The sequence below is a fragment of the Flavobacterium sp. FlaQc-28 genome, from assembly GCF_044007415.1.
Lineage (GTDB): Bacteria > Bacteroidota > Bacteroidia > Flavobacteriales > Flavobacteriaceae > Flavobacterium.
This window is the reverse complement of the sequence record NZ_JBIPCM010000007.1, coordinates 115343-230685: the sequence shown is the minus strand read 5'-3', so window position 1 is coordinate 230685 and position 115343 is coordinate 115343. Positions and strand designations below refer to the sequence as shown.

The following is a 115343-nucleotide window of genomic DNA, read 5'->3' as shown; positions in this document are numbered from 1 at the left end:
CCTTTAAGATATTATACTGTGATCTAATACATGTACATAACCTATGAATGAAAAGGAACAAGAATTACAGGGACTAAGTATCGAAGAGGTAGTTGATTTTAGAGCAAAATTTGGAATCAATAAGTATAATTATAAAATAGAGAACAGGTTTTTAGCTTTCCTAAAAAGCATTTTTGCAGAACCAATGATTCTTTTATTACTCGTTGCCTCAGGAATTTATTTTATCAATAGTCAATATAGCGACGCAGTATTTCTTACCGTTTCAATTTTACTAATTGCAGCCATATCACTTTATCAGGAAAAAAGAAGCCAAAATGCTTTGGCAAAATTACAGGAATTTACAGAACCTTTGTGCAAAGTTATTCGTGAGGGTAAACAGCAAAATATTAAAACACAAGATATTGTCGTTAGTGATTTGGTAATTGTGGAAGAAGGAGGATTGGTTCCTGCTGATGGAATCATCATGAGTTCAAATGATTTTTCAGTAAACGAATCAATACTCACCGGTGAATCAATGAGTGTTTTTAAAGATAAAGATAAAGAAGATCACAAAGTTTTTTCGGGAACTACAGTTGTCAGCGGATTGGCCATAATTAAAGTAACAGAAATAGGAAATGAAACAAGGCTGGGTAAAATAGGAAGCAGCCTGGAAGCTATTGCCGAAGAAAAGACGCCATTAGAACTTCAGATTGGGAATTTTATAAAAAAGATGGTTTTTGTTGGAGTTCTGATTTTTATTCTGGTCTGGGCTATCAATTATGTCAGATTGGGTAATGTTTTGGGAAGTCTTTTGGTAGCGCTCACCTTAGCAATGAGTATATTACCAGAGGAGATTCCGGTTGCTTTTACAACATTTATGGCATTGGGAGCGCGCAGGTTAATGAAAATGGGCATCGTAGTCAAACAAATGAAAACAGTTGAAACACTAGGCAGCGCCACCATTATTTGTACAGACAAAACGGGAACCATAACTCAGAATAAAATGGAATTAGCGAGTCTTTACTTGCCCTCTGGATTAGACGCAGAAGTTAATACTTTTGGAGAATCAAAAGAAACTGAGGATCTTATAATGACAGCTATGTGGGCAAGTGAACCCATACCTTTTGATCCGATGGAAATAGCACTTCATAATACTTATAAAAAGTTTACAGCTAAAGATTTGACTGCCAACTTTAAAATGATTCATGAATATCCGTTATCAGGTAGGCCGCCCATGATGACTCATATTTTTGAAGATGATGGAGGAAATCGAATTATTGCTGCAAAAGGAGCACCTGAAGCAATTTTTGAAGTTTGCCATCTTACAAACGAAACCAGAGAAATTGTCCTATTGGCTATGGATAAACTAACCGGAAAAGGATACAGGGTTCTTGGAGTTGCTCAAGGCTCTTTGGAAGGAAATAATTATCCTGAAAAACAGCAGGAAATTCCATTTATATTTAAAGGCTTAGTTGCTTTTTATGATCCGCCTAAGGATAATATTTCAGAGGTATTACAGTCTTTTTATAAAGCCGGAATTGGGGTGAAGATTATTACAGGAGATAATGCCCGTACAACAAACGCAATTGCTCAGCAGATCGGTTTTAAGGGATTTGATAAAGCCATTACAGGCGATGAGCTAATGAAGTTGAGTGATTCGGAATTACAAACTAGAGTAATGGATATCAATTTGTTTAGTCGAATGTTTCCCGAAGCCAAACTAAGAATTGTCAACGCTCTCAAAGCAAATGGACAAATTGTAGCCATGACCGGTGACGGCGTAAATGACGGACCTTCACTTAAAGCAGCCCACATCGGTATTGCCATGGGGAAAAAAGGGACAGCTATAGCAAAAGATGCTGCCTCCCTTATTCTGGTAGAAGATGATCTTTCTAAAATGGTAGATGCCGTAGCAATGGGAAGGAGAATTTACACGAATCTAAAAAAGGCAATTCAGTACATTATATCAATACATATACCCATAATTCTGATCGTTTTTATTCCACTTGCTTTAGGATGGATTTATCCGAATATATTCAGTCCACTACATGTAATTCTGCTCGAACTTATTATGGGACCAACCTGTTCGATACTCTATGAGAATGAACCTACTGAAGCCGATACCATGCAAAGAGGACCAAGAGCATTGATATCTACTTTTTTTAAAACAAAAGAATTGATAACGAGTATTTTGCAGGGAGTTGTTATTAGTATTGGAGTATTAAGTATATATCAATGGTCAGTTTACAATCAATGGAATGAAGACACTACACGAAGCATGGTTTTTTTGATTTTGATTACGGCTAATGTTCTACTCACACTGGTAAACCGATCTTTTTATTATTCATTATGGGTAACAGTTCACTATAAAAATTTTATGGTTTCGCTTTTAATAGGCATTACGGTGCTTTTGGTTATACTATTATTTGCAGTACCTTTTTTACGTTCTTTATTTAATTTTGAAATGCCTACAGTTTTTCAGCTTATTGTATGTGTATTGGCAGGATCAGTATCCGTATTATGGTTTGAGGTTCCAAAATATTTTAGAAGGAAATGAAAAATCTTCTAGATTTCTATTTCGGTTCCTATGATCGGAACACTACACTTAAAACCATATCTATCCTGAATTTTAATTCGAAGTTCATCTGCCGGAAGATTTTCTCCATGTACTAAATAAATGCATTTGGGAACATTTTTAAGAGATGAAAGCCAGTTTACAAGATCTTCCTGATCTCCGTGAGCAGAGAGTCCTTCAATCTGAACTATTTTAGCTTCTACGTTGTAGTAGTTTCCGTATATTTTAATTTCATCGGCACCTTCAAGAAGTCTTCTTCCACGAGTGCCCTCTGCCTGATAGCCTACCATTACAACAGTAGTTTTCTCCAGGTCTATATAATGCTCGAAATAGGATAATACTCGACCTCCTGTGGCCATTCCGCTAGCAGCAATGATTACCTTGGGCTGAGGATCTTCAATGATTCGCATAGTCTGTTCGTATTCAGAAACTATTTTAAACATTTTGCACATTTCATGACAGTCATTAGCAGAGAGTTTGTGCCATTGCATATTCTGTAAAAAAATATCCAGGACACTGGCGCCCATCGGAGTATCGAGAATGTAGGGAACATCTGGAATTCTGCCTTCAATTTTAAGTTGCCATATTAAGTACATTATAGATTGTGCTCTTTCTACAGCAAATCCTGGAATAATAACAGTTCCTTTTTGTTCTATAGTGGTATTGATATAGTTTTCAAGCTCTTTTTTTGCATCCAGATCCGGATGAATACGGTTACCATAAGTACTTTCTAAAAAAAGATAATCACCTAGTATGGGTTTTGTTGGCGGAAACATCAAGACATCATCATCACGTCCTATGTCACCTGAAAAAACCAAAGTTTTGCCTTCAAGTATTAGTGTAATAGTGCAGGCACCAATAATATGTCCTGCACCAGTATAAGTAGCAGTAATATCAGAAGAAATGTCTGTTGAAGTATCTGGTTGTAAGATTTTAAAATAGGGAAGAACAGCTTCAGCTTGCTCTAAAGTATAGAGTGGTTCTGCCTTTTCATGTTTAGAATAATGTTCTTTGTTGGCTTTGTTGGCTTCTTCTTCCTGAATTTTAGCGCTGTCTAAAAGAACAAGTTTGGCCACATCTCTAGTAGGAGAGGTGCAATATATTTTACCTGTGAATCCCTGTGCAACCAATCTTGGAAGCCATCCGCAATGATCCAGGTGACCGTGTGTTAGTAGCACATAATCTATTGTTGAGGGCAAAACTGGCAAAGGCTCCCAGTTAAGTTGTCTGAGCGCCTTAAGCCCTTGAAAAAACCCACAATCAATCAATATTCTTATACCATTACTTTCTATGAGTGTCTTTGAGCCTGTTACGGTTCCGGCGCCTCCAATAAATTTTATTTTCATCTTAAATAAGTTTACAAATTTGTGAAGCTTCTTTTAATACATTTCTGATCCGGTTTTCACTAATTCCTATTTTATGAAGACTTTTCGAATCATTAATAAGATCTTTTACAAGTATTTGATCGAGAATAAGCAATTTTTCTTTTTCGACCATTGACAGCGTTGTGAGACATGTAATCGGGTAAAGTCCTCCTTTATCTATTTTATTTTTAATGCTGTTATTTTTAGGATAATCCCAGCTTAAAAGAGTTATTCCACTGCAAATGGCAAAAGTTTCAGCATCTTTAGTAAATCGGTTGTTTGTTACTATTATACAGGAATCTATGTTTTCGCTTCCGCTAAAAATAGTATGCTGTTTAGCTTTGAGATCATTAAATCGGGACAGAATATACATTGGTACTTTTACATCTGAAGCTCCTTCTCTGCTGCTATGAAATTTACATTCAACCATCGACAGCTTGTTTTCTTTTTTCAGTGCCACATCTACTTCATGCGATACACATTTTCCCTGCAGGGTTAGATTTGTTCTTGTTTTGTAACCTTCGGCGGCATAAAGTCTGGATATAAATTTTTCAAAGAAAAAACCTGCCGGACCAAGCATTTGCAATGCGTAGCGCAGGTTATATCGCGCGGCATGTCCGTTTGACGCTTTTTTTAAGATCGCAAATGCCAGTTTATATATTTGCTTGGTAGTTATGCCTTCATACATTTGATTTTGTATCTGTACAAGGCATTCTCTTATAAGATCAGCATCAGCTCCAGATTTTTGAAGAGAAAGTTTTAATTTTTCGATGTCGAACGGGACAACATGACCTGAGTGTTTAATTACTTTCATTATTCAACTTTTTTTACTAAAGTTTTAGACTAGTTCGAAAAAACAGATCAGATAGATTTTGTTTTATGAAATAGTGCAACCAAAATTACAGTAGATTATGTTGCGGACAGATGATGAAAATCATTTGCGAATATGATCTTCATCATAAATTGATTTTTTAGTTTTTTATCCTGCTTAGTTTATCTAAATTAAGGATATGTATAGTACTTGAGGTTTTTTCTATTAATCCTTCTTCCTTAAAATCGCTTAAAGTACGGCTGACAGTTTCAGGTGATGTTCCAGAAAAAGCGGCCAGATCATCTCTGGAGAATTTAATACTATTGCCATCAGAGCTGTGCTCCTTTGCTAGGTGTACAATACCTTGGGCAATTCTTTTGCGTACTGACATATAAGCAATCTGCAGCAGTCGTTCTTCTTTTTCTCGCATATCATTGGCGAGAATTTTGATGAATTTAGCACCAACATCAGGATACAGAAAAAGAAGTTTATCAAGCTGTTCTGTTGGCAAAAAGCTTAAAACTGTTTCTTCCAGTGCAATAGTGGTATCGTTATAAGTATCATTTGAAAACAGTATACTGATATCCAGATAATCATTTTCTTTATAAACGCCAGTAATAAGTTCACGTCCTTCCTGAGTAAGTTTTACCGTCTTAACTTTTCCGCTTATGATATAATAGATTCCTAGTACATGATCGCCTTCGTAATGAATATATTGATTTTTTTTATAATGTCGGGTGCTGCGATCAAGCATGATTTCTTTTAGTTTTACGAGTCCGTCTTCTTTAGAAATAACTGCGTTGAGGTTTTCGGCACTCTGTCCATAAAAAAGTTGTTGCAGTTCTTTTTTCTTCAATCTGGCTTCTATTGCCTTAAGGAGCTCAATATCATCAAATGGCTTGGTAAGATAATCATCAACTCCCAGCTCCATTCCTTTACGAATATCGGCTCTTTCCGCTTTGGCAGTCAAAAATATAATAGGTGTTGCTTGTGTTTCAGGATGTTTATGAAGAATATGTAAAACGCCATATCCATCAAGTTCAGGCATCATAATATCACATAGTATTAGATCAGGCAATATTTTAAGTGCTGTTTCCACTCCTGTTTTTCCATTAGCTGCTGCAAAAACCTCATAACCGGAGAGTTCAAGTATTTCAACAACATTTTCTCTGATATTGTCATTATCTTCAATGATAAGTATTTTAGTCATAACGTGGCAATTCAATAGTAAATAAGGTTCCTTTATCAATGGCGCTTTTAAATGAAATGGTTCCATTCATTAGTGATACATAGCGTGAAACAATATGAAGTCCCAGACCCGTCCCTGGAATATTTCCTGTATTATGCGCTCTAAAGAAAGCTTCAAACAAATGTTTATGATCTTCCTCAGGAATGCCAATGCCATTATCTTTAACATTGATGGTTATCATAGTATCCGTGATTGAAGTCGATAGTTCGATTTCGGTTTCCTCTCCTGAATATTTTATAGCATTGGATACAAGATTGATGATGCAATTTTTGAGTAAGTTTTTGTCCAGCTTTACCAAAATAATTTCAGTATTGGGTATGCTAATTATCTTTTGTCTCTTTTTTGTAAGGAGCTTCAATTCTCCTATAATTTCTTTGATAAAATCCTGTAGATTAAAAGTTGATATTTCGAGAGTAATTTTATTCGATTCTGCTTTTTCAAGAAGTAAAAAATCATTCAAAATTGTAGTCAGGTTTACAATGGCGCTTTTGATCTTCCGTATATGGGTTTCAATTTTTGGATTATCTATATTTTCTACATAACGCTGCAGTAGGGCAGTGGAAAGCTGAATGGTGCTTAAAGGTGTTCTAAATTCATGGGAGGCCATCGATAAGAGGCGGCTTTTAATTTTATTAAGTTCTTTCTCTTTTTCGAGGGTGTTGCTCACCTCTTCTTGTGTGGCGGTTAAGGCTTCAATAGTTTCGTTTAACGTCTGCGTACGGTCTTTTACTAGTTCTTCTAAATGCTGAGTGTATTGCATTAAACGGTTTTCCGCTTCTTTTTGGTGGCTCATATCATGAATGAAACCTGCAAAAATTCTTTCTCCCTCAAATTTAACTTCACTTACTCCAAGCCTAAAAGGAAATATGTTTCCGTCTTTTTTCCTCCCAAGCACATCCCTGTCATGTCCAATAATATGCGGAATTCCAGAAGATTTATAGTTTTGTATATAAGAATCGTGTTTTTCTCTATCTGGAGAAGGCATTAAAAGTGAAATGTTTTTGCCAATAACTTCATCAGGATTATACAGAAAAAGACGGCATGCAGAAGGATTAATAGATTCAACAATTCCTCTTTCGTTAATTGTGATTATGCCATCGATTGCATTTTCAATAATTGCATTTAAAAGTGCCTGGTTTTTCATTTTGCAATCGATTTTTTTTAAACAAATTTCGGTAAATGTTTTTGATAATCAATGTTTTGTCTTGTTGTTTTTATCTACTGGTTTCATTCTTTAATTTATGATTCAAAAAGTTCTCTTAATGTATAGAAGCACCTCTTTTGAACTTTAGAGAAAGTGTTGATGTATTGATATTTTTAATACCATTTATTAGAGCATCAGCATTAAAAGAAATACTATCGATTCCTGCCGTAACTAAAAATTTTGTAAAATCTGCTGAATCACTAGGCGCCTGTCCGCAAAGGCCAATTTTCTTACCCATTTTCACAGCGGTATTTATCATTTGGAGTATGAATTGTTTTGAAGCTGGATTTTGTTCATCAAAAAGATCTGCAATTAATTCAGAATCTCTGTCGATGCCTAAAGTAAGCTGTGTTAGATCATTGGAACCGATAGAAAAACCATCAAAAATTTCAGCAAACTCTTGAGCCAGTAATATGTTTGATGGAAGCTCTGCCATAACATATATTTCAAGACCATTATTACGCTGTTTTAAACCGTATTCTTCCATTAGAGCGATCACTTTTTTTCCTTCTTCGGGCGTACGACAAAATGGAATCATGAGTTTTACATTGGTAAGTCCCATTTCATCCCGAACTATTTTCATCGCTTCACATTCAAGCCTGAATCCTTCGCGATATTTTTCATGATAGTAACGGGAAGCGCCACGAAAACCAAGCATTGGATTTTCTTCGTGAGGCTCAAAAAAAGAGCCTCCGAGAAGTTGAGAATATTCATTGCTTTTAAAATCACTCATTCTGACGATGACTTCTTTGGGATAAAAGGCTGCCGCTATTGTGGCTACACCTTGTGAGAGTTTTTCGATGAGGTAATTTGGCTTACTACTATAGTTTTGTGTGAGTGTTGCTATCGCTAAACTTTGATCAGCATCAAGTACTTTTTCCGGATGAATGAGCGCCATGGGATGTATCTTCACGTTGTGGCTTATAATAAATTCAAGTCTGAGTAAGCCTACGCCATCATTTGGATAAAATGATAAATCAAATGCTTTCTCGGGTTCAGAAACTATCAGCTGGACTTTTGGTTTTTGAGGGAGCTTTATTTTGTTGAGTGGCACAGTTGTTTGCAGGTATTTTAATTTGCCTTTATAGACATAACCGGTTTTTCCTTCTGCACAGCTCAGGGTAATAAGATCCCCATCTTTAATAATTTCAGTGGCATTACCGATTCCCACAATGGCTGGTGTTCCCATTTCTCTGGCTACTATAGAGGCATGACTTGTTCGTCCGCCTTTATTGGTAATGATTCCAGCCACTTTTTTTAGGATAGGATCCCAATCCGGACTGGTAAAATTAGTAACCAGAATTTCTTCACTTTGGAGTTTTGAAGCGTCTTTTGGCGATACAAGAATTCTTGCAGTACCACAAATTATACGGTTTCCAACAGCCTCGCCCTGAACAAGTGCTACTCCTTTTTTTTCTAATTTATAAGTAGTAATTGATAGTGGTTTTAAGAGGGAATGTACCGTTTCCGGTCTGGCCTGAATAATATAAAGCTCTCCATTTAAGCCATCCTTCGCCCATTCAAAATCCATTGGTTTATTATAATGTTCTTCTATAATAAGGGCCCATCTGGCGAGTTTTTCAATTTCGGAGTCGTCAAGGACAAATTTGTTGCACCATTTTCGGGGCGTAATTTTTAGAACAGTTGAATTAGTACCGGAAGAATTATCATTGTAAATGAGCATCTTATTTTTTGCTCCGAGATTTTTCTGCAAAATAGCCTTTTTATTGTTTTTAATGGATCTTTTAAATACTAGAAATTCATCAGGAGTTACGATACCTTGTACGATTGTTTCACCTAGACCCCAGGTCCCTGCAATATGAATCACATCAAGGAATCCCGATTCGGGTTCCAGTGTAAATCCGATACCGGAACAAGCTAAATCAGAGCGGACCATTTGCTGAATACCAACAGAAAGAAATATTTTGTCGTGATCAAAACCTTTGTCAAATCTGTATTTAATGGCTCTGTCTGTATAGAGTGACGCAAAACAGCATTTTACGGCATAAATCAGCGGCATTGTACCTTTAATATTTAGAAATGAATCGTGTTGTCCAGCAAAGCTTGCATTGACAAGATCTTCTGCAGTGGCACTACTTCTAACGGCAACTGCCAGATCTTTGTCTTCACATAAACAGGAGTAGGCGTCTGAAATTTCGGTTTGAAGATCTAAGGGAAATTTTGCATCAAGTAGCAGCTTTCTCGCTTTCTCACCAATTTCAGTTAAGTTGATAAAGTCTTTCTTATCCAAAAGTTGCATTAATTCGTTTAGAGCAAAACTTAAATGATTGTATTCTATAAAATCTTTGTAGGCAGTTGTTGTTATGGCAAAACCATTGGAAACTCTAATACCATGAGGACTAAGATTATTGTACATCTCTCCCAGAGAAGCATTTTTGCCACCTACTTTATTAATATCGTTAATTCCGATCTCACTAAACTTTAAAATATATTTTTCCATTTTCATTTCTTTTTAATCTCTCTTTTTATGGCTTTTAATTTTATTTTAAAGATAGTTGGACACGTAAAAATTAAAAATGATTGTGATCATCTTTTGATATTTATAGCTTTTTTATAAGGTGATACAAATCATTTTTCTGCTTAAAATATTAAATGATATTTGCTGTCTTAGAGTCTAGCTAAGATGTATTGAGGATAATTTTAATTTAAAATAAGTTTAGAAAATAATCTCAGATTTTAAATAAAAAGTACAATGAAAGCAAATAAATCACAAAGCAAAAGCATATCGATATTTGAGAAACTCAAAAAAACAGATAAGGCTGGCAATGAGTATTGGAGTGCCAAGGATCTTGCAAAATTGCTAGGGTATTCCAGGTATAGTTCATTTATTGAAGTGCTGGATAAGGCAAAGGCTTCCTGTATTAATACAGGTCAGGAGACAGCATTACATTTTAAAGATTTTAGTGCAATAAAATCAGTTGAGAGTGATTTACAAAGTAATGGGGGTGATGCAAAATTATCACGATATGGCTGTTATCTTATAATTCAAAATGCAGATCCTGCTTTAAAACCGGTAGCGCTTGGACAAGCCTATTTTGCAACACAAGCTCGTCTGCAGGAATTGAACCAACAGCAAAAAAGTAAAAATTTTAAAATAGTAAAAGAGCGAAGATATTTTCTTCGTAAAGAACTAGCTAAGAGAAATCTTCAGCTAGCAGGAGCCGCACGAAAAGCTGGTATTGTTACCCCTGCAGATTATGCCTTTTTTCAAAACCATGGATATAGAGGACTTTATGGAGGTCTGGATGTAAAAGCCATACGCGAGATTAGAGGTCTTAATCCTGATGAAAACATTCTCGACCATATGGAAAATACAGAATTGGCAATGAATTTATTTCGTGTTACTCAAACCACAGAAAAGCTCAAAAACGACAAAGTCAATGATATTGTTGAAGCCAATAGTATTCATTTTGCTGTTGGATTAAAAACTCGTAAAGTAATTGAAGAAACAATTTTGATTTTACCAGAAAATTTTCCTGTTGCTAGTACTATCAAATTGGCAAACAACAAAGACAAAGAATTGAAAACCAGAAAAAGCAGTAAGAATAAAACTGTTTTGTAATTGAAAATATCACAAGAGAAATTAAATAAGAAATTATATGAAAACAAAGTTTTACATACTGGCTGGTATTGCTATACTGTTATATTGCTGCCAGCAAAAAGATTGGACGAGTTCAAATGAAAATGGCTTAGAGACAGATTTAGATGAGGTCTCTGGTATTAATGATAATCTTCTGAGAAAGTGGTTTGCATTGAACAAAGAATCAGACAGTATCATTAAATCGTCACAACAGATTATTGATCAGCAGAGAGAGCAAGTAGAATTGCACCCTCAAGACGAGCGGGAATACATGAATACGTGCATAGAAGACGCTCAGAAGCAACTTAACCTATTAAAGGAAAAAGTAAAATTTACTAAACAATTTGCAGGGGATATTAAGCACTATGATCCATCTTTACAACAGACTATTGACTCATTAGAGGAAGATTATGTTCGAGAAAAATATAAACTGGAAGATGCATTAAAAGAGTTGAAATAATGTGAATTATCAAAAATATTTTAAATTAGAAATTAATAGAAGGGAACTTCCTCGTCTTAACAAATTATTATATTTCTTCAATTTCTCCGGGTTTCCAAGTCTTATCAAACCATGACTGCTGCGGACCGTAAAGACGCAGGATAATGCTCCATCCTTTATCTGGTATTGTTTGTACCCAGTTATTTTCTTTTCCTGCAGGTGATTTAGGTCCAAAGTACAAATCTACAGAACTGTCAGCATTCACCTGAGTTTCTTTTTTCTGACTGCTGATACTCGGAAACTGCTGATCGGTCTGAAGCATAGATCGAGTCTGATTGTCATACAAAACTACTGACCAAAACTGTTTTGCCGGAATATTGGGAGGTAAATGCAGGTGATAAGTCTTACCGCCGTCAAAGGGTTTCTTTTGGGCATCGACAAATGCGGCAGCATATGCTGAACCGGCACCCACTTTTTGGATAGCCATAGCAGGGGTGATGCCTGTGGCATAGAAAAACATATAAGAGCGAGCATCGAGCATACGGACACCTTCATGTTCAAAAAGATAACTGCCTCCTATAAAATAGGTACCCCAGGCACTGTTTGGGAAAAAGAAAGAATCTGTCAGGCGCGAACGGTAAGCATTGGCTCTTGCCGTGGCATTACCTACCGAAGCCGCTTCAGTGAGTATTTTTTTCATTCTTTCATCAGGGTTAAAAGGTTTTCCTTTTTCAATACCGATCGAAGCCAGCAGTCCCAAGGTTTCGGAATCCATGGCGTCGTTTGACTCTTCCTGAACTACTTCGTTAATTTCTTTGAAGAAATTATAATCCATAGAGTGGATGGTGCTGAAAGATTTTCCCGATACATTGACAAAATTCGTTTTGGACGGATTGACAGCTTTTGAAAGTGGATATATGCGCAAGTTTTTCTTAATGTTCTCTGCAGTTGATTTTGTATCACCATTGACTACAAATCCTCTGGTTCCAAATAAAAGATTATAGGTCTTGGGTTTAAATACAAAATAACCTGTTGGAATTTTACCTTTGTAACCTGGCGGTACAAAAATAAATTTCCCGCCTTTTCCCTTATCTGGTCCCGCAAGTCCAAGATCTGTTACATAATGAAACCAAAAATCATCCACTAGTCCAAGGGTATTGGGAGGAGATTCTACCACAACAGGTCCGTCTTTTAAGTTTAGCCAGCCAAGGGCGTACATGCTCTCTGTATTTGCTGTTAAAAAAAGCGATCTTGAATCCATTAAGTTTTCAAAAATAATAACGGTACCATTATCAGGTCCAAATTCACGAATACCTTTACGTTGTGCTACCTGCGAGGCTCCGGGCATGGTATTCATAAAAGCGATAAGAGCCCTGCTAAAATCGAGGTTATCATAGACTTTTTCAACGGTTTTATCATCAGGAAAACCATCTTTAAAGTTCAATGTTCCAATACGAGATTCTATCTTGTTAGAAATCACTAGTGATGCAGGTACATCTGTTTTGTATTTCTGGGCAAACAAAGGAGAAATTGTCAGAAAAAAAAAATAAGGATTTGATTAAGGTTCGTTTGATTATCATGACATAAAAACTTAAATTAATACCATACAATTGTAGTTACTGTATATCTTCAAATTTGATAAGGATAAAATTATAAAATTGCAAAATTATAATATTTGAAAAACATTCTAAAGTGGTTTCAAATTATAAGATGAAACCAAAAAAGATTTCAATACTTGGAATTTACATTCTATACAATTATAAGAGTTACTAATTGTATTGTAAATTGAAATGCAAAATTATAATGATTGAAAAGTAATATATAAATTATCCCTGCTAAGTATCCGGTCAATTTGTTGAAATATTTGAACTCTAAAAGTTTCGAACCTAAACTCTCCAGACATTAGTGTTAGTAATGTTTCGAACTTGAGCCTTCAAATTGTTTTAATACAGTATTATCAGTTCTTGTTAAATCTAAATGCATCGATTGTGCACCCAGTTTAACTCTAGCATACTAAGAAAAGCTATTATTTAATTGCCTGCTGATTCTGAAACTCTTCGATGGTTAAGTTTCCGAGTGCAGAATGTCTTCTGCAGGTGTTGTAAAAGTTCTCGATATAATCGGTTATTGATTTTTCTGCTTTCTCTTTAGTCTTATATTTATTTTGGTATACCAGCTCTACCTTTAATGTCTTGAAGAAGCTTTCTGCTATCGCGTTATCATAGCAGTTTCCTTTTCGGCTCATGCTTTGGGTTATTTTATTTGTGGCTAATAAAGCAATAAACTCACGGCACGCATATTGCTTTCCTTGGTCTGAGTGAAAGAGTAGTTCCTGATTGTTCTGCAATGGACGATTTAAAAGAGCTTTCGTTAAAGAGGTGATGCTTGTATCTTTTGCTCTCATTGTTTCGCTGATTGACCAGCCGATCACTTTACGGTCAAAAAGGTCTATCACCACAGTGAGATAGATCCAGCCTTCATCTGTTTCGATGTAGGTTATATCAGAAACCCAGATTTCGTTTCTTCTGGCTGCCTTAAAAATCTGTTCTAATCTGTTTTCTGCTGATCTGTTATTACGGGGTGGGTTTGTAGTCTTTTTATATTTAGATTTTGCAATGCTTCTCAGATGGTTTTCCTTCATAATCTGCGCGACAAATTTTCTGGAAACTTTTATCCCAATGGAATCTAATTCTTTAGCAATTCTAGGGCTTCCGTATCGACATTGGCTCCAATGGTAAATTCTTATAATTTCTTTTATGATATGGGCTTTCCGTACAGACTTTGCAGTGGGTGTTCTTTTCCTCCAGCGGAAGAAACTGCTTTTGTGGATCTGAAAAATCCGGCACATCTTCTCGACAGGAAAAATTTCAGCATTTTCTCTGATGAATTCATATTTCACCCGCCGCTCTTGGAGAAGATATTTTGAGCCTTTTTTAGGATGTCCCTTTCAATTTCTAATTCTTTTATCTGTTTCCGAAGCTTCTGCAGCTCATTTTTATGGGATATTTCAGCTGAAGTTTTCTTTGTGGTAAATCTGCCTTCTTGGTAAAGCTTCTTCCAGTGCTGAAGGGTACTTGTACTGATGTTGAGTTCTCTTGCCACGTCACACACTCTTCCGCAGTGGATGCTCATGGTGGCGGCCAGAATCTTAAAGCTTAATGTAAAGGTTCTCCTCGTATTTTTCATGCTGTTAAAATTAGCAGGAATAAAATTAGCTGCCAGTCAGAAATTTTAGGCAATATATCATCATTTTTTACTGCTTCAGATAAATACCGCCTTAGCTTTTAGTCGCAGAAAAGGTGTCAACTCCAATGTGTTGAGATCCCGTCTTTGCTACGTTTTTATAAATGTCTTGAACCTAATGCACCGATTCTGCACCCAAATTCAATTTTACTATTTCAAGATTAAATCATGCACAAAAATTAAATGCTAACGAATTAACAGTCAGAAGTATTATTCTTTTTTTTGTATTACAAATATATCAAAAAAATTGAATATTTAGGTTTAAGAGATTAAAGCATTATTCTAGAGTAGTAAAAAAGGTGTCAACGCCACACAAATAAATTCTTTTTTGCCGATAGATGAACTGTATGTGATTTAACTTAATTAAGTTGTATTTGGTTTTAAAAATTATTAAGGCATACTTACGTAGGTTCTGTCGCATCTACCTACGTTTTAACTTTGCCTTTTTTGAATTGTTAAACTCATGAATACGAAAGGTCATTGCTATCCGAGGTCTATTATACTGCAGGCCGTATATTTTAAGCTTAGGTTTACGTTAAGCTATCGGGATGTTGAAGAGATCATGAAAATGCGAGGAGTTCATGTTGATCATGCTACTATTCAGCGCTGGGTTTTTAAGTTCACACCTTTCATTGAGTCAGAGATGAAGAAGAGAAAAGGTAAAGTAGGTACAAGTTGGAGATTGGATGAAACCTATATCAAAGTAAAAGGTATTTGGTGTTATTTATATAGAGCAGTAGATAAACTAGGCAATACAGTAGACTTTCTTTTGACCAGAAGAAGACAAAGAATGAGCGCTCAGTCTTTTCTAATTAAAGCAATTAGTAATAACTGCATACCAAGAGTAATAAACATTGATAAAAGCGGTTCTAATACCGCAGCGATCAAAGTCTATAACAAGCGTTCGTTCTCAAAGATTAAAATTCGGCAGTGTAAATATCTCAACAATATTGTAGAACAGGACCATCGATTTATAAAATGGAGGATACAAAACGGGTTAGGCTTTAAAAGCTTTGAATCAGCAAGACGAACATTGAGTGGAATTGAAGTTGTGCATATGCTGAGAAAGAATCAGATGATTGGACATGGGACAACTATGTTTAAATCATTCTCTAAATTAGCAGACTAACTTTTAAATTACTTAAATTCTTATATTTGATTCCGACAGATGCGACAGAACCAATCAAGATGCATATGTGGAGAATGCGTGCAATATAAATATAAGGTGAAGGGTGTGTGGGAATGTCAGTGGGCTTAATAAAGGATAAAGATTTTTATAAGCGAAAACAGAAAAAAAAGCAAAAAAGATCTTAAAGATTCAGGGCAGGAAAAAAGTAATGGCTACTATAGGATCCTACTTCATTTTGATTGAGAAGATGCTTTGCGTTTTGGCGCCATAATTTAGGCAGCTCTTATGTCGTTCCTGATTTATAATTGAAATCAGAATCCTTTGAACGGAATTCTTGATTTAAATCAAATTTTAGAAAGATATTAATCAGTTAAATATATTGGGACTCTCTATATTTTTACCACCTGTTAAATTATTCCATTTAGCAAGGAAAATTAAGCCAACTGCAGCAAATGCAAAAGTATTTATAAAATGATTTTTGAACATCTCAAGCAAAATAAATCTATTGATGATAACGAGTTTAACCAAGTGTACCCTATTAGGATAAAGAAGCTCGCCTCCCGCCATTGGACCCCCGTAAAAATAGCCAGAAAAGCAGCTGGTTTTTTGGTGGACAAACCCAATAAAAGAGTATTGGATATAGGCTCGGGGGCTGGAAAATTCTGCCTTGTGGGGGCCGCTTTAACAGATGGAATTTTTTATGGGGTGGAACAAAGGGAATCGCTTATAAAATTATCGCGAAAAATTGCCAAAAAATATAAGATTGATAATGTAGAATTCGTACACTCAAATATTATGGAGATATCTTTTTTGGATTATGACGCTTTCTATTTTTTCAATTCATTTCAGGAAAATATAGATCTGACGGCCCGTATTGACAAATCAATTGATCCAAGTGAGGAACTATATAATCTATATACAGCTTATCTTAAAGACCAGCTGGAGAAAACTCCCATTGGCACAAAACTGGTTACCTACTGGAGCAATTGCAGAGAGGTTCCAAAAAGTTTCAGCTTAGAATCCATTTCGCACAGCGGGGTATTAAGCTTCTGGAGAAAAACGGCTTAAATTGGAGCATGAAATCTATAAGCCTACTGAATAAAATTAATTAAAATATGGACGGTGAAGAATATATGAATTTAGAATATGTTCTGAGAAGTCTTTAAACTTTATTTATAAATAAAATGAAATTAGAAGAATTACTAAAAAAGAGAAGTGGAAATGTATGTGAATTAAGCGGCAGCAGTGAAAATCTAATAGCTTATGAAGTCCCGCCTGCTCAAAATAAAGGAGCCGACAGCTGGATTTTAATCAATGAAAAATGCTTTAATCAAATTGAAAAGAAAGAGGAGTTGGATGATGTTTTCTGGAAAAATTTTCTATTTACATCTATGTGGAGTGAAGTACCGGCCGTACAGGTGGTTTCATGGCGTCTGCTTAACCGTTTTCGTAATGAAAGCTGGGCTGCTGATGCGCTGGATATGATGTATTTAGAGGATGAAAATCTGGAATGGGCAAAAGCAACCGGAGACCATACTGGTGACGGATCTATTAATTTCCATAAAGACAGCAATGGTAATATCCTGCAAAACGGCGATACGGTAACTCTTATCAAAGATTTGGATGTAAAAGGCTCATCTTTAAATGCAAAAGTTGGTACAGCGGTGCGAAATATTCGTTTAGTTCATGACAATCATGAGCAAATTGAAGGAAAAATAGACGGGCAGGTAATAGTAATTCTAACTAAATTTGTGAAGAAATAATATTATTATATGTTTATAGGTTTGCTATAACATAAATGATTATAAACCCTTGTATATTAAAATTGTTCTGCATCAGCACTTTTTCATAAGATGATATTAGAATTAATATATAGAAATGGAAAAGGTTTAAGATTTGATTAAAGAATTCATCCCTGTATTAATTAGGAATATTTATTATATAGGGATGAATTTATTTTGGAAGTTTTTATTTTTTTTCGTCTGCAATAATCAATGTTGAAGGAATATCAGATAACCATGAACTTTTTGTATTAACCAAATGTCTCCAGCCTTCTGCGTCTATCAGCATAAGGCTTTGCTGAACCAAAAAATCTTTCTCAATTGTTTGTTTCTTCTTAAATGTAAATTGATTGGGAGTACTCTGTTCAATCGAATGTATTTTTTCCATGGCTGGTAATCTGCCATTATTTGTCCTTCCACATCTAAAACTATTATTACTGCACTGCTGTTATAAATAAACTTCTGAATATAAATTACAATCTGATTCCAGTCTTTGGTATCAAATAATGGAATAAAAATCAGTGAAGTATCTGATCATTGTAGGTATTAATATGCTGGTCATTGAGCAGCTTGTCAGTAAGATTAGTGTGTTCTGACTTATTTTTATTTCTTTTCAAAGAGGAAGGGGATACATTACTCATGCTTTCTGTACTGCCTGTAATCACGATGTTTTCTATTCCTGATTGAATCTGTTCAATGCCCAGCATTACAGCTTTCATTCCTGAAGTACAGACTTTGTCAATTTTTATGCAGTTTAATTTACTTGAAATCCCTGAGGATTCGGATGCTTGTCCTGCAGAGGACTCATCAAGATTGACAGGAAATAAATTACCCATATAGACAGAGTCAATATCTCTTGAAGTTAAACTTGTTTCGTTTAGAGCGCCATTAATAGCAATTTGCCCTAGCTGAGAAGCTGAAAAATCGGACAGATTCCCAAGAAATCCTCCGATAGGAGTTCTTTTAGCAGCTACTATAAATACTTCTTCCATAAATTAAAATGTAGCTTGTATATATTTAAAATAAATCAACTGTTAACTGAAAGAAAAGGCACCATTACACATTGTTAATACATTAGGTTTTTTTAACTCAAAAAAAGAAACCACAGGTACAGATTTAACCAATGAGAGAAACATTATGATTTAATAATGCCTTTTTCTTATTATAAATCGGTTACTTTGAGGTCTAAAAATTCCAATAAAGGATATCTGTTTTTTATGTAAATCCTTCGTTTGTCAATTTCAATAATTCCGTCTGCTTTAAATTGTTTAAGGCTTCTTCCCAGACTTTCCTGTGATGTGCCGATAATATTTGCCAAATCATCACGGGTTAGATCAATTCCCTTGGGTTTTTCAGAATTTTGATTGAATCTGTTTTCCAGAAGAAGTAAAAATATTGCTAATCTGGTATTTTGATTTTTTTGTGCCAGTACAGCAATTGTATTGGCAAGAACGCCAAACTCGTGACCAATGTTTTTTATAAAAGTTTGCTGCAGAGAAGGAATATCTTTTAATAATTTTAAAAAATCATCCTTAGCAATGAAGTTTACTTCTAAATCTTCTAATGCCTCACAAGAGTCCTGATATCGCTCTTCACCCAGCAATGCATGGTATCCCAGTACATCGCCATCAGTATAGATGTAAAAAATCTGCTCATCTCCGCTAAAGCCACGTTTAAATTTTTTGGCTTTACCCTTTCTTATTTGGAAAATACCGGTAGGGATTCCCTGTTCGTAAAAAAGCGTATTCCCTTTTTTGATGGTAAGGGGTTCCATAACACTGCATACTGATTTGTTTTCCTCAGGGGTTAATCCTTGGAAAAGCAGGTTGCTCTGAAAATCAAATTGGGCAAAAAAATCTTTCATACGGCAAATGTAACAAATAAGAATAACATATAATAGTATTATTTATAACAAATGTTATATATTTGTTGAAAATATAAAAAGGCTGATTTTATTGAAATTATGATAGAATTGTTTTTTTTACTAGAAGAAAAACTAAAAACGGAAATAGATTAAAAAAGTAACTATATAAGTAAATAAAATTATGACAGAAAATAAGATCAGCATTCAAAATGGAAGATTATATGTCCCATCACATCCTATAATTCCTTTCATTGAAGGAGATGGGATAGGAGCGGACATTTGGAAAGCCTCAAAACTAGTTTTTGATGCAGCCGTAGAGAAGGCTTATGGTGGAGACAGAAGGATTCAATGGAAAGAAATATATGCAGGGGAAAAAGCTTTTGAAAAAACAGGAAGCTGGCTGCCAGATGAAACAATTGAAGATATCAAAGAATATTTAGTAGCTATAAAAGGACCGCTTACAACACCAGTTGGGGGAGGAATGAGATCCCTTAATGTTGCTTTGAGACAAAAACTTGATTTATATGCCTGTGTCAGACCTGTAAGATGGTACCAGGGAGTTCCGTCTCCGGTAAAAGAACCAGAAAAAGTAGATATGATTATTTTCAGGGAAAACACTGAAGATATCTATGCTGGTATAGAATGGATGGCTGGTACACCAGAATTAGAGAAGGTTAAGAATTTTTTAATCAATGAGATGGGGGTTAAAGATATTCGATTCCCTGATACTACTTCAATAGGGATAAAACCAGTTTCAAAAGAAGGTACAGAACGCCTTGTTAGAGAAGCTCTTAAATATGCTGTGGAAAACAAGAAAAACTCTGTAACTATAGTACATAAAGGGAACATCATGAAATTCACTGAAGGTAAATTTAAGGAGTGGGGGTATCAATTGGCCAAAGATGAGTTTGGAGCTAAAGATTACGAGGGCGGACCTTGGCAGGTTATTGAAAAATATGGGCATCAAGTAATTGTAAAAGATGTAATAGCCGATGCTTTTCTGCAGCAAATTATTTTAAGGCCCGAGCAGTATGATGTAATAGCTACACTAAATCTTAACGGGGATTATATCTCTGATGCTTTGGCTGCTATAGTTGGGGGAATAGGGATCGCTCCGGGAGCGAACATTAATTACACAACCGGGGTTTCCATATTTGAAGCTACACACGGAACTGCTCCTAAATATAAAGATCAGGATAAAGTGAATCCTTCTTCGGAAATTCTTTCAGGAGTTATGATGCTGGAATATCTTGGCTGGCAGGATGCTGCTGATTTAATTGTAAAAGGAATTAATGGTGCAATTAATAAAAAGACGGTAACTTATGATTTTGAACGTTTGATGGATGGGGCTACTTTACTTAAATGCTCTGAATTTGGTCAGGCCATTATAAATAATATGTAATGAATTCAAGAATAGAGTTATATTATATATTTAAACTTAAATGTCCCAGATGTCATAACGGGAATTTATTTACTAATCCGGGACTGTTTGTCATGAGAGGATTTTTTAAAATGCCCGAAAGGTGCAAAAAATGTAATCAAGATTTTAGGATAGAACCTGAATTTTATTCAAGTGCCTTATGGATTGGTTTCCCAATAGTACTGATTGTTTTTGTACCTCTGCTATTTTTCGGGTTATATTTAAATGAGAATTATGAAATTTCTTTAAAGGTAATACTGCCGATTTTCCTGATTTTATGTTTTTTATTGCAAATCCCAATAATGCGAATATCCAGGGCAATTTTGCTTCATTTAACTTTTAAATATTTTGGAGGGCACAAAAAAGGATAATTTTACTCAAAAATTGTAAACTATTATATATTACGGGAAAGAGTTCAAAAAGATTATTCAGAAATAAAAGCATCTTTTTGATTAAGAGAACCTATTAAAAAGGATAGGCAGGCAGAGTTAGTGACGCTCAAAAGCAATAAAACAGTTATGTCAGGTAAATATTGGTCAGTTAAACTAAAACGGAGGATTTTATGGTTCTGCTTAAAGTTCCTTCGTCTTTTAAAGAGGTAAGCCTTGCAGGTTTGTTTAGTATATAAATAAGTTTTAAAATTAAACTACAGCTCATGCACCTGAGCTTAAAATCGATTATCATTAGATGAAAAAAGGATCTAAATTAAATAGTATTGTAACAGGGAGTTGCCCTAAATGTCAGAATGAGAATATGTATTTGGATAAAAATCTACTGCATTTAGGTTCGGTTTTAAAAATGCACGAGAAATGCAGCCATTGCGGACTAAGATATCAAATAGAGCCTTCTTTCTTTTTTGGCGCAATGTATGTAAGTTATGGATTGAATGTTGGTGTAGGAATTGCAACTTTCATCATTTCATATCTTATTTTTGAGTCCAGTATAAAAACATCGTTTATTGCAATTATTGTAGTACTGATTATTTTATTTCCAGTATTACTACGATTATCCAGAAATATTTACATTAATATGTTTATCTCCTATGATCCAAAAGCAGCTATAAAAGAGAATTAGTTAAAAAAAACACCTAACTTAGAAAAGGGAGAGTCTTTAATTACTCTTCCCTTTTAAAAATTAGTCATCAGAACATTGGGGGATATTCTTTAGTTTTTTGAATTTATGATAGTGTACTATTGATATTAGTCATTGGCAAGTTCTAGAACTATAGCACTTGCACCGCCGCCTCCATTGCAGATACTTGCTATACCATATTTACCATTGTTCTGTTTAAGTACATTTATGAGTTAACTACTATACGTGCACCTGAACAGCCTAATGGATGCCCTAAAGAAACAGCACCTCCATTTGCATTTACTTTTTTAGGATCCAATTTTAGTTTTTGAGTGTTCACTAATCGAACTGTGGAAAAAGTTTCGTTTAATTCAAAATAATCAATATCCTCTATTTTGAGTCCTGCTTTATGCAGGGCCTTAGTTATGGACAAGGCGGGGGAGGTAGTGAACCATTCCGGTGCCTGTTCGGCGTCGGCATAGGAGCGGATAATTGCAATTGGTTTAATATTCAATTGTACAGCTTTTTCTTTACTGATCAATAAAAGCGCCGCAACGCCATTGTTCATTGTAGAGGAATTAGCTGCGGTGGCGGTTCCTGTTTGTGAAAACGCAGGTTTTAGACCTGCTATTTTATCAAATTTAACATTTTTATATTCTTGGTCTTCCTTAAAAATAATTGAGCCACCTTTGTGCTGTGGTATTTCTACTGGTACGATCTCATCGTCGAATTTTCTATTTTCCCATGCTATTTGAGATCGTTTGTAAGATTCAATGGCAAAGGCATCCTGTTCTTCTCTTGAAATATTGTATTCTTTGGCGCATAAATCGGAAGCATTACCCATAAGGTAATTGTGATAAACATCGGTTAAGCCATCTTTGGCAATACCATTGGTCATAACCGCGTTTCCATATTTATTTCCCCAGCGGGTATCTGTGGAATAAAAAGGGACCTGGCTCATGTTCTCCATACCGCCGGCAACGACCACATCAGCATCACCACAAAGAATACTTTGTGTGGCTATTGATATTGCTTTCATTCCAGAGGCACATACTTTGTTGATAGTTGTACATCGTACCGTATTGGACAAGCCTGCAAAAATTGCTGCCTGACGTGCCGGGGCCTGCCCTAAATTGGCTTGCAGTACAGATCCCATATACACCTCCTGTATTTCAGTCGCATCTATACCAGCCCTTGAAACAGCTCCCTTTATAGCTATTGCCCCTAATTTAGTGGAATGTACATCTTTTAATGCTCCGCCAAAACTGCCTATCGGAGTACGGGCGGAGGCAACTATATATATATCTTTCATTTTTTATCTCTATTTTTTAATTTGAAACTTTATAAAGGGCGAATATGTTTTTTTCCTAAGTGCAATATATTGATAATGTGATAATTCTGGTCAGTAAATAATTAAACTGGCTAAAATAGGTTTAAGCATACAAATCATAAGTAATTAAAATATTTACAATACTGATTAATAACAGGCATTCAACTCTTTTCTATTTGAATAAGTTATATTTTGAGTACTGCTAAAATGACAGGTTATAAAATAATCCAGTTAATTTTCCACTGCCATCCACTCCTCTGTAGGAATACAGGAACAAATCAAATTCCTGTCCCCATAAGCATTATCTATTTTGCTTACAGATGGCCAGAATTTATTATCCTCAACCCATTTTAAAGGGAACGCCGCTTTCTGCCTGCCGTATGCCCTGTTCCACTGATCACTTAAAAGTGTCTTTGAAGTGTGTGGGGCATTTTTAATTACATTGTCAGCTTTATCATATTTCCCTGCAGCAATCTCACTTATTTCTTCTCTGATGGCAATCATGGCCTGACAGAAACGATCCATCTCTGCTTTACTTTCGCTTTCGGTTGGTTCCACCATTAGCGTATCGTGTACAGGGAATGCAATGGTTGGGGCATGAAATCCATAATCCATTAATCGTTTGCCGATATCACCTACTTCTACATTTGTTTCTTTTTTAAAGGAAGCACAGTCTAAAATCATTTCATGGGCACAGTATCCATTTTTGCCCGTGTATAAAATTGGATAGTGGCCTTCGAGTTTAGTTTTAATATAATTAGCATTTAAGATAGCAGTCTTAGTGGCTTCCGTGAGTCCTCTGGCTCCGAGCATCTTTATATAACCATAAGAGATCAGAAGAATTAGTGCGCTTCCATAAGGTGCTGCTGATACTGCTGTTATTGCTTTTTTGTCCTTGATTTTTATTTGGGAATGAGAAGGCAGGTAGGCAGCAAGGTGTTTGGCAACCCCTATTGGTCCGACTCCTGGACCTCCGCCTCCGTGTGGTATGGCAAATGTTTTATGCAGGTTTAAGTGACAGACATCAGCTCCGATTTTTCCAGGGCTGGTCAAACCTACCTGCGCATTCATGTTTGCACCATCCATATAAACCTGACCGCCATTATCATGGATAATTTTAGTAATGTTTTTTATTCCTTCTTCGTAAACACCATGAGTTGAAGGATAGGTAACCATCAGACAGGCTAAATTTTGGGTGTGTTCTTCTGCTTTTAACTGCAGGTCGGCAGCATCTATATTTCCATTTTTATCGCATTTGACAATCACAATTTTCATGCCTGCCATAGCAGCAGAAGCGGGGTTAGTCCCATGGGCAGAAGAAGGTATCAGCACTATATTTCGGTGTTTGTTTCCCATTGCAGCATGATGTGCGCGGATAACCATCAGTCCTGCATATTCTCCTGAGGCGCCTGAATTTGGCTGAAAAGAAATAGCAGAAAATCCTGTTATTTCGCAAAGGTCTTTCTCTAGCTGGTCAATTATTTCGGTGTATCCCGCCACCTGATCTAGTGGGACAAACGGATGAATAGCCGCAAACTCCGGCCAGGTAATTGGCAATAATTCTGATACTGCATTGAGTTTCATTGTGCACGAACCCAGTGAAATCATGCTGTGGGTCAGTGAAAGGTCTTTATTTTCAAGACGCTTGATGTAACGCATCATTTCAGTCTCGCTGTGATACTCATTGAAAACAGAATGGGTCAAGTATGTCGAGGTTCTATCAAAGACAGAGCTAGAAATCAATTTGGAGTCAATTCGATGTATTTTGGTTGTCTGTTTGTCAAATACGAATGTGAAAACATTCAGTATATTTGAGATATCTTTCTCGCTAGAGGTTTCATCTAATGAAATGGCAATTTGTTTATCACTTATGTATCTAAAATTCAGCTCATTTTTTTCGGCTATTTTTCGGATAAATTTTGCATCTTCAACCCCCACAACGATGGTATCAAAAAACACAGTTGTTTTAATTTTAAAACCTACCTTTTTTAATTCCTGTGCAAGTGAATAGGTAAGATCGTGTATTTGCTGGGCAATTGCCTTTAATCTTTCCGGCCCGTGATAAACGGCATACATACTGGCCATAATTGCAAGTAGAGCCTGTGCGGTGCAAATATTTGAGGTTGCTTTTTCTCTCTTGATATGTTGCTCACGGGTCTGCAGTGCCATTCGCAGTGCTTTGTTTCCTGCCGCATCAAGAGAAACGCCAATAATACGCCCAGGAAGTACTCTTTTATATTCTTCTCTGCAGGCGAAGAATGCGGCATGGGGGCCTCCGTAACCCACCGGGACCCCAAAGCGCTGAGAATTCCCAACAACGCAATCCGCACCCCATTCCCCGGGAGGAATTAAAAGGGTCAGTGCCATAAGATCACTGGCCACACAGACCTGTACTTCATAAGATTTGGCCACATCCATGAAAGAGGAATAATCATTTATTTCTCCATTAGCATCAGGGTATTGAATAAGGGCACCAAAATAACTCTCGTCAAAATTTACTTTGGTATGGCTGCCAATGATCAGTTCAATATTAAATGGCTCGGCACGTGTTTTCAAAACATCAATAGTTTGGGCAAAGCAGTGCTCTGAAACAAAAAATTTCTTTGCCCCGCTGGTCTGTTTCTCTTTGCTTCTGCTGCCAAAGAACATTAACATCGCTTCAGCCGCCGCTGTTGCTTCATCCAAAAGAGAAGCATTGGCCAAGGGCATTGCAGTTAAGTCTACGACCATGGTCTGAAAATTAAGCAGGGCTTCCAGACGCCCTTGTGAAATTTCAGCCTGGTAGGGCGTATAGGCCGTATACCACCCTGGATTCTCTAAAATATTTCTTTGGATTACAGGGGGCAGAATTGTATTGTAATAGCCTAATCCAATATAGGATTGAAATAATTTATTTTTGCCTGCGATGCTTCTTAAATGCTTTTGGTACTCGTATTCTGATAGTTCCTCTGCAATGTTCAATGGTCTTGCTAAACGAATGTCAGCTGGAACTATCTTGTCAATTAATACTTCGAGTGAAGAAACACCTATAATATCCAGCATTTCTTTTAAGTCTTTTTGGTTTACACCGCTGTGGCGCGTTATAAATTGATCTGTTTTCATATTTTATGATTTAAACTGTCGCCTCTTCTTGTTCCTGTTCTTTTTTGTACTGTCCCGAATTCAGATTAGTCCTGATTTCTTTAAATACAGTTATGGTCCGTTGAACATCCTCTAAGGTGTGCACTGCAGTGGGGATCAATCGCAGAATAATCATCCCTTTTGGCACAACAGGATATACTACTACTGAACAGAAAATCTGGTGGTTTTCACGCAGATCACTGACCAAAGCGGTTGCTTCGCCCAGGGTACCATTGAGGTAAACAGGAGTAACCGGAGAGTCGGTATTGCCGATATCAAAACCTGCCTCGGTAAGGCCATTTTGCAGGCTATGGGTAATTTCCCAAAGCCTCTCCCTAAGTTCAGGCCTGGTACGCATTAATTCCAATCGTTTTAAAGCCCCAAAAACCATTGGCATTGGTAATGCTTTAGCAAATATTTGGGAGCGCATATTATATTTTAGAAATAATATTGCCTTTTTAGAACTGGCAACAAAAGCGCCAATTCCTGCAAAAGATTTTGCGAATGTTCCAAAATAAAAATCAATACCATCCTGAACACCCTGTTCTTCGCCAGTTCCCGCACCGGTTTTGCCCATACAGCCAATCCCGTGTGCGTCATCAACCAGGAGTGAAAAATTATATTTCTCTTTAAGGGCTACAATTTCTTTTAATTTTCCCTGATCACCACGCATACCAAAAACACCTTCTGTTATGACTAAGATTGCGCCATTTGTCTCATTAATAATTTTTTTAGCGCGCTTTAGCTGTTTTTCACAGTCTTCAATATCATTGTGCTTGAAAACAAAGCGTTTGCCTAAATGCAATCGCATTCCATCCAGGATGCAGGCATGCGATTCTGCATCATAAACGATAACATCTTTTCGATCTGCCAGGCTGTCAATGATAGATACCATTCCCTGATAGCCATAGTTTAATAAAAAGGCATCTTCTTTTTGAACATAGTCTGCAATTTTCTGCTCAAACTCTTCGTGCAGTTTGGTATTTCCGCTCATCATGCGGGCTCCCATTGGATAGGCAAGGCCATATAATCTGGTGCCTTCATTATCGGCTTCCCTGACTTCAGGATGATTGGCTAATCCCAAATAGTTGTTCAGGCTCCATACCAATTTTTTCTCACCATTAAAAAGCATTGTATTGCTAATCTCACCTTCTAATCTTGGGTAAGCATAATATCCATGTGCATAATGAGCATGATCGCCTAATGGGCCAAGACGAGTGCTTATTTTATCCATTATATTCATATATTTTTTAGATTGAATTGTTGTATTTTTATTTAAAAAAAATCTTGTTATCTTGCAACTTCTTATGTTTTTTAGTAACCTAAAGGATAATAGCTTTGTTGTAGAATAAAATATTTTGTTAAAGGAATTTAGATTTTGAAAGCAACATTATTGCTTTGCTTTTTACTGTCAGCGGGTTTATTTGGTTATTGGTTAAGATATCTTCTGCCAAAAAACCAATACACCACCACAAGCCGCATATTCCAGTTTAAAACTATCAGGGATTTCTTCCCAATTGCTCCAATAGGTAACTAATCGCGTGCCGATTGGTGTTTTCTCAAGCTGTTCTTTTACATATTTGGAATAGGAATAAAATAATTCTCTCTCAGGGGCTATTGTTTTATCAATTGAACATGAAGAATCAATATTTTCATAAAAGGAATTATAAAAATAAAAGGCCTCATAGTCAGAAAAGTTAATTTTATTGATGTTGGAATGAATAAATTCCACATTAGTTATCTCGTACCTCTCAGCAATTTTTTTTGATAACTTAATAAGGGATTCCCTTTGCTCGACACCATAAAATGTGCCTTTAGTAGAGGCCGCCCCTACCAGGCAAAATTTCCCTACTCCCGAACCGATATCCAATACTTTTTTATGAGGTCTATCAACTAAATATTCAGCTGCAAATTTGGCTACTGCAACAGGAGTCCAATGGCGGGCTGCAAGTCTTTTTATTTTATTTGGATATAGCTCATTGAAGTCAGTGTCCTCAACAGCTATATTTAATTTGAGGAATTTAAATATCATTGGATGAGTGCTGTATATTCTTCATTGGTTAATAATCCATAAGTGCTGGTAACTGTTGAAACCCTTAATAACCAATGATTGTAGGGGTCTCGATTGATACTTGAAGGGTTGGTATCTAAAATGGAGTTCGTGGACATAACCTTGCAATCAATTGGGGCAAGGAGAGCAAAAGTTTGATTAAGGCCATAGATATTTCCCCATACCATTTCTTTTTTCATGTGCTGGCCGTTTAATTCCAGTTCAATTAAACTGATTTCGCCTATTTCTTTTTGGGCAAAATCAGTGATACCGACAAAATAATCGTATAATCCAATCTGTCTTAACCACAAGTGATTTTTAGTATAATATAGTGCTCTGGGAATAAACATATTGCAAAGATTTAGATAAAAGGAGTCTGAACAACAACTGCCCTAATTGGTTTGTTTCTGATATTGATAAAAATTTCACTGCCAATATTTGATTTTTCAAGAGGAACGTATCCCATTCCTATGGCTTTTTTTAAAGTAGGTGACATGGTACCCGATGTAACAATACCTATAATTTGTTGGTTTTGATCACAAATTTCGTAATCATGACGGGGAATACCTTTATCAATCATTTCAAATCCAACTAATTTCCTTGTTACCCCATTCTCTTTTTGAATTTTGAGAAGATCACTCTGAACAAATTTTTTAGTAAATTTTGTAATCCAGCCCAAACCGGCTTCTAATGATGAAGTCGTGTCATTGATATCGCTGCCATACAAGCAGTAACCCATTTCCAATCGAAGTGTGTCTCTGGCCGCTAGACCAATAGGCTCAATGTTAAATTCTTTTCCTGCTTCGAAAATAGCATCCCATAATAGCTTTGCATACTTGTTCTGTACATATATTTCAAATCCGCCAGCCCCGGTATATCCCGTTGCAGATATGATGGTATTTGGAATACCTGCAAATTCCCCTATTTCAAAAGTGTAATATTTCATATCGGTCAAATTGATGCTTGTCAATTTCTGCAGGGATTTTGCAGCCATTGGCCCCTGAACAGCCAATAATGAAATTGTGTCGGAAATATTGGTTAAGGTAACATTTAAATAATCCAGAGCTATAGCACTTATCCAATCCCAGTCTTTTTGGATATTAGAAGCATTTACCACCAGTAAATAATCATCTTTACTGATCATATAAATCAGTAAATCATCAACAATCCCCCCTGTATGGTTTGGCATACAGCTGTATTGTACCTTTCCTGGGAAAAGCGTTGAGGCATCGTTTGAGCTTATTTTCTGAATGAGTGCCAAGGCATCTTTTCCCTGTACCAGAATCTCTCCCATATGGGAAACATCAAAAATACCTACAGCATTTCTAACAGTTTCATGTTCATGGTTTACACCTGCGTATTGGACTGGCATTTCATAACCGGCAAATGGGGTCATTTTCCCGCCAAGGTCATGATGAACTGCATTTAGTGCTGTTTTTTTGATATTTGCGTCTTGAGTTTCCATATCATAAACCTATTAATGATGCATATGCATCAGATTTCAAAAGTGCTTCAATCTCTGTATTGTTTTCAATTTTTATTTTAATCATCCAGCCCTCACCATAAGGGTCGGAATTGACCAATTCAGGATTTGTTTCTAATTTAGGATTCAATTCCAGAATTTCCCCTGTAAGCGGAAGGAAAAGGTCAGAGACTGTTTTTACGGCTTCTACTGTACCAAATACCTCATGCTGGCTTAATTTTTCTCCAAGGGTTTCGATTTCAACATATACAATATCCCCTAATTCATGCTGTGCAAAATCAGTAATTCCAATATAGGCTGTATCATTTTCGATTTTTACCCATTCGTGGTCTTGTGTGTATAAAAGGTTTTTAGGTATTTCCATTTTTTACTGTTTTTTAATTTCGTTTTGTTTTTCCGGACACGGCACATTGCCATACGCGCAATAGATGCAGCACTGCTCTGGCTGAGTTATTTCAAAAACTGCACTGCAGAACACACATCTGCTGCTTAATATTTTACCTTTGAGCGGTATCCTCTCTGTATATTTAGAGTCACATTCTGGACACTGCAGTATGGCTTTAGTGACGATGATACTATTCAATTTCAGCTTGTTTATAAATTATATTGAAGGATAATAGGTGCTCCGCTGCGAATTTCTTCATTGGCAAAATCTTCAAAAGTTTTAAAATTCGCTACAAACTGATCTGCAAGATGCTGTGCCATTGTATCATATGCTGTTTTATCATTCCAGGTATTTTTCGGATTTAAAATCTCAGGAGGAACACCGGGGCAGGAAACAGGCATTTGCAATCCAAATACAGCATGCTCTGCAAAATCTGTTTTCTCGAGTTTTTTTTCCAATACTGCGGTAATCATTGCCCTGGTGTAAGAAAGTTTTATACGCTCTCCAGTCCCATACGCTCCGCCAGACCAGCCAGTATTGATCAGCCAGACATTAACATTGTTTTCTTTTAATTTGCTTCCTAGTAATTCTGCATATTTTGCCGGATGAAGCGGTAAAAAGGGTTTGCCAAAGCATGCCGAAAAAGTGGTTTGGGGTTCGGTTATCCCAGCTTCAGTGCCAGCCACTTTTGCTGTATATCCTGAGATAAAATGATACATGGCCTGGCCAACGGTAAGCTTGGAAATAGGAGGTAAAACCCCAAAGGCATCACAGGTCAGGAAAAAAATATTTTTTGGGATACCACCAATGGAAGGATTTACGGCGTTATCAATAAAATCAATTGGATAAGCGGCTCTGGTATTTTCAGTTACTGATACATTATCATAGTCAACAATATCGGTTGCTTCTAAGAATCTTACGTTTTCAAGAAGTGTTCCAAATCGTACTGCAGAAAAGATTTGAGGTTCTTTTTCCTGACTAAGGTTCACGCATTTAGCATAACACCCACCTTCAAAATTAAATACATTTTCATGATCCCAGCCATGCTCATCATCACCAATTAAGCCACGGGACGGATCAGCTGAGAGTGTAGTTTTTCCCGTTCCTGACAAACCAAAAAATACGGCGGTATCTCCTTGCTTGCCAATATTGGCAGAACAGTGCATGGAAAGCACCTTTTTTTGGTGAGGAAGTATATAATTTAGGACTGTAAAAATTCCCTTTTTTATTTCTCCTGTATAAGCACTGCCCCCGATAAGGATTATTTTTTTAGTAAAGTTAATTATTGTAAAATTATGCTGACGTGTTTTATCGATTATAGGATCAGCTTTAAATTCAGGTGCCGCAAGTATTAACCATTCATGCTCAAAACTTTCCAGTTCTTTTTCGGATGGTCTTAAAAAAAGATTATGGGCAAATAAGCTCTGCCATGGGGTTTGAGTAATTACTCTGGCTTTTAATTGATATTCTTTCTTTGCACAGGCATATACATCCTTTACATATAGCTCTTCACTGGAAAGAAAATCTGTGACACGATTGTAGAGATTATCAAAATCCTCGGGAGCGAAAGGATGGTTTATATCTCCCCACCAAACAGAATCTGCTGTTTTTTCATCTTTTACAATATATTTATCTTTAGGGGAACGCCCTGTAAATTCACCTGTGTCGCAGGCTAATGCACCTGAACTGGTTAAAACTCCCTGCTGTCTGTTTACCGTTTGCGTGACTAATATAAGTTCAGATAAATTCCAATGGATTTTTTTAGAGGCATTAATACCAATACTCTTGAGTTGTTCTATATGTTTCATAATTCTCATTGATATAAAATTTTATTTTAAATTGTACAAAAGTAGAGAGATTTGAAATCGATTTAGTTGATTAAAATGGTACATAAACTTGATTTAAATCAAGTTTTAAAAAGGCATGAGAAAAATATCGTAACTTTGGAATTAGCTATGATTTCAAAATTTATCTTCAATAATCAGTATATTTTAAACGAGTTACCTCAGTGTGATAAGGATCTGCTTGAAAGGGTAATGCAAAGTAAAAAATATGTTAAAAACCAGACCGTATTTACCGAAGGGACATTGCCTACAGGTATTTTTTATATTCAAACCGGTAAAGTCAAAAAATATAAGGTTGATAATGATGGAAGGGAACAAATCATTTATATCTACAATTCAGGAGAGTTTTTTGGTTATACAGCCATACTAAGTGAGCAGGCATATGGAGATACCGCCGTGGTTATTGAAAATTCAGTTATTTCATTTATACCAAAAGACGATTTTTTTAATGTCCTTAATAATTCTGTAGTATTTTCACGATTGCTTTTAAAATGCCTCAGTTATGAGTTTAGTGTGATGGCAAATTTGATGGCCGTTTTATCGCAGCGAACCGTAAGAGAGCGAGTAGCCCTTAGTTTATTGATTCTGCATGATAAATATAAAATAAATGATGACCCAAAAGATGTTTTTATCACACTTTCAAGGGGAGATTTAGCCAATATGGTAGGCACTGTAAATGAAACCCTGGCAAGGGTACTACATGATTTTAAAAGTGAAAATCTTATTTGGATGGAGGGACGTAAAATTCAATTAATGAATTTTCAACAACTAACCCATATAGCCAATTTTTATTGATGATAATGCTATAAAAATTAAGCAAAATCTGGCTTGCGAAAAATAAAATTTTATTTGAATTTCGATAGTTATTTGTTTGCAAGAATAATTAACACCTAAAAAAGAGTACATAATTCATAGAAGAAACGTATTTGTAATATAATGCTTTGGTAGTGAAGAACTATTCAAATTTATAAAAGGATTATTAAAATGTTCAAACATCAGGGAAAAAAAAGAAACTTAAAACATAATCTAAAAATTGCTTCTCTACTTTCGTTTGTTGCAGGAATGGTTAATGTTGCAGGTTTTTTTTCAGTTCAAACCCTCACAACAAACGTCACAGGACATTTTGCGTTTTTTGTAGATGAAATTTTTAAACTTGATTTCTTCACAGCATTTATATACTTTGGTTATATTTTTTTCTTTTTTATGGGCTCTTTCACATCGAGTCTTCTTATGGAATTAGTAGTCCGCAGAAGAGAAAATATTGTTCATCTCATTCCGGCTTCCATTGAAATCGTAATTTTATTTTTTATTGCCACTTTTGGAGATAATCTAATTGGCTCTTTTCCCAATTTAATTTCTTTTACATTGCTTTATGCAATGGGAATGCAAAATTCATTTGTTACAAGGATTTCAAATTCTATTGTTCGAACCACCCATTTAACGGGCCTGTTTACCGATTTAGGTATTGAACTATCCCAGCTTTTCTTTTACAGGGAACAAAATATGAAAGCCGAACTTTTTTCTTCAATTAAGTTACGAATTACGATTATTACCTTTTTTTTTGTTGGGGGTATCATAGGAGGTGTTTTTTATTCAAGAATGGGATTACAGGTCTTATTTCTGGGAGGTTTTGTATTATTAGGGGGGCTCATTTATGATAATATAAAACTAAATTTAATCTTATTGAAACGGAAATTAAAAAATAGAAAGTAAAGATTACAACAATCAAGTCAAAGAGCAGATTATAATTCTTCCAGAAGTATTGTTGTGTGTTCTTGACCTCATTTTTGTTAGAAATTCTATAAAATGAATTATTATGGTCTTTAATTAAGTCAGCTTATTGCAAAAAAAGTTTTTTTTAAAAGCTTTCCTTGATTGGGGTAAGGGGCAAACAAAGTGACAATATTTCTAAAATTTAATATAAATTAGAAAGGACATGCACAAAATTCAATGTTGCTTAAGTTTAATTAAACGAATTCAACGTCTACTTTATACATTGTGGAATTATTTTGGCATGATTCCTTTAGAATAAAATTTATTTAGGAAAATTATTTTTTTGCTTTTCCTTTGTACTGGTAATTTATGCTATTGAATGTTAAAACCTAAAATAACATTACTTGAAACAAAATAAAATCTGGGTTACTGATCATTTTAAAAATCTTTTATTATTGCAAATACTTAATGTTAACGCTTTCAATTGTGCCATTAAATTTAAACGGAGCTTTATCATAATAAGCTTGAGATACTGGCGAGCCTAAGTCAGTTCCAATATCAAAACACTCATTGGCAGAAAAGCCTGAATTAATAATCGTTGGAACTATTCCTTTTATTTCTTCTTTGCCATTTACAAGAATACTAACTTCCGCTGCACTTAATTTAGAGCTGTCTTTATGAGAAATTCTTTTAAAAACAACTTCAATTGTCGATTTTCCTTTTTGCAGTTTCGACTTTGCTTTTAATTTAGTTCTCTGTATTTCAAACAAATTATATTCATAATTTAAAATACCATTTTCTACATATAAAGTCAAGCCTCCTGCATAACCCGCCACAGCAAATAAAACACCGTTAGCATTTTCAGAAGCGTTTAATTCAATTGTCGCTTTATTAGAATTATACCCTATTCTCGGGGACGCAAATTCTGGCAAACGGGTCATATCTCCGGAATAACTGAATTCAGTTGCCGGATTTGACTTTATGGCCTCAGGATGCAATAAAACATATAACCCGCCTCCAATGGGCATATTTTTGTTAGCTACAGATTCTTCCATAAATAAAGTCTTTAATTCTTTAAGTTTCTCAGGATTTTTCTTTGCCAAATCGTTAGCCTGACTATAGTCTTCATCGATATTATACAATTCCCAAACATCCTTCTCAGGAGTCCATTTATCAATACCGGGAGTTACTGTCATCCAAGGAACACGAGGGCCAAATGTGCTGGCGAACCAACCATCGTGGTAAATCCCACGGCTGGCCATAACATCAAAAAACTGAGTATGCTTCTGGTCTTTTGCTTTAGCATCATTAAAAGTGTAAACCATGCTAACCCCGTCGATCGGATCCTGATCATAACCGTTTACTTTTACCCACAGGCGTGTGTGTTCAAGTACAATCAAGGAGAAGCAAGTTTTGCTATTCGTACACCTCTTGAACCAATTGAAGGAAAAGAGTTAGGTATTGGTGTGGCTATTTGGTTTGCTGTTGACCAAAATGTAGACGAATTGAAAGAGCAATTCATTATGAATGGTGTAACCACGGCTGGGCCGATTATAGAAACCCCTTTTGGCAGAGCATTCCACGTGAAAGACCTTGAGGGCTATAAACTTACTTTTTTAAATGCAAAATAAAGGTGAATTACTTACTAATAACAGATTCAAACAGATGAAAAATAAAATATTAATTACAGGAGCCACCGGTGACTTAGGGAGTAAAGTTATCAACCTTTTAAAAGAGAAAACAGAAGTTGAAAATCTAGCTGTTTTGGTAAGAGATGAAAAACATGAATTGGCAAAACAATATAAGAATGATGGCATTGATATAAAAATTGGAGATTATGCTAATTTAGAAAGCTTGGAGAAAGCATTTAAAGGTATTGATATATTATACTTCGTTTCGGGAGGAGACGATAATGAGCGATCAAAGCTTCATGAAAACGTGGTTGATATGGCACAAAAAGCAGGTATTAAGCACATTTTATATACCAGTGGGGTAAGAAAAGATGAAAGTGTTTCATCCCCGTTGGCAACTCTTATGGATTCTCATATACAAACTGAAAATTTCATTAAAGCATCAGGAATTACTTATACAATATTCAGACATAATTTATATGCTGAAGTTATCGAAATGATGATTGGAGATAAGAGTCAGTTATTAAAAGTCAAAACTATTTATTTACCCACGGCAAATGGACTAACCTCTTTTGTACCTAAAAAAGATTTAGCCGAAGCAGAAGTAAATATTCTTTTGAATCCTTCAGCCTATGCGAATAAAATATTGGAGTTCAATGGAAGTGAACAAATTACCTTTTCAGAAATAGCTAAAAAAATCTCTGAGATTATGAAAGAACCTATTGAGTATATTTCCCCAGAAATAACTGAATTTGAAACTGAAATGAATAAATTTGGTTTACCTAATCATATTATCAAAATATTAAGCACATTCAGTTTAGCCATAGCCAATGGGGAATTTGACCAACAGTCGAATGATTTAGAAATACTTTTAGGAAGAAAAACAATTTCGTTGTCTGAGTATTTAAAAGCAACTTATAAATAAGCTATTAAAGATTTAGATGGTTAAATCATTATATTTTTGGAAACAAACTAACCCTGCCAATAAGGATTGATAGAGAAATAAAATATTGGGTAAGCGTAGCATCGAAAGACCACGTTAAAACAGGAATTATTGAAGGAATCGCCCAAAGCTGTCATGGCAAAGCCGATCCATTAAAAAGAATGAAAAAAGGAGACTTTGTTGTCTTTTATTCTGGAAAGCAAACTTTAGGCAAACCTGAGAAATGCCAAGAATTTACAGCATTAGGAAAGGTATTGGATGATGAAATATACCCGTTTCAAGTCTCGGAGGACTTTTGCCCCTCAAGACGGAACGTCGAATTTTCACAAAGTAAAGACACTTCTATTATTCCTTTAATTGACGATTTATATTTTATTCAAAATAAAAAAAGTTGGGGTTATCCATTTCGTTTTGGTTTCTTTGAAATTAATAAACACGACTTTGACTTAATTTCATCTCAAATGCTAAGAATATGACTAAAGAAATTGAATTCCAATTTAAAAGCCCAAATGATAGTCCTGGCTACTTACTAGGACAAGTCACAATGCTTTGGCAGCGTAAACAAAAAAGGGTTTTAGATCCACTAGATTTAACGCAGACACAATTTGTATTGTTAACAGCTTTAGGCTGGCTTTCAAAAAACAACAACTCTGTGACACAAGTTGACATTGCCAACCAAAGTAATGCCGATAGAATGATGGTATCAAAAGTATTACGAACGTTAGAAGAAAAAGGTTTCATAACGCGACAAGAACATGAAACTGATACAAGAGCAAAAGCCATTCGACTAACAAATACAGGAGAAACGGTTTTGCAAAAAGCAATCATTGAAGTGGAAAATGCTGACCTTGATTTCTTTTCTACGTTAGATGAAAAACTTTCTTTGTTCAATATTAATATGGTAAAACTTATTGACAGAAATAAGACCGAGTAAAAAGACTACCACAAACAAGGAGTTTGTTTTCAGGGGTGTAAATTTGTAATGCACTAGCATAATCCTCATCACCAAATAGCTTAATCTGAGTGGTATGCTTATCCAATCAGATGATTAGATCAGGGATTTCTATGTTTAAATCATTCTGTAAATTGGCAAGGTAATCTTTAAATTACTTAAACTCTTATATTTGATTCTGACAGATGCGACAGAACCCAAAAACATAAAATAAATTTAAAATTTTCGGATATGGAAAATAAATTTTTAATTCAGAAAGCAGCTTTTTCAGATGCAAATAAAGTGGCTGGTTTGATAATTTCATTGCTTAAGGAATTGAATCTGACTCTAGAGCAGAAGTTTGAATTTGATAATGAGCAGTATAGGGAAATGGCTGAAAAATCATTAGAGAACGAAAATGTTTTTAATGCATTTTTAGCCTATGATAAAGGAGATTTATCAACTCCGATAGGTGTGATTACTGTGGTATCATCATATGCTATTTATAATTTAGGTGAATTTGGGACAATTACAGAATTTTATGTTGTTCCAGAATATCGATCTAAAGGTTTAGGAAATGTTCTAATAGAACAAGTTAAGCAATTTTGTACAGAAAAGAAATGGAAGAAACTAGAAGTTGGAGCTCCAACAGAAAAAAATTGGCCTAGAACTATTTTATTTTATGAAAGTAATGGATTTAATAAAAAAGGACCTAAATTAAGGCTCGATATATGAGTTTTGAAGTATTATAAAATTCTTTTGGTCAAAATTAGCTTTTTTGCTGTTGTGCGCCCGGTTTTTGATGTTGTCAATGGTAACATCGACAATTACCGACTGCAGGTTCTGAAAACTTGTCGGTTTTGTTATGTAGCCATTAGCGCCCAGCTTTATGCTTTTATTTATGTCTTCATTGTCAGAAGACGTAGAATAGATCGCTATCACCGGAACGGACCTGAACTGTTCCATATTTCTGATCATTTCAAGAAGCTCGAAGCCAGACATTCCGGGCATGTTGATATCAAGAAACATTATGTAGGGAACATTGAAGCTTCCTGATTGTATTTCAGAAACCACTTCCAGCGCATTTTTGTAAGAATGAAGCGTAAAGGGAATATCGAGGCTCGCTATCGCATCCGCGAAGAATTCCCTGTCATCTTGGTCGTCATCTACCAAAACAACATTTTTTAAGTTTGTGTCCATTGGGGGCGGTGTTTTGGCAAATGTAGTTAAGATTGTCCTAATATGTGCTTTTGATAACAATTTTGTTGATTCTTATAATTAATTTTCTGTCAGACAAACCAACTGACAATTTGAAATCATGACATATGGCGATGAATATATACGGACAAATTCAAAAATTAAGGGAATTGAAAAATTATACGCCTGTTGGGAATTCAGGTATTCTGAACTTGACCTTCTCGATGGCAGCAATCTTATTTGCATAGCTTCATACCGTACCCTGCCAAAAAACGACCATTTTATTTCAGCTGGCTTTTATGACCGTATTGAGGATTTCAAGATTGAGGCTAGAAAAATTACGCACATAATCTATTCTTTCCTTTTTATACCTTCATCACGCGAAGAATCCGGGGAAATAATTGAAGATGTAATGTCATGGAACAAAAAAGGGTTCCTAGAAAGAACCCGATAAATTGAATATAGCAGGCTGTATGGCAACATTTGTGAAGGACGATCAAATTGGCATCCATAGCTAAGGGGTATTGGAAATATATCGCAAACAGGCGGCGAAGCCGTAATACATCAACTATTGCAGGGGATGAAAATAACGGATTGGGAAACGCGCATTTGCAGTTTTCCAAGTTGATTGGAGATCTATCGAAAAAAATGTGTAACTTCAGAACACTAAGATATAAGCAAGTATTGAATATTCTCTTTAAGCACAACTTAAACTGATAAATTCCATTAGAAATCTCAGGTTTCATGATCTCGAAAAATTATATAATCATCCGCTTTCGATATGCTAAAGGGGAGATACTAATGATTTTTGAATAATCGGCTAAAATAAGACGGGCTACTGAAGCTTAAATGTAAATGATAAGCGATATCCACTACCGGAAGATAAAGCAAGAGTATCCTGAAAAGTACGAAAAGTTGGCAAGCCTGCTATTTGTTACTTATAAATATGGCGAACTGCTCAAACAGTCCTAGCAAAATCGGACGATATGCCAAGTTATAGTTTAGCTGAAGCATTATAAAACAGGGGTGTATCTCAATCCATCATTGGTACAAATGGGTGGTAGTTTGTTATGGAGCTTGTTTTGTAACGGCATGATACAGTATAGTCATTTTTTTAGAATCTGAAAGACTTTGCTCCCCATCTCCAAAAAGTCGCCCGATAACCAAAATCGGGTGGAAAAAATGCAATTCCTTCCTGAGGCCGGAAACGCATTTTTGCTTTCAATTATGTACAATCACTTTGCCAAGATGTACCGTTTCACAAATTCCACTCTTTACATTTTGCCAAACAGATTGCGACATTTTTTCGTGGGATGTTCGATATCCCTTTTGTTGTTCCAGCAAACTTCCTTTCTTTTCATATGGCGACCGAAAGAAAAGAACATAGCTTAATTAGAACAGCTATTTTAGGCTATTTCGATAACTTCCATGGTCCGGTCGGACTTATGAAGGCTTATTGCAGGGTAGGGATGTTGTTGCTATTGGCTAAAGCAGGTGGGAAATTATACAATAGGTGGGCATTTGTCAAAAAAAACTTAATCATTTATCTTTAAAGGTGCATAGGATGATGGGCTTACGCCCACATTATTCTTATAGAAATGTGAAAAATGGCTTTCATCATTGAATCCAAATTCACTGGCAATCTGCTTTAATGTAAATTGCCCCGATGCTAATCTTTTATCGATGAGCGATATTCTGTACCGGTTTACATATTCCCTATACCCCATTTCAAAATTTCGTTTGAAATAAGCACTAAAATAAGTAGCAGCAATATTAAAATGAAGGGAGATACATTTTATTTTGATCTTATCCGGATTATAGATATGCTGATGGATGTAAGATATCAGCTGTTCCTTTTCGGGTAAATGATCTTTGCCGTTGAGAGACATATTGATCATTGTTTCCTTTATGATGCCAAAAATGGATAGTATCTGATAAAAAACTATCGGAGAAGTAGAAACGGGTTGTATGCAATTATAAAGCGATATGTTGCCTATCGTTTGCCGTAATATCGTTCTAATCTCTGGAACAAAATCCAGTTTTATTTCCTTTAGGATTTTATTGTTCATGATGCTTTCAGGGTTGCTGGTCATATAGTCCTGCAGCTTCCAATGGTCTTTACTGCTAAAATAATCATCTGTAAACTTGATGCATATTATCCGGGTTCTTTCCTCCATTATAAAATTATGCTCGTCTTCTGGTGAAATAACGAATAAGTCTCCAGTTGTATAGGGGAGCGGATTGCGGTTTATCTCGTGCAGCCCCTTGCCGGAATAGATATATACAAGTTCGTAGTAAGTCTGGCCGTGCGATGTCAGGTGAAAGTCAGTTTCCTCAAAGTCCAGAATTTCCAGAGCGTTAAATTGCTTCAGTCTAGTCATGTTTTTTAGAAGTGATTTTTAATTGTGCCCGGTACTTACTTTTTTATCTTTTCAATAACGATGGTGGCTACAAGGGATACGGCACCTCCGGCGATGGATTCTAAAAAACGCATCAGCCCCGATTGCCAAACTATATCAAATGTTTTGCCGTGAGTACTTAGCCCCACTATGATCACTGTTATGCAGCCGATCTTTAAGGCGCCTGTCCATTTGAAAACTGAAATAAGAATGCACGTAAAGAATACAGAGATACCGAGCGACAAAAAAAGATTATGGGTAAAATAAATGATAATGGTGGTCAACAAAGCGCCTACAAATGTACCCAATAGCCTGTCTTTCATTAGGCTTCTGGCATTTTTGGGCAGGTCATCAAATACGACAATTGCCGATACCGCACACCAGATACCGCTAAGATAGTCATCAGAAAGCTGCAGCATCCTGTTGATTCCTAGGCCCAAAAAACAGGAAATAAAAATTACGGTTGTGAGTAACGTGGCTTTAAGAACAATACCTGCATCGGGATAATCTTTAAAAATATTTGATTTCATAGCTTGATCTAAATTAATATTAAGCTACTGCAAATATACAAACCAATGTTGTCTTTATACAAGAAATGCGGGGCGTATCTATAGTAATTTTGTGCCTAACAATAACAAGTCAGCAATAATGGTCAATTTTGTAATGATAGCTTTTTGTATAACTGCGGGAATGATTTTTCGATACGCCAGGCTGATTCCTCTAGATGCACACAAAGGAATAAACACATGGATCTTATATCTTGCACTGCCCGCGGTATCTTTTAAATATATTCCCAAGATTGAATGGAGCGGCGAGATGCTGTTCCCTGCTATTTCCCCTATAATTGTTTGGGCAGGAAGCTGGTGCTTTGTTAAGCTGTACGCCCGTTATAGAAATTACGGCCAGCGTTCCCGCAGCACGCTGGAGCTGGCAAGTGCGTACAGCAATACCTCTTTTATCGGCTTTCCCCTCATTATGGCGTATTTTGGCGAGAAGGATTTAAGCATTGCAATCATTTGCGACCAGGTGATGTTCGTTCTTTTATCTACTGCCGGAATTATATGTGCCATTAAAGGAAACCGCACAGATACAGAAGGCATCAAAGCTTCGGTTTTGGTAAAAAGACTGCTTGCCTTTCCGCCATTTATAGGTTGCGTTAGCGCAATTGTGCTCTCCCGAGTAATGGATTTGGGCATAGCAGAGCCTTTCTTCGAAAAACTTGCGGCCACAGTGGGTCCGTTGGCACTGTTTTCCGTCGGCTTGCAACTTAAATTCAAGGGATGGAAACAGCAGTTTTCTCAAATTTCAATGGCAATGCTTTATAAGCTGATGATTGCTCCGGCACTGGTCTTAATTGCGGCATTAGTTATAGGTATTAAAGGTGATATGGCACGTATAAGCATATTCGAAGCTGCAATGCCTACCTTGATAACCTCTAGCATAATCGCTGAGCAGTTCAGGCTAAATTCCAGACTGATCAACCTTATTATCGGCATCAGCATTCTCGCCGGATTTATCACCACCGCATTTTGGAATATTGTTATAGAGCTATTTATCTTTTAAATTGCTTTTACATATGTGGAATTTAAATTTTTTATACATCTTTTTAGCATAATTATACAAGTTAGCTTCCAAGGATTTGACGTAATTTTACTATATAAAAAATAACTTTAATAACTTAAATAAAATGGAAAAATTTACGGATAAGACAGTGTTTATAACAGGCGCCGGCGGAGGAATAGGGAAAGCTATTGCATTGGCATTTGCAAAAAAAGGAGCAAATATTGCATTGGTAGATGTTAAAAAAGAATATGTAGATTCCTTAGCTGAAGAAATTCAATCGCTCGGCAGTAAAGCACTGGCTTTGGCTGTCGATGTAACGGATTACCAGTCTGTAAAAGATGCTGTAGGAAAAACTGTGGCTACTTTCGGAACTTTAGATATAGCCGTAAACAATGCAGGAGTAGTGGGTATTGGCAGTATAGAAGAAATAGATGGGCAGGAATGGGACAGGGTTCTTTCTGTCAATGCAAAAGGTGTATTTATTTGTACCAAGGCCGTCCTGGAAGCAATGAAGCCCCAAAAAAGCGGAGCTATAATCAATACAGCTTCCATAGCAGGCAAGATAGGAATGGCCCACCTTTCACATTATGTTGCTTCAAAATTTGCCGTAATCGGCTTTACGAACAGTATTGCCAAAGAAGTGGCAGAAACAGGCATAACCGTAAACGCAATTTGCCCGGGCATTATCGGCACAGGAATGTGGCGAGGGGAAGGAGGTATAGCAGATCGCTGGAAACAACCCGGTGAAACCGAAGCCCAATCATGGGAGCGAAATAAAAAATCATTGATACCGCAAGGTACAGATCAAAGTGCGGAAGACATAGCAGATGCTGTTTTGTTCATCGCCTCGGCTCCGCATATCACCGGGCAGGCCATTGCAGTGGATGGCGGAATGACCATGTAAAATTCGCAGAAAGAAGAATAATCAATTTAAAAATAAAAAAATGGAAACCAAAATCGGAATCAAAGATGAAAACAGATTGGCTGTGTCTGAAATTTTATCCAAACTATTGGCAGATGAATTTGTACTGTACACCAAAACAAGAAATGCCCATTGGAATGTAGAAGGCCCTGACTTTCACTCCATGCACCTTTTCTTTGAAAGCCAATACCAGCAGCTGGCAGATTTGATGGATGGCGTAGCTGAACGTATCCGCACCATAGGGCATTATGCTCCTGCAACCCTGAAAGAGTTTCTGAAGCTTACCCATCTTACTGAATACAGTGAAAGAGAAAACAGCAGTCAGGGGTTTATCAGGGATCTTTTGGCAGATCATGATAGTATTGCAGAATTTATCAGAGGCAGCATACATGCTATTGATGATAAATACAAAGATGCGGGTACCAGCGATTACGTTACGGGTTTCATTGAGACTCATGAAAAAATGGCGTGGATGCTGAGAGCTCATCTGAAATAATAAAATTCACGAATATTGTTTGGTATAAAAGCTACATGCATTTAGATCTAGAAAGATATGAGTTCGGGCAGATAACTTAATTACCGATTCATACTTTCTTTAATAGCTATTTTATCATTTTTTTTACCTAATATTATTTATTTTAGTTTTAAAAAATAAACGAATTATGGCTAATAAAATAATTTGGGTTATAGATCCAGCCCAAAGCGAAATCACATTCAAAGTAAAGCACATGATGATCAGCAATGTAAAAGGCGAGTTTCATACATTTAGCGGAAAGATGGAAGGCGAAGATTTTAAAACATCAAAAATTACTGCAAACATCGATGCCGATTCCATTTTTACCAATAACCAACAACGGGACACCCCATTTAAAAAGTGCCGATTTCTTCGATGTGGAAAACTATAAGCAACTTACCTTTGAAAGCACTTCATTTACTAGAAACCTATCTTTTGAAAGGGCAGCTTGCCATTAAGGTATCAGTAAATAAGTTAGCCTTGGTGTTGAATTTGGAGGGATTAACAGAGATGTTAGAAACAGGTGGCATAGACATTTCTTTTTAGAAAAAAACAAATTTATTAGGACAAAAGTTTGGCCGAATAATGAAATTACAACAATATGAAAGTAACAATTGCAGCAAAATTAGTAAGCATTCTTGTAGAAGCAGGTGTAAAACGTGTACATGGTGTAGTTGGCGATTCGCTGAACGGCATTGTTGACGAAATAAGGCGCAACAGTAATATAGAATGGATCCATTACCGGCATGAAGAAGCAGCGGCCTTTGCGGCAGGTGCAGAAGCCCAGTTAACAGGTAAGCTGGCTGTTTGTGCTGGTAGTTGTGGCCCGGGAAACCTGCACCTCATCAACGGGCTTTACGATTGCCATAGGAGTTCGGCACCTGTGCTGGCAATTGCGGCCCATATTCCGAGCAGTGAAATCGGTACTGGATATTTTCAAGAAACGCATCCTGAGTTGCTTTTTAGAGAGTGCAGCCATTATTGTGAAATGATTTTTTCCCTAAACCAGGTACCCAGAGTGCCACATATTGCCATGCAGCATGCTATCGGAATGAGGGGCGTAGCGGTTATTGGCCTATCGGGCGATGTTGCCATGGAGGAAATAGAAGATACTCCATTGCCATATTTTCTGGCAGATATGCCTTTGGTCAGGCCATCCGATGAAGGTTTGGATAAATTGGCAGACAGCATTTATAAAGCGGACAAAATAACATTGCTATGCGGCAGCGGATGTGCCGGAGCTCATGGCGAGCTAATCGCCCTCGCTAAAAAAATACATTCGCCAATGGTCCATGCCCTCCGTGGAAAAGAACATGTGGAATACGAAAATCCTTATGATGTAGGCATGACTGGCCTTATTGGCTTTGCATCTGGCTATCATGCCATGGAAGAAAGCGATCTGCTGATCATGCTTGGGACAGATTTTCCATACAAAGATTGGTATCCATCAAAATCAGCCATTATACAAGTAGATATTCGTCCTGAACGATTGGGACGAAGATGCCGGATAGATCTTGGCTTGGTGGGAGATGTTGCCCAAACCATTAAAGCCCTGCTGCCATTAATCGAGCAAAAACGGGACAGTTCATTTTTAGAAAGATGCATAGCGAGATACCAAAAAAGCAGGGCCATCTTAGATGCTGACGCAATGGAAAAATCGGGCGGTACTATCATTCATCCCGAGTACTTGACTAAGGTAATTAACGAAAAGGTCGCACAAAATGCCATATTTACTGTCGATGTGGGTACGCCTACCGTTTGGGCGGCCAGATATTTAAAAATGACCGAAGGTAGAAGATTGATTGGATCATTCTCCCATGGCTCTATGGCCAATGCCATGCCCCAGGCTATTGGCGCGCAATTGGAATTTCCAGAAAGGCAGGTAATTGCCCTTTGCGGCGATGGTGGTTTTGCCATGCTGATGGGGGAGATCCTCACCATACGCCAGTACAATCTACCGGTCAAAATAGTGGTATTTAATAATTCATCGCTGGGGTTTGTGGCGATGGAAATGAAAGTTGCCGGATTGCCTCCTTTTGGAACTGATTTGGACAATCCAGATTTTGCTTTGATGGCAGAAGTGATGGGAATAGTAGGCATCAGGGTAGAAACGCCCGAAGAAGTAGCACCCGCGATTGAAAAGGCCCTGGCCTATAACGGTCCAGTGGTAATCAATGCCCTAGTAAATCCAACCGAACTTTCCATGCCGCCTAAAGTAGAACTTTCCCAGGCCAGGGGTTTTGGGGTGTATATGCTAAAACAAATATTGAATGGCGAAGGCGGAGAAGTTTGGCAAACCCTCGACTCAAACTTTTTAAATAGATAAATAGTTTATTTGATTGAAACACTATGAAAAATTATGGAAACCTTATTGATGCTATTGCCGATTTAAGAAAAAGAGGCTATACTGAGGATTTTGAAATTCAATCCGGGACGTTAAATTGTGCGGCCTCAGATTTGCAGTTGCATCCAGAACATTTTAATGTAGATGAATCTTACCGCTTTGAGGGAGAAACCAATCCAGATGACAGCAGTGTAATTTATGCAATAGCTTCAAATAACGGAGAAAAAGGTATTTTAATTGATGCTTATGGCGTATATGCAGAAAACATGACACCTCAATTGGCAAAAAAGCTTACAAAGCATGGATATTAAATTTAATATCATAATAAAACATATAAATTAAAACAGATGAGAACCGAGGAAATAAAACATTTTTTTGATGAATTTGAAGCTGAGGCAACTGAAATTGAAGGTGTAGAATGTTGGAGTGCCAGACGCCTGCAAAAGTTGTTTGGCTACAATAATTGGGATAGTTTCAAAAGAGTGATTAAAAAAGCAGAAGATGCCTGTAAAAATGCCGGCGAGTCTGTTGAAAACCATTTTCCGGCATTACAGAAAAGGACCGGCAAAAAAAATACCGGAACCGAAAAACTGGTAGATGATATAGCGCTAACCCGTTACGCCTGTTACTTAATTGCGCAAAATGGCGACAGTAAAAAAGAGGAAATTGCTTTTGCGCAAAATTATTTTGCCGTCCAAACCCGCCGCGCCGAGCTTGTTGAACAAAAACTAAGAATTGATAAAATTAGAGAGGAGGAAAGGTTAGCTAAAAAAAAATAAGCCGATTTTCATCAAGATAAGAATAGAATTAATCGGAACGACCTACTGCAGAAGTTTAGTATCAAAAATTAGCCTGCCCAAATGCAAGTTCGTCTTTTAATGGAACCTTGTTTTGGCTGAGCCTGTCTGGACATCTTGCGCTGTGATTCTCTAGTTTGTCAGTAATTTTGTATCAGGTAATAATTTATGGTGTCTTATTAACGCATGTTTTTTCTACTTGGCCGAGCTGAATTTATTAAGACATATCTTCATATCGCTTTAACCTGTTTGATAAATGTACTATGTGATGCTGCATTTCGTTAATTTTATCTAAAAGGTGATTGATCGTTTCCAGGCCTTCCAGATTAATATTCAAATTAAAATGCAGTCGTGCCAATTTTTCCAAGTGAGCCAGCTGTTCAATTGGCACAAATAATCTTTCTTCACTGGCTACAACTTCAAGCAGCCCCGAATCTCTTAAAGAGTAGATAAATGATATTTCAATATTATGGTGCAGACAGAACTCATCTGCAGGTATCATTTCTAAGCTTTCCATATTCTATCTATTTAAGTTGGCTCAATTCTGTAAATAATTCTTTTTGTTTTTCAGTTAAGCCGGTTGGTAGCTTAACTTCATAGGTAATATAAAGATCCCCGACCTGTCCCTCTTTTTTATATACAGGCAAACCTTTACCTTTTAACCTTATTTTAGTGCCGTTTTGTGTTTCAGGGTTTACCTTTAGCTTAATCTTTCCGTCCATGGTGTTCGTAGTAATTTCCCCGCCAAGCAGGGCCGTATACAAATCTATAGCTACATTGGCATAAAGATCATTGCCTTGGCGCTTAAACACCGGGTCATTGGCGATAGAAAAAGTAATATGCAAGTCACCCGCGGGACCTCCGCTAGCACCTGGAGCACCGTATCCTTTTAATTTGATCTGTTGTCCGTTTTCAACACCTGCCGGGATGGTAATACGGATATTCTTGCCATTTACCGTAAACGTCTGCTTTTTGGTTTCCATCACATCGGCCAGTGCCAGTTTCAACTCAGTATGGTAATCCTGGCCCCTAAACTTTGTCTGGCCGCTTCTTTCCCTGTTGCCAAACATCGATTCGAAGAAACTTGAAAAGTCTCCCTCACCGCCATAAGAAAAATGCTCGGCACCATCTTTTGTATGCTGTGATTCTCGGGCACTGCGTTGCTGTTCAAACTGTTCGGCATGCTGCCAATCTTTGCCATGCTGGTCGTACTTTTTTCTCTTTTCAGGATCACTTAAAACCTCATTGGCTTCGTTAATCTGCTGGAACTTTAGCTGCGCATCCTTATCATTTGGGTTAACATCAGGATGTAGTTTTCTTGCCAGCTTTCGATAGGCCTTTTTTATCTCATCTGCAGAAGCATCCTTACCTATCTCTAAAACTTTATAATAATCAATAAAATCCATTTATTATATATTTGTCCATTTCTAATGGCTTGAAAGATTTCCTAACCCGCTATATGTGCTATAACTTAGATAATGAAGTTGTCATCTGATCCTTCAAGGGCTTTTTTACTGCAAGTAGGTCTATTCTCGATCTGCTTGTTCTTGTTTACAAAATTGCAATTTTATTTCTAATTGAGCTTAGTTTTTTTTTAATAAATATGGACTAGATTTAACAATTTTTTGCGCTGTCGACTTACAAGGTTTTTGCTTATGTTTATTCTAATTATTTCAATTCTAATTTTATTAAACGCCTATTGCTCTTTGGCAAAAATTGCTCTTTTAGCCGTGAAAAATGGACAATTGGAGATCGAAGCCCGAAGAGGCAACAGCCGAGCTACAAGAAGCATTAAATTTAATTAAAGACTCCGGAAGCATTTTTTAAATGCCGTACAGGCAGGTGTTGCTTTATTGGGTATTATTAGGGTATATATGGAGCCGGTCAGCTGCAGCCATTACTGGTAAGCTATACCGGCTTTCAGTATCCATGGCGCACCTGATTTCTTTGGTCATCGGTGTATCGGGCTAACCAGCTACCTTACCATCGTTATTGGAGAATTGCTTCCGAAATCTATTGCTATTGCAGATTCCCCTAAAAATTTCTATTGGCATAGCGCCATCATTGGCTGTCTTTTCTAAAATTGCCTATCCGTTTATAAAGCCGCTTATCTAGCAATGGAGAAATAGGGAAGGTAAAAATTCAAAAAATGGAAGTACCCTAGGCTGCAGTATAATTCAAGATCACTGATGTTTTTCAAATCAACGCTTTTCAAATTGATTTGATAGGTTTGCTTTTAAAACAAAGCGACGGATCAACCAAACAGCAATAAAGATTCTAATACATGAACTGAATATTGCCTTAAAAGTTGGCTTATAGCGTGATCGTATTGGAACCTTGGTATTAATTCGCTTTATTAAAACAACACTGCTAAAATCTATTTGGGGTTGTTATTGTTGGTTCGATCGTGTTTTTTATAGGACTGTATTTGGGTGAAATAAGCTGTTAAATTAATGTGCCTTCTTCAGAAATATTCAGCCACCTCATATGTTATCATTATATTTGTACGAAGTATGATGTTAAAATGATAACCTGCCCCTTTATTTCAGTACCGATATGATAGATTTGGCTCCCATTATTTTTATAGTAACTACGCTCATCTTCTTATCTGCCATTGCCGGAAGAATAAAAAAGATTCCGTATCCCATTTTATTGGTTTTTGCGGGTTTAATTATCGGATTTGTTCCCGGTGTACCCTTGGTAAGCCTTGATCCAGAGATGGTATTCCTGCTTTTTCTTCCTCCATTGTTATACCGGGCAGGGTGGAATACCTCATGGAAAGATTTTCAGGCATCTATTGTGCCGATTTCCAGGCTGGCAATAGGGCTTGTGCTTTTCACCACATTTTCTGTTGCTGCCCTTGCGCACTATTTCATTCCCGGAATGAGCTGGCCCATTGCTTTTGTGTTAGGTGCAATCGTGTCGCCACCAGATGCCGTATCGGCAACGAGCATAATTAGCGGAATGGGTCTCAACCGGCGAATTGTGACCATACTTGAAGGTGAAAGCTTGGTAAATGATGCCTCTGCATTAATTGTTTATCGTTACGCCATCGCGGCCGTAGTCAGCAGTAGTTTTGTGCTGTGGAAGGCCGGACTTCAATTCTTAATAGTAGCTTCCGGCGGGATACTAATCGGTTTTATATTAGGCTACCTGCTCTGCATAATATTAAAAAGGATAAAAAACAACCCTACGGTAGAAACCACACTTTTATTGCTGGTGCCGTTTGTTTCCTATCCCTTGGCAGAACGTTTTGGCGTATCGGGAGTTTTGGCGGTAGTAAGCACGGGTCTGGTTACTTCTTGGCGATCATCCGAAGTGATTTCTTATCAAGGACGCACCCAATCCAATGCAGTCTGGGACATGATTGTTTTCCTGCTTAATGGCATCATATTTATCCTGATCGGTTTGCAACTGTCAGAAGTAGTAGCTACCATAGAGGGCTATAAAATAAGCGAGCTGATACTATACAGCCTTTTAATTAGCGCAACGGCTATTGTTACGCGTATAGTTTTTATTGCCCCTGCCATCTGGTTTCCATCGCTATTGGGCAATAAGATACATAAGGAAGAGCAAACATTTTCATGGAAAAATGTGGTCGTCCTTTCTTGGGCGGGCATGAGGGGGGTATTGTCTTTAGCCACCGCAATGGCACTTCCTCTAGTTATGGAAGACGGCACGCCGCTTCACCAACGGAATGTAATTCTATTTATCACTTTCGGTGTAATTTTGGTTACGTTGGTCGGGCAAGGACTTACGCTTCCCATTCTTATTAAGGGGCTAAAAATAGGTTCCAGCAAAGAACAGGAAGACGAAGAGCGTAAATTGCGCCTGATGGTGGCCAATAGTTCGTTGGATTATATTAATGATACGTTTAAAAGTAAAGATCCGAATGAGGAAGTAATACAGGAGATCAGAAAACTTTATGAGCTTAGGGTAGGTTGGCTAGCCGGAAAGGATTTTCAGAACAGGGATATCAATGTGCAAAAGCAGACCGGCAATAGCATTTTTTTAGAGCAGGTGATCAAAGGGCAGTTGGCTGTAACCGATTTTAAGCGCAAATTGTTGCTTAGACTTTATCGTGATGGAAATTATAGCGTGGCAAATATCCGAAAACTAGAAAAAGAAATGGATCTTGATGAATCGCGTTTACGCAGCCAGTTAAAAACGGTTAAGGACGATTAGGCACTTTGTAAAGTGTCCGTTTTTGCATATTGTAGGTAAGCGAATGTGATATAGCAATTTTGCATGGCAAGGTAACGAAGCCAAGCCAAAAAATATTTCTTCCTGTCACCAAGGATGCTGCAATTACTACCTACTCACCATTACGCAGATGGAATGTTGGTAAAGGACATCAATTGGCGGTTGTTGGTTTAGGCGGATTAGGACATATGGCAGTAAAATTCGGAATAGCTTTTGGAGCTGAGGTTACCGTCATTAGCACTTCACCGAATAAAGAAGAAGCGGCAAAAAAATTAGGGGCACATCATTTTTTAATCTCAAAAGATGAAGACCAAGTGAAAGCGGCATACCACAAATTCGATTTTATTTTGGACAGCGTAGCTAATGACCACGATATTAATCCGTATTTAGGTTTATTGAAAACTAACGGCACATATATCAATGTAGGTATGCCTGCAAAACCGTGGGAAGTGTCATCGTTCACTTTGGCTACAGGAAATAAAGTAATTGCCGGTTCTGGCGCAGGGGGGGTGCCGGAAACACAGGAAATGTTGGATTTTTGTGCCGAACGCAACATCGTTTCCGACATAGAACTCATCAATATTAAAGATATTCAGACTGCTTTTGAAAGAATGGAGAAAGGTGATGTTCGCTATCGGTTTGTAATAGATATGGCAACTTTATAAGATTAGCTGGAGGGGCTTAAATCCCCTCTTTTCTTTTATGTAAAATAAGGATATGAAAAAGCAAAACACTCCATATAGTATCAATTCCATTTCCGAGCAACATTGTTTGCTGGGACTGCCCAGGCCGAAACGTCCGATGATAAGCGTGTTCCGTTTTGAGGATATTACCTACAATGAGCTTTATTCACTCGAACACTTCACTTTGAATTTTTACTGTATTGCCATCAAAAAAAACTTCACCGGGAAATTAAAATATGGACAACGTTATTATGATTTTGATGAAGGTGTAATGTCCTTTATTTCACCCGGTCAATTACTGTCAAAAGTACAAAGTGGCAATGCGCCAACAGAAGGCATTAGTCTGATGTTTCATACCGATTTTATGGCAAATTATCCATTAATCAAAAACATAAAAAATTACAGTTTTTTTCTTATGAACTTAATGACGCCCTGCACCTTTCTGAACAGGAAGAAGTAATGGTGGAAAACATAATGAAAAATATCGAAACCGAGTATCAATCCAATATAGATAATTATAGCCAAGATGTAATGATTAGCCAAATTGAACTATTATTACAGTACAGCAATCGCTTTTATAACCGCCAGTTTATCACCAGAAAAATAGCGAATGATGATATTTTGGTACGTTTGGAAAACTTATTATCCAGTTATTTTAACAGTGAAAAAATAGAAGAATTGGGACTTCCAAGCGTTCAGTACATCTCTGAACAGTTGCATATTTCTCCTAATTATTTAAGCGATATGTTACGAACCATAACCGGACAAACGACACAACAGCATATTCACAATAAACTAATTGAAAAAGCGAAGGAAAAGTTATCTACAAGCGATTTATCGATAAGTGAAATTGCCTATCACCTTGGTTTTGAATATCCACAATCCTTCAATAGACTTTTTAAAAACAAGACGAAAATATCCCCTCTTGGGTATAGAAAATCGTTCAACTAATTATTCCTAAAAGTAGGCATTTTATAAGCTACCTATAGATAAGTGAATCATCAGGATTATTATCCAATACCAGTATGCTAAATTTAAATCAAATCAAAACTACCGTTCAATTTTCTGAACTTATGAATATTCCCAAAGAACAATCCGTGAGTGGTTTGTTTGATATTTTGACAGAAGAGATTACAGGCAATGCTTCCTATATTAAGGCTTTGATAGAAAAACTATTGATATTGCCTTATGCACGGTTGCCGATAATTATTTAGGCATTTTGTTAGTCGTCCTCGTTGGACTATGTCTAATTTTCAATATAAAATAGAGAATGTTACTTGGAATATTTTAAAAAAATGATATTCGCAAACGACACACCTTTAAAATTAAATATTATTTCGTTTGATTGATGACCAGGGTAAAGCATTCCGGCTTCCAAAATCTCAACCTTAACACAGGGTATGTTTGTCGGTTCTGTATCGGATAACTTTGACGAACGCATCGAACAGAAGATTTTCCACGCTGAAATCGTAGTGGACAATGAAAAAGTTGCCGCAGAAACCAAAGCATATCAGAAGATACCTCAAATTTTATCCTTTGTTGATGAGCAGGGAGAGGATAAAATGAAACAGGAAATCGAAAGCAATTACCGTCAGATAAAAATAGATATTGTAAATATTATTGAAAGCGAAATGGAGCGTATCAAGAATGATCCAAACTTACTGCATTTGCTTTCACGGTAAGTAATAAAAAAGTGTCTGAATATCTAAATTCTGCAACAGTTTATCTGGATACAGTATAAATTACTGCGAAATGTGAGATTAAATGTGGTTTTTCTGTAACTTTGTGTTATGAGAAAAATGCTCGCAATATTTTTTCTATCTACGTATCTTATTTCAACAACAGAGTTAGGTCAGTTGTTGAAGTTTCCTATGCTGGTAGAGCATTATTTCGAGCATAAAGAAAAAAATCCTCAAATTTCCGTCATGGAGTTTCTGGTACTTCACTACGAAGGCAACCACCTTGAAAATCATCCTCACGATGATGACTATGATCAGGATCAAAAACTACCTTTCATTATGCACGGAGACGTATTAAGCTTTTGCTTCGTATATCCCCAACCGCTTTTTTTTGAATCAATTCATAAAATTGACATACGAGAATCGTCTAAGGTAGTTTCTTTTGACGATGCGTTTATCTCCAACCAGTTTCTTTCTTCTATTTGGCAGCCTCCAAGATCTTGTTAATTCTTTTTTAACCAATTGACTTTTCGTAAATTCTTTTTGCACTTTGCATAAAGGAAGGTTTGCTATGCAGTATTAACACATTCTATTGAATGCAGGTTTGTGTTATACTTTGGAGAAAAAGATTTTATTTCTTTTTCGATTTCCTCCAAAGTTAAAAAAAACATTGCCTCATTGTTATTTGTGTGCCTATTCATGGACTTTTCTTATGGCATGATTGTATAGAATTTCATCTTCAACTCAATTTTTAGGGTATTCTGTATAGTCTGCCTGAAAAATTGTTGAGGTGCGATTTTGTTATGCACTGATCTCCTACATGAAAGTGTTATATCATTATTGTTCATTTCTGTCTCCATAAAACCGGGGCTTCATGGAATGTGGTTGTCAATTGGTTAATCCTGTTATTTTATTTACGATAAATACTGCTGTATCTATTTGTAATTGTATTGAATAATAATTTGATTAACAAGTAAAACTATGCTTACTAAAATCATTGAGTTTTCCGTAAGGAATAAACTCATTATTGGACTTTTGGTCATTGCGCTCATTGGAATTGGCACCTACCAAACCACGAAATTACCAATTGATGCTGTGCCTGACATCACCAACAACCAGGTACAGGTTATTACGATAGCACCTTCTTTTGGTGCGACGGATATTGAACGCCTGGTTACCTTCCCCATAGAACAAGCAACGGGCAACATTTCCGGCACCAAAGAAATACGCAGCTTTTCCCGTTTTGGACTCTCGCTCGTTACCATTGTTTTTGATGATGATATAGATGTTTATTGGGCAAGACAACAGGTGGCTGAACGTTTGCAGCAAGTGCAAAGTCAAATCCCCCAAGGGATCGGCACACCGGCATTAGGACCAATTTCTACCGGCTTGGGCGAAATATATCAATATGTAGTCCGCCCCAAAAAAGGTTACGAACAAAAATATGACATCGCCGAACTGCGTACCATTCAGGACTGGATTGTGCGCAGGCAGTTATTAAGCGTAAAGGGGGTTGCTGAAGTGAGTAGTTTCGGTGGCAAACTCAAGCAATATGAAATTGCAGTAAATCCTGACAAACTCAATGCCTACGGGATTAGCATCAACGATATTTTTTCGGCTTTGGAAGAAAACAATCAAAATACCGGTGGTGCATATATCGAAAAAGGGCCTACCGTTTTATATGTCCGCAGCGAAGGCCTGATAGGCAGCCTGGAAGATATCGGCAATATTTCCATTGCCAATAAAAACAACGAAACACCTTTGTTTATCCGTGATGTGGCAAACGTGAAAATGGGTTATGCCACTCGTTATGGGGCTATGACTTACAACGACCAGGGCGAAGTTTCGGGTGCCGTAGTGATGATGCTGAAAGGTGCAAACAGCAGCGAAGTCATCAAAAATGTAAAAGCTAAAGTAGCCCAAATACAGAAAACCCTGCCCGAAGGCGTAGTCATTGAGCCTTTCCTGGACCGTACCAAAATGGTCAATAATGCCATCAGTACAGTCGAAAAAAACCTGATGGAAGGCGCACTGATTGTAGTGCTCGTTTTGGTTCTGTTCCTTGGGAATTTCAGGGCGGGGTTACTGGTAGCATCGGTTATTCCGCTGGCCATGCTTTTTGCCATCTGTATGATGAATTTGTTTGGGGTAAGCGGCAACCTGATGAGCCTTGGAGCCTTGGATTTCGGGCTGATTATAGACGGTGCCGTCATCATTGTAGAATCGGTGATGCACCAACTGTCGCATAACGCCAGATTTCAGCAAATGACCAATTTATCCAAAAAGGAAATGAATAATACGGTAATTGGTTCTGCGGGGAAAATGATGAACAGTGCTGTATTCGGGCAGATCATCATTCTGATCGTTTACCTTCCCATCCTAAGTTTGCAAGGTATAGAAGGCAAAATGTTCCGACCGATGGCACAGACCGTAGCCTTTGCTTTATTGGGCGCATTTTTATTATCGCTTACCTATATCCCAATGATGAGTTCCTGGGTACTGAGCAGGAAAATCAGCCATAAGCACAATCTTTCAGATAGGGTTATGCGTCGTGTAGAAGCCTTCTACCAAAAATTTTTGTTAAAAGCCATCCGCATGCCCAAACGCATTATCGCCGTGGTTTCAGTTTTATTTATTGCGGCCATTTTCGTGATGTCGAGATTGGGAGGCGAGTTTATCCCCTCTTTGGAAGAAGGCGATTTTGCAGTGGATACCAGGGTCTTAACGGGAAGTAACCTTAATACGACCATTGCAAGTACCCAAAAGGCCGCCCATATCCTAAAAACACGCTTTCCTGAAGTGATAAAAGTAGTAACCAAAATAGGTAGCGGCGAGGTACCCACAGACCCGATGCCGATGGATGCCAGCGATATGATGGTGATTCTGAAAGACAAAAGCGAATGGACATCTGCCAAAACTTTTCCGGAACTATCGGAGAAAATGAGCAAGGCCTTGGAAGATGTACCGGGAATTACAGCAGGTTTTCAATATCCCGTAAATATGCGGTTCAATGAACTGATGACGGGTGCAAGACAGGATGTGGTCCTGAAAATTTTTGGGGATGATTTGGATTCCCTGGCAACAACGGCTGACAAATTAGGGAAAATAATCAATACGGTGGATGGCGTACAAAACCTTTATATAGAACCTATAACCGGAATGCCCCAGGTTATTATTACCTATAACCGCCCAATGATTGCCCAATACCATTTGTCTGTAGCCGGCATCAACAAGGTGGTCAATACGGCATTTGCCGGACAAAGCACCGGTTTGGTTTTCGAAGGGGAAAAACGTTTTGATATGGTTGTAAAACTAAATGCCGACGTGCGGAAGAATCTGGAAGACGTACAGAATTTATTGATTCCAACACCATCCGGTAATCAGATTCCTCTTTCACAGTTGGCAGATGTGAAGATAAAAGATGGCCCCAATCAAATTCAGCGGGAGAATACACAACGCAGGATTATTGTCGGCTTCAATATAAAAGGCCGGGATGTGCAAAGTATTGTTCAGGAATTGCAAGCCAAAGTGAATGCGCAAATCAAGCTTCCGGCCGGGTATTCTATTACTTATGGCGGTTCGTTCGAGAATCTGAACCAGGCAAAAAGCCGTTTGATGGTTGCGGTGCCTATTTCATTGGCTTTGATATTCATTCTCTTATTTTTTGCTTTTAAATCAGTGAAGGAAAGTTTATTGATTTATACCGCAATCCCATTATCCACCATTGGCGGAATTTTCTTTTTAGCGCTTCGGGGAATGCCTTTTAGCATAAGTGCCGGTATAGGTTTCATTGCACTGTTCGGCGTGGCTGTTTTAAATGGAATTGTTTTGGTCGCCGAATTCAACCGTTTAAAAAAATCAGGAATCAAAAACATTGTCCGCATCGTGGTAGACGGAACAGAATCCCGTTTGCGCCCCGTGCTGATGACCGCATTTGTGGCTTCATTGGGTTTTATTCCAATGGCGCTGAGCAATGGTGCAGGTGCAGAGGTGCAGCGTCCGCTGGCAACGGTAGTTATTGGTGGACTGATGGGGGCTACTTTGCTCACATTATTCGTTCTTCCTTTATTGTTCATCGCATTTGAAAAAGGTTTTACAATGAATCCATTCAAGAAAAAAGCAATCACATTATTGATCGTTTCAGGGATTTCTTTAATGGGAATGGGTTCTGTTAAAGCACAGGAAAAAATCACTTTAGACAGGGCTATTGCATTGGCTGTTCAAAATAATCAAAATTTAAAAACCGAAAAACTGAAGGCCGATTATGCCAAGGCCGTCATCAAAACTTCGGCTGATATTCCGCAGACTGGTATCACGGCTGATTACGGTCAGATCAACAGTGCATACAACGATACCAAGTTCGGAATTTCACAGAATATCGCATTTCCAACGGTTTATAAAAGGCAGAAAGAATTGTTTACACAGGAATGGAAATACAGTTTGCTGAATGTTTCGTTGAAAGAATTTGAATTAAAAAAAGCCGTTACCCAAACTTTTTATGCCATCCTGTTCTGGCAGGAAAAGGAAAGGCTGCTGCTAAAAGCAGATTCCTTATACGCTGATTTTTATGCTAAATCTTTGTTGCGCCTGCAAAAAGGAGAAAGCAATATTTTGGAAAAAACCACTGCACAGAATCAAAAGGCTGCTATCAATATCCAGTTGAAACAGGTGCAGCGGGAATTAGAAACAGCGAAGTTGCAGTGGCAATGGTTATTAAATTCGGATACGGTTTATAAAGTGGAATCCCCTGAAAAAATAATTCCGCTACAGGTGGATGAAACCGGCAAAAATCCTGTTATACAGGTTTTGGAACAGCAGAAAAATATTGCAGCGAGCCAAACCAAAGTAGAAAAATCTAAATTACTGCCCGGTTTGATGATTGGTTACAATCTCAACAGTTTCAAGGGAACCGGAGCCGATGATAGGTTATACAACGCTTCTCCACAATTCCATTCGGTACAGGTTGGTTTTTCCATTCCTGTTTTTTCACAGTCGCAAAGAGCGAGAATCAATGCTTCCAAAATCACGGAAAGTATTACCGAAAACCAATTGCAGGCTACAGGTGCTTATTTGCAGAACCGGTATAAACAACTGTCGGAAAGCTATCAGCGCAATTTGGAAATTGTAAACTATTATGAAAGTGAAGGGCTAAAAAATGCGACAGTCGTTACCGAAACAATACAAAAGCAGTTCACCAACGGGGAAATCAATTACCTGGACTTTGTAATGCTCTTCAATCAAGCCATCAGTATTCAAAGTAATTACGCTGATGCTGTCAAAATGCTGAACGATACTATTATACAAATCAATTATCTCAATTAAATTCTTATGACAATGTATTCATTCGATATAAAAAATAAAAACCGGGGCATGCTGAAAATACTGCTTCCCGTTCTGGGAATATTGTTGCTGGTTCAATGCCAAAACAAGCCTAAAGAAGATGTTAAACAAGCTGTTGTAAATGAAAGCAATACCGTAGTATTGACGGATGACCAATTAAAAAATGCGGCTGTTGAAACGGTACGCCTTTCAGAAAAAAACATTGCCACTGTTTTAAAATTAAACGGAAAAATTGACGTGCCGCCGCAAAACCTGATTTCGGTAAGTGTGCCTTTGGGCGGTTTTTTGAAGAGCACCCGCTTACTGCCCGGAATGTATGTGCGCAAAGGGGAAACTATTGCCGTGATGGAAGACCCGCAGTATATAAAACTGCAACAGGACTATTTGCAGGCCAAATCAAAACTGCACTTTGCGCAGCTGGATTATCAGCGACAAAAAGACCTCAACCAAAGCCAGGCCAGCAGCGATAAGGTAATGCAGACGGCACAGGCAGAAGTGAGTAACCAGCAGATTATGATGAATGCCCTGGCACAGCAATTACGCCTTGTCAACATCAATCCCAATAGCCTGAATGCGAATAAAATCACTAAAACCATTCCGGTTTACAGCACGATCAATGGCTTTGTAAGCAAGGTAAATGTGAACATCGGGAAATATGTAAATCCTGCAGACATATTATTTGAATTAGTCAATCCCAACGATTTGCACCTCAATTTGAAAGTTTATGAAAACGACATAGATAAACTAAAAATCGGGCAAAAACTAATGGCCTATTCCAATGCAGAACCCGGCAAAAAATACGAAGGGGAAATCATCCTTATCAGCAAAGACATCAGCAGCGATGGTATCTCGGAAGTGCATTGTCATTTTGATCCCTATAACAAAAGCCTGTTGCCGGGCATGTACATGAATGCAGAAATAGAAACCAAAATCTCGTTCGCTCATGCCGTTCCGGAAGAAAGCATCGTGAATTTTGAGGGAAAGGATTATGTGTTTGTGCAAACTGCCAGACAAACCTATAAAATGCTGCCCATAACTGTAGGCGGGAAAGAAAACGGCTTTGTCCAGATTGTAAATGATACAGATTTTACAGATAAAAATATCGTTTCCAAAAATGCCTATACGCTCTTAATGAAACTAAAAAATACGGAGGATGAAGAGTAAAGGAGGTTTTTTAATGGGCAGAGCAAAAAGCTTGGTTTTTACGTTAAGAGGAACTTGGTATTTAATCACAACCGAAGATGCTGCGAAGGCTCAATTCTTTCTTTGCTCCGTATTCATTGTGATAGGATTTTATTTTGGTATCAACCGTTATGAATGGATGTTTCAATTGGCTGCTATCGGAGCTATACTCGCAGTAGAGGCGTTAAATACAGCGGTAGAAAAATTATGCGATTTCATCCATCCTGATTATCACCCGAAAATAGGTTTTATCAAAGACATCTCTGCGGGAGCTTCAGCCTTCATGGTACTGGCTTCCATAGTGTGTGCTTCTATTATCTATTATCCCTATTTGTTCCATGATTAACTCAAATTCAATTATGAAAAAAATATTTTTAAGCAGATATGGGTTGCTGCTTTCAACAATAATTATTTACATTATTACGTCTTTTTTGATAAGGCTTACACTTAGCATTATTTCTTTTCATAATCTTGACGGACATGTATATAATATTCTATGCACATTCGCCATTGGCTTATGTTACGATATCACGGTTGCTTTATTTATTACCACTTTCTATAATGTTTATCTGCTGCTTTTCCCAACCTGTTTTATTGGTTCTATAGCGGACAGAATCCTTACTTTTTTCATACTGATCGTAACGCTCTTTATCACCTATTTTGGTTCTGTCGCAGAGTTTCCGTTTTGGGATGAATTTGGGTCACGATTTAATTTTATTGCAGTAGATTATCTCATTTATACGTATGAAGTTATAGAAAATATTAAAGAATCCTATCCTTTGCCGTTACTGATTGGGGGATTGCTATTGTTAGTACTATTAACCTTGTTTTTACTAAATAAGAAGAAAATTTCCCGCGCTGCTTTTACCAATAAAATGCCTTTTAAAAAAAGGTTGGTCGTATCATCAGCCTTATTGGCAACGACCGCCCTTTTGGGTATTTCCCTGACCAATAAAAATGCGGAGTTCAGTAAAAACACAACTGTAAATGAGCTTAGCAAAAATGGTATTTTTTCCTTTTTTGCTGCATTCAGGTCCAATGAATTAGATTATGATGCTTTTTATCTGACCCTGTCACAACGCGATGCATACACTATTCTAAAAAAAGAATTAGTGCAAGAAAACCAAGGATATGTTTCAACGGATTTTGATGCCATTTCGAGAATTACCAAAGGGAACGGGCAACCGGTTCAATATCCGAATATTATTTTGGTTACCATAGAAAGTTTTAGTGCTGAATTCCTATCTGCTTTTGGTAATAAAAAAAATATCACGCCAAATTATGATTCAATGGCAAATGAAAGCATATTTTTTAAAAATATGTATGCAACCGGAACACGTACAGTTCGTGGAATGGAAGCCTTAACACTGTCGGTCCCGCCAACACCTGGAAATAGTATTGTACGAAGACCGAATAATAAAAACATTTATTCCATCGGTACGGTGTTAAAAGAAAAAGGGTATCAGCTAAATTTCATTTATGGCGGAGATGGCTATTTTGATAATATGAATACTTTTTTCGGAGGACAAGGTTTTGATATTATTGATAGGGACAGGGGAAATCCGCTATCTGATAATATTGATACACAGCGTTTTCCTATTCAGGATAACGAAGTCAGCTTTGAAAATGCCTGGGGTATTTGCGATGAGGACATTTACAAACAATCCATCAAAAATGCCGATTCAGAGTTTCAGCAGAATAAACCGTTTTTCCAGTTTATAATGACCTCTTCCAACCACAAACCTTACACCTTCCCCAATGGAAAAATAGATTTACCGCAAGGAGATAGAGATGGAGCTGTAAAATATACTGATTATGCACTGGGCAAATTCATCAATCAGGCAAAAACAAAACCGTGGTTTAAAAATACGGTTTTCGTAATCGTCGCTGACCATTGCGCAAGCAGTGCCGGAAAGTGGGAGATTAACATTGAAAAGCACCGTATTCCGGCTATAATCTATAATCTGAACCATCAGCATACGCAAATAGACCGGTTGGTTTCTCAAATCGACCTCATGCCAACGCTATTGGGATATTTAAACTGGAATTACCAGTCTTCATTTTATGGCAAAGATATTAATCAAACCAAAATTGGCGATGAAAGAGCATTTATTGGGAACTACAGAACACTTGGATTATTAAAAGGAAACGTTTTTACACAACTGAATGATAAAAAAAGAGTAACACAATTCCGTTGGAATGAACGGAGTAAAACAATGTCAGAGGTTAAAGATACCAACAATCGTTTTTTAATTACTCAAACAATAGCCTGTTATCAAACTGCCAGTGAACGATTTAAAAAAGGACGAATGAAGGAAAAGCAGCATTAGACAGCATATTTTATCGGCAAAATTCAGCGCTAATAGTATCGTTAAAAACTATTTATAAAAATTAAAAACAATGAAAAAAATACTCTTAATTCTCCATGTGATGGTGATGTCCCACGCATTTGGGCAGACCGCGATAGAAAACGCAAAACAACAAGCCAAAGAACAGCACCGATTGATTCTATTGAATTTTTCGGGTTCAGATTGGTGTGTACCCTGCATCAAAATGCACAAAACCATTTTTGAAAACGGAACCTACAAACAAATGGCCGACAGCCTTTTGGTGTATGTAAATACGGATTTTCCGAGAAAAAAGAAAAACCAGCCCTTATCCCAAACCATAAAGGAAAATGAAGCTTTGGCAGATAAATATAATCCCGGCGGTGCTTTCCCTTTCACCCTTTTACTGGATGCGGATGGAAAAATAATCAAAACCTGGGAAGGCCTCCCGAAAGAAGGTGCTGATGGGTTTACAAACGAAATCATAACCCTATACAAAAAAGTAAAAAAATGACAGCAAAGGAATTTCGCAAAACCGAAAAGCTGATGGGCAATGCCTTTGAAATCACAGTAGTGAGAGCAGATGAGGCTTTAGCCTTTCAACAAATTGATTCCGCCATTGCGGAGATTAAGCGGATTGAGCAATTGTTTACCACTTTTAAAACGGACAGTCAGACCAACCTGATTAATAACAATGCCGGAATACAGGCGGTGAAAGTAGATGAAGAAGTTTTTAACCTGATAGAAAGAAGCCTTCGCATCAGCCGTATTACCAATGGTTTTTTTGACATCACTTACGGAGGTGTGGATAAAAGCCTGTGGAATTTTGATCGGTCAATGACCAGACTACCCGATTCCGAAACGGCAAAAAAACTGGTTTATCTTATTAATTATCAAAATGTAATCCTGAACAGGGAGAACAGTACCGTCTATCTCAAAGAAAAAGGGATGCGTATTGGTTTCGGTGGTATCGGAAAAGGCTATGCCGCAGAAATGGCCAAGAATGTTTTGCAAAAACAAGGTGTAGGTTCAGGTATCATCAATGCTTCAGGAGACTTAACAGTTTGGGGTACACAGGCAGATGGTAAACCCTGGACAATAGGCATTGCCAACCCGGACCAGGCCCGGCTGCCATTTTCTTATTTGAACCTTACGGACACTGCCATTGCCACCTCGGGAAACTATGAAAAATATGTGAAGGTTGGCGGTAAAAAATACTCGCACACCATCAATCCGAAAACAGGAATGCCAATTACCGGGATAAAAAGTGTAACGGTTATTTGCCCCAATGCAGAAATCGCAGATGCTATGGCTACCCCTATCAGTATCATGGGCGTTAAGGCAGGATTGGAAATGATAAACCAAATCCATCAGATAGAATGCATCATCATAGATGACAAAAACAAAATATTCACTTCAAAAAATATCAATTTAATATGAAAACAAATAAAATAATCCTGCTAAGTGCTATCGGTACATTATCGCTTGGTTCCTGCACCACAGTGAAAGAATATCAGAAAAACAAACTCAACGATGCCGAAATGGTATTGAGCAACCGTACCATAGAAAAAACTGAACTTAACTTTCAATCTTACCGTGAAGGAGCCTCCGGAGCCAATGCCGGAAAAAGTGGCGGGGGTTGTGGATGTAATTAAAATCAGTGAAACAGTAACCCAAACAATGAAAAATGAAAAGAATATATATTAGTGCATTAGGACTTTTTAGTTTTTATCAAATCCAGGCACAGCAAATAAAAACAGATTCTGCATCGGTCGGAAAATTAAAAGTTGATGAAGTGAATTTAGTGTCCAGTTATTACAAACAGGATGGGAACAATTCTGCGGTAACGGGAGGTATCGGAACAGAAAAGCTGACCGATATTTCCAATATAATCAATGTGAAACTCATCCGATATGACAAGAAAAAACGCAAACACACTTTTGGGGCAGAATTGGGTATAGACCACTATACTTCTGCCTCTTCGGATATGATAGACCTCAAGGCCAATTCCTCAGCATCCAGTCAGGACATTCGAGTTTATCCTTCCTTGAGCTGGCAGGTAGAAAATGAAGAAAAGGGAAACAGTTTTATGGCAGGTGTGTCTTCTTCCACCGAATATGACTATCAATCTTTTGGGGCAAATATTGGTTTCTCCAAAAAAACAACCAATAAAATGGGAGAATTAACAGCCAATCTTCATGCGTATATCGATCAGGTAAAACTTATCGCTCCAGTAGAACTGCGCAATGGAACAACTGAAGATAATGGAACTGATAGCCGGAATACTTTTGCCGCATCACTTTCTTATTCGCAGATTATCAATGCCAATTTACAGCTCGTATTTCTTGTAGATGCCGTTCAGCAAAACGGACTATTGAGCCTTCCGTTTCACCGTGTGTATTTTTCGGATGGAAGTGTACATCAGGAAAAACTTCCTGATAACCGGTTCAAGCTTCCTTTGGGTTTCCGTGCCAATTATTTCTTGGGTGACCGGTTCATTATCCGAACCTATTACCGCTATTATACAGATAATTGGGGTATAAATTCACATACTTTCAATATAGAAACACCGGTAAAATTATCCCCTTTTGTTTCCCTCAGTCCTTTCTACAGGTATTATACCCAGACAGCGGTAAAGTATTTCGGTGCCTACCAAACACACAACGAATCCAACGGGTTTTATACCAGCAATTATGATCTGTCCGGATTTAACAGCCAGTTCTTTGGTATGGGGGCCAGGTTCAATCTTCCCAACGGATTATTAGGAATCTCAAAATTCAATATGATTGAAATACGCTATGGGCATTATACAAAAACAACCGGTATGAAGGGTGATATCATTTCGTTGAACCTTAAGTTTAAATAAAATGAAGCGTGTTTTCTTAATATTTCTTCTATTTCCAACCTTGCTTTTTTCTCAAAACATAGAAGCAGATAGCAGCATTTTGTCTAAAACAACCAATCCTGCTTATCAGTTTTCCACTAAGAAGCTCATCATTCCCACAATTTTGGTTTCTTATGGTGTTTTAAGTCTAATGTCAGATGGTTTGAAAACACTTAACCAATCTACCCGTCACGAGAGCAGGGAACATATTTTGCCTGGTGCTAAGATTGACAACTACATGCAGTATGCTCCTGCTATTGCAGTCTATGGACTCAATCTGTCGGGGGTAAAAGGAAAACATAATTTTAAGGACAGAACAATCATATATGCAACCTCCCAACTCATATCAGCGGCAATGGTTTTGCCCACCAAACAGTTGGTTGGCGAGGAACGTCCGGATGGTTCCAGTAAGACTTCCTTCCCTTCCGGACATACAGCAACGGCTTTTTCATCCGCACATTTTATGTTCAGGGAATATAATGAAACCAATTTTTGGTTGGGTATTTCCGGCTATCCGATTGCTGCCATGACAGGCATCTATCGGATTTTTAATGACAAACATTGGGTTGGCGACGTAATTGCCGGAGCAGGCATTGGCATTCTATCGACAGAAGTGGCGTATTGGTTGTTTCCGACCATTTCAAAATGGTTTGCCAATAAAAAGAATCAGGCATCACTGGTTATACTACCCACTTATCAAACAAAACAATTTGGATTAGCAATCATTAAAACATTTTAAAATATGAAAATGGAAAACAAAAATCAGTTTACAGTAATTCACCGGATTTTACACTGGTCTGTTGCACTATTAATGTCTATTTTATTTATTACCGGATTTTTACGGATGTACTGGATGAGCAAAAAAACAATTATAGATACGGTTGAAACCGAGATGCAAAGCCACAACATTTCACTTGAAAAGGGACAGATAATACCTATCGTAAAAAGCATTCAGAAACCGATGTGGGAATGGCATGAATATGCTGCCTACATTATGTTTCTGGCATTTCTAGTAAGGATAATTTATATGCTCGTAAAGGGAATTAAATTTCCTGATCCGTTGAAGAAATCCCAATCAGTAAAGGAAAGAATGCAAGGATTTATTTATGTAATTTTTTATCTGTTCATCGCCGTTTCTATTGTTACAGGATTTTACCTGAAATGGGTGGACGGTCAATGGAAAGAACCGATGGAAGCTGTTCATAAGTGGGCCATTTATTGGTTTCCAATATTCATTTTATTGCATTTTGGCGGAATCGTAATTGGTGAACTGACAAATAAAAAAGGAATAGTATCTAAGATGGTAGGTGGAGAATAAAAATAATATAAACTATATAAATAATTACAAAAATGGAATTGGAAAAACATTATGTAAACAGAGTGGGTTGGTTAAGAGCTGCTGTTTTAGGAGCTAATGATGGATTGCTTTCCACCACAAGTATTGTAATCGGAGTTGCTGCCGCAGATCCCAGCCGACATGCTATAATTTTGGCGGCTTTGGCGGGAACCATCGCAGGAGCAATGTCGATGGCCGCAGGAGAATATGTTTCTGTAAGCTCACAAGCTGATACAGAAAAATCGGACATAAACAGGGAGAAGAAAGAGTTAGAAAAAATGCCTGAAATTGAACTCCACGAATTGGCAAAAATTTATGAAAAAAGAGGTGTAAGCAAAGAAACAGCAATGCTCGTGGCGAAAGAACTTACAGATCACAATGCACTGGAAGCACATACAAAAGACGAATTAGGAATAAACGAGATTACTGTAGCAAAACCTTTTCAGGCTTCAGTAGCATCGTTTTTCTCTTTTCTTTCCGGAGCAGCGTTGCCAATGATGGTCTCCATTTTTGCTCCAGAAAAAAATATGGTGTATTACCAATATGGTTTTTCGATTATTTTCTTAATGATTTTGGGGGCTATTGCTGCCAAAACAGGAGGCTCCAATATAGGGGTCGCAATAGTTAGAATTTGCTTCTGGGGGACTATTGCAATGGTAATAACGGCAATTGTTGGGTATGTATTTGGCGTAAATATTTCCTAAGAATGATGAACGGCAAAATCAAAAAAATATTTAGGTTTTAATCCCAATGTAATTGTCAATTTAATAAAACATTGATACAATGGATATATCAAAGCAAAATTATTTAAAAAAAATAGCGGAGTATGTAATATGCCTATTTAATTCAAGGACTACCGCTGAACTATGCTATCATAATCTGGAACACACAAAGGCTGTTGTTAAAAATGCAGCTGAAATGGCAGATTTCTATCGTTTGAAAAATATGGAAAGATTTGTTTTGTTGGCGGCAGCTTGGTTCCACGATACCGGTCAATTATTTGGGCCAATGGATGGCCATGAAAAAAGAGGAGCATTTATTATGGAACAATTTTTACGTAGCCAGAAAATTGATGCCAGTATTATACTGGAAATAAATAAAGCGATTATGGCAACAGAGGCAAATACAAAACCAACCAATTTAATCGAAGATATTTTACGGGATTCGGATGTGTACCATTTAGGAACCCAAGATTTCCGTCAAATGGATGAACTTGTATGGAAAGAAACAGAACAACGATCAGGGCACATAATTCCAGATAAATTACAGAAATCATTGGACTTTCTCAATAAACACTGTTTTTATACGGCATATTGCAAAGATAGACTGTTAACCGGAAAGAAAGCCAATATAGAATACCTGGAAGGCTTGATAAAGGCTTTTTAAGAACCCAAACAATTTTATTATTTAATATTTATGGCTTACTTCAAGGGAAATCCTTTAATGAATAGCCATTCATACTACCTTTTAAATGAACGATTTTTGTAAAAACATAATAAGAGATTTAGATGACGAGATTAATGAGTTATCTATCGAATTTAATGACCCTTTAACATTATGCGAAAAAGCTATTGGCTTAACTATAGACAAAATAGCTGATTTAAAACAAGTTATATTAAAACGTGGTTTTAAAGACATTGATGAAGAAATCCATTTTTTTAAACATTTGAAGCCTAATATACTTTCTAAACTAATTTATTATAATGCTATCTACAAGATAGAAACAAAAAAGCCGTATGGTGGTGAAAAGGTAATTGAAACACATTTAAACAACGAGTTATTTAATCTTAAAAGATTTTTTGATAATAATCTTGAATTCTATAAGTATTATCGAACCAACAGCACTTATCTTGACCACAAATATTTCGTTCGTGGGAAGTATGATATTAAGTTAAGTTTGGATACTTACTATTTTGAATCTGATCATAGTTTTTCAACATCCCATGACTATAAGGTCGCCAAAATTATTGCGAACGACTTAATACAGGTTTATTTGGAGGATAATCTTTCTAATAATATTAGATACAGCACACTGAAAAGTGCGGAAAAAATCAAATCTACGTTAGTGTGGACAGCAAGTAAAACAGCACTGATTGAATTAATTTACGCATTACACACTCAAGGGGTTTTTGGTAATGGAACCATAGACATCAAAGTAATTGCGACTTATTTTGAGCAGACATTCAGGATTTTGTTTTTATTATTTATGCAGTCCAATCTTTTAGACAAAAGCGATGAGTTCAAGCAGGAAGAAATTAGCCAGACTTGCTGGGATATACATGGAAATCCCTATAAATTTCCCTCATCGCTTGTGACGGCTTTCAATCAGGATTTACTTCTGTTTTAGAAACATAAAGTAATTTGATTAAAATAATGAAAAGTATTTTGTGAATAAACAATTGTCTTTCCACGGACCATCGTATAAGCTCTACTTTTGTATATTTGATTTTTAAATTGTACTAAAATAAAATTTTAATGCTAAGGAAAAGAGAAACCTCAATAGAAGAAGAGAACGAAAATTGCAGCGCCAGGTTTCTTTCATGTATGATGGATGATACTTGTAGTTATTTTAGAAGGCAGTTTATTAGCAAGATTACCAGCATGGCTTTTTTTTTATTTCTGTATCCACAGCTATTTTATGGACAAGGCGGCGAGTTGCTAAAAAGGATTGATCAGGTTATTGACTCTTCATCTGTCTATGACAGCAATAAAGCAAGAATCATTAAGGATCTAAAAAACAAACTTAGCAATAACAATGATGGCCTCTATAAGGAAGTGGAATTAAATCAGCAGCTTTTCGACCAATATGTAGTTTTTAAAAGAGATTCAGCTTTTAATTACGCTCTGAAAATTAAAGCCTTATCAGAAAGTATTAATGATAAAGCTCTTTTGATGAAAGCTAATATTAATTTAGCTAACATCAGTGTTGCAGCCGGAATGTACAAAGAAGGTTTAGATTATCTGGTTTTGATTAAGCCTGAAGAAATAAATAACGAAAACGGGTCTTTATACTATGGTTTATTAGGGCGATGCTATGGAGATATGGCGGAATATAGCAGTATTCCATTTTTTAGCAGGAAGTATAACAGGCTCGCTAAAGAATACCGGATTAAGGCTCTTAATTTAACAACTCCGGGGACTTTCTTTAATTCTTTTTTAAAATTTTATAACGAGTATAAAGACGGTAATTTAATTATAGCGGAGGAAGGGTTTCAATCGATGTTCAATTCCAATATAAATAGCAGAGATGAAGCATTACTAAATTATATGTTAGGGGAAATTTGCAGAGAATCTGGAAAAGCAGACCGAGCGATTGATTACTACAGCAAAGCCGCTATTGCAGATATACAAATATCAACAAAAGAATCTTTAGCATTAATAAGGCTTTCAGAGCTGCTGTTTAGAAAAAAGAATCTGCAGAGCGCATCTTCACTAGTCAAAAAAGCATATGATGATGCTGTGTTTTACGGCGCTCAGCAGAGAAAACTGCAGGTTGGGGCGATTCTGCCGCTTATTGAAGAAGAGATAGTACAGAATATTGAAAGAGCAAGAAAACGTCTTTATATTCAATATATAGGAGCTATTGTTTTTTCCACAATTGTAATTTGCTTCCTAATCTTAACTTTTATCCAATTCAGAAAGATTCAAAAGGCAAAGAAAATAATTGCAAGCGCTCATAGTGATCTGCAGAAAGTAAATAAACAGCTTGTAATTGTTAATGAAGAGGTAAACGCCAGAAATAAGCAAATAGAATCAATCAATAACCGTCTATTTGAGGCTAACAAAATCAATGAGGAGTATATCGGTTTCTTTTTTACTGAGTATGATGATATCTTCGAAAAGTTTAATGACTTTATCTCTTCTATAGAAAAAGATATTGATTCTGGCGATTACGTTAAAGCGAAATATCGTGTATCGAGATATGATCTGAAGAAAGAAAAAGAAAAGCTTTTAAATAATTTTGATACTGCCTTTATTAATTTATTTCCAAGTTTTATTGAAGAATTCAATTCCTTGATGAAACCAGCGGAGCAGATTAAGCTTAAAGACAATCAAATTCTTAATAAAGAATTGAGGATTTTTGCACTAATCCGTTTAGGAATTAAGCATAATGAAAAGATTGCCCAGATTTTAGGCTATTCGGTTAACTCTATTTATGCTTACAAAACAAAAGTCAGAAATAAATCAATAATCGAAAATGAGGGATTTGATAAAAAGCTGATGAAAATGACTTCTATTAAAAACTAACTTTATAATTAGTTATTCTAACTAATTCCCGCTAACTATACTAGCGGGATTTTTTTGTGCTTCGATTTTCTTTTACCCTGTTTGAAGATGAGAATAATTAGTTTTTTATAGTAAAATATTACATAATATGTTTTTTTATACCTAAATAATTATTGTATTGGAATTAAAAATCTATATGATTATTTGAGCTGTTATTTTGTTAATTGACTATAAATCAGTCAGTTGTGTTTTTTGTTTCCTTTTTAAAACCGTATTTTTTCTATACGAATTCCATATAAGCTTTTTTCGGATATGTTTTTTTGTTCCTTTGCTTTAATCCATGACAGATTTTGGATGCGCTAGTTTTTTAAAGGCCTTATAAAACTCAGTTGAAATATCAATATAAATATTTATGAAATAGCATTATTATTAGAGGACCCGTCCTTACTTCAAAAAACAATTACTAACAATATTACTAACCAAACAAAAAAATAAATGAGATCATATCATGAAATTGATGTTCAAAGGGCATCTATTAAAGATTTTGTCCTAATTCTTTTTATACTTGTTTCACTCTGCGGCAGCAATAATGCTTTCGCTGTTGTTCAACAACAGGGAGGACCTGCATTAAAAAGTGTACAAAAAATTCTTTCGGGCACAGTTTATAATGAAAAGCATGAGCCCTTGCCTGGGGCAACAGTAATAGTAAAAGGGACATCAAACAGTACAACCACAGATTTTGATGGCAAATTTTCTATTAAGGTAAACACAACCGATGCAGTATTAGTTGTCTCTTATGTAGGATATGCTAATAAAGAAGTTTCTGCAGTAGATAGCAATCTGGAAATTCAGCTGGCGCCTGAGACAACAACACTAACAGATGTAGTTGTAATTGGGTATGGAAAAGCCAAAGCCAGGGATTTAACAGGATCTGTTTCTTCAATCGATGTAGCTAAAACAAAAAATCAGCCTGTTGCTAATATTGGAGAGGCAATGCAGGGAAGAGCTGCAGGTGTGCAGGTTATTTCGAGTGGAGAACCAGGATCTAATGTCACTTTTAGAGTGAGGGGAACAGGTACCATTGCTAATAATAACCCTCTTATCGTAGTGGATGGAATGCCCTTAAATGGAGGCCTTAACCAGGTAAATATGAATGATGTAGAATCGATCAGCGTACTTAAGGATGCCTCTTCTACAGCAATTTATGGTTCTAGAGGAGCAAATGGAGTTGTGATTGTAACCACTAAAAGAGGTGGAACAAAGGAAGGCTCAACTTTGACTTTTGATACTTTTACGGGGGTACAAAATGCTTCAAATGTGGTAAAGATGCTAAATGCTTCTCAATACGCATCGTTAAATAATGATATGCTGACTAATGGAGGACTTGCTCCTAATCCATTATGGACAAATCCCGCTTCATTGGGAACAGGAACCGACTGGGTTGGAACATTATTCAATCCTGAGATGATGTCTAGTTATACCTTATCATATGGCAATAAAACAAAGAAATCTAATATCTATGTTTCTGCTAATTATTTTAACCAAAAGGGTATTGTTTTAAATACAGATTATGAAAGATTTATTGTTCAGTTTAATTCTGATACTAAGGTGACCAGTAAAGTAAAATTTGGTAACAGTGTTAAAATTGCACACGATATAAAAGAAAGCGGCGCATATGATATCCGTAGCACGTTATTGGCAAACCCTACCCAGCCAATATATGATGAAAATGGAAATTTTACTGGACCTACAGGAAATCCTCTTTATTATGGAGATATTACAAATCCAATCGGAAAAGCCACAACTGTCGAAAGATCAACAAAAGGATATAATCTTCAAGGAAACCTTTTCGCAGAAATCAATTTACTAAAAAACTTAGTGTTTAAGTCTTTAGGAGGAGTAGAGGCAAATATTTGGTTTGACAGAACATGGTCGCCTAAATATTCATGGGGTTCTAATGTTCAGACCAACTCATATCTTTATGAGGGGACAAATAAAAGCATTACGGTTCTTTGGGATAACACGCTGACTTATGATGCTCATTTTGGCGCACATAATTTGAATGCTGTTGTAGGAAGCAGTTCGCAGTCTAATAAGTATGATTTCTTAAACGGCTCTATTCAGAAATTTGCGAGTGATGAAACCCAGCAGATAGACAATGGGACATTACAGCCGACGGTAGGAGGTAACGCTTCTGAATGGGCAATTATGTCTTATTTGGCAAGGGTAAATTATGACTATGACGGCAAGTACTATATAACTGGAACAATCAGAAGAGATGGATCTTCTCGTTTTGGTGAAGGAAATAAATGGGGATGGTTTCCATCAGGTGCTTTATCATGGAGGATTTCATCAGAGAAATTTATGGAGAAAGTAACAGCTATTAATGATTTGAAATTAAGAGTTGGTTACGGAATTACCGGAAATCAGGATATTGGTAATTATGCTTTTTCATCATCGTATAATACGGTTATGTATAATTTTAATAACAATTATGTGAGTGCTGTTGTGCCTACTGTACTTCCGAATACAAATGTAAAATGGGAAGGTCAGGAACAATTTAATGTTGGTCTGGATGCGTCATTTTTCGACAGCAGAATCAATTTAACTTTTGATGCCTATGTGAAAAACACCAATGATATGTTAGTTCCGATGTCGGTGCCGGTAACTTCTGGATATTCAGATATCTATGTTCCATCGATAAATGCCGGAAAAATTCAGAATAAAGGTATTGAATTGTCATTATCAACAAAAAATCTGGTGCATGAATTCAAGTGGTCTTCAGATGTTGTTTTTTCTTATAATAAAAACAAAGTTGACAGTATAAATGGTGATACTCCAATTATAACAGGAAGCACAGGATTGAACAGTACTATTTCCCTAATTCAGGCCGGGTACCCTGTAAACGTTTTTTATGGGTATGTAACTGACGGTATTTTCCAAACGCAAACCGATGTAAATAATCATGCAGTTCAAATGTTAGGTTCTAATTCGGCAACAAGCACAGCACCTGGAGATGTGAGATTTAAGGATCTTAACAACGATGGGATCATTAATGATAAGGACAGAACATTTTTAGGCAATCCAAATCCAAAATTCACCTACTCGCTTAACAATACATTTTCTTATAAGAATTTTGACTTAACGGTTTATCTTCAGGGAGTATATGGAAATGATATCTATAATGCCAACCGCATGTATACGGAATCTATGTCAGTTGCAAATAATCAGACTACGGCAACTTTAGGAAGATGGACAGGCGTGGGAAGCAGTAACAGTATGCCAAGAGCAGTGTATGGTGACCCTAACAGTAATGCCAGAGTTTCTGACAGGTTTGTGGAAGATGGTTCGTATCTGCGATTAAAAAATGTGAGTTTGAGCTATAACTTTCCGGATAGCGTATTCAACAATGTGTTTTCATCGATTCGATTATATTTCTCAGCGCAGAATGTTTTGACTTTCACAAACTATAAAGGATTTGATCCTGAAGTTTCGGCAAACGGTATTGATAATAGCGTATATCCGGTTACAACAAATTACTCTATTGGACTTAATCTTGGATTTTAAAATTATGAAAATGAAACACATAAAAATAGGCTTAATAGTAATGTTATCATTTGTAATGGTACAGTGCAGTGATGATTTTTTAGATAAAACACAACCTGATACTATAAATACTGGAAATTATCCTACCAATGCTGAGGAATTAATTACCATGGTTAACGGTGCTTATCAGCCATTGCAATGGCCAAAATTATATAATTTTAGAATGTGGACCAGCGATATTTTTGCTGGCAATAGTATTGTTGGCGCAGGGGGAGGGGAAGATGGTATTGAAACAACTAACTTGTCTAATTTTGTTACTACTCCCAGCAATGAAGGAGTTCTGGATCTATGGCGCGGGCCATGGCCGGGTATACTGAGATCAAATATTGTATTGGCGGTCGGACCTGGCTTGAATATCGACCAGGCAGTTAAGAATAGGTGCTTGGGAGAGGCATATTTTTTAAGAGCCCAATACTATTTTATTTTAGTTCGTTTTTTTGGTGACGTTCCGTTGATTACTGAGCCGCAAAATTCAAACAGTAATCTTTATCCATCACGTACTTCCAAAGATGAAGTTTATGCGTTGATATTAAGTGATTTGGAAAAGGCTGTTGCTATGCTTCCTACCAAACAAGAATTGTCAGAGGGAGATAAAGGACGAGCCACTAAAGGGGCAGCTTTAGGACTATTAGCCAAAGTGAACTTGACGTTGGGCAAATGGCAGGAAGTTGTTGATTTAACGACAAAACTAGAGACAATGGGATACAGTTTGAATGTTGATTACAGCGATAACTTCAGTACTGAAACAGAAAACTCAAAGGAATCTCTTTTTGAGGTGCAATATGCAGCTAATGCAGGATATGATTTTTGGAGTAATGAAAATCAGGCTTCCTGGGCAAGCACTTTTACAGGGCCAAGAAGTTCTAATATGGTAGCAGGAGCTTATGGATGGAGCCAGCCAACTCAGGAGTTTTTTAACAGTTATGAGAATGGCGATCTTCGTAAAGATAAAACTGTATTGTACCAGGGATGTCCTGACTTTGCTGGCATTCCGTACAGCGCATCATATTCCTTGACAGGATATAATTTAAGAAAGTTTTTAGTGCCCCTAAGTATTTCGCCTTCTTATGATAACAGTCCGCTAAATTTCCCGGTCCTTCGTTATGCTGATATTCTTTTAATGAAAGCTGAGGCGCTTAATGAATTAGGGAACACTTCTCAGGCAGAAGCTCCGCTCAATTTGGTTCGCAAGCGTGCAGGTTTGGCCAATATCACTACAGGACTTGGTAAGATTGATTTTAGGGAAGCTGTTCTGCATGAGAGAAGAATGGAGTTAGCATTTGAAGGTCAAAGGTGGTTTGATCTTATAAGAGTAGATAATGGCCAGTACGCGCTTAGTTTTTTCCACTCAATTGGGAAATCTAATGCTGATCAGCATCACTTGCTGCTTCCTATACCGCAGATTGAGCGTGACAGAAATCCTAATTTATCTCAAAATCCAGGTTACTAAAATTGTAGTGCTATGAAAAAAAATAGAAATTATATAGTTTGGACAAGATACGTGATTGTCTTCTTGTTGTTTTTATCTGCAGCTTTGTCAAGCTGCAGCAATGATGATCTTCAGGCTAAAAATTTTAGTGCTGATGTGTTAAAGCTTACGTTGAGCAGTACTGACATGGTTTTGGATCAAAGCATGTTCCAGCAAAAATTCAGTTTTAAATGGAGTACAGGTGATAACAAGGGAACAGGTGCTTCGATTTCATATAAACTGGAAATTGACAAGAAAGAAAATAATTTCGTTAATGCAGTTGAATATGATTTTGGAAAAAACAGATACGACTTTGATATTAATGTGGCAACATTAAATTCAATACTGCTCACAACTTTTAACGGAGAGCCTGGTAAAGTGATTGTTTTGCAGGCAAGGATTACAGCAACTTTTGGTGATAAAAGTGTGACGCCTCAAACTTCAATAATCGATTTTAATTTAACTCCCTATCAGCCGTTATCAACCGAACTGTTCATGGTCGGTGATGCATCACCAAATGGTTGGGATATTACAAAGGCTTTTGCTCTGACTGCCCAGACAGCTAATCCTGTTGTTTTTGTATATTCTGGCCAGTTAAGTAAAGGTAAATTCAAATTTGCAGTAAATACGGATTCTTGCTGGTGCCAGGACTTTTATACAAAAGATGCTGCTGATACAGGCAAGATAGTCCATAATACTGGCGGAAGCGGTTCTGACCTGCAATGGGAAATTACCAAAGCAGGACTTTACAAAATTACAGTGAACTTGCTAAAATTAACTATTGTAATTGAAGAACAGGAATCTCCAGCTTTTACACAATTATGGATTGTAGGTGATGCAAGTCCGAGCGGCTGGAATGTCGATACGCCAGAAGCCTTTACGGTTACAGATAATCCTTTTATTTTCACATACGAAGCTAATTTAACGCCTGGAAACTTTAAAATAATGGCTGGCACAAAAGGAGGCTGGTGCGGAGAATGGTACAGACCATTGGTGGATAATCAAGGTTTGACCGAAACAGGCGTTGCACAGAATTCCGGCTGTGATGTAGATAATAAATGGCAGGTTACAGCACAGACTGCAGGCAGATACAAAATTACACTTGATATAAGTACAAACGTTATTAAGATTGTCCCTGTTGAAGTTTATCTGATTGGCAGTGCTACACCAAATGGATGGAATATGGGCTCATTGCTTCCGATGACTAAAAATGGAAGTGTCTATACTTACAGTGGACCTTTGACTGCAGGTGAATTTAAATTTACAAAATACAATACCAATTGGTGTGAGGGGACTGAAATTACACCAGTATCAGCAAACCAGGCGATTACTAATACAAATTTTACTAAACGTGATAAATGTGATGGTGACGATAATAAATGGGTGGTAAGCGCAGCACAGGCAGGCAACCATACTATTACATTAGATCTTTCAACAAATGTCCTTACAATCAACTAAAGATGAGTATTAAAAATAAAATAATAAAGCTGTTTTTTCTTTGCCTCTTTTTATGTTTTGCATCATGCCAGAGTGATGATGACAATGGAAAGATTGAATATGCCGAAGATGCAGTTACTGCAAAGATTACCCTTAAAACAGATAAAGCAAGTTATAAACCGGGTGAAACGGTAAACTTTACGGCGGATAAAGTTTTTAATAGTTCTCTTATTCGCTATACCCACCTTGGAAAAGTTATTAAGGAGGAAACTTTTAGCGGAACTTCATGGAGTTGGCTTCCACCTTCTGATGATTTTCAAGGATACATGGTTGCCATTTACCAAACAAATACTGACGGTACCCAAACTATTTTGGGTACTGTAGGTATTGACGTTTCATCAGATTGGGCTAAATTCCCTCGTTATGGATTTCTCTCAGAGTTTGGCAATATTTCAGAATCAGACAGAGCAGCAGTTATAGATAATCTAAAGGATTATCATATTAACGGGATCCAATTCTATGATTGGCAGTACAGGCAGCATCAGCCATTGGCAGGCACAGTCTCAAATCCAATGCCGGTATGGAACGATATAATTAACAGAGAGGTATACGGAAGCACAGTTTCGGGTTATATAGCTCAGGCCCACAGCAAAAATATGAAAGCAATGTTTTATAATCTTGCTTATGGAGTTTTGAACGATTATGATCCAAATCTTATCAAACAGCAACAGTTTGTCTATAAAGATGCCAACCATAATGATAAAGACAAGCATGAGTTAGGATGGCCCTTTATTAGCAACATCTACATCACCGATCCTGCTAATACAGCATGGCAGAATTATCTTGCGCAAAAGAATGATGATGTTTATAAAGTGTATGATTTTGATGGTTTTCATATTGACCAGCTTGGAGACAGAGGCAATGTTTTCAGATATGATGGTACAAATGCTGATCTGAAAAATGCATTCCCTTCCTTTATTTCAGCTATGAAGTCTGCCAATACCAATAAAAAGCTCGTTATGAACGCAGTTAATCAATATGGACAGAAAGAAATAGCTGGTAAAGAACTTGATTTTTTATACACTGAAGTTTGGTCTCCTAATGAAGGCTTTAAAGATTTGACACAAGTTCTAACAGATAATGCGGCTTACAGCAATAACAGTAAAAATACTGTATTGGCAGCCTATATGAACTATAATAAAGCGAATAATCAGGGCATGTTTAATACACCGGGTGTCCTGCTTACGGATGCTGTTATATTTGCTTTTGGAGGATCGCATCTGGAATTGGGCGAGCATATGCTGGGCAAGGAATATTTTCCAAATAAAAACTTAAGCATGAGTGCGGAGCTGAAATCCTCACTTTTGGAATATTACGATTTTATGACGGCTTATCAAAACCTTCTTCGCGACGGCGGAACCTATACAAATCCGACAATTGCCACTGGAGACGGGAAGTTAAATTTAGGCAGCTGGCCTCCTACTATGGGGAAAGTTGCGGCAGTAGGAAAACAAGTTGGTAGCAGAGAAATAATACATCTATTGAATTTTACTAATGCTAATTCTTTGAATTGGAGAGATACTGATGGAACACAGAATGTTCCGGATTTAATTAAGCAAGCGATGCTTAATTTAAACCACAGTGGCAAAGTTACCAAAATCTGGTATGCTTCACCAGATTATAATGGAGGTGCAGCTGTCGAACTTTCATTTTCTCAAAACGGGGAAAAGGTGAATTTTAAAGTGCCGGTACTTCAATATTGGGCAATGATTGTAGTTGAATAGTCCCAAATAAATAGAGGATTGCCCCATTTCCATGGGCAATTTTTATAAACTCGTGTTAAGCTTTTGGAGCGGAACACATTTCTGCAAGCGTTGGATGTATTTTCAATGCTTAAACTAATCGATATGTTATATTATGAAAAAATCTATTTTTTATTGCTGCGTAATTTTCTGTATTATGGTTTCTCAAGCATACTCGCAAAAGAAAGAGCAGTATTTGGGGAATTGCACCGCTTATTCAGTAAAAGGAAATAAAGTAGTTTTCAGCTGTGCTAATAATTCAAAAATCATGCTTCAGTTATGCAGCGGGGAAGTCGTTAAAATCTGGGCATCTGCTGATGGCAATTTTGTCAGGAATAATGAATCTTTTGCAGTTATAGAAGAAGATCTGGGCTGGAAAGGAAATGTTACTGTAAAGGAGGAACCATCAACCTATGAAATTTTTACAGAGCAACTAAGGATACGGGTAAATAAGGCTCCGTTTCAGTTGCAGATATTTGACAAGTATCAAAAACTTCTTTTCAGTGATTATGCTGAAAAAGGATTTGTTAATGACAATGGCAAAATAAGAACCAATAAAGTCTTACGAAATGACGAACAATTTTTTGGATTGGGTGAAAAATCAGGGAACCTGAATCGTCGTGGAAGTGCTTATAAAATGTGGAACAGCGATCAGCCATGTTATGGCGTTAATGAAGATCCGCTTTACAAAAGTATTCCTTTTTTTATGAGTAGTTACCGTTACGGAATTTTCTTTGACAATACCTATAAGACAGAATTCAAGTTCGGAAGTGAGAGTAATGACTATTATTCATTTGAAGCGCCGGCTGGGCAGATGGTCTACTACTTTATGTTTGGAAACGACTACAAGGAGATAATACAAAACTATATTGCCTTAACAGGGAAACCGATTATGCCGCCTAAATGGGCATTGGGCTTTTCGCAATGCAGAGGAGATTATACACGTGAAGATCAGGCCAGGGACATTGCTGCAGAGTTCCGAAAAAGAAAAATCCCATGCGATATTATCTATCAGGATATTGGCTGGACAGAAGGGCTGCAGGATTTTGACTGGAGAAAAAACAATTATAACAATCCAAAAGGGATGGTAAAAGATTTAAGTGATATGGGCTTTAAAATGATTGTTTCTCAGGATCCTGTTATTTCACAGGCAAACCAGCAACAATGGAAAGAGGCTGATGCACTTGGTCATCTGGTAAAAGATGTCCGTACAGGCAAATCTTATGATATGCCATGGCCTTGGGGAGGCAATTGCGGGGTTGTAGATTTTACAAAACCTGAGGTGGCAGATTGGTGGGGCAGCTATCAGCAGAAACCTTTAAACGATGGAGTTCGCGGATTTTGGACAGATATGGGAGAACCAGCATGGAGCAATGAAGATGCTGTTGACAGACTCAATATGAAACATCATCTTGGAATGCATAACGAGATTCATAATGTTTATGGTTTTACTTGGGATAAGGTGGTTACAGAGCAGTTTTATAAGCATAATCCAAATAAAAGAATATTTCAAATGACCAGAGCGGCTTATGCGGGGTTGCAGCGTTATACTTTTGGATGGAGCGGTGATTCAGGAAATGGTAGCAATGTGCTGGATGGATGGAAACAAATGGCCAATCAGATTCCTGTAGGTCTTTCTGCAGGGATGGGGCTAATTCCGTTTTGGACCTGCGATATTTCAGGGTACTGCGGGGATATAAAGGATTATGATGCTATGGCAGAATTATATGTAAGATGGCTGCAGTTTGGTGTTTTTACCCCATTGAGCCGCGCCCATCATGAAGGTGGAAACGCAGTTGAACCATGGAAATTCGGAACGGAGGCAGAAAATATAAGCCGAAAAAGTATAGAATTAAAATACAAGCTTTTCCCATATCTATATACATATGCCCGCGAAGCTCACGATACGGGACTGCCGATCATGAGAGCCTTGCTGTTGGAATATCCGAATGATAAAGAAACATTTAAATTAAATGGGCAGTTTCTTGTTGGAAAAGAACTCTTGGTAGCACCGGTCGTAGAACAAGGTGCTGTTACTAAAGATGTATACCTTCCTGAAGGAGAGTGGATTGATTTTAATAATTGCAAAACTAAGTATAAAGGAGAGCAATGGATTACTGTTGATGCCCCCTTGAATACAATTCCTGTCTTTGTGAAGAAAGGGAGCATAATTCCACAGATGCCTGTAATGCAGTATATTGATGAAAAGAAAGTATATCCGGTTACATTTGACATTTTTCCAGGTAATCTAAATAAAGAAACCTCTTTTACATTCTATGAAGACGACGGAGAAAGCCGTGATTACGAAAGAGATGTCTTCTGTAAAACCAAGATAACTTCAAAGGCTTCAAATGAAGAAATCAAGATTACTGTCGGTGAGCGTGAATATAAAGGATATAGTCCTGCCGGCCCAAGAAATTTCATTCTAAAAATTCATGCATCGAACAAACCTAAGGATGTTTTTGCAGGTGGAGAAAAACTTAAAAATGTTAAACCGCATGTTTTGGAGAAAAATATTGAAGCCGATTTTACAAAAATAAACTGGAGCTGGAATGAAGCTGAAAATGTTATCTCAGTAAGAATTCCTGATTCAGGAAAAAATGCAGTAATCACAATTAAAAATTAAATACTATTATACTCACAATGAAACACTTTTTTCTCACCGCTATTTTGTGGTTTGGCATTTTTACTGCCAATGCACAGGATTTAAAATCGCCTGACGGCAACTTTTTAATGCACTTTTCCCTGGAGGCAGACGGTACTCCGGTTTATAAATTAATTTATAAAGGAAAAGACGTTATAAAAGCAAGCAAGTTAGGTTTTACGCTTAAAAATGATAATAAGTCCTTATTAAATGATTTTAAAATAGAAGACACTAAAACTAGTTCTTTCGATGAAAATTGGAAACCTGTATGGGGAGAAGTTTCATCAATTAGAAACAATTATAATGAATTGGCTGTAAGCCTGAGCCAAAAAGAAACAGATAGAAAAATGATCATTAGATTTCGTCTTTTTGATGATGGACTGGGTTTCCGTTACGAATTTCCCCAGCAAAATAACCTGATTTATTTCACCATTAAGGAAGAACGAACCCAGTTTGCTATGGCGGGAGACCATACCGCTTATTGGATTCCCGGAGACTATGATACGCAGGAATACAATTATAGTACTTCAAAACTTTCTGAAATAAGAGGCCTGATGGAAAAAGCATATACAAAAGGAAATGCTTCGCAGACGTCATTCTCTCCAACCGGCGTGCAGACTTCACTAATGATGAAAAGCCAGGATGGATTGTATATTAACCTGCATGAAGCTGCATTAATTAATTATTCCTGCATGCATCTTAATCTAGATGATAAAAATTTTGTATTTGAATCATGGCTGACGCCTGATTCACATGGGGATAAGGGTAAGATGCAGGCACCTTGCAAAACGCCATGGAGAACTGTTATTGTTAGTGATGATGCACGTAACATTTTGGCTTCGAAATTGACTTATAACTTGAACGAACCAAGTAAAATTCAAGAAACATCATGGATCAAACCAACAAAATATGTGGGTGTATGGTGGGAAATGATTTCAGGAAAAAGTACCTGGTCTTACACTGATGAATTTCCTTCTGTTCAGCTTGGCGTTACCGATTTCTCTAAAGCCAAACCAAATAGGAAACATGGCGCAACTACCGCCAATGTGAAAAGATATATAGACTTTGCAGCTAAAAATGGATTTGATGCGGTGCTGGTTGAAGGATGGAACGAAGGCTGGGAAGACTGGATTGGCCATGAGAAAGATTATGTTTTTGATTTCGTTACGCCATATCCCGATTTTGACATAAAAGGATTAAATGAATATGCACATGCAAAGAAGGTAAAACTTATTATGCATCATGAAACTTCAGGGGCGGTACGTAATTATGAGCGTCATATGGATGCTGCATACAAATTGATGAAGCAATATGGTTACGATGCTGTAAAAAGTGGATATGTAGGCAATATACTTCCGCTTGGTGAGACGCATTACAGCCAATGGACAAATAATCATTATCAATATGCCATTGAGAAAGCAGCAGATTATCAAATTATGGTAAATGCGCACGAAGCAGTCCGTCCGACTGGAATTGCACGTACTTATCCAAATCTTATCGGAAATGAAGCTGCACGTGGAACCGAATATCAGGCTTTCGGTAATGACAGAAATAATGCAAACCATGTCACAATACTGCCTTTTACAAGACTGATTGGTGGACCGATGGACTATACTCCGGGAATTTTTGAAATGGATGTAACAAATGGTTCACATGTAAACGCTACTATTGCTAATCAATTAGCGCTTTACGTAACGATGTACAGTCCATTGCAGATGGCGGCAGATTTTCCTGAAAACTATGAACGTTTTGCAGATGCTTTCCAATTTATTAAGGATGTTGCGGTGGATTGGGATGACAGCAGATATCTTGAAGCTGAACCTGGCCAGTATATTACAGTAGCCAGAAAGGCCAAAGGAACTGACAACTGGTTTTTAGGAAATGTAAACGGAGAAACAGCGCGTGTGTCCAATATCGATCTTGGATTTCTTGAAAAAGGGAAAAAGTATACCGCTGTAATTTATGCTGATGCTAAAGACGCAAATTATAAAACTAATACCCAGGCCTACACAATCCGTAAAGTTGTTGTTACGAGCAATTCAAAGCTTTCGCAATTTTCGGCTTCGGGTGGAGGATATGCTATTAGTTTTTATCCTGTAGCTGATGCAGCAAAAAAAAAGTGATAAAGACCTAAACAAAATAAAAATTTAATTAATTAGTTTTTTAAAGATCGTTGCTGTTAAACAGACTGCAGCGATCTTTATGTATTATAACTAACCTCTTGAATATTTAACCTTAAGTAAGATGAAAAAATACATATTTAATCATGTTTTCTTTTTTTTGATGTTATGCGGCAGCAATTATTTGTATAGCCAGGATCCGTGGAAGCTTTCGGCAGATAAACCGGATTCCAATAATTATTATGGAGAAACGGTGGCTAATGGCATGATCGGAATTATATCGTCACCGGAGCCTTTAAAAGTGAAAGAAGTAGTATTGGCAGGAACGTACGATATCTACAAGCGTGGAAGGGTCAGTAGTTTCATTCCAAATTACAATCTGCTGAATATGAAACTGGCTTTTAATGGTGAATCTGTGCAGACCTATAATATTAATAATTATAAGCAGGAACTGGATATGCGCAATGGGGCTTTCACGGGGTCTTTTCAATTTAAGGATTTAGCAACTGTAACATATTCATACTATGCTTTGCGTCATCTTCCGCATTGTATAATGATGGTTGTCAATATAAATACGCAAAAAGATACCGAAATCAACGTAGAGAATCTTTTGGAGACTCCCTCTTCACTTAACAACCAGCAGAATTATTTTCAGAATATTACAAATACCCATGTTAATATACCATTATTGACTTCTGTTGCATTTACGCCCACAGGAAGATCTAAAATAGCTGTTTCAAATACATTCCTTTTTGATGAAGGGAAAAAGCTGCAACCTGAGATCCTGCACAGAATGAATGACGCTGATATGCATGCAATGTCATTTGACAAAAAAATAAAAGCGGGCAAGACTTATTCTTTTGCTTTGATAGGCAGTCTTATATCATCAGATCATATAAATGATCCTTATAATGAAGCTGAAAGGCTGACTATTTATGCAGCCTTAGAAGGAAAGTCAAGGCTTTTAAACAGACATATGCAAGAATGGAATAGCCTCTGGCAGAGTGATATCCAAGTAGAAGGAGATCCCCAAGCGCAACAGGATATAAGAAGCATGCTTTATCATCTCTATTCTTTCACAAGAAAAAGCACATCTCTTTCTCCATCGCCGATGGGGCTGAGCGGGCTTGGATATAACGGACATGTGTTTTGGGATACCGAAATCTGGATGTTTCCTCCCATGCTGCTGCTTCATCCTGAAATAGCAAAAAGCATGATTGAATATCGTTATCAGAGGCTGGATGCAGCACGTAAAAAAGCTGCCATTTATGGATATGATGGCGCAATGTTTCCCTGGGAAAGTGCAGATTCCGGAGCAGAAGAAACTCCGGTGAATGCTTTAACGGGAGCTTTTGAGCATCATGTAACAGGAGATGTGGCCATTGCTGCCTGGCAGTATTATCTTGTTACAGGTGACAAGGAATGGCTGAAAGAAAAAGGGTGGCCGATATTAAAAGCAACTGCTGAATTTTGGGCGAGCCGAGTAGAGAAGAATGATAAAGGAGAATATGAAATAAAGAATGTCGTTGCAGCAGATGAATGGGCTGAAAATATTGACAACAATGCTTATACGAACGGAACAGCTATCAGAAATCTGCAGTATGCATCTAAATGTGCAACTGTATTGGGTGTCATAGCTCCCAAAGAGTGGACTTTGATTGCAGATAAAATTCTAATTTCGAAGAACCTAATGCACCGATTCTGCACCCAAATTCAATTTTGCTATTTCAATATTAAATCATTCACAAAAATTAAAATACTAACGAATTAACAGACAGTAGTATTATTCTTTTTTTTGTATTACAAATATACTATAAATAAGAATGCATATAAAATATAAAACCCTGCAGATATTAAGATCTGCAGTGCTTCCATAAATTTATATCTTTAATTGTAAACTTTTTAAAGTCTCTTTTAAGCTCTTAGCGGAGAATGAGGAATTTGTCATCCATTTCTAACCGATTGATATTGTTTGTTTTAATATCTTTAAAACTCCTAGAGTCTCGCTTTTGCATATATAAATGACGTGCAAATTTTTCGAAATCTTATAGTACATATCTATGAAAATTAGATGATTAAACAAAGTGATTACCGAAATTATTATTCATTTATTGAACTGGTTATTGATGTAAAAAGTATGTAGAATGAAGTTTAATAAGTGATACTTTTTTATAAACCTCAGGCGAATGGTCAAAGTTATTCAAGCGGATTTGATAAGCGATAGAGGTTTGAGAAACGTTATTGATGGAGAAGCTGAATTGTTATTTGGTTTTGAATTCAATATTCGTGGTAAGCTTGGAACTTCTCTGTTTGCTTCTTATTTGGCAACTATTGACTGTGCAGCTGGAGAAATTAAAATTGATTTAGTATCTTTTATTCCTGCAAATATGATTTCAGCTCCATGTGGAACTACTCATTTTAAAATTATTTCTGGAGGTGCAGAAGTTGATTTTGAAACGGAAAATTTTGTAGTTTCTAGTTCTGAAACTGCAATTTTGCCTTGGGACAATACAGCTACTGCTGCAATTAACCAAGTAAATACTCTTAGTCCAGCAAGTTTAAAACCATTGTTTTTGGCTGTAGGAGTTGAATTTTATCAAGAAATTAATGGACAAATGTATCCTTTGAAAAAAGGAGCATATAATCCTTTATCACTTGCGTTTGATAACAGTATGTTAATTTTGGTGTTCATGATAATTTGATGTTTTATTGATACATTTTTTTATTTTTTAAAACTTATTGTGTCCAGATATTTTAAAGCCAAATTATCAATAAGAAATTTAGTTAATGAATAGTTTTTGATAGTAATTGAATTGACCAAATCATTGTTTTCTACAATATAATATTTGAACCCATTGACGTATTCTATTGGTGTTTTTAAGGATTCAATAAAATAATTATTATCGAATAAACTATTTATTTTATTGATTGTAAATTCTTTACGTTCTATTTTTACTTCTTTTTTCAGCATTGTTGTTTTTCCTGAAATAGCATTTAGAATACCATCAAATGAGACAGTAGTTTTCGTGCCAAATTTATTGCCACCACCAGTTGCTGTATATAATCTTCTTTCCGCAGGGGTATATTTTTTACCCCTTTTGAAGTTATCCCTAAACTAACTGCGCTTATTTTTTTGTATCAATAATTGTAACTTCTTCAAAAAATAAGTCAGTTTTTCTAATTTTATCAAAAATTTAATTTCATTAAAATCTTCTTTTTTTAATTTTATTTTTAATCTTTTAAATTGAATTGAAGAAAACTTTAATGTATCTCCTTCATTGGCTGGTATTATGAAAGAACCATCAAATTCTATTGAAGAAGTTAGGTTTGTTTTAAGATTTTCAATGTTAATTGTACTTAAATCGTCCGCATTTGCAATAACCTTTCCATTTAAATATTTGGAGTTCATTAATTGAGCACTCGTTTGAAGCACAACAAAAAAAACAAACTATATTAAAAAAATGGCCTCATTGTGATGTAATTGGTTGCTTAATTAGTTTTTAAATTGATGTTTGAGTACCAGCTTAAAATAGACTAATGTTGCGATTCAAGTTGACTTTTTTATTTGATTCTCTTTAATATTTATCTGTTATTATAAGTTATTTAAAAACTGCTTTTTTGTTCCGCATTCATTGGAGGTTTAATTCCTAATAATTTTGCAACTGTTGGTGTTATTTGCAAAGAATAAAAGTTTTTTAATTCCTTTTTTGGGACATCTGGTCCGATAGCATAAAAAATAGACTGTCCTTCACGAAAAGTTGCTAAACAACCGTGAACGGCTCTTCCAGTTTCGTTCATTGTACCATTCAAAAGAAAATTTTTAGTTGCCTCGTTTTCGCTTTCAAACATTTTTGGGTCAAATGAGTTTTGCACAAAAAAGTTTACTTCAGGTAACAATTTATCGGATATTGAATATCCTGCATTACAGCTCACGAATAAATCACCGGAATAATCTTCATTGTAGAGACCATATTTTTTTTGCTGCTGCTGATTGGCAACAAGTTTAAAAATTGACTCTCCAGTTTTATTGTCTTTTAATGACTTTAGGGATTCGGTCAATTTCTTTAATAGCTTTTCATAATCAACGGCTTTTATTTTTTCTTTATTAATGTATATGTGTGCAGCCGTTCCGCTAGATACTGATGTTATATTTTGATTACCATCATTAAAACCAGCTTGTTCAAAATAGTTATTGAGCATTAAAGTGGTGTGAATTGGTATCATTCCGTGATCAGAGAAAATAACGAAATTGGTTTCCTTTGGAGCTGTATTAAAAATCTCAAGTAGATAATTATCAATAGTTTGAAATCTTTTTTTTATATATTCAGCATAAATTTGTGGACGGTTACCATTATCTGCTTTATAATCTATTTGACGCGAATTTGTAAGTGTATATCTGTGTTGCACATCATCAAGTGTAGAAAAATATCCAAATAGTAAATCCCATTCTTTTTCTTTCATTCCTGTTAGAATTAAATCCTTTGAATACTTTGCTAATCGATCTAGTTGCTCAAACCAAATTTTTTCTGATACCATTCCAGTTGTTTGTTTTCTATTTTCAGGTTCACCAGGCCATAAACCACAATTTGATTGTAGTTTTTCTAAAAATCCGTTTGGAGAACCATAAACTTCTGCTGGAGCCGTCATAAAAAGTTGAAACTGACCTGTTTTTTCGTCTGCTTTGAAAATTCTGAAAGACGTATTGTATTTTTTACCATTTTTCACAATTTCCATTCCTGTCCAACCTTCGGATTTAACGATTGCTGAATAACCGTTTTTGAAATCAGTATCAGTATCAATAAAAATTTCAGTAGGTTGATTAGTTAAGTACATTGGATTAAACATTCGATCCTTTAGATAAAAATATAGTGGTATTTTGAAATTTCCTGAAACTTCAAAAATAGCTTTTGATGGACTTTTCGTTGTTGTTTTTAATTTAATAAAATTTTCGGTATCCATTTGATTGATTACATTGTCAGTAATTTCTAAATCCATTATTAAGGATGGACCCGAAATTGCTGGGTACATAAGCATATAATCTGTCATTCGGTTTTTGTTGGTGTAGTCTAAACCTACACCTGCTAAAGTCATCACTTTTTTCCCTTGCCTCATTGCTGCCTGAAAGATTGTTTCAGCAGCAATTGGTTGGCTAAAAGCAGATAATTTTGGACTAGACCAATTTTGCTTATTATTTCGAAATGTGTTTCCAACAATTCCTGTTTTAGATGGAGAAGCTCCTGTAAAAATGGAAATATGAGAAGGTCCAGTAGAAGCGACATTTATAGGCAATACTGTTTCAGCATAAGCACCTTTTTTTTTCATTCGTGCAAAAGCACCATCAGCAGGAAGCGTTCCATCATCTAGGAATTTATCGATAAGATAATCTGGTGTACCATCTATTGAAATCATAACAACTCTTTTTTTAGGAGTTTGTGCATTTGTATGACTACTTATTAAAAATAACAGTATTAATAAAATGCAATTAAAAGTAACTATATTGGATAACTCCTTATTGGAAATTCTAATTTTATTGTTTTGTAATGACATAGTTTTCTTGATTAAATTTCTTGTAAAACTATTGTCAATACCTTTTTAAACCAGTATCATTTAGATAATATTACTACCATTTTGATAATTGTTTCTATATTCTTTGGGTGTTATATTGGAATGTCGTTTAAAAAATCTAGTCAAATGATTGGATTCAGAGAAGTTAAACAAATTTGCAATTTCGCTTATATTTAATGTTGAGTATGCCAACATAGATTTGATTTCAAACATTATAAACTCGTCAATCATTTCAGAACAGGTCATACCAAATTGTTTTTTTACACATTTATTTAATGTTATTCTACTCACTCCAAGTTTTTGAGAATAAAAATCGATTGTTCTGTTATTTCTAATCTCACTTTGCAAAAGCTGTTTGAACATAAATGATGTTGTATTATTTTCTGTTTCAGAGGACAATAAATGTATTTCAGAATAAAATCTATTCAATTTTATTAGCGTAAAATATAGTAATGATCTAATAATATGTTCACTGTCGGACTTGAAATCTTTTAATTCAAGAAGTATATCTTGAAACATCACTTGAAATTTCAGTAAATGTGTGTTAGAAATTTTAATAAATAACGGTTTTGTTTTATTATAGAAATACTGTAATTTAAAAGAGAATAGTTTATCTGAAAAAAAGTTAGACAAGAAATCATCCTTAAAAAACAAAAAATGGCATTCAATTTTAGACTTATCTAAATGCCATTTTCTATTTTGAAATGGGGAAATAAAAATTACTGTATTATTTTCCACATTAATTTTCTGATTATCAAGCTCTAAAAAACCATTTCCTTTAGAAAAAAATATTATTTCATAAAAATCTGTGGTATGTAGTATTGGCTCAAAAAAATAGTTTGAAATATCATTATAACTACCAATGTCCATTAGTAATTCTTTGCCATACTTGTTTTTTACAAATTGAAAATGTTTCATGTCTTTACCAATATTTCTGAATTGTCATTTTTTACTGTTTTGCATCCTAAAACTGTTATTACTAAAAGTTAACTGATATAAATGTTTTTCATATTGTTAAATTATATTGTTCAGGAATGATCATTCCATTAAAATGGTTCGTAAGTCCATAAATGATTAATAGCAATACTAAAACGCCAAAAATTATTATTACAATGGACTGATTTTTTGGAGTTAAACCAAATATTTTATTTTTCATTTTTTTGTTGTGAATACTTGATAGATGGCTGAAAAATGCCATTATTGCTACTGAATAATATGGAATAAAAAACAAGTTTAAAGGAAAGATATTTAAGCCAGCTGCTCCAAAATAGATATTAGTGTCGAGCTTTAATATTCTTCTCCCTATCATGACAGCACCTATATGAACAATAAAAAAGAATGCAAGATATAGACCTGAATAGATGCTTAATTTTTCAAATTTTGAATTTGTTTTTTTTCGATATTGAATAACCGTTTTGGTTCCTGAAACAATTTGTATCACAACTGCACTCAATAGTATTGTTTCAATAAAAATATTTCTGTAAACAAGTCTCATAGATTTCATTATTTCAATGTGTTTTTCTACTCCAAAAACACTAAAGACATGATTAACTAAATGAAAGCTAACAAATAACGAAATTATTACACCAGAAATGTAATGGATTCTTTTTGTAATCATTTTATATGAGATTGGGTATATGTTAATTGTCTTCATAACTAATTCAAATGAAAATATAATGGTGGATTTATAAACCTCTTTGGGTTTGGATGACTCTTGTTTTTTAGAGTTGCAGCTTTAAATAATAACTGAGATTACAAGTATTAATACAGTTTTTATTATGAGTTTCATTTTTTAATATATTTGATTTCAAAATCATTAGATACTCATTGTTTTTTCGTTTTGAAATATTATTGTTAGCAAAACAGCAATTAGTATAAAGCTAAATTCCATTCCATTGCGACCTGCTCCAACAACAAACCAGCCCTCTTGAAAATGAATTGTTACAATTCCTGCAATTAAAATTAAAATATTAATGATACAAGAAATTCTTGTGTATTTGTTTGTTAGTAGAAGAATAGAAGTTATAATTTGACTTATAATAATTGTCCAAGCTATGGCTACACCAAAAGGGGAAAAACCAATTTCATCTAAAAATAGTCGCCCAAAGTCGTTCACATCATTACCTGTAAATATTCCGTGCAAACTATGTGATAGAAAAATAATTGCTACTGCAATTCGTAGTATAAAATTGTTGTTTAGAACTTTCATTGTTTTTTTAATTAAAATCAGTTTAGTTTTCGTGATTTTCTTTCAGTTTCCTCATCAAAAGTTTTATCTCTTTATATTTTTCTAAATTAAAAAGAATTTGAAAATTTGATTAGCTTGGTTTTGCTTGACTTCCTGCTAATATACCTACATCAATGGTTAATTCTATACCTATTCTAACGCCAGGAACTTGTCTTAAATCTTTTATAGTTTCTTTTTTTGTTAGTATTTTCAGTTATTTTAGCCCATTGAAGTGCAAATTTCAATCAAAAATCCATCAAGATCTCTAATATATGCAACAATTTGTCCCCAAGGTTTTTGTTTTGGTTCCTCAATAATTATTCCGTCATTATTTTTTACGTTTTCAATTGTTTCTGCAACATTTTCCGTCACAAAACCAAGTTCAATTCCAAAAGGTTTATTTTTTAAATCACTTTCTAAAAATCCATTTTTCAGATTTGAGTTTGCAAGATTTTTTGAAGCAAATGAAATTGTTGTTTCTCCTGTTATAATTTCACCATAATCGTTTTCTTTGGTTACAAACTTTCGGGAAAAACCAAATGATTTTTCATAAAACTCGATTGATTTTGTTACGTTTTCAACGTATAGAATTGTGTAAGTATATTTTATCATTGTCTTTTTTTTGAAATTTAATTTTTATGATTTGTTATGTATTTCTGAAGTTTTACGTACAATGACGGCTAACTTCTCATATTGTTATTCTTTATGTTTCCAAATTGGAATTTTTATATAACTTTTGTTATGCCATTTTATTTGTAAAGGTTCTTCTGCATCTTGGATATTTTCTTCTGAAACTGGTTTTCCAGAGCCATAATTGATAATTTCAAATGGATGTTTGTTAATATTAAGCAAAATAACAAGTTGACTTCCTTTGCTAATGTTTTTACTTATAAATCGTGTGTTATTAAAAGGAATACTTTCTTTTCTATTTGGTTTTAGAAGTTGTCTTTTAGTATTGTCTTTTGCATAACTTGCTCTGCCTACATAGCGAGTAAGAAAAAAATATTTTCCATCTGGCAATAGTTCATACAAAGCCATTGAAATGTCCATATCTTTTTTATTGATTGTTGCAAATAAATTTCCTGTAAATGAACCACTAATAACGAAGTCACTTTCTAAAGGTATTGTTTTATAGATTAATCCATTACTTGCATTAAGTGTATCAAAAATAATTTCAGGAGTGTAATAATTATTTTGACTTTCTCTATCTTTAAAATCTACAGTTTGTTTTTCGAATTCTTTCTTTTTAGGTTTTTGGTTAACCAATATTTTATGGTCTAAATAGAAGGTTAATGTGTCATTATTTATTTCTTGCAATGATGGTGTGTGTTTCCACTCATTTGTTCCCATTACTTGATAATTTACTTTGTCTTTAAGTAATTCAGGTTTTGGCTTATTTTTTAAAATATAGTCTAACCATTCAAAAGCCAATTCTCTCATATTTATATTAGCAACAGGATCAATTTCATAGCCCATTAGATTTTTTTGGGGTTTACTTTGTCCACCCCAATGATCATAGGGTCCAATTACAAAATAATGATTTGCATTTTTGTTGTATTTATTGTGTAATTTAAAATATTGAATTGCTCCAATTTGTGAACCATCATAATAGCCAGTTGTTGAAAGAATTGGGATATTTATTTCTGCATATTCTTGAGGAGTTGGAACCATCGATTGCCAATAGGAATCATAGTCCGGATGCTGTAACCATTTCTGAAAAATAGGGTTGGGTTGACTTCCTAGACTATCTAAGCTTCTAAATGAAGCTCCTTTATTAAACCATTCAAAAACTAAACCTCTATCGTAGGGTTTGTTTTTGTATATATTATCATTTGCCCAACCTAAGATGTTTCCATAAGGAACATTGTTTTCCATTGGGGCATCAAAACCTGGCATGACTGCTACTTGAGGCACAATAGTTTTTAAAGCAGGATGAATGTTTTTTACCGTTGCCCATTGCGAATAGCCAGAATAACTACCCCCATACATTCCTACTTTGCCATTACACCAACTTTGTTTACTAATCCAGTCGATAATATCATAAACATCCGTTCCTTCGTGTTCATAAGGTGCGTATTCTTTTATGCTGGTGCGAATACCTCGTGCATAAGCAACGATCCCTATATAGTCTCTGTTTGCTGAAAGTTTGGCAAAAAAATCGTCTGTCTTACCTTGATAATAGGTTGTATAAAAAAGAACAACAGGTAAAGGTTGTGAGTTTGTTTTTTTGCGAACAATTATAGCAGAAATGTCTATTCCACATCTAGTTGGTATAGAGACACTATCTTGAATGATGTAAACACTCTCATTTGTATTGGTTTGTTGAGCATACATTTCTACTTGTAATACCCATGCGGTAAATAAATATACTAAATACTTCATTTTTTTTGATTTAATTCTTTTTTCTAATGTATGATAGGTGCCATAAATCTGCCGTCTGTTATTTCTATAACTTCATGGGTTTCTTCATTTTTCATTTTTCCTGAAAAAGTACCTTTTATAGAAACATCCGAAATTTGTGTAATAGTTATTTTGAATTCTTGAGGATCGAGATATAAACTACTAAAATACGTTTGAGTTACATTATTAGAATAATTAGCTGCTAGATCATAATTTGGATTACCATTTGCTATTGGCTGTAAATACGTCCCTATAGTTATATTATTATCTACATATTCTATTTCAAAACTAAATTGGTCTCCTTCTTCATTAGGATTACCTTTATAGCCGCCTATTCCAATATACTCTATGTTACTATTATCTGGATTCTTATTTTTTGCAAAAAAAAGATTTTGATTAAATTTTCTTGGTTCGCCATTTATTTTCATTTCTAAATGATAGTTTGTGTTGGAGTTTTCATCATTGGAATTGCTGCAATTTGTAAATAAAGCAAAAAATAATATTGCTATTAAAAGGAATCTTAAATTAAATTTTTTCATTTGTTGTAATATTAATTATTAAGTTATTTAATCTATTACCATAAAATTGGTTCAAGATTTTTACAACCACTAGTATTTATTTGTTTAAGATTATAGCAATCTAAACAACTAAATTTTTTTAAGTTCTTCAGTTGTCTAATATCAATTGTTTTCAATGGATTGTATGATAATGTTATAAAGCTAATCTTTGTAAGTTGTTTAAAATCAATTGAAACTATCTGATTATTTTCTAACCAGATTTGTTCTAGGTTATCGCAGCCTTCTATTTCTATTTCCGTTAATCTTGAATTACTTGCATCAACAATCTTTAGATTTTTTAAATTCTTTAAATCTAATTTAGGAGTACGAGTACTTTCTATATGTAGTTCTTCTAATTTTTTGAATTGTAAAAAATCAATATTAATATACAAATCTGGATTATTATGAAGGTAAATGTGTTTTAATTCTACAAGACCATTTATATTAATTGATTGAAGCAGGTTGTTATTAGCATAGAAATACTGCAACTTCTTTAGTTTACTAACATCAAGGTTTTTAATTTGATTTCCGTAACAACCAAACTCAATTAAGTTTGTGAAATTTGAAAGACCTTCTAAATCTTTAATGCCTTGATTTTTGACATACAAAATAGTGACTTTTTGAGCTTCATTTTTTTGAATTTTTCCATCTCCATTTAAATCAACTCCTTGTGTCAAGAGTTCTCTTTCAAAAGCCACATCAGGAATATTAATTGTCTGTGCCTTTACAACTGAAAAACAAAAAAAAAGTGTTAATTGAGCTATTAATTTTTTCATTTTCATATCGATTAGTTTTTTATGGTTGTTTTTACTATTTCACCTTCACTTGTTATTTCAGCAGTACTAGATATGTACTAGCCCTTAATTTTGTTATAACTATATTCCTGAAAGATGGGTGGGCCAGAAATATAGCTACCTTCAAAAGTTGCTGAGTTTTGACCGTTTTGTTTAATACTTTTGTTCATCAATTGATTTTGTGATTTCTGATTTAACTTTACCAGTATGTTCAGTAGATTTTGATTCAATAAGCATAATTAAACATTCAACTTTTGAGGAAACTCTGTGATTTTCTCCTTTTTTCACTATAAACAGTTCACCTTTTTTCAGTATCAGGCCTGGCTGATTTTCAATTTCCAATAGAAGTGCCCCTTTTACAACGTAGAACAATTCATCTTCGTTTTTGTGATTATGCCAAGGAACTTCTTGCCCTTTTATTTTTACGACTTTAATATATTGGTCATTTACTTCACCTATAATCTTTGGTGAAAAATAGTTATCAAGACCTAAAAAGGCATTTTTTAAATTCATCTTTTAAACAATTTGCCTTTTACAATTTTACCCTCTTTTTTGGCAAGATAATAAAATGCTATACCGATAAATAATAGAAAAGATAAAGTAAAAATTGAATTTTCAATTCCAAATGCACCCCCTGTTAATAATTCAGGACCTGTAAATTTAGATTGTATTATAGTACCGTTGTCAGTTCCCCCTGTGAGATTGGAGCCATAAAAAGGCTGAGCAAAATTCCAACCTATATGGAAGAAATAAGGTAACCATATTCTTTTGGTATATATAAACATCATTGACATGGTAAACCCCCAAATCAAATATAATGATAGATCAAATAGTTTGAAATCGGGATTGGAAATGTGTTGTAATTCTACCAACATTGCAATAACAATGGCTATGTGAGTACCTAACCAATTTTCTATCTCTCTTAAGATTAATCCTCTATGAAATAAGTCTTCAACTATTGCAGCAAATAGTATTACAGTGAAAGTCCTTACTGAGAATTGAGTAGTTGTAATACTAAAAAACTGATAGTTTCCTAATAAGTATAAAATGAAAATAGATAATGAAATTGTCAAAAAACCAAAAATAAAACTCCCGAACATTTCTTTGGGGAAATATTTTAGGGATAGTTCGGTAATTTTTCTTTTATCATATAAGCGGAATAAAAAGTAATAGTTAACTATTAATAGTATTGTGGAAATAAAAATAATAATTGGATCAGCAATACTTTTATCTGTAATAATGCTATAAAAAAATGGTTTTAAAACAAAGTTTTGTATAACTACAAATAGTGAAAAGCAAACAGTTATTCCCAAAATTATTTTTGTAATTGGGAAATACAAGATTTGTTTGATTGAATTTTTCATAATAATCAGTTTTTAATAATTGTTGTTGCAACTTCTCCATCATTTGCTATTTCTGTAGTACCAGAAATGTAATACCCATTAATTTTATTATAACTAAATTCCTGAAAAATGGGTGGGCCAGAAATATAGCTACCTTCAAAAGTAGTTGAGTTTTGACCTACATAATATGCACTCTTTTTCTCTTTTACTACATTTAAATAACCTTCAATATAATATTTTCCTGGTTTAAGATTTGTGAATTCAAATGTTCCATCATTTCCATCTACTTTTGTTATAATTCTATATGACAGTGCTTCTGGTGAAATACTTGCTCTCTTTTTTCCTTTATTGCCAAACTGCTTTTCTAATTCTAAATATTCTGAAAAATAATCAGTTAAAGGAAAAATTGCTACTTTCATAAAATAGCCAACGTGCTTTCCTTTAAGCATAGCAGTCCCTTTGATTGAGCTTGTTCCTGTGTTATCTAGAAGTTTTTCAACAACTCTTTTATCAAATTCAGCTTTTGGGTATACATATTCCACTTTTTTTTGAGCCAATGAGTAATTTATGGATATCAAAAAAAGTATTGCCAATAAGTTTATATGTTTCATATTTTTAATTGTTTCTGAGTCTAGTTTGCTTCTATACTTGTGAATATATTATATGTCTTTATTGAACTGTATAGTTTAGACTTACAGTTTCACTTAAGCGAAAGTATCCTAGAGGATTGCTATTGGGATTTGTTATGTTAGTAATATTTCCTCTAACTTTTGTTGGTGGAACTTGAAACGGACCACTATTTCCTCCTGAAGAAGCACCAATTAAAAGCGTCATATAGTTATAATATCTTTTAGTAATACCATATAATGAGCAACTAAATTCACTTCCAGCGATGAGTTTTTCATTAGTATATAAGCCAACCATATTACTGTTTTGATTAAATTTATCTCCTAATATTTGATATTCTGGAAATGGTGTTACATTAGTTTCATAACGTAATAAATAAAAATTATCTTGATTTGAAATATCGTTAAAGTTTGTTTTTAATCCAATTTGATCATTATTCAACCCTAAGTCATTTTGTTGCTCAATGTTAGTAATATCAGGAGCTTGTAATAATTTTTCTTCTGCGGTATATGTTTCACCATTGTATATAACAGTTAGAAGATAGGTTTCGCCTATTAGAGGTATAAAATTACTGCAAGTGTATTTTCCCGTATTGTTTACAGGAATTGTTTCTTCGATAAAATTAAAAGTTACATTTGAACTATTAGTTATATATACTGTGGCTCCAGAAACTTTTGGAATTTCCCTTTGATAATATCCTGTGGTAGTAGATAATTTTATAGTTTGAACATTACCTGAAGTGCCTTTTGCCCAATTGATGGAAGCATCAATAACTAATTTAGGTTCTGAAGTTGTCAAATCAACGTTAATCACTTCTTCACAACTTACAAGAGTAATAATTGATAAAAGTATTAGTAATTTTTTCATTTTTATTAAAATTTAAAATTATAAGTTACACCAGGTACTATGCCAAATATTGAAAATTTAACAGCTTCATTAGTTCCTGTGTCTGCATTTTGTCTAAAATTAATTGATGCAGCATTTAGTCTATTATAAATGTTGTAGACACTAAATACCCATTCGCCTTGCCAACCTTTTTGTTTTTTAGGTTTTGGAGTATATGTAGCAGATATATCTAAATGATGATAGGCTGGAAGTCTATTTTCGTTACGCAATCCAAAACTTGGTACAATTATGCCGCCGTACTCATATTGTCCATCGGGAAACGTAATTGGTTGTCCAGACTGTAAACTGAAAATTGAACCAAAGCTCCATTTATCACTTTGCTTGTAAGTAGCAGTAACTGATAAGTTATGCAGTTTATCAAAACCTGTTTTATACCATTTCCCATCATTAATTCCAGGTTCATTTGCATTCCTGCCAGGAGTTTGTTGTTCGCTTCTAGAAAGCGTATAAGATATCCATCCTGAAAGTCTTCCTTCATTCTTTCTCAACAACATTTCTAAACCATATGATCTTGCTTTTCCATTTAATATAATTTGCTCCAAATCATTATTGGCCACTAATTCAGCACCATCGATATAGTTCACTATGTTTTTTGCTTTTTTGAAAAACGCTTCAATTTCTAATGAATAAGAATCGTTCCTAATATTTCTAAAAAAACCTAAAGCATATTGATCTAGAATTTGAGGTTTAAAAAAGTCATCACTTGGTGACCATATATCGAGCGGTGTTGGAGAACTTGTATTGGAAATAAGATGTAAATATTGCGCCATTCTATTGTAACTTACTTTAAATGAATTTTTATCATTTAAACTATATGCCATCGCAACTCGAGGTTCAAAATTTCCAAAACTTGCTATTGTTTTATTTTTGCCATAATACTTTGTTCCGATTGGAGTTGCATTTTCATAGATTTCAAATTCATCATTATATATTACAGCTTGGTTGTTTTGGTAAACATTAACATTTTGTTCACCCAATCTATAAAACATACTGTATCGTAAACCATAATTAATAGATAAATTAGTAGTTACTTTTTGTTCTATATCTAAATATGCCGACGGTTCAAAAGCATATTTTTTATCTAGTTGTTGCTCGACTATTCCAGAAGAATTATCGATTGGTTCAATTTTACCTGGATTGAAATTATAATATTGAGCATTTATACCGTAGGTTAATTTAGTAGAATTACTTAAATAATGCTTTAAATCATATTTTAGATTAAAATTTTTAATACCACTGTTCCAATTAAATCCAAAAAAATCAAGTTTTAAACCATAATAATAATCACTGTATATAAGCGATAAATTTGAAAATATTTTATCTGAAAACAAATGATTCCATCTCACATTGACAAACGAATTACCATACGTATTTGCAAATCCACCATTAAAATTAAAGAAGTCACGACCGAAGTAACCAGAGAGAAAAAGGTTATTGTTTTCATTGAGCTCATAGTTTAATTTAGTGTTAAGATCGTAGAAATATGCAGAGTTTTTATTGTTTGCCAATTTTAAAAATAGATGTCCATAGGATCCTCGACCCGCAATTAAAAATGAACTTTTACCTTTTTCTATAGGTCCTTCAGCCATTAAACGACTTGAAATAATTCCTATTCCGCCAGAGAATTTAAATTGTTCTTTGTTCCCTTCTTTTTGGTAGATGTCTAACACTGATGAAAGGCGACCTCCAAATCTTGCTGGAATCCCACCTTTGTATAATTTTAAGTCTTTTATTGCATCAGAATTAAAGATGGAGAAAAAACCAAATAAATGAGACGTATTGTAAATTGTGGCTTCATCAAGTAATACTAAATTTTGTGAAGCTGAACCGCCTCTCACATTAAAACCAGATTGTCCCTCACCTGCACTTGTAACACCGGGTAGCTGCAAAATTGATTTAATAATATCTACTTCTCCCAGAACTACTGGCATTTGCTTAATAGCTTGAATAGAAAGCTTATTTATGCTCATTTCGGGTTTTTTAATATCAATTTTTTTTCTGTTTTCTGTGATAATAACTTCTTCTAAAGTTTGACTCTCTTCAATTAAATTAAAATCTTTTTTTATACTTTCTGATAATGAGATATTTTCCTCAAAATACTGATACCCCAAAGAACTTATTTGCATTGTATAATTACCAGAAGGAATTGTTAGCGAATAGAAGCCATAAGTATTTGTACTTGTACCAATTTTAAGTTGAGGTATATAAATATTTACTCCGATTAGAGTTTCGGTTGAATTTATATCTTTTATTGTGCCACTAATCGTGATTTTTTCTTGAGAATGGATTGTGTTTATAAACATTATAATAAATAATGTTATTACTATTTTTATGTTCATTTTTTTGATTGATTTTTAATTCTCTCTTATCATTTGAATTTTACTACCATTTACTTCCGTTTTCCATAATTCTCTATTTTCTTTGTCGATAAAGTGTGTAGTCTCCAGTTTCAGAATTTGGATTATAGTTAAAAGTTTTATTTCTTCAGCAAATCCATCATCTAATGGTGGTCATCTTTTAATGATTAGGTTTTGTTGAGAATGTCCCATATAATTTATTTTTTAATAAATCGTCATTTGCTTTAAGAAGTATTATTTCACTTTAACGCAAAATATTCTATCATCTAACTTTATTGCATCTGAATGTAAATGTTTGAGGAGCATCAACAAGACCATTTACAAAAGTTCTTTGTAGCACAACTTCATTTGGGATATTAACTACAAACTTTCCATCAACCTCAGTAACCGTAGCATTGATATTCGTATCAGTAGATTTATAAATTGCAGTATTTCCAGAGCTGTTACTTATAGAACATTGAATGTCCATATATTTTAATAAAGATTCAGCTCCTGATGTTGCTGCTGATTTGATAGTGTAAGTACCAATAGTATTTGTATTAAAAGCGATATCAAGACTTGAAGCCACATATATACCATTTAGACTCACTATATTGGAGTTTATATTGATTAATGTAAATGGGTTACCATTTGTATATGCCGATAACTGTTGATTAGACACAGCTTTTGTGTATGTATAATCGGCTAATTTCCATGTGTTTTCAGAAGTAATTGGTACTGGAACTTCTATTATAGGATTATTATTATTATTATTATTATTATTGTCATTACTACATGAGGATAGTACTGCTAAAATAGAAATAAGCATAATTATTTTTTTCATAGTATTTTATTTGTTTAATTTTAATATTAAAACAAATGTCTTAAATACTATTTAGGGTATAAATATTACTATGCTAGTTATTATAAATTGTCTGCAAACTAGAATTTACTTTCTGCAAAATATAAAAATAAAGACTATATTTTATTGCTAATTATCTTAAAAAAGTTGTCCTTATAAGTTTCAGAAATAGGTATTCTTTGATTTGCTATTAGTATTCTCATACGTTCAACCGATTCTATTTTACTTATGCCAACCATATATGATTTATGTACCCTACAAACTAAGTTAGGCGAGATAATTTGTTCAAATTCACTAAAATTTTGAAGTGTCATAATCTTTTTAGTTACCGTATGTATTCTTCGATAGTCTCTCATCCCTTCAATAAATAAAATATCACATATATTAATCTTTTCTAGTCGATTTTCAGTTTTTACAAAAATAAAATCTTGTTGTGCAGTATTTAATGGTTGAACAAGATTTTCTTGGGCTTTGTTTACTGCTTTTAAAAATCGATCGAAAGTAAAAGGCTTTAATAAATAATCTGTTACATTGAGTTCGTATCCTTTTATTGCATATTCTTGATAAGCTGTTGTTATTATAACCTGTGAATCAATACTTGAACTTTCTAGTAATTCAATACCAGACAATTCATCCATATTTATGTCTAAAAAAAGTAAATCAACTTTATTGGTTTTTAAGTATGAGAGTCCTTTTAGTGCGTTATCAAAAGTACCACGTAAATCTAAAAAAGGGATCTTAGTTACAAAACTCTTCGTTCTTTCGAGAGCTAAAGGTTCATCTTCTATGATGATACAAGAATATTTAACCATTGTTGATTTTTAAATTTACTGTGTAAAGGTTTGCTTTATTTTCGATTTCCAATGTATGTTTTTCGGGATAAATCAAATTTAATCTTTTTTGGATTAGATTATTTCCTAAGCCATTGTTATTTATTTTTTGATTTGAATCATATTTATTTTTACAAATAAACTCTATATTATTCTTGTTTATAGTAATTTGAACATCAATTGCATTGTCAATTTTCTTATTTGTACTGTGCTTAAAAGCATTTTCAATAAAAGGAATAAATATCATTGGAGCAATTAGAATATTTGATGGATTTCCAATAATTTGAAAACTTAAATAATTACTGTTTGAAGTTCTAATTTTTTGTAATTCAATATATTTTTCAATGTACTCAATTTCTTTTATTAGTAAAATTAAATCTGTTTTTGTTTCGTAAAGCATAAAGCGTAATATGTCAGAAAGTTTAATTAAATAATTAGAAGCTTCATTGGCATCTTTTAAAATTAGAACATCAATATTATTTAAAGTGTTGAAAAGAAAATGAGGATCTAATTGAGATTTAATTAATGTCATTTCTATTTCGTGATTTTTTTGTTTTAATTCTTCTTTTAATTTTATTTCAATTACCCAAGTAATAAAACCTTTTAGTATCAAAGAAGCGATGCAAGATATTGAGGCAATAAAACTCATAAATAATATTACTCTTATTGCTGTAGATCTTCCATTTACACCTTCATTGTCCATATCTACCATGTATCCTGATTCTATAAAAAATCTTAAAAGAATATAAGCTATAACTGAAGATGTGAATGAAAATAAAATGCCTAAAAGTATAGAAATAAAATACTTTTTTTGTTGAAGGTATTTTGGAAAAACAATAAAATAAGATAAGTAAAATGTAATAAATGATGGAAATAAAGCAAAAAGGAAAAGCGATTTAAATGCATTTAATAATCTTGAAGTTTGATCAATATCATGATTGCTACTTCTATAATAAACAGATAAAATTATTCCTATTAAAAGCAAATAACATAACCAGAAAGCAGTATGTAATATAATAATAATTGATTTTCTCATTTTATTAAAAGTAAATTTATTTTAAGAACAATGTTCTTATATTTTATAGTGATTTAAAAGAAATATATTCAAACTGGCAATATTTGTCTGCAAAACTGGTAAATAACCTATGAATTAATCTAATAGCTGTATAATATTAATAATCAAAATTCAAGAAGATAAATTTAAATAGTTTGTGTCACATAATTACAGTGCAATTTTTGGAGTTGCTACATTTACTGGGACATAAATTTTAAGAATGTTTAAATAAAAATAAATATTTTAGAAATATGAAAAAACGAGTTCACAGTGCTGATTTTAAATCATTAGCAGTACGATTAATTTACGAGCGAGAAAATATCAAAGAATTAGCAGATGAACTAGGTATCCTGGTAGAGCGTATTTAAAAGTGGAGATCCTCTAAAAAGACATTTACTAATCCAAAACCAATTATTTCTAAAAAAACAGAGACAGATTCTTTAGAAGTAAAAGAATTGCGAAAAGCCCTTAAAGAAAAAGAATTAGAGTTTGAGATATTAAAAAAGGCCATTCACATCTTTTCCAAGAGCGATGGGAAATCTACCAATTTATAGTCAGCTATAAACATTTATATCCTATTGAAAAGATGTGCAGCGTTTTAAAAGTAAGCCGAAGTAGTTATTATAGATGGTTCAGCGGTGGTCCTTCTAATAGATCCATAGAAAATAGTCTATTTACAGATTTAATAAAAGAAGTTTTTGAACTAAGCAGTCAAACTTATGGAAGTCCTAGACCCGAGAGCTTTGCTCGAATTGGCGAAGCAATAGCAGAACAGCTAAAAAGAAAAGGGTATAAAATATCCAAAAGGGAAGTTGCTAAATTAATGCTAGTTAATGGTTGGAGAAGTAAACTTAAAAAACGCTTTAAAGTGACCACAGATTCTAATCATCGATATCCAGTGTGCAGTAATTATCTCAATAGAAATTTTACACCAAAATCACTCAATGAAGTTTGGGTGTCTGATATAACCTATATAAGAACAGCTGCCGGCTGGTGATATCTTACCACTATTATTGATTTATATGACAGGCAGGTTATAGGATGGTCATTAAGCACGCGAATGTATACCAATCAAACTATTATTCCAGCTTGGAAAATGGCAGTATCAAAAAGAGAAATAACAGAATCTTTACTTTTTCATTGCTTCGCCAATTCGACCAAAGCTCTCGGGTCAGATCGAGGTATACAATATGCTTCGATAGAATTCAGAAAATTGATTAATAAAAACACTTTAATCACTCAAAGTATGAGTAGAAAAGCTAATTGTTGGGATAATGCTGTAGCTGAAAGTTTTTTCAAGACCCTTAAAGCAGAACTTATCTATCAGCATAAATTCACAACTATTGAGGAGGCTAAATTAGCAGTCTTTGAATATATAGAAGTATGGTATAATAGAAAACGTCTGCATTCTTCTTTGGGATATAAAACACGTAAAGAAATGGAACTAGAATTTTATAAAATCAAAAGTGTAGCATAGGTCTTAGAAAATTTGTCCGACTTTTTGTTGCAAGTCCATTTTCTGTTTTGTCTCCAATTGGAATATATATATGCAGCCATTGTAAAATTTTTTGATAAATATCGTTGATAAAAAAGTGATACTTAATTCCAACTTCTTGAAAATTCCAAGTCTTTACCATTTGATTCGTGTTTGTATTGTAGGATTAATAGCTCACTTAACTCGCCTCCTCTAAAAAAAGCTTTTGCTAATCCTAGTGCAGGATTATAATTGGTTTCTCTAAAAGGCAATGATTCTTTGTAAATGTCCCAAAATGATATTTGTTTGTAGGTGAAAAATAAATAGGTATCCCAAGGTAATGTCGCATCTGTTAATCTTTTTTTGAATCCAAACTGTAATTTTGCATCACTATTACTGTTATTTGGTGTTTTACCTAGTGTTATTCCAGTTATAATATAGTTATCGCCATAAATTGTGAAAGAAGGCATTTGCTGTAATATTTTCTTGAAATTTACACTATCTAATTCCTTATTTTCAGCCATTAAATTTGAATTCAAAAAGGAAATCATAGTTACTAAGTAGGCAACTAAAATGCTTTTTCTCATTTCGTTCTAATCTGCTTTAATCCGGTTAACAGTTTTTGTGATTAATAACTTTTTACCCACTACTTTTAGTTTTTTAGCTCCATCTAGTGATACCGTTGCATTCTCTTTTATGCCATTATCAGGTCTTTTTAATATGCCAACTAAAGTATTTTTTTCTTTATCGAATTTCATTTTGTTTAAAAGTAGCTTTCCAATATTTTCTTTTTCATCACTTTTGATTATTTTTCCATAACAAAACCCATCTGTTACAAAAAAATAGTGATAGTTGTATTATTCATTTCTGAAATAAACCAATTTCCTTTAAAATCATTCGCACTGTTTTGAGAAAAGGAGACGATTGTAAAGAATAAAATAATGATTGTGAATTTTAATTTTTTCATAAGATTATATATTAGATTAATTTGTTTTCTTATAATTTAAAATGGCCCAACCGTTGAAGAAAATGGCAAATCCAATAATGATTAAAAAGTGCTTTTTGATGTCCATAAAAGAGCTTCCTTTTAAGATAATCATTCGCATTACATCAATAAAATAAGTTACTGGGTTTAGGTAAGCAAAAACTCTCGCCCATGCAGGCATGCTGTCAACAGGTGTAAATAAACCGCTCATTAGTAAGAAAATCATAATACAGAAAAAAGCTAAAGACATGGCTTGTTGTTGTGTTTGAGAATAAGTGGAAATCAATAATCCAATTCCCAAAACTGCAATTAAGAAAAATGATAGAAAAAGATATAGTAAAAAGTAGCTTCCTAAAGGTATAATGCCATAAACTAATTCGCCCACTAAAAACAGGTCAATAGAGAAAACGAAAATACCTATAACCCAGAAAGGAATTAATTTTCCTAAAATAAAATGGAATTTTTTGATGGGTGTTACATTGATTTGTTCGATGGTTCCAATTTCTTTTTCTTTTACAATATTTAAAGCAAACATATAAGCTCCTACCATGGTAACTAAGGATGCTAAAATACCAGGAACCATAAATATTCTGTAATTCAAATAGCGATTAAACCTATTGGATGAAGTTAGTTCAATAGCAAATGTTTGTGAAACTTGTGTAGTAATCTTCCATTCGAGATTTATGGTTTCGTTAAAATTAGCTATTATTGTTGCTAGATAAGCTCCACCTAGATTTGCTTTTGTGCCGTATATGGCATTGACTGCTAAGAATATTTTTTGTTGGTTTTCACGAACTAAATTCTTTTCAAATCCTACTGGAATTTCTAAAATTAAATCACTTTCATCTTTTTCTAAACTTTTAAAAGGTTTATTATACGAATTACCATGGTCTACTAATTTAAAGTATCCTGATTAATGAATAGAATATTGAGCTAACTACTAAAGTAATGGATAAAAATATAAAGGTTGGTTTTAGTTTTTGGTTGATTGGATGTGACATGTTTTCCAATTTTATAAATTTTTGTGTTCTACTGTCCAAAATTTAAATTTTCATTACGCCTTTTTTTAAAGTAGAAACATTAATTATTTTGTTTAAATCATAAATTAAGGCTTCTGTTTCGATTTTATCAGAATCTAAATTGCACTTTAGGAAGTCCGCTGATTTCTAATTTTGTTTTTTAGCTTGAATGCTAAATTTATTCTCGTTTAGCCAATCAATACACCACAAAAACCATTGGTCAACTCTCGTTGGATGTTCTAAACCAAAAGCATGCCCTCCATTTTGGAGAATGTGAAACTCAGATTTTACTTTTGCATTTTGCAGAGCTTCGTAAAATAAAAGGCTATGTTTTACAGAAACTCTTGAGTCGTCGCCAGCATGAAGCAAAAATGTTGGAGGTGTATCGGCGCTAACGTGTTTCTCATTGCTAAAAAAGTTCAATGAGTCATCAGTTGGATTTATTCCAAGTAGCTTTTCAATTGTTGCGCTTAACTTAGCTTCGGTAGAACTAATAACAGGATATAACAATATCATAAAATCAGGTCGAAGGTTTATATTTTCCTTGTTGTCTATCAAAATTGTATTTAAATGTGTGGCTACTGTTGCAGCTAAATGACCACCTGCGGAAGATCCTATAAAACCAACTTTATTTACATGAATGTTATACTCTTTTGCATTCATTCGTACAAGTTTAAGGGCCATTTGAGCATCTTGTAATGGACCTTTTGCCTTGTCGAGCATTATTTCATCACTAGGTAACCTGTATTTTAAAACAAATACTGTTATTCCTTGCTTGTGAATGATTTGGCAAATTCTTCACCTTCATCCACAATTACCCGGTACCCACCACCTGGAAGCAATATAACGGCAGTACCGGTTTCTGTTCCTTTTTTTGGTGTAAATAAAGTTAAGGTAGGAATACTGATTTTTTTAAATAATCCATTAGAATCTAAATTTTCTTTATAATTTATAGGTGTTTCTTTTGAATTTGGTATTTCACCTGAATAAAGTGGGATTACTTTTTCTTGAGCAAAGGAGTTGATTTGAAAAAGAAAAAAAAGAATTGACGTTAGTCTAAAAGTAATTTTTATCATTATTTTTTTTTTTAATTAAATACATTATCGTTTTATTTAATTCTATTAAGAGCTTTCTGCAATGTGAGTTACAATTAAATCCTTAGATTTGTATATTTATTTAGGCTTAAATTTTTCTTGATTTTGTGAATCACAATTTAAAAGTGTTATAGATAGTAGAATTATTAATAGTTTTGATGATCAATTTCAGAATGTTTGATGTTTGAAATTGGTATTATTTATTTTCTTTATTAGTTTTATTTAAAAACGTAATTTATAGCAAAATACAAATTAGTAGAAAACTAAATTTCATACCGTTTATTCATCCACCTACCACAAACCAACCTTCATGGAAATGAATAGTAAAAATACATTCTAAAAGAATTAAGATATTGATTAATTAAGCAATTTTAATTTATTTGTAATTAAAAATATTGATTTAATAACTTGTGAAATTACACTTGACCATTCTCTTAGAACTCCAAAAGCAGCTAGCTCTATCTTATTTAAAGATAAGTTTCCGAAGTCGTTTACATCGTTCAACACTTCAACTATTATTTTGTGAGTTGTGCTCTTTTTTGATATAATCAGCTATCAAAACCTCATTAATATTATTGCTATTCTATAATTTCTTGATATTTTTTTCTACAATCGTCTTATTTTGAATTAATTTTTTCTTTGCTTGTAAGTCGGTAACTATAATTTCAAACGCCACGATTCCTTTTATCATTTTTAAACTATATTCCTCAGGAAAACTTTCCCATTGTTGTTTATATGAGACTTCATAATTATCTGTAGTTGCTTCAAGTACTTCAAGTACTTCAAAAATTTCATCAATTTCTGTTATCAATTTTCCTTTTCCATAGGGCGTGAATTGAGATATAGTTCCAAGTGGGAACTTCAAGATTTTTAGAGTAGTTTTTTGTTGAGATGTAGGCGTGAGGTTCCGTAAAGAAAACTAGTATTTCTCAATCTTCAATATCATACCAATGCCCATTTGCTATTGCAAATTGAGACATTAATATGACTTCGTTATCTCTAATTGTTTCTAAAAATGGTAAATGACTTACAATTAAGACATTGTCATTTAAAGTAATTATTGAAGCAATACTAAATTGCTTCATAAAAGCAATAACTTCGTCTCTATTTGTCTCTAGGTTTATCTTTGGAATATACATAAGGCTTTATTTCTTATCAATAGATAGTTTAATAAGTTGTTAAGATCTATAGTTGTTTAATTATCATAGAGCTTTATAGAGACTAAATCACAATTTAAAATGGAACATTCATTTACATGATATCTTTTGTCACAAGTTATAATTTCTAGTTTTCTATTGGAGCAATAAAACTTCCTTCTGTAATTATTATAACCTCTTGATTATTATCTTTTCTAATTTTTCCAGAAAAAGTACCTTTAACACAATTATTCGCAAGCCCTGTTATTATAACTTTAAATTCTTGAGGATCATTATAAGAACTACTGAAATACTTATTTGTTAAGTTGTTGAAATAATTGCTATACAAATCATAATTTAAATTATTATTTACAGGGTTTAGAAAAGTTCTAGTAGTTATACCATTGTCTATATCTACTATATGTATATCAAAAGAATCCGTTTCACCTGGATTGGGATCTTTCAACCCTGCAACTATAAGCGTCACTATTTTATCGTTTTCATATGCTGTTTGAGCAGAAAGTGAATTGTTAAACTTTTTTAATTCGCCGTTCATTTTCATTTCCAAATGAGCATCTACAAGTTGCGTTTCATTATCGTTTTTACTACAGTTTACTAACAAAACTAGAGAAATCAGCACAACAACTATGGGCTTAAAATTTATTTTTTGCATTTTATTATATTTTAATTAGTTAAAAAATCTTCGATGATAGTTTATTTGACCTAAATGATAATTCAAGTGAAGTAATAAATGAATTAATAGAAATTCAACAGATTCCTCTTCTTCAAACTTTAAAACAGGATAGTCTTCTTCTAGTTGCTTATTGTTCATTAATTTTAATGAGTCTTTAATAATCTGCATTGTTTCATCAATACTATTTAATAAATCAATTTTTGAAACATTCTTCTCACTAAACTCTTCTTCTCTATTTCTTATATACTCAGCTTTACCAAGAATGTTTCCTATAAAATGATTTAAGTTTCCAATTAAGTGTAGACAAAGATTCCCCGCCGAGTTAGTTATTTCTTTGTCTGTAATCCATAACTTATTTTCGCTTGTATAAAGTGATATTTCATTTTTTAGTTTCCTTAAATCTCTTTCGTAGAGTGTTTTAATTTTTTTAGTTTTCATTCGTTTATTTTTATTTTATTCCTTATTAAATTTTCATTGGGATATTTAATTGTTTAAAAAATAGTTATTTAATCTCACTAATTATTAGAAATCCATATTCCTTTAGATGCATTTACAATTCCAATAGATATTATTACTTTGAAGATGAAAACAATACAGGAAGTTAATAGGATAAGAATTCTATTTGAACTTTTCTGTGCTTTTAAATAAACTTCAAATAATGCTAATGGAATTACATATTGAGAAAAGGTTAGAAAATATAAAAAAGAACCTTCAACTGTTGAGGGATAAAAACCAACAGGCCCTTGATTAATTTAAAGCCAAAAGTACAGTCCTACTCTAAAAAACCAGACTCCATTTACGACTAAAAATAGACGAATTGCCCAATTATGATGATTTCTAAAATCACGAGCCATAGCAGATATAATAATATAACCTGCTGCAATCATAATCAAGAAGGCTTTTATGCTAATTCTACTATGTTGGACTAAACCACGAACCCAAACCATATACATACCACTTAAGCTTACTATAAAAGCTATTTGGATTAAAATCAGATTACCCTTTTTTAGTTCAATTCGCCACTAGTAAATGGTCTGATTTTATTTTTATCAGCTATCGGTAGAGCGTCGTAATAAGTATTAAGTTTTTGTATTATGTAAATCATTCTTATAACTCGCAAAAATGGTTTTCCACTTAATTCTGTAGCTCTAGTCATAATTCCCAGTAATTTATTTTATAATGTAAAATTATTATCATAAACGTTTTCAATCCCTATCAATTAGATAACAGAACTGCCATTTTGATAATTACACCTATATTCTTTTGGTGTAAGATTTGTATGCCGCTTAAAAAATCGACTCAAATGATTGGGCTCTGAAAAATGAAACAAATCAGCAATTTCATTTATATTGAGTTTAGAATACAACAATAGTGATTTGATTTCAAATAAAACAAACTCATCTATCATTGCTGTACTAGTTATTCCAAATTGATTTTTTATGCACTTATTTAAGGTAATTCTACTCACACCAAGTTTTTGAGAATAAAAATGTACAGTTCTATTATTTCGAATCTCACTTTGTAAAAGCAGTTTAAACATAAATGAAGTCGTATTATTCTGTGTATTTGAGGATAAATGATAAGTTTCCGAATAAACCCTATTCAATTTTATTAGAGTAAAATACAATAAAGAGCGAATAATATGTTCGCTATCTGATTTAAATTTCGTTAATTCAAGCAATATATCTTGAAATACTTCTTGATACTTTTGCATATGATTATCTATAATTCTAATAAATAATGGTTTTGTCTTATTATAAAAAAACTGTAGTTTAATCGAAAATAATTTATCTGAAAAAAAATTAGAAAAAAAATCATCTTTAAAAAATAAAAAATGGCATTTTATATTAGAATTGTCAACATACCATTTTCTTTTTTGGAATGGAGAAATAAATAGGATCGTATTGTTTTCTATATTGATTTTTTGATTATCCAGTTCTAAAATACCATTTCCATTTAAGAAAAATATTATTTCATAAAAATCTGTACTATGCAATATTGGCTCAAAAAAGTAGTTTGGAATGTCATTATAACTACCAATATCCATTAGTAATTCTCTCCCATACTTATTTTTCAAAAATTGAAAATGTATCATAAATTTATTTTATAACTATTTTTTTAGTTGTCTTAATTAATTTGAAACTTATATTTTTAAAGCTATTTTGATTTTAGGTTAATTGTTTTTTGTTTAGACCATTTATGCGCATGCCAAACTATTAGAGCTGTGATAGTGCTTTCTAAAAATGCATAAAAAACATAAAAAGTTCGCCATGGTTCACCCATAGAAGTTAAAGCAATTAATAACATAATAGCTGTAAAGAAAATGAATGTTATATTCAGAAATCTACTTATTCTAGGATTTAATAAAATAGACAAGGCAATCATTATAGCTAGAATTGCTAGTACTAAAGCAGCAATAAACAGATTTGTAGGACTATTTAATAAATTTTAGCCATTCACTAATCCTTCTGCTTTTTGAGGGATATACAATTCAAAGTAATCACCATATAGGTAGATTAATGTTACTGCTGCCCAAAAAAAAGATAGTTTGATTTTGATATTTATTTTAAATTCTTCAAAAGTGTTTGTTTTGTTTGAGTTCATAGTATTATTCATTTTTGATAAATTAGATATTTTTGATAGCGAAATCATTTTAAAATACTTGATTAAACATTATTTTCTCCAAATAAGTTATGCCTTTTTTGTCGTATCCTTTTGTAGAATAAAAATGCAGTTAATGGAATAAAAGCTTAATTGATAAACAATTGCGTTTTGGAAGTTTTTAAATATCCTGTTTTGTCTTTAAATCACAAACTTTACCAGAACAATAATCAAAATTAGCTTCAACTAGAATTAGCATTAATGAATTAATGTTGCGAGAAACATTATTCCTGCTGCTGCTGTTGTTACTTCTGTTTTATTTAATGTAGTAATTGAATATACTTTTATGTTTTTACGCAATTTTATATTTTTTATCATTTTTTTAATTTTTAATAATTTTAATTTTTATATAACTAAAGTCTAAGGCCATTTTTACTGGTTAAGAGAATCTATTTTTAATTTAAGTCAACTATTATACTATTTCTTTTTTTAAATCTTGCCAAAATGAATCTTCAAATGATTCTCTAAATAATTCAAAATGGCCTAATTTTTTTTGAACTAAATCAGTTGGATTTGGTGTTAAATGGATTCTACTATAATTTGAATTGCTATACTTTAGAGTCAACCAATCGACGGATTTTTTGGGTGCATATTCATCATTTTCTACACTATATGAAATTAACTCGCAATTGATTTTATCAAAAAACAGACTATTTGGACTAATGTGGTCAAAAAGGTAGTTCTTACTATTACACCATTTTTTCCACTCTTCAGCAACATTTTTTGGTAAATTTTCCATTCCACTAAATTTTTTTGAAGGCATATAAGCAAAAACCTTGATCAATGTTGGAAATAATATATTCCAATTGAACCACATTTTAATTTGTTGGAATCCTTGCCAATGGCCCCAATATCCGCTTTGAGAGCAAACTAGGATTATTTTATTAGCCGTAAGAGATTTATTAGTTAAACCAATTAGTTGTCCGCCAATACTAGGGAAATTGTACGTTTTTGTACTGAATTATGACGATTCTTGCCCTGACTTAAATTTTAAGGCTGAAAATGCAGTGGCTGCAAGCAGGGATGTGCTGTTTTCTTTAGAAAACGAAAATCAGAAAAGAATTGAACAGTGTGCTTTGGCTGCATATTCCAAAAAGAAAAAAATCAGTGGTCTAAAAAAATCAAAGTATCAGATCAGACTGGAGGTGAACGGCATCTTTATCCAGCAGGATGTTTTGTATCTGCGTGTTGTTTTTGAAAACAAATCAAAGATTAACTACGATATTGATCAGTTTCGTTTTTTTATCAGGGATAAGAGAAAATCAAAACGAACTGCCTCACAGGAAATTGAATTGGAGCCTTTGTATGCAACTTCTTCGTCTTCTGTAATTCCTTATAAATCTGAAATAATAAAAGTCTATGCGCTGGAGAAATTTACTATACCTGAGAATAAGTATCTAACCATTCAGATGATTGAAAAAAACGGGGGAAGACATTTGGAAGTAGATATAAATAATAATCTGACTAATCTGGTATTTCCGATTTCCGAATTAAGCAGTGACACTTTTTAAGCTTTAAAATAAATTATGATAATCAATTTAGCTGACACTGAAATGATGCTGTCGTTTGCTGAAGAAATGGCTTATAACGGCCATCGATTTGCTGCCTTTAATACAGATGAGGTGACTGATACCAACACAATTGAGTTTTTTAGAAACCCATTGGATGCGAAGGAGTACTGTCTGGTTATGACCAATGATGCGAATTATTTTCAGAGCCTGCCGGTTGAATCAGTTATTGATGACTTACGAGCAGTTTTAGAGAGCGGAATTAATACGTCCGATAATGAAGCTTTTGAACTTACTGGATTTGCCAAGCTGTTTAGGTCGAGTAAAGAAATATTAGATAACAATTTAAATACAAATATTATGAATCAGAAAAATTTTGAATTCCTGAAAGACCAGCTGAAATACACTGGCTTTGGAGAGACGTTTGATGCTGAACTGAGAGAGAAAATGATGAAAGGTGATCAGGATTTTAAAATCATGCACACCGGCATTATGAACAATGGTGTTCCTAATAAAGATACCCTAACTGTAGATTTAAATTTCAAAAAGTCTGAGCAGACAGATATGTACTTTTTTAATTCCTATCACGTCAATCTGCAGAAAGAAGATAACAAACCTGGTCTGGAACACACTTTTTACATCAACAAAGACAGCGCCAGTATTACAATGAAAGAGGCTTATAATTTGATGGAAGGCAGATCGGTCAATAAAGATCTTAAAAATAAAGAAGGGGAAAGCTACAATTGCTGGTTAAAAATGAACTTCAAAGAATCAGATTCTCAGGGAAATTTTAAACTCAATCAATACCATCAGAACTACGGGTATGATCTGGAGGCAAGTCTGGCAAAACATTCAATCAAGGAACTGAATACTCCGAAGTATAAAGAAGACCTTTTAAATTCCCTTAAAAAAGGAAACCTTCAGTCGGCGACTTTTGTTGTTGGAGGTACTGAAAGTAAAATGTATGTGGAGGCAAATCCCCAGTTTAAGACTGTTAATGTTTATGATGAAAATTTACAAAGAATTAATCATCGAGAGAGCAAGGAAGAAAAAAAGGCTGAATCTCAAAAAGAATCAGTATCTAAAGATCAAAAAAAAAATCTAGATTCTGATGAAGTTGATTTAGGGAGGAAAGATAATAAAGTAAAGAAAAGAAAAACTCCTTCACTTTAAAGTTATGGAAAAATTAAAGCCTTTATCGGATTTTTTTACCGCAATAGAGAATGATTACCGGATTAGTCCGATGCATATTGCCATTTATGCAGCTCTATTACAATTTAGATCCATTAAAGGCTTCATTAATCCAATTTTTGTCTTTAGCTCGGAGATTATTGTTATTGCTAAAGTTTCTTCAGCAAATACGTATCATAAATGTGTCCAGGAACTTCATCAGTATGGATACATAAAGTATAGACCATCTTTTAAAAAAAATCGTGG

The 115343-nt window shown here is 34.9% G+C and carries 110 protein-coding genes and 4 pseudogenes (1 of these 114 cut by a window edge); 58 read left to right on the top strand and 56 right to left on the bottom strand.

Annotated features, from left to right (window positions below):
* The first annotated feature begins 43 nt into the window (after positions 1-43).
* On the top strand, positions 44-2536 hold the full coding sequence (locus ACHRVL_RS17930) for a cation-translocating P-type ATPase (protein WP_395414786.1): 2493 nt from the start codon (positions 44-46) through the stop codon (positions 2534-2536).
* Positions 2537-2544: 8 nt separating this feature from the next.
* Here ACHRVL_RS17930 and ACHRVL_RS17925 read toward each other — a convergent pair whose 3' ends face one another.
* The 5 genes from ACHRVL_RS17925 to ppsA form a co-directional block, all read right to left on the bottom strand.
* Positions 2545-3900, bottom strand: coding sequence for an MBL fold metallo-hydrolase (locus tag ACHRVL_RS17925; RefSeq protein ID WP_395414785.1), 1356 nt, complete (start codon positions 3898-3900; stop codon positions 2545-2547).
* 1 nt (position 3901) lies between these two features.
* Positions 3902-4732 carry a restriction endonuclease gene (locus ACHRVL_RS17920; protein WP_099719227.1) on the bottom strand — a complete coding sequence of 277 codons (831 nt, stop codon included), beginning with the start codon at positions 4730-4732 and terminating at the stop codon, positions 3902-3904.
* A gap of 157 nt (positions 4733-4889) precedes the next feature.
* Entirely contained in the window at positions 4890-5939 is a 1050-nt protein-coding gene (locus ACHRVL_RS17915; RefSeq protein WP_286969000.1) for a response regulator, read from the bottom strand.
* Positions 5932-7122, bottom strand: a complete 1191-nt coding sequence (locus tag ACHRVL_RS17910; RefSeq protein ID WP_286969001.1) for a PAS domain-containing sensor histidine kinase — start codon at positions 7120-7122, stop codon at positions 5932-5934. Before ACHRVL_RS17910 ends, ACHRVL_RS17915 begins: the two co-directional genes overlap by 8 nt.
* 115 nt (positions 7123-7237) lie before the next feature.
* Positions 7238-9643, bottom strand: coding sequence for a phosphoenolpyruvate synthase (gene ppsA / locus ACHRVL_RS17905; RefSeq protein ID WP_395414784.1), 2406 nt, complete (start codon positions 9641-9643; stop codon positions 7238-7240).
* A 252-nt stretch (positions 9644-9895) separates the two neighbouring features.
* On the opposite strand from ppsA, the gene dinD reads away from it, so the two are divergent.
* Both dinD and ACHRVL_RS17895 read left to right on the top strand, forming a co-directional pair.
* The gene (dinD, locus tag ACHRVL_RS17900; RefSeq protein WP_395414783.1) at positions 9896-10765 is read left to right on the top strand and encodes a DNA damage-inducible protein D; all 870 of its coding nucleotides are present in this window, start codon (positions 9896-9898) and stop codon (positions 10763-10765) included.
* A 37-nt stretch (positions 10766-10802) separates the two neighbouring features.
* Complete coding sequence (locus tag ACHRVL_RS17895) at positions 10803-11243, top strand: hypothetical protein (protein WP_286969005.1); 441 nt, start codon at positions 10803-10805, stop codon at positions 11241-11243.
* A 67-nt stretch (positions 11244-11310) separates the two neighbouring features.
* On the opposite strand, the gene ACHRVL_RS17890 is transcribed toward ACHRVL_RS17895, so the two are convergent.
* From ACHRVL_RS17890 to ACHRVL_RS17880, 3 genes are all read right to left on the bottom strand, one after another.
* Positions 11311-12744 (bottom strand): DUF1254 domain-containing protein, encoded by a 1434-nt coding sequence (locus ACHRVL_RS17890; protein WP_395414782.1) that lies wholly within the window; start codon positions 12742-12744, stop codon positions 11311-11313.
* A gap of 504 nt (positions 12745-13248) precedes the next feature.
* The gene (locus ACHRVL_RS17885; RefSeq protein ID WP_286969008.1) at positions 13249-14121 is read right to left on the bottom strand and encodes an IS3 family transposase; all 873 of its coding nucleotides are present in this window, start codon (positions 14119-14121) and stop codon (positions 13249-13251) included.
* Positions 14118-14408: a transposase gene (locus ACHRVL_RS17880; RefSeq protein ID WP_286969009.1), complete on the bottom strand. Its 291-nt coding sequence runs from the start codon at positions 14406-14408 to the stop codon at positions 14118-14120. Before ACHRVL_RS17880 ends, ACHRVL_RS17885 begins: the two co-directional genes overlap by 4 nt.
* 520 nt (positions 14409-14928) lie before the next feature.
* On the opposite strand from ACHRVL_RS17880, the gene ACHRVL_RS17875 reads away from it, so the two are divergent.
* The 3 genes from ACHRVL_RS17875 to ACHRVL_RS17865 all read left to right on the top strand — a co-directional run bounded on the left by ACHRVL_RS17875 (position 14929) and on the right by ACHRVL_RS17865 (position 17357).
* Positions 14929-15594 (top strand): IS6 family transposase, encoded by a 666-nt coding sequence (locus tag ACHRVL_RS17875; protein ID WP_286969011.1) that lies wholly within the window; start codon positions 14929-14931, stop codon positions 15592-15594.
* 471 nt (positions 15595-16065) lie between these two features.
* Entirely contained in the window at positions 16066-16662 is a 597-nt protein-coding gene (locus tag ACHRVL_RS17870) for a methyltransferase domain-containing protein (RefSeq protein ID WP_073411023.1), read from the top strand.
* 116 nt (positions 16663-16778) lie between these two features.
* Positions 16779-17357 carry an alkylphosphonate utilization protein gene (locus ACHRVL_RS17865; protein ID WP_073411025.1) on the top strand — a complete coding sequence of 193 codons (579 nt, stop codon included), beginning with the start codon at positions 16779-16781 and terminating at the stop codon, positions 17355-17357.
* Between the two features lie 205 nt (positions 17358-17562).
* Here the strand turns inward: ACHRVL_RS17865 and ACHRVL_RS17860 are convergent, their stop codons facing one another.
* The 3 genes from ACHRVL_RS17860 to ACHRVL_RS17850 all read right to left on the bottom strand — a co-directional run bounded on the left by ACHRVL_RS17860 (position 17563) and on the right by ACHRVL_RS17850 (position 19239).
* A complete protein-coding gene (locus ACHRVL_RS17860) occupies positions 17563-17763 on the bottom strand; it encodes a hypothetical protein (RefSeq protein ID WP_073411026.1) in 201 nt (66 codons plus the stop codon).
* Between the two features lie 130 nt (positions 17764-17893).
* On the bottom strand, positions 17894-18367 hold the full coding sequence (locus ACHRVL_RS17855) for a hypothetical protein (RefSeq protein ID WP_073411028.1): 474 nt from the start codon (positions 18365-18367) through the stop codon (positions 17894-17896).
* A 170-nt stretch (positions 18368-18537) separates the two neighbouring features.
* A complete protein-coding gene (locus ACHRVL_RS17850; RefSeq protein ID WP_073411030.1) occupies positions 18538-19239 on the bottom strand; it encodes a Crp/Fnr family transcriptional regulator in 702 nt (233 codons plus the stop codon).
* Between the two features lie 181 nt (positions 19240-19420).
* On the opposite strand from ACHRVL_RS17850, the gene icd reads away from it, so the two are divergent.
* The 3 genes from icd (at position 19421) to ACHRVL_RS17835 (ending at position 21733) form a co-directional block, all read left to right on the top strand.
* A complete protein-coding gene (icd, locus tag ACHRVL_RS17845; protein WP_073411031.1) occupies positions 19421-20641 on the top strand; it encodes an NADP-dependent isocitrate dehydrogenase in 1221 nt (406 codons plus the stop codon).
* Positions 20641-21030, top strand: coding sequence for a DUF983 domain-containing protein (locus tag ACHRVL_RS17840; protein ID WP_056205533.1), 390 nt, complete (start codon positions 20641-20643; stop codon positions 21028-21030). Before icd ends, ACHRVL_RS17840 begins: the two co-directional genes overlap by 1 nt.
* A gap of 316 nt (positions 21031-21346) precedes the next feature.
* Positions 21347-21733, top strand: coding sequence for a DUF983 domain-containing protein (locus ACHRVL_RS17835; RefSeq protein ID WP_056205531.1), 387 nt, complete (start codon positions 21347-21349; stop codon positions 21731-21733).
* A 125-nt stretch (positions 21734-21858) separates the two neighbouring features.
* Here the strand turns inward: ACHRVL_RS17835 and ACHRVL_RS17830 are convergent.
* From ACHRVL_RS17830 to pckA, 9 genes and pseudogenes are all read right to left on the bottom strand, one after another.
* A pseudogene (locus ACHRVL_RS17830) lies at positions 21859-23042 on the bottom strand (acetyl-CoA C-acyltransferase).
* Between the two features lie 249 nt (positions 23043-23291).
* Positions 23292-26162 carry an aminomethyl-transferring glycine dehydrogenase gene (gene gcvP, locus ACHRVL_RS17825; protein ID WP_073411033.1) on the bottom strand — a complete coding sequence of 957 codons (2871 nt, stop codon included), beginning with the start codon at positions 26160-26162 and terminating at the stop codon, positions 23292-23294.
* 10 nt (positions 26163-26172) lie between these two features.
* Positions 26173-27423, bottom strand: coding sequence for an aminotransferase class I/II-fold pyridoxal phosphate-dependent enzyme (locus tag ACHRVL_RS17820; RefSeq protein ID WP_073411034.1), 1251 nt, complete (start codon positions 27421-27423; stop codon positions 26173-26175).
* Positions 27424-27615: 192 nt separating this feature from the next.
* Positions 27616-28212, bottom strand: coding sequence for a methyltransferase domain-containing protein (locus ACHRVL_RS17815; protein ID WP_073411036.1), 597 nt, complete (start codon positions 28210-28212; stop codon positions 27616-27618).
* Complete coding sequence (locus tag ACHRVL_RS17810; RefSeq protein WP_073411038.1) at positions 28209-28580, bottom strand: glycine cleavage system protein H; 372 nt, start codon at positions 28578-28580, stop codon at positions 28209-28211. Before ACHRVL_RS17810 ends, ACHRVL_RS17815 begins: the two co-directional genes overlap by 4 nt.
* 11 nt (positions 28581-28591) lie before the next feature.
* Positions 28592-29674: a glycine cleavage system aminomethyltransferase GcvT gene (gene gcvT, locus ACHRVL_RS17805; protein WP_073411076.1), complete on the bottom strand. Its 1083-nt coding sequence runs from the start codon at positions 29672-29674 to the stop codon at positions 28592-28594.
* Positions 29675-29696: 22 nt separating this feature from the next.
* The gene (gene gcvH, locus ACHRVL_RS17800; RefSeq protein WP_056205518.1) at positions 29697-30077 is read right to left on the bottom strand and encodes a glycine cleavage system protein GcvH; all 381 of its coding nucleotides are present in this window, start codon (positions 30075-30077) and stop codon (positions 29697-29699) included.
* 3 nt (positions 30078-30080) lie between these two features.
* Complete coding sequence (locus ACHRVL_RS17795; RefSeq protein ID WP_395414781.1) at positions 30081-30296, bottom strand: GDCCVxC domain-containing (seleno)protein; 216 nt, start codon at positions 30294-30296, stop codon at positions 30081-30083.
* Between the two features lie 11 nt (positions 30297-30307).
* Complete coding sequence (gene pckA / locus ACHRVL_RS17790) at positions 30308-31906, bottom strand: phosphoenolpyruvate carboxykinase (ATP) (RefSeq protein WP_056206479.1); 1599 nt, start codon at positions 31904-31906, stop codon at positions 30308-30310.
* Between the two features lie 75 nt (positions 31907-31981).
* Between pckA and ACHRVL_RS17785 the strand changes: the two genes are divergently transcribed.
* Positions 31982-32737 carry a Crp/Fnr family transcriptional regulator gene (locus ACHRVL_RS17785; protein ID WP_254796599.1) on the top strand — a complete coding sequence of 252 codons (756 nt, stop codon included), beginning with the start codon at positions 31982-31984 and terminating at the stop codon, positions 32735-32737.
* Between the two features lie 189 nt (positions 32738-32926).
* Entirely contained in the window at positions 32927-33655 is a 729-nt protein-coding gene (locus ACHRVL_RS17780) for a YoaK family protein (RefSeq protein ID WP_073411040.1), read from the top strand.
* Positions 33656-34107: 452 nt separating this feature from the next.
* Here the strand turns inward: ACHRVL_RS17780 and ACHRVL_RS17775 are convergent, their stop codons facing one another.
* Entirely contained in the window at positions 34108-35055 is a 948-nt protein-coding gene (locus ACHRVL_RS17775) for a hypothetical protein (RefSeq protein ID WP_395414780.1), read from the bottom strand.
* On the opposite strand from ACHRVL_RS17775, the gene ACHRVL_RS17770 reads away from it, so the two are divergent.
* The 5 genes from ACHRVL_RS17770 to ACHRVL_RS17750 all read left to right on the top strand — a co-directional run bounded on the left by ACHRVL_RS17770 (position 35038) and on the right by ACHRVL_RS17750 (position 37895).
* Positions 35038-35286 (top strand): VOC family protein, encoded by a 249-nt coding sequence (locus ACHRVL_RS17770; protein ID WP_254796600.1) that lies wholly within the window; start codon positions 35038-35040, stop codon positions 35284-35286. The two genes, ACHRVL_RS17775 and ACHRVL_RS17770, sit on opposite strands and share 18 nt — an antisense overlap.
* Positions 35287-35320: 34 nt before the next feature.
* Entirely contained in the window at positions 35321-36211 is an 891-nt protein-coding gene (locus tag ACHRVL_RS17765) for an SDR family oxidoreductase (RefSeq protein ID WP_083558728.1), read from the top strand.
* Between the two features lie 32 nt (positions 36212-36243).
* Complete coding sequence (locus tag ACHRVL_RS17760) at positions 36244-36705, top strand: EVE domain-containing protein (protein WP_395414812.1); 462 nt, start codon at positions 36244-36246, stop codon at positions 36703-36705.
* A complete protein-coding gene (locus ACHRVL_RS17755) occupies positions 36702-37163 on the top strand; it encodes a MarR family winged helix-turn-helix transcriptional regulator (protein ID WP_073411048.1) in 462 nt (153 codons plus the stop codon). Before ACHRVL_RS17760 ends, ACHRVL_RS17755 begins: the two co-directional genes overlap by 4 nt.
* 249 nt (positions 37164-37412) lie before the next feature.
* The gene (locus ACHRVL_RS17750; protein WP_073411049.1) at positions 37413-37895 is read left to right on the top strand and encodes a GNAT family N-acetyltransferase; all 483 of its coding nucleotides are present in this window, start codon (positions 37413-37415) and stop codon (positions 37893-37895) included.
* Here ACHRVL_RS17750 and ACHRVL_RS17745 read toward each other — a convergent pair.
* Positions 37878-38360, bottom strand: a complete 483-nt coding sequence (locus tag ACHRVL_RS17745; protein WP_073411051.1) for a response regulator — start codon at positions 38358-38360, stop codon at positions 37878-37880. The genes ACHRVL_RS17750 and ACHRVL_RS17745 overlap by 18 nt on opposite strands.
* Before the next feature lie 118 nt (positions 38361-38478).
* Between ACHRVL_RS17745 and ACHRVL_RS17740 the strand changes: the two genes are divergently transcribed.
* Positions 38479-38811, top strand: coding sequence for a hypothetical protein (locus ACHRVL_RS17740; protein WP_073411052.1), 333 nt, complete (start codon positions 38479-38481; stop codon positions 38809-38811).
* Positions 38812-39892: 1081 nt separating this feature from the next.
* Here the strand turns inward: ACHRVL_RS17740 and ACHRVL_RS17735 are convergent.
* Both ACHRVL_RS17735 and ACHRVL_RS17730 read right to left on the bottom strand, forming a co-directional pair.
* Entirely contained in the window at positions 39893-40738 is an 846-nt protein-coding gene (locus ACHRVL_RS17735; protein ID WP_073411055.1) for an AraC family transcriptional regulator, read from the bottom strand.
* A 35-nt stretch (positions 40739-40773) separates the two neighbouring features.
* Positions 40774-41286: an FUSC family protein gene (locus ACHRVL_RS17730; RefSeq protein ID WP_073411057.1), complete on the bottom strand. Its 513-nt coding sequence runs from the start codon at positions 41284-41286 to the stop codon at positions 40774-40776.
* Between the two features lie 118 nt (positions 41287-41404).
* On the opposite strand from ACHRVL_RS17730, the gene ACHRVL_RS17725 reads away from it, so the two are divergent.
* The 8 genes from ACHRVL_RS17725 (at position 41405) to ACHRVL_RS17690 (ending at position 46878) form a co-directional block, all read left to right on the top strand.
* Positions 41405-42319: an AEC family transporter gene (locus tag ACHRVL_RS17725; protein ID WP_073411058.1), complete on the top strand. Its 915-nt coding sequence runs from the start codon at positions 41405-41407 to the stop codon at positions 42317-42319.
* Between the two features lie 124 nt (positions 42320-42443).
* Complete coding sequence (locus tag ACHRVL_RS17720) at positions 42444-43223, top strand: SDR family NAD(P)-dependent oxidoreductase (RefSeq protein ID WP_073411060.1); 780 nt, start codon at positions 42444-42446, stop codon at positions 43221-43223.
* A 40-nt stretch (positions 43224-43263) separates the two neighbouring features.
* Complete coding sequence (locus ACHRVL_RS17715; protein ID WP_073411062.1) at positions 43264-43737, top strand: Dps family protein; 474 nt, start codon at positions 43264-43266, stop codon at positions 43735-43737.
* Between the two features lie 166 nt (positions 43738-43903).
* Positions 43904-44146, top strand: coding sequence for a YceI family protein (locus tag ACHRVL_RS17710; RefSeq protein WP_395414779.1), 243 nt, complete (start codon positions 43904-43906; stop codon positions 44144-44146).
* A complete protein-coding gene (locus ACHRVL_RS17705; protein WP_394363895.1) occupies positions 44133-44213 on the top strand; it encodes a hypothetical protein in 81 nt (26 codons plus the stop codon). The genes ACHRVL_RS17710 and ACHRVL_RS17705 overlap by 14 nt, the downstream gene beginning before the upstream one ends.
* A 143-nt stretch (positions 44214-44356) precedes the next feature.
* Positions 44357-46081, top strand: a complete 1725-nt coding sequence (gene poxB, locus ACHRVL_RS17700) for a ubiquinone-dependent pyruvate dehydrogenase (RefSeq protein WP_395414778.1) — start codon at positions 44357-44359, stop codon at positions 46079-46081.
* A 23-nt stretch (positions 46082-46104) separates the two neighbouring features.
* Complete coding sequence (locus ACHRVL_RS17695) at positions 46105-46410, top strand: phosphoribosylpyrophosphate synthetase (RefSeq protein ID WP_073411065.1); 306 nt, start codon at positions 46105-46107, stop codon at positions 46408-46410.
* 36 nt (positions 46411-46446) lie between these two features.
* On the top strand, positions 46447-46878 hold the full coding sequence (locus tag ACHRVL_RS17690; RefSeq protein ID WP_073411066.1) for a BRO family protein: 432 nt from the start codon (positions 46447-46449) through the stop codon (positions 46876-46878).
* A gap of 235 nt (positions 46879-47113) precedes the next feature.
* On the opposite strand, the gene ACHRVL_RS17685 is transcribed toward ACHRVL_RS17690, so the two are convergent.
* A complete protein-coding gene (locus ACHRVL_RS17685) occupies positions 47114-47413 on the bottom strand; it encodes a chaperone modulator CbpM (protein WP_073411067.1) in 300 nt (99 codons plus the stop codon).
* Between the two features lie 7 nt (positions 47414-47420).
* Positions 47421-48302: a DnaJ C-terminal domain-containing protein gene (locus ACHRVL_RS17680; protein WP_073411068.1), complete on the bottom strand. Its 882-nt coding sequence runs from the start codon at positions 48300-48302 to the stop codon at positions 47421-47423.
* A gap of 1150 nt (positions 48303-49452) precedes the next feature.
* Here ACHRVL_RS17680 and ACHRVL_RS17675 point away from each other — a divergent pair.
* From ACHRVL_RS17675 to ACHRVL_RS17540, 28 genes and pseudogenes are all read left to right on the top strand, one after another.
* Positions 49453-51081 carry a Na+/H+ antiporter gene (locus tag ACHRVL_RS17675; RefSeq protein WP_395414777.1) on the top strand — a complete coding sequence of 543 codons (1629 nt, stop codon included), beginning with the start codon at positions 49453-49455 and terminating at the stop codon, positions 51079-51081.
* Positions 51082-51140: 59 nt separating this feature from the next.
* Entirely contained in the window at positions 51141-51764 is a 624-nt protein-coding gene (locus ACHRVL_RS17670; RefSeq protein WP_254796601.1) for a zinc-binding dehydrogenase, read from the top strand.
* Between the two features lie 52 nt (positions 51765-51816).
* Positions 51817-52242: a hypothetical protein gene (locus ACHRVL_RS17665; RefSeq protein WP_317043447.1), complete on the top strand. Its 426-nt coding sequence runs from the start codon at positions 51817-51819 to the stop codon at positions 52240-52242.
* Between the two features lie 14 nt (positions 52243-52256).
* Positions 52257-52733, top strand: a complete 477-nt coding sequence (locus ACHRVL_RS17660; RefSeq protein ID WP_395414776.1) for a helix-turn-helix domain-containing protein — start codon at positions 52257-52259, stop codon at positions 52731-52733.
* Between the two features lie 413 nt (positions 52734-53146).
* A pseudogene (locus ACHRVL_RS17655) lies at positions 53147-53464 on the top strand (conjugal transfer protein TraG); the annotation flags it as partial.
* Between the two features lie 108 nt (positions 53465-53572).
* The gene (locus ACHRVL_RS17650; RefSeq protein WP_395414775.1) at positions 53573-53968 is read left to right on the top strand and encodes a hypothetical protein; all 396 of its coding nucleotides are present in this window, start codon (positions 53573-53575) and stop codon (positions 53966-53968) included.
* A gap of 474 nt (positions 53969-54442) precedes the next feature.
* Positions 54443-58783, top strand: coding sequence for a CusA/CzcA family heavy metal efflux RND transporter (locus ACHRVL_RS17645; RefSeq protein WP_395414774.1), 4341 nt, complete (start codon positions 54443-54445; stop codon positions 58781-58783).
* 6 nt (positions 58784-58789) lie between these two features.
* Complete coding sequence (locus tag ACHRVL_RS17640) at positions 58790-59965, top strand: efflux RND transporter periplasmic adaptor subunit (protein ID WP_395414773.1); 1176 nt, start codon at positions 58790-58792, stop codon at positions 59963-59965.
* The gene (locus ACHRVL_RS17635) at positions 59955-60329 is read left to right on the top strand and encodes a diacylglycerol kinase (RefSeq protein ID WP_088583460.1); all 375 of its coding nucleotides are present in this window, start codon (positions 59955-59957) and stop codon (positions 60327-60329) included. The genes ACHRVL_RS17640 and ACHRVL_RS17635 overlap by 11 nt, the downstream gene beginning before the upstream one ends.
* Before the next feature lie 13 nt (positions 60330-60342).
* The gene (locus tag ACHRVL_RS17630; RefSeq protein WP_185133755.1) at positions 60343-62313 is read left to right on the top strand and encodes an LTA synthase family protein; all 1971 of its coding nucleotides are present in this window, start codon (positions 60343-60345) and stop codon (positions 62311-62313) included.
* A gap of 70 nt (positions 62314-62383) precedes the next feature.
* Positions 62384-62824 carry a thioredoxin family protein gene (locus tag ACHRVL_RS17625; RefSeq protein WP_395414772.1) on the top strand — a complete coding sequence of 147 codons (441 nt, stop codon included), beginning with the start codon at positions 62384-62386 and terminating at the stop codon, positions 62822-62824.
* The gene (locus ACHRVL_RS17620; RefSeq protein WP_395414771.1) at positions 62821-63750 is read left to right on the top strand and encodes an FAD:protein FMN transferase; all 930 of its coding nucleotides are present in this window, start codon (positions 62821-62823) and stop codon (positions 63748-63750) included. Before ACHRVL_RS17625 ends, ACHRVL_RS17620 begins: the two co-directional genes overlap by 4 nt.
* Positions 63747-63965, top strand: a complete 219-nt coding sequence (locus ACHRVL_RS17615) for a DUF4266 domain-containing protein (RefSeq protein WP_019977004.1) — start codon at positions 63747-63749, stop codon at positions 63963-63965. The genes ACHRVL_RS17620 and ACHRVL_RS17615 overlap by 4 nt, the downstream gene beginning before the upstream one ends.
* Before the next feature lie 32 nt (positions 63966-63997).
* Positions 63998-65176 carry a DUF3570 domain-containing protein gene (locus ACHRVL_RS17610; RefSeq protein ID WP_395414770.1) on the top strand — a complete coding sequence of 393 codons (1179 nt, stop codon included), beginning with the start codon at positions 63998-64000 and terminating at the stop codon, positions 65174-65176.
* A gap of 1 nt (position 65177) precedes the next feature.
* Positions 65178-65933 carry a phosphatase PAP2 family protein gene (locus ACHRVL_RS17605; RefSeq protein ID WP_019977002.1) on the top strand — a complete coding sequence of 252 codons (756 nt, stop codon included), beginning with the start codon at positions 65178-65180 and terminating at the stop codon, positions 65931-65933.
* Between the two features lie 3 nt (positions 65934-65936).
* The gene (locus tag ACHRVL_RS17600) at positions 65937-66512 is read left to right on the top strand and encodes a cytochrome b/b6 domain-containing protein (RefSeq protein WP_073411938.1); all 576 of its coding nucleotides are present in this window, start codon (positions 65937-65939) and stop codon (positions 66510-66512) included.
* A gap of 32 nt (positions 66513-66544) precedes the next feature.
* A complete protein-coding gene (locus ACHRVL_RS17595) occupies positions 66545-67234 on the top strand; it encodes a VIT family protein (protein ID WP_012026438.1) in 690 nt (229 codons plus the stop codon).
* A gap of 79 nt (positions 67235-67313) precedes the next feature.
* Entirely contained in the window at positions 67314-67916 is a 603-nt protein-coding gene (locus ACHRVL_RS17590) for an HD domain-containing protein (RefSeq protein WP_073411940.1), read from the top strand.
* Positions 67917-68001: 85 nt separating this feature from the next.
* Entirely contained in the window at positions 68002-68877 is an 876-nt protein-coding gene (locus tag ACHRVL_RS17585; protein ID WP_395414769.1) for an RteC domain-containing protein, read from the top strand.
* Positions 68878-69005: 128 nt separating this feature from the next.
* Complete coding sequence (locus ACHRVL_RS17580; protein ID WP_395414768.1) at positions 69006-70778, top strand: DUF6377 domain-containing protein; 1773 nt, start codon at positions 69006-69008, stop codon at positions 70776-70778.
* 474 nt (positions 70779-71252) lie between these two features.
* Positions 71253-74324 (top strand): TonB-dependent receptor, encoded by a 3072-nt coding sequence (locus tag ACHRVL_RS17575; protein WP_073411946.1) that lies wholly within the window; start codon positions 71253-71255, stop codon positions 74322-74324.
* A gap of 4 nt (positions 74325-74328) precedes the next feature.
* Positions 74329-75813 (top strand): RagB/SusD family nutrient uptake outer membrane protein, encoded by a 1485-nt coding sequence (locus tag ACHRVL_RS17570; RefSeq protein WP_012026403.1) that lies wholly within the window; start codon positions 74329-74331, stop codon positions 75811-75813.
* Positions 75814-75825: 12 nt separating this feature from the next.
* Positions 75826-77289 carry a SusF/SusE family outer membrane protein gene (locus tag ACHRVL_RS17565; RefSeq protein WP_012026402.1) on the top strand — a complete coding sequence of 488 codons (1464 nt, stop codon included), beginning with the start codon at positions 75826-75828 and terminating at the stop codon, positions 77287-77289.
* A 2-nt stretch (positions 77290-77291) separates the two neighbouring features.
* A complete protein-coding gene (locus ACHRVL_RS17560) occupies positions 77292-79052 on the top strand; it encodes a glycoside hydrolase family 66 protein (RefSeq protein ID WP_012026401.1) in 1761 nt (586 codons plus the stop codon).
* Between the two features lie 133 nt (positions 79053-79185).
* On the top strand, positions 79186-81696 hold the full coding sequence (locus ACHRVL_RS17555) for a glycoside hydrolase family 31 protein (RefSeq protein ID WP_395414767.1): 2511 nt from the start codon (positions 79186-79188) through the stop codon (positions 81694-81696).
* A gap of 17 nt (positions 81697-81713) precedes the next feature.
* Positions 81714-83837, top strand: coding sequence for a glycoside hydrolase family 97 protein (locus ACHRVL_RS17550; RefSeq protein ID WP_012026399.1), 2124 nt, complete (start codon positions 81714-81716; stop codon positions 83835-83837).
* A 121-nt stretch (positions 83838-83958) separates the two neighbouring features.
* Positions 83959-85605, top strand: a complete 1647-nt coding sequence (locus tag ACHRVL_RS17545) for a glycosyl hydrolase family 95 catalytic domain-containing protein (RefSeq protein ID WP_395414766.1) — start codon at positions 83959-83961, stop codon at positions 85603-85605.
* A gap of 415 nt (positions 85606-86020) precedes the next feature.
* Entirely contained in the window at positions 86021-86536 is a 516-nt protein-coding gene (locus tag ACHRVL_RS17540) for a hypothetical protein (protein ID WP_395414765.1), read from the top strand.
* A 20-nt stretch (positions 86537-86556) separates the two neighbouring features.
* Here the strand turns inward: ACHRVL_RS17540 and ACHRVL_RS17535 are convergent, their stop codons facing one another.
* The 17 genes from ACHRVL_RS17535 to ACHRVL_RS17455 form a co-directional block, all read right to left on the bottom strand.
* The gene (locus tag ACHRVL_RS17535) at positions 86557-86805 is read right to left on the bottom strand and encodes a hypothetical protein (RefSeq protein WP_395414764.1); all 249 of its coding nucleotides are present in this window, start codon (positions 86803-86805) and stop codon (positions 86557-86559) included.
* Positions 86806-87437: 632 nt separating this feature from the next.
* Positions 87438-89243 carry an alkaline phosphatase family protein gene (locus ACHRVL_RS17530; protein ID WP_395414763.1) on the bottom strand — a complete coding sequence of 602 codons (1806 nt, stop codon included), beginning with the start codon at positions 89241-89243 and terminating at the stop codon, positions 87438-87440.
* A 198-nt stretch (positions 89244-89441) separates the two neighbouring features.
* Positions 89442-90317, bottom strand: a complete 876-nt coding sequence (locus tag ACHRVL_RS17525) for an AraC family transcriptional regulator (RefSeq protein WP_395414762.1) — start codon at positions 90315-90317, stop codon at positions 89442-89444.
* Positions 90318-90405: 88 nt separating this feature from the next.
* The gene (locus ACHRVL_RS17520) at positions 90406-91017 is read right to left on the bottom strand and encodes a hypothetical protein (protein ID WP_395414761.1); all 612 of its coding nucleotides are present in this window, start codon (positions 91015-91017) and stop codon (positions 90406-90408) included.
* A 198-nt stretch (positions 91018-91215) separates the two neighbouring features.
* The gene (locus ACHRVL_RS17515) at positions 91216-91608 is read right to left on the bottom strand and encodes a DoxX family protein (protein WP_395414760.1); all 393 of its coding nucleotides are present in this window, start codon (positions 91606-91608) and stop codon (positions 91216-91218) included.
* A gap of 237 nt (positions 91609-91845) precedes the next feature.
* Entirely contained in the window at positions 91846-92238 is a 393-nt protein-coding gene (locus tag ACHRVL_RS17510; RefSeq protein ID WP_395414759.1) for a VOC family protein, read from the bottom strand.
* Positions 92239-92322: 84 nt separating this feature from the next.
* The gene (locus ACHRVL_RS17505) at positions 92323-94008 is read right to left on the bottom strand and encodes a CocE/NonD family hydrolase (RefSeq protein WP_395414758.1); all 1686 of its coding nucleotides are present in this window, start codon (positions 94006-94008) and stop codon (positions 92323-92325) included.
* A gap of 23 nt (positions 94009-94031) precedes the next feature.
* Positions 94032-94565: a hypothetical protein gene (locus ACHRVL_RS17500; RefSeq protein WP_395414757.1), complete on the bottom strand. Its 534-nt coding sequence runs from the start codon at positions 94563-94565 to the stop codon at positions 94032-94034.
* Between the two features lie 35 nt (positions 94566-94600).
* Positions 94601-95365: a leucine-rich repeat domain-containing protein gene (locus ACHRVL_RS17495; protein ID WP_395414756.1), complete on the bottom strand. Its 765-nt coding sequence runs from the start codon at positions 95363-95365 to the stop codon at positions 94601-94603.
* A 165-nt stretch (positions 95366-95530) separates the two neighbouring features.
* The gene (locus ACHRVL_RS17490) at positions 95531-95890 is read right to left on the bottom strand and encodes a cupin domain-containing protein (RefSeq protein ID WP_395414755.1); all 360 of its coding nucleotides are present in this window, start codon (positions 95888-95890) and stop codon (positions 95531-95533) included.
* The gene (locus ACHRVL_RS17485) at positions 95887-96741 is read right to left on the bottom strand and encodes a lysostaphin resistance A-like protein (RefSeq protein WP_395414754.1); all 855 of its coding nucleotides are present in this window, start codon (positions 96739-96741) and stop codon (positions 95887-95889) included. The genes ACHRVL_RS17490 and ACHRVL_RS17485 overlap by 4 nt, the downstream gene beginning before the upstream one ends.
* Positions 96742-96746: 5 nt before the next feature.
* Complete coding sequence (locus ACHRVL_RS17480) at positions 96747-97331, bottom strand: hypothetical protein (protein WP_395414753.1); 585 nt, start codon at positions 97329-97331, stop codon at positions 96747-96749.
* 58 nt (positions 97332-97389) lie between these two features.
* The gene (locus tag ACHRVL_RS17475; RefSeq protein ID WP_395414752.1) at positions 97390-98214 is read right to left on the bottom strand and encodes a DUF4249 domain-containing protein; all 825 of its coding nucleotides are present in this window, start codon (positions 98212-98214) and stop codon (positions 97390-97392) included.
* Positions 98215-98219: 5 nt separating this feature from the next.
* A complete protein-coding gene (locus tag ACHRVL_RS17470) occupies positions 98220-100592 on the bottom strand; it encodes a carboxypeptidase-like regulatory domain-containing protein (RefSeq protein WP_395414751.1) in 2373 nt (790 codons plus the stop codon).
* A gap of 280 nt (positions 100593-100872) precedes the next feature.
* A complete protein-coding gene (locus ACHRVL_RS17465) occupies positions 100873-101433 on the bottom strand; it encodes a membrane lipoprotein lipid attachment site-containing protein (RefSeq protein ID WP_395414750.1) in 561 nt (186 codons plus the stop codon).
* A gap of 134 nt (positions 101434-101567) precedes the next feature.
* A complete protein-coding gene (locus ACHRVL_RS17460; RefSeq protein ID WP_395414749.1) occupies positions 101568-102263 on the bottom strand; it encodes a LytR/AlgR family response regulator transcription factor in 696 nt (231 codons plus the stop codon).
* The gene (locus tag ACHRVL_RS17455) at positions 102256-103317 is read right to left on the bottom strand and encodes a sensor histidine kinase (protein ID WP_395414748.1); all 1062 of its coding nucleotides are present in this window, start codon (positions 103315-103317) and stop codon (positions 102256-102258) included. Before ACHRVL_RS17455 ends, ACHRVL_RS17460 begins: the two co-directional genes overlap by 8 nt.
* A 604-nt stretch (positions 103318-103921) precedes the next feature.
* Between ACHRVL_RS17455 and ACHRVL_RS17450 the strand changes: the two genes are divergently transcribed.
* Positions 103922-104332 carry a hypothetical protein gene (locus ACHRVL_RS17450; protein ID WP_395414747.1) on the top strand — a complete coding sequence of 137 codons (411 nt, stop codon included), beginning with the start codon at positions 103922-103924 and terminating at the stop codon, positions 104330-104332.
* Between the two features lie 12 nt (positions 104333-104344).
* Positions 104345-104812 carry a transposase gene (locus ACHRVL_RS17445; RefSeq protein ID WP_395414811.1) on the top strand — a complete coding sequence of 156 codons (468 nt, stop codon included), beginning with the start codon at positions 104345-104347 and terminating at the stop codon, positions 104810-104812.
* Between the two features lie 122 nt (positions 104813-104934).
* On the opposite strand, the gene ACHRVL_RS17440 is transcribed toward ACHRVL_RS17445, so the two are convergent.
* From ACHRVL_RS17440 to ACHRVL_RS17380, 13 genes and pseudogenes are all read right to left on the bottom strand, one after another.
* Positions 104935-105396, bottom strand: a complete 462-nt coding sequence (locus ACHRVL_RS17440) for a phospholipase A (RefSeq protein ID WP_395414746.1) — start codon at positions 105394-105396, stop codon at positions 104935-104937.
* Positions 105397-105402: 6 nt separating this feature from the next.
* Positions 105403-105567, bottom strand: a complete 165-nt coding sequence (locus ACHRVL_RS17435; protein WP_395414745.1) for a hypothetical protein — start codon at positions 105565-105567, stop codon at positions 105403-105405.
* Positions 105568-105792: 225 nt separating this feature from the next.
* Positions 105793-106641: pseudogene (locus ACHRVL_RS17430) on the bottom strand (ABC transporter permease); the annotation flags it as partial.
* Between the two features lie 319 nt (positions 106642-106960).
* Positions 106961-107581 (bottom strand): alpha/beta hydrolase, encoded by a 621-nt coding sequence (locus tag ACHRVL_RS17425; RefSeq protein WP_395414810.1) that lies wholly within the window; start codon positions 107579-107581, stop codon positions 106961-106963.
* A complete protein-coding gene (locus tag ACHRVL_RS17420; protein ID WP_395414744.1) occupies positions 107578-107889 on the bottom strand; it encodes a hypothetical protein in 312 nt (103 codons plus the stop codon). Before ACHRVL_RS17420 ends, ACHRVL_RS17425 begins: the two co-directional genes overlap by 4 nt.
* Before the next feature lie 601 nt (positions 107890-108490).
* On the bottom strand, positions 108491-108772 hold the full coding sequence (locus tag ACHRVL_RS17415) for an FMN-binding negative transcriptional regulator (RefSeq protein ID WP_395414743.1): 282 nt from the start codon (positions 108770-108772) through the stop codon (positions 108491-108493).
* A pseudogene (locus ACHRVL_RS17410) lies at positions 108702-108992 on the bottom strand (FMN-binding negative transcriptional regulator). Before ACHRVL_RS17410 ends, ACHRVL_RS17415 begins: the two are co-directional and overlap by 71 nt.
* A 199-nt stretch (positions 108993-109191) precedes the next feature.
* Complete coding sequence (locus ACHRVL_RS17405) at positions 109192-109716, bottom strand: hypothetical protein (RefSeq protein ID WP_395414742.1); 525 nt, start codon at positions 109714-109716, stop codon at positions 109192-109194.
* A 15-nt stretch (positions 109717-109731) separates the two neighbouring features.
* A complete protein-coding gene (locus tag ACHRVL_RS17400; RefSeq protein ID WP_395414741.1) occupies positions 109732-110175 on the bottom strand; it encodes a DUF1572 family protein in 444 nt (147 codons plus the stop codon).
* Positions 110176-110956: 781 nt separating this feature from the next.
* The gene (locus tag ACHRVL_RS17395; protein ID WP_395414740.1) at positions 110957-111832 is read right to left on the bottom strand and encodes an AraC family transcriptional regulator; all 876 of its coding nucleotides are present in this window, start codon (positions 111830-111832) and stop codon (positions 110957-110959) included.
* 62 nt (positions 111833-111894) lie between these two features.
* A complete protein-coding gene (locus ACHRVL_RS17390; RefSeq protein ID WP_395414809.1) occupies positions 111895-112155 on the bottom strand; it encodes a DUF6326 family protein in 261 nt (86 codons plus the stop codon).
* 30 nt (positions 112156-112185) lie between these two features.
* Positions 112186-112341, bottom strand: a complete 156-nt coding sequence (locus ACHRVL_RS17385) for a hypothetical protein (protein ID WP_395414739.1) — start codon at positions 112339-112341, stop codon at positions 112186-112188.
* 469 nt (positions 112342-112810) lie between these two features.
* Positions 112811-113137: a hypothetical protein gene (locus ACHRVL_RS17380; protein WP_395414738.1), complete on the bottom strand. Its 327-nt coding sequence runs from the start codon at positions 113135-113137 to the stop codon at positions 112811-112813.
* Positions 113138-113339: 202 nt separating this feature from the next.
* Here ACHRVL_RS17380 and traN point away from each other — a divergent pair, with 202 nt between their 5' ends.
* The 3 genes in view from traN to ACHRVL_RS17365 are tightly spaced (at most 15 nt apart) and all read left to right on the top strand, a layout consistent with a single transcriptional unit that may run on beyond the window.
* A complete protein-coding gene (gene traN, locus ACHRVL_RS17375; protein ID WP_395414737.1) occupies positions 113340-113909 on the top strand; it encodes a conjugative transposon protein TraN in 570 nt (189 codons plus the stop codon).
* 15 nt (positions 113910-113924) lie between these two features.
* Complete coding sequence (locus tag ACHRVL_RS17370; protein ID WP_395414736.1) at positions 113925-115079, top strand: hypothetical protein; 1155 nt, start codon at positions 113925-113927, stop codon at positions 115077-115079.
* Between the two features lie 4 nt (positions 115080-115083).
* Positions 115084-115343 carry the 5' portion of a hypothetical protein gene (locus tag ACHRVL_RS17365; RefSeq protein ID WP_395414735.1) on the top strand. Its footprint extends 43 nt past the window's final position, so only the first 260 of its 303 coding nucleotides appear in the window; the start codon lies at positions 115084-115086; its stop codon lies off the right edge, out of view.

Excerpts from the sequence above, each read along its gene's own strand:
- ACHRVL_RS17565 (WP_012026402.1), top strand. The coding sequence starts at position 75,826 with ATGAAAAAAAATAGAAATTATATAGTTTGGACAAGATACGTGATTGTC.
- ACHRVL_RS17875 (WP_286969011.1), top strand. The coding sequence starts at position 14,929 with ATGAATACGAAAGGTCATTGCTATCCGAGGTCTATTATACTGCAGGCC.
- ACHRVL_RS17925 (WP_395414785.1), bottom strand. The coding sequence starts at position 3,900 with ATGAAAATAAAATTTATTGGAGGCGCCGGAACCGTAACAGGCTCAAAG.
- ACHRVL_RS17580 (WP_395414768.1), top strand. The coding sequence starts at position 69,006 with ATGCTAAGGAAAAGAGAAACCTCAATAGAAGAAGAGAACGAAAATTGC.
- ACHRVL_RS17865 (WP_073411025.1), top strand. The coding sequence starts at position 16,779 with ATGAAATTAGAAGAATTACTAAAAAAGAGAAGTGGAAATGTATGTGAA.
- ACHRVL_RS17835 (WP_056205531.1), top strand. The coding sequence starts at position 21,347 with ATGAAAAAAGGATCTAAATTAAATAGTATTGTAACAGGGAGTTGCCCT.
- ACHRVL_RS17470 (WP_395414751.1), bottom strand. The coding sequence starts at position 100,592 with ATGAACATAAAAATAGTAATAACATTATTTATTATAATGTTTATAAAC.
- ACHRVL_RS17720 (WP_073411060.1), top strand. The coding sequence starts at position 42,444 with ATGGAAAAATTTACGGATAAGACAGTGTTTATAACAGGCGCCGGCGGA.
- ACHRVL_RS17675 (WP_395414777.1), top strand. The coding sequence starts at position 49,453 with ATGATAGATTTGGCTCCCATTATTTTTATAGTAACTACGCTCATCTTC.
- ACHRVL_RS17575 (WP_073411946.1), top strand. The coding sequence starts at position 71,253 with ATGAGATCATATCATGAAATTGATGTTCAAAGGGCATCTATTAAAGAT.
- ACHRVL_RS17510 (WP_395414759.1), bottom strand. The coding sequence starts at position 92,238 with ATGATAAAATATACTTACACAATTCTATACGTTGAAAACGTAACAAAA.
- ACHRVL_RS17560 (WP_012026401.1), top strand. The coding sequence starts at position 77,292 with ATGAGTATTAAAAATAAAATAATAAAGCTGTTTTTTCTTTGCCTCTTT.
- ACHRVL_RS17570 (WP_012026403.1), top strand. The coding sequence starts at position 74,329 with ATGAAAATGAAACACATAAAAATAGGCTTAATAGTAATGTTATCATTT.
- ACHRVL_RS17585 (WP_395414769.1), top strand. The coding sequence starts at position 68,002 with ATGAACGATTTTTGTAAAAACATAATAAGAGATTTAGATGACGAGATT.
- ACHRVL_RS17750 (WP_073411049.1), top strand. The coding sequence starts at position 37,413 with ATGGAAAATAAATTTTTAATTCAGAAAGCAGCTTTTTCAGATGCAAAT.
- ACHRVL_RS17620 (WP_395414771.1), top strand. The coding sequence starts at position 62,821 with ATGACAGCAAAGGAATTTCGCAAAACCGAAAAGCTGATGGGCAATGCC.
- gcvP (WP_073411033.1), bottom strand. The coding sequence starts at position 26,162 with ATGAAAACAGATCAATTTATAACGCGCCACAGCGGTGTAAACCAAAAA.
- ACHRVL_RS17810 (WP_073411038.1), bottom strand. The coding sequence starts at position 28,580 with ATGTTTATTCCCAGAGCACTATATTATACTAAAAATCACTTGTGGTTA.
- ACHRVL_RS17815 (WP_073411036.1), bottom strand. The coding sequence starts at position 28,212 with ATGATATTTAAATTCCTCAAATTAAATATAGCTGTTGAGGACACTGAC.
- ACHRVL_RS17870 (WP_073411023.1), top strand. The coding sequence starts at position 16,066 with ATGATTTTTGAACATCTCAAGCAAAATAAATCTATTGATGATAACGAG.
- ACHRVL_RS17480 (WP_395414753.1), bottom strand. The coding sequence starts at position 97,331 with ATGAAACATATAAACTTATTGGCAATACTTTTTTTGATATCCATAAAT.
- ACHRVL_RS17590 (WP_073411940.1), top strand. The coding sequence starts at position 67,314 with ATGGATATATCAAAGCAAAATTATTTAAAAAAAATAGCGGAGTATGTA.
- ACHRVL_RS17420 (WP_395414744.1), bottom strand. The coding sequence starts at position 107,889 with ATGATAAAAATTACTTTTAGACTAACGTCAATTCTTTTTTTTCTTTTT.
- ACHRVL_RS17525 (WP_395414762.1), bottom strand. The coding sequence starts at position 90,317 with ATGAAACATTTTCAATTTGTAAAAAACAAGTATGGCAAAGAATTACTA.
- ACHRVL_RS17630 (WP_185133755.1), top strand. The coding sequence starts at position 60,343 with ATGAAAAAAATATTTTTAAGCAGATATGGGTTGCTGCTTTCAACAATA.
- ACHRVL_RS17745 (WP_073411051.1), bottom strand. The coding sequence starts at position 38,360 with ATGGACACAAACTTAAAAAATGTTGTTTTGGTAGATGACGACCAAGAT.
- ACHRVL_RS17515 (WP_395414760.1), bottom strand. The coding sequence starts at position 91,608 with ATGAAAGTTCTAAACAACAATTTTATACTACGAATTGCAGTAGCAATT.
- ACHRVL_RS17635 (WP_088583460.1), top strand. The coding sequence starts at position 59,955 with ATGAAGAGTAAAGGAGGTTTTTTAATGGGCAGAGCAAAAAGCTTGGTT.
- ACHRVL_RS17730 (WP_073411057.1), bottom strand. The coding sequence starts at position 41,286 with ATGAAATCAAATATTTTTAAAGATTATCCCGATGCAGGTATTGTTCTT.
- pckA (WP_056206479.1), bottom strand. The coding sequence starts at position 31,906 with ATGAAACATATAGAACAACTCAAGAGTATTGGTATTAATGCCTCTAAA.
- ACHRVL_RS17820 (WP_073411034.1), bottom strand. The coding sequence starts at position 27,423 with ATGAATATAATGGATAAAATAAGCACTCGTCTTGGCCCATTAGGCGAT.
- ACHRVL_RS17380 (WP_395414738.1), bottom strand. The coding sequence starts at position 113,137 with ATGGAAAATTTACCAAAAAATGTTGCTGAAGAGTGGAAAAAATGGTGT.
- ACHRVL_RS17915 (WP_286969000.1), bottom strand. The coding sequence starts at position 5,939 with ATGACTAAAATACTTATCATTGAAGATAATGACAATATCAGAGAAAAT.
- ACHRVL_RS17765 (WP_083558728.1), top strand. The coding sequence starts at position 35,321 with ATGAAAAATAAAATATTAATTACAGGAGCCACCGGTGACTTAGGGAGT.
- ACHRVL_RS17490 (WP_395414755.1), bottom strand. The coding sequence starts at position 95,890 with ATGAATTTAAAAAATGCCTTTTTAGGTCTTGATAACTATTTTTCACCA.
- ACHRVL_RS17450 (WP_395414747.1), top strand. The coding sequence starts at position 103,922 with ATGTGCAGCGTTTTAAAAGTAAGCCGAAGTAGTTATTATAGATGGTTC.
- ACHRVL_RS17910 (WP_286969001.1), bottom strand. The coding sequence starts at position 7,122 with ATGAAAAACCAGGCACTTTTAAATGCAATTATTGAAAATGCAATCGAT.
- ACHRVL_RS17435 (WP_395414745.1), bottom strand. The coding sequence starts at position 105,567 with ATGAAATTCGATAAAGAAAAAAATACTTTAGTTGGCATATTAAAAAGA.
- poxB (WP_395414778.1), top strand. The coding sequence starts at position 44,357 with ATGAAAGTAACAATTGCAGCAAAATTAGTAAGCATTCTTGTAGAAGCA.
- ACHRVL_RS17920 (WP_099719227.1), bottom strand. The coding sequence starts at position 4,732 with ATGAAAGTAATTAAACACTCAGGTCATGTTGTCCCGTTCGACATCGAA.
- ACHRVL_RS17460 (WP_395414749.1), bottom strand. The coding sequence starts at position 102,263 with ATGGTTAAATATTCTTGTATCATCATAGAAGATGAACCTTTAGCTCTC.
- ACHRVL_RS17665 (WP_317043447.1), top strand. The coding sequence starts at position 51,817 with ATGAAAAAGCAAAACACTCCATATAGTATCAATTCCATTTCCGAGCAA.
- ACHRVL_RS17690 (WP_073411066.1), top strand. The coding sequence starts at position 46,447 with ATGAGAACCGAGGAAATAAAACATTTTTTTGATGAATTTGAAGCTGAG.
- ACHRVL_RS17625 (WP_395414772.1), top strand. The coding sequence starts at position 62,384 with ATGAAAAAAATACTCTTAATTCTCCATGTGATGGTGATGTCCCACGCA.
- ACHRVL_RS17640 (WP_395414773.1), top strand. The coding sequence starts at position 58,790 with ATGACAATGTATTCATTCGATATAAAAAATAAAAACCGGGGCATGCTG.
- ACHRVL_RS17395 (WP_395414740.1), bottom strand. The coding sequence starts at position 111,832 with ATGATACATTTTCAATTTTTGAAAAATAAGTATGGGAGAGAATTACTA.
- ACHRVL_RS17880 (WP_286969009.1), bottom strand. The coding sequence starts at position 14,408 with ATGAAAAATACGAGGAGAACCTTTACATTAAGCTTTAAGATTCTGGCC.
- ACHRVL_RS17400 (WP_395414741.1), bottom strand. The coding sequence starts at position 110,175 with ATGAAAACTAAAAAAATTAAAACACTCTACGAAAGAGATTTAAGGAAA.
- ACHRVL_RS17695 (WP_073411065.1), top strand. The coding sequence starts at position 46,105 with ATGAAAAATTATGGAAACCTTATTGATGCTATTGCCGATTTAAGAAAA.
- ACHRVL_RS17405 (WP_395414742.1), bottom strand. The coding sequence starts at position 109,716 with ATGCAAAAAATAAATTTTAAGCCCATAGTTGTTGTGCTGATTTCTCTA.
- ACHRVL_RS17615 (WP_019977004.1), top strand. The coding sequence starts at position 63,747 with ATGAAAACAAATAAAATAATCCTGCTAAGTGCTATCGGTACATTATCG.
- ACHRVL_RS17535 (WP_395414764.1), bottom strand. The coding sequence starts at position 86,805 with ATGCTGAAAAAAGAAGTAAAAATAGAACGTAAAGAATTTACAATCAAT.
- ACHRVL_RS17465 (WP_395414750.1), bottom strand. The coding sequence starts at position 101,433 with ATGAAAAAAATAATTATGCTTATTTCTATTTTAGCAGTACTATCCTCA.
- ACHRVL_RS17455 (WP_395414748.1), bottom strand. The coding sequence starts at position 103,317 with ATGAGAAAATCAATTATTATTATATTACATACTGCTTTCTGGTTATGT.
- ACHRVL_RS17895 (WP_286969005.1), top strand. The coding sequence starts at position 10,803 with ATGAAAACAAAGTTTTACATACTGGCTGGTATTGCTATACTGTTATAT.
- ACHRVL_RS17550 (WP_012026399.1), top strand. The coding sequence starts at position 81,714 with ATGAAACACTTTTTTCTCACCGCTATTTTGTGGTTTGGCATTTTTACT.
- ACHRVL_RS17740 (WP_073411052.1), top strand. The coding sequence starts at position 38,479 with ATGACATATGGCGATGAATATATACGGACAAATTCAAAAATTAAGGGA.
- ACHRVL_RS17500 (WP_395414757.1), bottom strand. The coding sequence starts at position 94,565 with ATGAAAAAATTTAATTTAAGATTCCTTTTAATAGCAATATTATTTTTT.
- ACHRVL_RS17595 (WP_012026438.1), top strand. The coding sequence starts at position 66,545 with ATGGAATTGGAAAAACATTATGTAAACAGAGTGGGTTGGTTAAGAGCT.
- ACHRVL_RS17840 (WP_056205533.1), top strand. The coding sequence starts at position 20,641 with ATGAATTCAAGAATAGAGTTATATTATATATTTAAACTTAAATGTCCC.
- dinD (WP_395414783.1), top strand. The coding sequence starts at position 9,896 with ATGAAAGCAAATAAATCACAAAGCAAAAGCATATCGATATTTGAGAAA.
- ACHRVL_RS17540 (WP_395414765.1), top strand. The coding sequence starts at position 86,021 with ATGGTCAAAGTTATTCAAGCGGATTTGATAAGCGATAGAGGTTTGAGA.
- ACHRVL_RS17785 (WP_254796599.1), top strand. The coding sequence starts at position 31,982 with ATGGTACATAAACTTGATTTAAATCAAGTTTTAAAAAGGCATGAGAAA.
- ACHRVL_RS17530 (WP_395414763.1), bottom strand. The coding sequence starts at position 89,243 with ATGATTTCAATAGATGGTACACCAGATTATCTTATCGATAAATTCCTA.
- ACHRVL_RS17605 (WP_019977002.1), top strand. The coding sequence starts at position 65,178 with ATGAAGCGTGTTTTCTTAATATTTCTTCTATTTCCAACCTTGCTTTTT.
- ACHRVL_RS17645 (WP_395414774.1), top strand. The coding sequence starts at position 54,443 with ATGCTTACTAAAATCATTGAGTTTTCCGTAAGGAATAAACTCATTATT.
- ACHRVL_RS17660 (WP_395414776.1), top strand. The coding sequence starts at position 52,257 with ATGAAAAATATCGAAACCGAGTATCAATCCAATATAGATAATTATAGC.
- ACHRVL_RS17710 (WP_395414779.1), top strand. The coding sequence starts at position 43,904 with ATGGCTAATAAAATAATTTGGGTTATAGATCCAGCCCAAAGCGAAATC.
- ACHRVL_RS17495 (WP_395414756.1), bottom strand. The coding sequence starts at position 95,365 with ATGAAAATGAAAAAATTAATAGCTCAATTAACACTTTTTTTTTGTTTT.
- ACHRVL_RS17650 (WP_395414775.1), top strand. The coding sequence starts at position 53,573 with ATGAGAAAAATGCTCGCAATATTTTTTCTATCTACGTATCTTATTTCA.
- ACHRVL_RS17715 (WP_073411062.1), top strand. The coding sequence starts at position 43,264 with ATGGAAACCAAAATCGGAATCAAAGATGAAAACAGATTGGCTGTGTCT.
- ACHRVL_RS17440 (WP_395414746.1), bottom strand. The coding sequence starts at position 105,396 with ATGAGAAAAAGCATTTTAGTTGCCTACTTAGTAACTATGATTTCCTTT.
- ACHRVL_RS17385 (WP_395414739.1), bottom strand. The coding sequence starts at position 112,341 with ATGAACTCAAACAAAACAAACACTTTTGAAGAATTTAAAATAAATATC.
- gcvH (WP_056205518.1), bottom strand. The coding sequence starts at position 30,077 with ATGGAAATACCTAAAAACCTTTTATACACACAAGACCACGAATGGGTA.
- ACHRVL_RS17600 (WP_073411938.1), top strand. The coding sequence starts at position 65,937 with ATGAAAATGGAAAACAAAAATCAGTTTACAGTAATTCACCGGATTTTA.
- ACHRVL_RS17505 (WP_395414758.1), bottom strand. The coding sequence starts at position 94,008 with ATGAAGTATTTAGTATATTTATTTACCGCATGGGTATTACAAGTAGAA.
- ACHRVL_RS17680 (WP_073411068.1), bottom strand. The coding sequence starts at position 48,302 with ATGGATTTTATTGATTATTATAAAGTTTTAGAGATAGGTAAGGATGCT.
- icd (WP_073411031.1), top strand. The coding sequence starts at position 19,421 with ATGACAGAAAATAAGATCAGCATTCAAAATGGAAGATTATATGTCCCA.
- ppsA (WP_395414784.1), bottom strand. The coding sequence starts at position 9,643 with ATGGAAAAATATATTTTAAAGTTTAGTGAGATCGGAATTAACGATATT.
- ACHRVL_RS17485 (WP_395414754.1), bottom strand. The coding sequence starts at position 96,741 with ATGAAAAATTCAATCAAACAAATCTTGTATTTCCCAATTACAAAAATA.
- ACHRVL_RS17610 (WP_395414770.1), top strand. The coding sequence starts at position 63,998 with ATGAAAAGAATATATATTAGTGCATTAGGACTTTTTAGTTTTTATCAA.
- ACHRVL_RS17780 (WP_073411040.1), top strand. The coding sequence starts at position 32,927 with ATGTTCAAACATCAGGGAAAAAAAAGAAACTTAAAACATAATCTAAAA.
- ACHRVL_RS17685 (WP_073411067.1), bottom strand. The coding sequence starts at position 47,413 with ATGGAAAGCTTAGAAATGATACCTGCAGATGAGTTCTGTCTGCACCAT.
- ACHRVL_RS17475 (WP_395414752.1), bottom strand. The coding sequence starts at position 98,214 with ATGAAAAAATTACTAATACTTTTATCAATTATTACTCTTGTAAGTTGT.
- ACHRVL_RS17755 (WP_073411048.1), top strand. The coding sequence starts at position 36,702 with ATGACTAAAGAAATTGAATTCCAATTTAAAAGCCCAAATGATAGTCCT.
- ACHRVL_RS17370 (WP_395414736.1), top strand. The coding sequence starts at position 113,925 with ATGATAATCAATTTAGCTGACACTGAAATGATGCTGTCGTTTGCTGAA.
- ACHRVL_RS17555 (WP_395414767.1), top strand. The coding sequence starts at position 79,186 with ATGAAAAAATCTATTTTTTATTGCTGCGTAATTTTCTGTATTATGGTT.
- ACHRVL_RS17725 (WP_073411058.1), top strand. The coding sequence starts at position 41,405 with ATGGTCAATTTTGTAATGATAGCTTTTTGTATAACTGCGGGAATGATT.
- ACHRVL_RS17930 (WP_395414786.1), top strand. The coding sequence starts at position 44 with ATGAATGAAAAGGAACAAGAATTACAGGGACTAAGTATCGAAGAGGTA.
- ACHRVL_RS17545 (WP_395414766.1), top strand. The coding sequence starts at position 83,959 with ATGAAAAAATACATATTTAATCATGTTTTCTTTTTTTTGATGTTATGC.
- ACHRVL_RS17520 (WP_395414761.1), bottom strand. The coding sequence starts at position 91,017 with ATGATTACAAAAAGAATCCATTACATTTCTGGTGTAATAATTTCGTTA.
- ACHRVL_RS17855 (WP_073411028.1), bottom strand. The coding sequence starts at position 18,367 with ATGGAAGAAGTATTTATAGTAGCTGCTAAAAGAACTCCTATCGGAGGA.
- ACHRVL_RS17860 (WP_073411026.1), bottom strand. The coding sequence starts at position 17,763 with ATGGAAAAAATACATTCGATTGAACAGAGTACTCCCAATCAATTTACA.
- ACHRVL_RS17850 (WP_073411030.1), bottom strand. The coding sequence starts at position 19,239 with ATGAAAGATTTTTTTGCCCAATTTGATTTTCAGAGCAACCTGCTTTTC.
- ACHRVL_RS17735 (WP_073411055.1), bottom strand. The coding sequence starts at position 40,738 with ATGACTAGACTGAAGCAATTTAACGCTCTGGAAATTCTGGACTTTGAG.